86 protein-coding genes, 1 tRNA gene and 3 pseudogenes are annotated in these 98,884 nt (G+C 73.4%); 62 read left to right on the forward strand and 28 right to left on the reverse strand.

The features are described from left to right. Positions 1 to 306 precede the first annotated feature (306 nt). The 6 genes from ABZ719_RS22355 (at position 307) to ABZ719_RS22380 (ending at position 7,927) form a co-directional block, all read left to right on the forward strand. On the forward strand, positions 307 to 1,140 hold the full coding sequence (locus ABZ719_RS22355; protein ID WP_366726935.1) for a M55 family metallopeptidase: 834 nt from the start codon (positions 307 to 309) through the stop codon (positions 1,138 to 1,140). Continuing rightward, entirely contained in the window at positions 1,133 to 2,437 is a 1,305-nt protein-coding gene (locus ABZ719_RS22360) for a M20/M25/M40 family metallo-hydrolase (protein ID WP_366726936.1), read from the forward strand. The genes ABZ719_RS22355 and ABZ719_RS22360 overlap by 8 nt, the downstream gene beginning before the upstream one ends. A gap of 21 nt (positions 2,438 to 2,458) precedes the next feature. Beyond that, positions 2,459 to 4,414: a prolyl oligopeptidase family serine peptidase gene (locus ABZ719_RS22365; protein ID WP_366726937.1), complete on the forward strand. Its 1,956-nt coding sequence runs from the start codon at positions 2,459 to 2,461 to the stop codon at positions 4,412 to 4,414. After that, positions 4,411 to 5,334 carry an LD-carboxypeptidase gene (locus ABZ719_RS22370; RefSeq protein ID WP_366726938.1) on the forward strand — a complete coding sequence of 308 codons (924 nt, stop codon included), beginning with the start codon at positions 4,411 to 4,413 and terminating at the stop codon, positions 5,332 to 5,334. The genes ABZ719_RS22365 and ABZ719_RS22370 overlap by 4 nt, the downstream gene beginning before the upstream one ends. Positions 5,335 to 5,553: 219 nt before the next feature. After that, the gene (locus ABZ719_RS22375; RefSeq protein WP_366726939.1) at positions 5,554 to 7,335 is read left to right on the forward strand and encodes a CocE/NonD family hydrolase; all 1,782 of its coding nucleotides are present in this window, start codon (positions 5,554 to 5,556) and stop codon (positions 7,333 to 7,335) included. 40 nt (positions 7,336 to 7,375) lie between these two features. Then, complete coding sequence (locus ABZ719_RS22380) at positions 7,376 to 7,927, forward strand: GNAT family protein (protein WP_366726940.1); 552 nt, start codon at positions 7,376 to 7,378, stop codon at positions 7,925 to 7,927. Here the strand turns inward: ABZ719_RS22380 and ABZ719_RS22385 are convergent. After that, the gene (locus tag ABZ719_RS22385; RefSeq protein ID WP_037858184.1) at positions 7,899 to 8,246 is read right to left on the reverse strand and encodes a DUF6204 family protein; all 348 of its coding nucleotides are present in this window, start codon (positions 8,244 to 8,246) and stop codon (positions 7,899 to 7,901) included. The genes ABZ719_RS22380 and ABZ719_RS22385 overlap by 29 nt on opposite strands. Positions 8,247 to 8,448: 202 nt before the next feature. On the opposite strand from ABZ719_RS22385, the gene ABZ719_RS22390 reads away from it, so the two are divergent. Then, positions 8,449 to 10,407: a DUF5107 domain-containing protein gene (locus ABZ719_RS22390; RefSeq protein ID WP_366726941.1), complete on the forward strand. Its 1,959-nt coding sequence runs from the start codon at positions 8,449 to 8,451 to the stop codon at positions 10,405 to 10,407. A gap of 3 nt (positions 10,408 to 10,410) precedes the next feature. Here ABZ719_RS22390 and ABZ719_RS22395 read toward each other — a convergent pair whose 3' ends face one another. Beyond that, on the reverse strand, positions 10,411 to 10,758 hold the full coding sequence (locus ABZ719_RS22395; RefSeq protein ID WP_366726942.1) for a VOC family protein: 348 nt from the start codon (positions 10,756 to 10,758) through the stop codon (positions 10,411 to 10,413). A gap of 153 nt (positions 10,759 to 10,911) precedes the next feature. On the opposite strand from ABZ719_RS22395, the gene ABZ719_RS22400 reads away from it, so the two are divergent. Further along, the gene (locus ABZ719_RS22400; protein WP_366727009.1) at positions 10,912 to 11,400 is read left to right on the forward strand and encodes a phage holin family protein; all 489 of its coding nucleotides are present in this window, start codon (positions 10,912 to 10,914) and stop codon (positions 11,398 to 11,400) included. Between the two features lie 101 nt (positions 11,401 to 11,501). On the opposite strand, the gene ABZ719_RS22405 is transcribed toward ABZ719_RS22400, so the two are convergent. After that, positions 11,502 to 12,455, reverse strand: coding sequence for an LLM class F420-dependent oxidoreductase (locus tag ABZ719_RS22405; RefSeq protein WP_366726943.1), 954 nt, complete (start codon positions 12,453 to 12,455; stop codon positions 11,502 to 11,504). Between the two features lie 221 nt (positions 12,456 to 12,676). Between ABZ719_RS22405 and ABZ719_RS22410 the strand changes: the two genes are divergently transcribed. From ABZ719_RS22410 to ABZ719_RS22470, 13 genes and pseudogenes are all read left to right on the forward strand, one after another. Beyond that, on the forward strand, positions 12,677 to 14,464 hold the full coding sequence (locus tag ABZ719_RS22410; RefSeq protein WP_366726944.1) for an FAD-dependent oxidoreductase: 1,788 nt from the start codon (positions 12,677 to 12,679) through the stop codon (positions 14,462 to 14,464). Then, positions 14,461 to 16,308, forward strand: coding sequence for a transketolase (locus tag ABZ719_RS22415; RefSeq protein ID WP_366726945.1), 1,848 nt, complete (start codon positions 14,461 to 14,463; stop codon positions 16,306 to 16,308). The genes ABZ719_RS22410 and ABZ719_RS22415 overlap by 4 nt, the downstream gene beginning before the upstream one ends. Beyond that, positions 16,305 to 17,255 carry a non-homologous end-joining DNA ligase gene (gene ligD / locus ABZ719_RS22420; RefSeq protein WP_366726946.1) on the forward strand — a complete coding sequence of 317 codons (951 nt, stop codon included), beginning with the start codon at positions 16,305 to 16,307 and terminating at the stop codon, positions 17,253 to 17,255. Before ABZ719_RS22415 ends, ligD begins: the two co-directional genes overlap by 4 nt. Before the next feature lie 315 nt (positions 17,256 to 17,570). Further along, positions 17,571 to 17,873, forward strand: coding sequence for a gas vesicle protein (locus tag ABZ719_RS22425; protein WP_366727010.1), 303 nt, complete (start codon positions 17,571 to 17,573; stop codon positions 17,871 to 17,873). Between the two features lie 112 nt (positions 17,874 to 17,985). Beyond that, positions 17,986 to 18,411 carry a gas vesicle structural protein GvpA gene (locus tag ABZ719_RS22430; RefSeq protein ID WP_366726947.1) on the forward strand — a complete coding sequence of 142 codons (426 nt, stop codon included), beginning with the start codon at positions 17,986 to 17,988 and terminating at the stop codon, positions 18,409 to 18,411. After that, on the forward strand, positions 18,408 to 19,178 hold the full coding sequence (locus tag ABZ719_RS22435; RefSeq protein ID WP_366726948.1) for a GvpL/GvpF family gas vesicle protein: 771 nt from the start codon (positions 18,408 to 18,410) through the stop codon (positions 19,176 to 19,178). Before ABZ719_RS22430 ends, ABZ719_RS22435 begins: the two co-directional genes overlap by 4 nt. 4 nt (positions 19,179 to 19,182) lie before the next feature. Further along, on the forward strand, positions 19,183 to 19,446 hold the full coding sequence (locus ABZ719_RS22440; RefSeq protein ID WP_037858196.1) for a gas vesicle protein GvpG: 264 nt from the start codon (positions 19,183 to 19,185) through the stop codon (positions 19,444 to 19,446). Continuing rightward, on the forward strand, positions 19,443 to 20,270 hold the full coding sequence (locus ABZ719_RS22445; RefSeq protein WP_366726949.1) for a hypothetical protein: 828 nt from the start codon (positions 19,443 to 19,445) through the stop codon (positions 20,268 to 20,270). Before ABZ719_RS22440 ends, ABZ719_RS22445 begins: the two co-directional genes overlap by 4 nt. Beyond that, complete coding sequence (locus tag ABZ719_RS22450) at positions 20,267 to 21,475, forward strand: SRPBCC family protein (RefSeq protein WP_366726950.1); 1,209 nt, start codon at positions 20,267 to 20,269, stop codon at positions 21,473 to 21,475. The genes ABZ719_RS22445 and ABZ719_RS22450 overlap by 4 nt, the downstream gene beginning before the upstream one ends. Beyond that, on the forward strand, positions 21,472 to 21,876 hold the full coding sequence (locus ABZ719_RS22455) for a gas vesicle protein (RefSeq protein ID WP_366726951.1): 405 nt from the start codon (positions 21,472 to 21,474) through the stop codon (positions 21,874 to 21,876). The genes ABZ719_RS22450 and ABZ719_RS22455 overlap by 4 nt, the downstream gene beginning before the upstream one ends. Beyond that, positions 21,873 to 22,628 (forward strand): annotated as a pseudogene (locus ABZ719_RS22460) (GvpL/GvpF family gas vesicle protein); the annotation flags it as partial. The gene ABZ719_RS22455 and the pseudogene ABZ719_RS22460, both read left to right, overlap by 4 nt. A 161-nt stretch (positions 22,629 to 22,789) precedes the next feature. After that, on the forward strand, positions 22,790 to 22,987 hold the full coding sequence (locus tag ABZ719_RS22465) for a gas vesicle protein (protein WP_037858204.1): 198 nt from the start codon (positions 22,790 to 22,792) through the stop codon (positions 22,985 to 22,987). Continuing rightward, the gene (locus ABZ719_RS22470) at positions 22,984 to 23,265 is read left to right on the forward strand and encodes a gas vesicle protein K (RefSeq protein WP_037858205.1); all 282 of its coding nucleotides are present in this window, start codon (positions 22,984 to 22,986) and stop codon (positions 23,263 to 23,265) included. The genes ABZ719_RS22465 and ABZ719_RS22470 overlap by 4 nt, the downstream gene beginning before the upstream one ends. Positions 23,266 to 23,367: 102 nt before the next feature. On the opposite strand, the gene ABZ719_RS22475 is transcribed toward ABZ719_RS22470, so the two are convergent. The 3 genes from ABZ719_RS22475 to ABZ719_RS22485 all read right to left on the reverse strand — a co-directional run bounded on the left by ABZ719_RS22475 (position 23,368) and on the right by ABZ719_RS22485 (position 26,103). Continuing rightward, positions 23,368 to 23,538 (reverse strand): hypothetical protein, encoded by a 171-nt coding sequence (locus ABZ719_RS22475; protein ID WP_037858208.1) that lies wholly within the window; start codon positions 23,536 to 23,538, stop codon positions 23,368 to 23,370. 72 nt (positions 23,539 to 23,610) lie between these two features. Continuing rightward, on the reverse strand, positions 23,611 to 24,450 hold the full coding sequence (locus tag ABZ719_RS22480; protein WP_366726952.1) for a class I SAM-dependent methyltransferase: 840 nt from the start codon (positions 24,448 to 24,450) through the stop codon (positions 23,611 to 23,613). A 147-nt stretch (positions 24,451 to 24,597) separates the two neighbouring features. After that, positions 24,598 to 26,103 carry a phosphatase PAP2 family protein gene (locus ABZ719_RS22485; protein ID WP_366726953.1) on the reverse strand — a complete coding sequence of 502 codons (1,506 nt, stop codon included), beginning with the start codon at positions 26,101 to 26,103 and terminating at the stop codon, positions 24,598 to 24,600. A gap of 97 nt (positions 26,104 to 26,200) precedes the next feature. Between ABZ719_RS22485 and ABZ719_RS22490 the strand changes: the two genes are divergently transcribed. Next, entirely contained in the window at positions 26,201 to 26,860 is a 660-nt protein-coding gene (locus tag ABZ719_RS22490) for a histidine phosphatase family protein (RefSeq protein WP_366726954.1), read from the forward strand. A 137-nt stretch (positions 26,861 to 26,997) separates the two neighbouring features. Beyond that, positions 26,998 to 28,617, forward strand: coding sequence for an ATP-binding cassette domain-containing protein (locus ABZ719_RS22495; RefSeq protein ID WP_366726955.1), 1,620 nt, complete (start codon positions 26,998 to 27,000; stop codon positions 28,615 to 28,617). A 34-nt stretch (positions 28,618 to 28,651) separates the two neighbouring features. Here ABZ719_RS22495 and ABZ719_RS22500 read toward each other — a convergent pair whose 3' ends face one another. Beyond that, positions 28,652 to 29,770 (reverse strand): Vms1/Ankzf1 family peptidyl-tRNA hydrolase, encoded by a 1,119-nt coding sequence (locus tag ABZ719_RS22500; protein WP_366726956.1) that lies wholly within the window; start codon positions 29,768 to 29,770, stop codon positions 28,652 to 28,654. Positions 29,771 to 29,828: 58 nt separating this feature from the next. Between ABZ719_RS22500 and ABZ719_RS22505 the strand changes: the two genes are divergently transcribed. Further along, positions 29,829 to 30,107: a DUF6158 family protein gene (locus ABZ719_RS22505; RefSeq protein ID WP_366726957.1), complete on the forward strand. Its 279-nt coding sequence runs from the start codon at positions 29,829 to 29,831 to the stop codon at positions 30,105 to 30,107. A 353-nt stretch (positions 30,108 to 30,460) separates the two neighbouring features. Here ABZ719_RS22505 and ABZ719_RS22510 read toward each other — a convergent pair whose 3' ends face one another. Together ABZ719_RS22510 and ABZ719_RS22515 are read right to left on the reverse strand one after the other, a co-directional pair. Next, the gene (locus tag ABZ719_RS22510; protein WP_366726958.1) at positions 30,461 to 31,003 is read right to left on the reverse strand and encodes a type 1 glutamine amidotransferase domain-containing protein; all 543 of its coding nucleotides are present in this window, start codon (positions 31,001 to 31,003) and stop codon (positions 30,461 to 30,463) included. Positions 31,004 to 31,154: 151 nt separating this feature from the next. Further along, positions 31,155 to 31,556, reverse strand: a complete 402-nt coding sequence (locus ABZ719_RS22515) for a DUF2795 domain-containing protein (RefSeq protein ID WP_366726959.1) — start codon at positions 31,554 to 31,556, stop codon at positions 31,155 to 31,157. Positions 31,557 to 31,771: 215 nt separating this feature from the next. On the opposite strand from ABZ719_RS22515, the gene ABZ719_RS22520 reads away from it, so the two are divergent. The 3 genes from ABZ719_RS22520 to ABZ719_RS22530 all read left to right on the forward strand — a co-directional run bounded on the left by ABZ719_RS22520 (position 31,772) and on the right by ABZ719_RS22530 (position 35,987). Further along, positions 31,772 to 32,635, forward strand: a complete 864-nt coding sequence (locus ABZ719_RS22520) for a hypothetical protein (RefSeq protein ID WP_366726960.1) — start codon at positions 31,772 to 31,774, stop codon at positions 32,633 to 32,635. A gap of 980 nt (positions 32,636 to 33,615) precedes the next feature. Next, positions 33,616 to 34,812: an aminotransferase class I/II-fold pyridoxal phosphate-dependent enzyme gene (locus tag ABZ719_RS22525; RefSeq protein ID WP_366727011.1), complete on the forward strand. Its 1,197-nt coding sequence runs from the start codon at positions 33,616 to 33,618 to the stop codon at positions 34,810 to 34,812. After that, complete coding sequence (locus ABZ719_RS22530) at positions 34,809 to 35,987, forward strand: MBL fold metallo-hydrolase (RefSeq protein WP_366726961.1); 1,179 nt, start codon at positions 34,809 to 34,811, stop codon at positions 35,985 to 35,987. Before ABZ719_RS22525 ends, ABZ719_RS22530 begins: the two co-directional genes overlap by 4 nt. Before the next feature lie 94 nt (positions 35,988 to 36,081). On the opposite strand, the gene ABZ719_RS22535 is transcribed toward ABZ719_RS22530, so the two are convergent. Both ABZ719_RS22535 and ABZ719_RS22540 read right to left on the reverse strand, forming a co-directional pair. Continuing rightward, a complete protein-coding gene (locus ABZ719_RS22535; protein WP_366726962.1) occupies positions 36,082 to 36,723 on the reverse strand; it encodes a VTT domain-containing protein in 642 nt (213 codons plus the stop codon). Further along, positions 36,720 to 37,493: an MBL fold metallo-hydrolase gene (locus ABZ719_RS22540; protein ID WP_366726963.1), complete on the reverse strand. Its 774-nt coding sequence runs from the start codon at positions 37,491 to 37,493 to the stop codon at positions 36,720 to 36,722. Before ABZ719_RS22540 ends, ABZ719_RS22535 begins: the two co-directional genes overlap by 4 nt. 86 nt (positions 37,494 to 37,579) lie before the next feature. On the opposite strand from ABZ719_RS22540, the gene ABZ719_RS22545 reads away from it, so the two are divergent. The 4 genes from ABZ719_RS22545 to dnaK all read left to right on the forward strand — a co-directional run bounded on the left by ABZ719_RS22545 (position 37,580) and on the right by dnaK (position 43,027). Further along, on the forward strand, positions 37,580 to 38,017 hold the full coding sequence (locus tag ABZ719_RS22545; protein ID WP_366726964.1) for a hypothetical protein: 438 nt from the start codon (positions 37,580 to 37,582) through the stop codon (positions 38,015 to 38,017). A 197-nt stretch (positions 38,018 to 38,214) separates the two neighbouring features. Next, positions 38,215 to 40,458 carry an alkaline phosphatase family protein gene (locus tag ABZ719_RS22550; protein WP_366726965.1) on the forward strand — a complete coding sequence of 748 codons (2,244 nt, stop codon included), beginning with the start codon at positions 38,215 to 38,217 and terminating at the stop codon, positions 40,456 to 40,458. A gap of 140 nt (positions 40,459 to 40,598) precedes the next feature. Beyond that, positions 40,599 to 41,024 (forward strand): OsmC family protein, encoded by a 426-nt coding sequence (locus ABZ719_RS22555; protein WP_366726966.1) that lies wholly within the window; start codon positions 40,599 to 40,601, stop codon positions 41,022 to 41,024. A 113-nt stretch (positions 41,025 to 41,137) separates the two neighbouring features. After that, positions 41,138 to 43,027, forward strand: coding sequence for a molecular chaperone DnaK (gene dnaK / locus ABZ719_RS22560; protein ID WP_366726967.1), 1,890 nt, complete (start codon positions 41,138 to 41,140; stop codon positions 43,025 to 43,027). Positions 43,028 to 43,075: 48 nt separating this feature from the next. On the opposite strand, the pseudogene ABZ719_RS22565 reads toward dnaK, so the two are convergent. From ABZ719_RS22565 to ABZ719_RS22575, 3 genes and pseudogenes are all read right to left on the reverse strand, one after another. Next, positions 43,076 to 43,863 (reverse strand): annotated as a pseudogene (locus ABZ719_RS22565) (SAM-dependent methyltransferase). Between the two features lie 26 nt (positions 43,864 to 43,889). Beyond that, on the reverse strand, positions 43,890 to 44,753 hold the full coding sequence (locus ABZ719_RS22570) for a DUF5753 domain-containing protein (protein ID WP_366726968.1): 864 nt from the start codon (positions 44,751 to 44,753) through the stop codon (positions 43,890 to 43,892). Between the two features lie 52 nt (positions 44,754 to 44,805). Continuing rightward, positions 44,806 to 45,651: a helix-turn-helix transcriptional regulator gene (locus ABZ719_RS22575; RefSeq protein ID WP_366726969.1), complete on the reverse strand. Its 846-nt coding sequence runs from the start codon at positions 45,649 to 45,651 to the stop codon at positions 44,806 to 44,808. A gap of 40 nt (positions 45,652 to 45,691) precedes the next feature. On the opposite strand from ABZ719_RS22575, the gene ABZ719_RS22580 reads away from it, so the two are divergent. The 6 genes from ABZ719_RS22580 to ABZ719_RS22605 all read left to right on the forward strand — a co-directional run bounded on the left by ABZ719_RS22580 (position 45,692) and on the right by ABZ719_RS22605 (position 53,515). Next, entirely contained in the window at positions 45,692 to 46,801 is a 1,110-nt protein-coding gene (locus tag ABZ719_RS22580) for an ADP-ribosylglycohydrolase family protein (protein WP_366726970.1), read from the forward strand. Between the two features lie 147 nt (positions 46,802 to 46,948). Continuing rightward, positions 46,949 to 47,254 carry a 4a-hydroxytetrahydrobiopterin dehydratase gene (locus tag ABZ719_RS22585; RefSeq protein WP_366726971.1) on the forward strand — a complete coding sequence of 102 codons (306 nt, stop codon included), beginning with the start codon at positions 46,949 to 46,951 and terminating at the stop codon, positions 47,252 to 47,254. A gap of 26 nt (positions 47,255 to 47,280) precedes the next feature. Then, the gene (locus ABZ719_RS22590) at positions 47,281 to 48,030 is read left to right on the forward strand and encodes a class I SAM-dependent methyltransferase (protein ID WP_366726972.1); all 750 of its coding nucleotides are present in this window, start codon (positions 47,281 to 47,283) and stop codon (positions 48,028 to 48,030) included. Positions 48,031 to 48,991: 961 nt separating this feature from the next. Beyond that, the gene (locus ABZ719_RS22595; protein WP_366727012.1) at positions 48,992 to 50,425 is read left to right on the forward strand and encodes a cellulose binding domain-containing protein; all 1,434 of its coding nucleotides are present in this window, start codon (positions 48,992 to 48,994) and stop codon (positions 50,423 to 50,425) included. A 143-nt stretch (positions 50,426 to 50,568) separates the two neighbouring features. Then, entirely contained in the window at positions 50,569 to 52,281 is a 1,713-nt protein-coding gene (locus tag ABZ719_RS22600) for a glycoside hydrolase family 6 protein (protein ID WP_366726973.1), read from the forward strand. 256 nt (positions 52,282 to 52,537) lie between these two features. Next, on the forward strand, positions 52,538 to 53,515 hold the full coding sequence (locus ABZ719_RS22605; protein WP_366726974.1) for a class I SAM-dependent methyltransferase: 978 nt from the start codon (positions 52,538 to 52,540) through the stop codon (positions 53,513 to 53,515). Between the two features lie 24 nt (positions 53,516 to 53,539). Here ABZ719_RS22605 and ABZ719_RS22610 read toward each other — a convergent pair whose 3' ends face one another. The 4 genes from ABZ719_RS22610 to ABZ719_RS22625 form a co-directional block, all read right to left on the reverse strand. After that, complete coding sequence (locus ABZ719_RS22610) at positions 53,540 to 54,244, reverse strand: glycoside hydrolase family 75 protein (protein WP_366726975.1); 705 nt, start codon at positions 54,242 to 54,244, stop codon at positions 53,540 to 53,542. 202 nt (positions 54,245 to 54,446) lie between these two features. Further along, positions 54,447 to 55,283 (reverse strand): aldo/keto reductase, encoded by an 837-nt coding sequence (locus ABZ719_RS22615; RefSeq protein ID WP_366726976.1) that lies wholly within the window; start codon positions 55,281 to 55,283, stop codon positions 54,447 to 54,449. A gap of 101 nt (positions 55,284 to 55,384) precedes the next feature. Beyond that, a complete protein-coding gene (locus ABZ719_RS22620) occupies positions 55,385 to 57,211 on the reverse strand; it encodes an AMP-dependent synthetase/ligase (RefSeq protein ID WP_366726977.1) in 1,827 nt (608 codons plus the stop codon). A gap of 399 nt (positions 57,212 to 57,610) precedes the next feature. After that, on the reverse strand, positions 57,611 to 58,474 hold the full coding sequence (locus ABZ719_RS22625) for a LysR substrate-binding domain-containing protein (RefSeq protein ID WP_366726978.1): 864 nt from the start codon (positions 58,472 to 58,474) through the stop codon (positions 57,611 to 57,613). A 230-nt stretch (positions 58,475 to 58,704) separates the two neighbouring features. On the opposite strand from ABZ719_RS22625, the gene ABZ719_RS22630 reads away from it, so the two are divergent. Next, the gene (locus ABZ719_RS22630; protein ID WP_366726979.1) at positions 58,705 to 59,850 is read left to right on the forward strand and encodes a bile acid:sodium symporter family protein; all 1,146 of its coding nucleotides are present in this window, start codon (positions 58,705 to 58,707) and stop codon (positions 59,848 to 59,850) included. A 154-nt stretch (positions 59,851 to 60,004) separates the two neighbouring features. Here the strand turns inward: ABZ719_RS22630 and ABZ719_RS22635 are convergent, their stop codons facing one another. Continuing rightward, the gene (locus tag ABZ719_RS22635; RefSeq protein WP_366726980.1) at positions 60,005 to 60,922 is read right to left on the reverse strand and encodes a zinc-binding dehydrogenase; all 918 of its coding nucleotides are present in this window, start codon (positions 60,920 to 60,922) and stop codon (positions 60,005 to 60,007) included. A 128-nt stretch (positions 60,923 to 61,050) separates the two neighbouring features. Between ABZ719_RS22635 and ABZ719_RS22640 the strand changes: the two genes are divergently transcribed. Next, the gene (locus tag ABZ719_RS22640; RefSeq protein WP_366726981.1) at positions 61,051 to 61,494 is read left to right on the forward strand and encodes a MarR family winged helix-turn-helix transcriptional regulator; all 444 of its coding nucleotides are present in this window, start codon (positions 61,051 to 61,053) and stop codon (positions 61,492 to 61,494) included. A 394-nt stretch (positions 61,495 to 61,888) separates the two neighbouring features. Here the strand turns inward: ABZ719_RS22640 and fdhD are convergent, their stop codons facing one another. Together fdhD and ABZ719_RS22650 are read right to left on the reverse strand one after the other, a co-directional pair. Continuing rightward, positions 61,889 to 62,737, reverse strand: a complete 849-nt coding sequence (gene fdhD, locus ABZ719_RS22645; protein ID WP_366726982.1) for a formate dehydrogenase accessory sulfurtransferase FdhD — start codon at positions 62,735 to 62,737, stop codon at positions 61,889 to 61,891. 8 nt (positions 62,738 to 62,745) lie between these two features. After that, positions 62,746 to 63,127 (reverse strand): annotated as a pseudogene (locus tag ABZ719_RS22650) (Fe-S-binding domain-containing protein); the annotation flags it as partial. A gap of 145 nt (positions 63,128 to 63,272) precedes the next feature. On the opposite strand from ABZ719_RS22650, the gene ABZ719_RS22655 reads away from it, so the two are divergent. From ABZ719_RS22655 to ABZ719_RS22740, 18 genes are all read left to right on the forward strand, one after another. After that, entirely contained in the window at positions 63,273 to 64,220 is a 948-nt protein-coding gene (locus ABZ719_RS22655; RefSeq protein ID WP_366726983.1) for a beta-ketoacyl-ACP synthase III, read from the forward strand. Positions 64,221 to 64,594: 374 nt separating this feature from the next. Further along, positions 64,595 to 65,272 carry a GntR family transcriptional regulator gene (locus ABZ719_RS22660; protein WP_366726984.1) on the forward strand — a complete coding sequence of 226 codons (678 nt, stop codon included), beginning with the start codon at positions 64,595 to 64,597 and terminating at the stop codon, positions 65,270 to 65,272. Positions 65,273 to 65,650: 378 nt separating this feature from the next. Continuing rightward, positions 65,651 to 66,832, forward strand: a complete 1,182-nt coding sequence (locus ABZ719_RS22665) for an ROK family transcriptional regulator (RefSeq protein WP_366726985.1) — start codon at positions 65,651 to 65,653, stop codon at positions 66,830 to 66,832. Positions 66,833 to 67,228: 396 nt separating this feature from the next. Further along, on the forward strand, positions 67,229 to 68,767 hold the full coding sequence (locus tag ABZ719_RS22670) for a sugar ABC transporter ATP-binding protein (RefSeq protein ID WP_366726986.1): 1,539 nt from the start codon (positions 67,229 to 67,231) through the stop codon (positions 68,765 to 68,767). Further along, complete coding sequence (locus ABZ719_RS22675) at positions 68,764 to 69,786, forward strand: ABC transporter permease (protein ID WP_366726987.1); 1,023 nt, start codon at positions 68,764 to 68,766, stop codon at positions 69,784 to 69,786. The genes ABZ719_RS22670 and ABZ719_RS22675 overlap by 4 nt, the downstream gene beginning before the upstream one ends. Positions 69,787 to 69,806: 20 nt before the next feature. Further along, positions 69,807 to 70,847 (forward strand): substrate-binding domain-containing protein, encoded by a 1,041-nt coding sequence (locus ABZ719_RS22680; protein ID WP_366726988.1) that lies wholly within the window; start codon positions 69,807 to 69,809, stop codon positions 70,845 to 70,847. A 109-nt stretch (positions 70,848 to 70,956) separates the two neighbouring features. Continuing rightward, positions 70,957 to 72,180 (forward strand): Gfo/Idh/MocA family oxidoreductase, encoded by a 1,224-nt coding sequence (locus ABZ719_RS22685; protein ID WP_366726989.1) that lies wholly within the window; start codon positions 70,957 to 70,959, stop codon positions 72,178 to 72,180. Positions 72,181 to 72,193: 13 nt separating this feature from the next. Beyond that, positions 72,194 to 73,192: a sugar phosphate isomerase/epimerase family protein gene (locus tag ABZ719_RS22690; RefSeq protein WP_366726990.1), complete on the forward strand. Its 999-nt coding sequence runs from the start codon at positions 72,194 to 72,196 to the stop codon at positions 73,190 to 73,192. A gap of 68 nt (positions 73,193 to 73,260) precedes the next feature. Beyond that, on the forward strand, positions 73,261 to 75,789 hold the full coding sequence (locus tag ABZ719_RS22695) for a PQQ-dependent sugar dehydrogenase (RefSeq protein WP_366726991.1): 2,529 nt from the start codon (positions 73,261 to 73,263) through the stop codon (positions 75,787 to 75,789). Between the two features lie 11 nt (positions 75,790 to 75,800). Beyond that, positions 75,801 to 77,153, forward strand: coding sequence for a ThuA domain-containing protein (locus tag ABZ719_RS22700; RefSeq protein ID WP_366726992.1), 1,353 nt, complete (start codon positions 75,801 to 75,803; stop codon positions 77,151 to 77,153). 126 nt (positions 77,154 to 77,279) lie between these two features. Beyond that, positions 77,280 to 78,422, forward strand: a complete 1,143-nt coding sequence (locus ABZ719_RS22705) for an inositol-3-phosphate synthase (RefSeq protein ID WP_366726993.1) — start codon at positions 77,280 to 77,282, stop codon at positions 78,420 to 78,422. Positions 78,423 to 78,517: 95 nt separating this feature from the next. Continuing rightward, complete coding sequence (locus ABZ719_RS22710) at positions 78,518 to 79,378, forward strand: SCO3242 family prenyltransferase (protein ID WP_366727013.1); 861 nt, start codon at positions 78,518 to 78,520, stop codon at positions 79,376 to 79,378. Further along, positions 79,375 to 80,328 carry a sugar phosphate isomerase/epimerase family protein gene (locus ABZ719_RS22715; RefSeq protein WP_366726994.1) on the forward strand — a complete coding sequence of 318 codons (954 nt, stop codon included), beginning with the start codon at positions 79,375 to 79,377 and terminating at the stop codon, positions 80,326 to 80,328. The genes ABZ719_RS22710 and ABZ719_RS22715 overlap by 4 nt, the downstream gene beginning before the upstream one ends. Further along, positions 80,325 to 81,059 carry an EboA domain-containing protein gene (locus ABZ719_RS22720; RefSeq protein ID WP_366726995.1) on the forward strand — a complete coding sequence of 245 codons (735 nt, stop codon included), beginning with the start codon at positions 80,325 to 80,327 and terminating at the stop codon, positions 81,057 to 81,059. Before ABZ719_RS22715 ends, ABZ719_RS22720 begins: the two co-directional genes overlap by 4 nt. Next, positions 81,059 to 81,907, forward strand: coding sequence for a TatD family hydrolase (locus ABZ719_RS22725; RefSeq protein ID WP_366726996.1), 849 nt, complete (start codon positions 81,059 to 81,061; stop codon positions 81,905 to 81,907). The genes ABZ719_RS22720 and ABZ719_RS22725 overlap by 1 nt, the downstream gene beginning before the upstream one ends. A 3-nt stretch (positions 81,908 to 81,910) precedes the next feature. Next, positions 81,911 to 83,080 carry a metabolite traffic protein EboE gene (gene eboE / locus ABZ719_RS22730; RefSeq protein ID WP_366726997.1) on the forward strand — a complete coding sequence of 390 codons (1,170 nt, stop codon included), beginning with the start codon at positions 81,911 to 81,913 and terminating at the stop codon, positions 83,078 to 83,080. Further along, positions 83,077 to 84,516, forward strand: a complete 1,440-nt coding sequence (locus ABZ719_RS22735) for a nucleotide pyrophosphatase/phosphodiesterase family protein (RefSeq protein WP_366726998.1) — start codon at positions 83,077 to 83,079, stop codon at positions 84,514 to 84,516. Before eboE ends, ABZ719_RS22735 begins: the two co-directional genes overlap by 4 nt. Beyond that, a complete protein-coding gene (locus ABZ719_RS22740; protein ID WP_366726999.1) occupies positions 84,513 to 85,685 on the forward strand; it encodes a sugar phosphate isomerase/epimerase family protein in 1,173 nt (390 codons plus the stop codon). Before ABZ719_RS22735 ends, ABZ719_RS22740 begins: the two co-directional genes overlap by 4 nt. 111 nt (positions 85,686 to 85,796) lie before the next feature. Here the strand turns inward: ABZ719_RS22740 and ABZ719_RS22745 are convergent, their stop codons facing one another. From ABZ719_RS22745 to ABZ719_RS22765, 5 genes are all read right to left on the reverse strand, one after another. Further along, positions 85,797 to 87,203 (reverse strand): OFA family MFS transporter, encoded by a 1,407-nt coding sequence (locus tag ABZ719_RS22745; RefSeq protein ID WP_366727000.1) that lies wholly within the window; start codon positions 87,201 to 87,203, stop codon positions 85,797 to 85,799. Position 87,204: 1 nt separating this feature from the next. Next, complete coding sequence (locus ABZ719_RS22750) at positions 87,205 to 88,563, reverse strand: MFS transporter (protein ID WP_366727001.1); 1,359 nt, start codon at positions 88,561 to 88,563, stop codon at positions 87,205 to 87,207. Between the two features lie 183 nt (positions 88,564 to 88,746). Further along, positions 88,747 to 90,882: an acetate--CoA ligase family protein gene (locus ABZ719_RS22755; protein WP_366727002.1), complete on the reverse strand. Its 2,136-nt coding sequence runs from the start codon at positions 90,880 to 90,882 to the stop codon at positions 88,747 to 88,749. A 4-nt stretch (positions 90,883 to 90,886) separates the two neighbouring features. After that, a complete protein-coding gene (gene frc, locus ABZ719_RS22760; RefSeq protein ID WP_366727003.1) occupies positions 90,887 to 92,119 on the reverse strand; it encodes a formyl-CoA transferase in 1,233 nt (410 codons plus the stop codon). An 11-nt stretch (positions 92,120 to 92,130) separates the two neighbouring features. Next, on the reverse strand, positions 92,131 to 93,840 hold the full coding sequence (locus tag ABZ719_RS22765) for a thiamine pyrophosphate-binding protein (RefSeq protein WP_366727004.1): 1,710 nt from the start codon (positions 93,838 to 93,840) through the stop codon (positions 92,131 to 92,133). Positions 93,841 to 94,156: 316 nt separating this feature from the next. Between ABZ719_RS22765 and ABZ719_RS22770 the strand changes: the two genes are divergently transcribed. Next, positions 94,157 to 94,244: transfer RNA gene (locus ABZ719_RS22770), tRNA-Leu, on the forward strand. An 88-nt stretch (positions 94,245 to 94,332) separates the two neighbouring features. Here the strand turns inward: ABZ719_RS22770 and ABZ719_RS22775 are convergent. Beyond that, positions 94,333 to 95,604, reverse strand: coding sequence for a tyrosine-type recombinase/integrase (locus tag ABZ719_RS22775; protein WP_366727005.1), 1,272 nt, complete (start codon positions 95,602 to 95,604; stop codon positions 94,333 to 94,335). 4 nt (positions 95,605 to 95,608) lie between these two features. Continuing rightward, complete coding sequence (locus ABZ719_RS22780) at positions 95,609 to 96,175, reverse strand: helix-turn-helix domain-containing protein (protein WP_366727006.1); 567 nt, start codon at positions 96,173 to 96,175, stop codon at positions 95,609 to 95,611. A gap of 149 nt (positions 96,176 to 96,324) precedes the next feature. Here ABZ719_RS22780 and ABZ719_RS22785 point away from each other — a divergent pair, with 149 nt between their 5' ends. The 4 genes from ABZ719_RS22785 to ABZ719_RS22800 all read left to right on the forward strand — a co-directional run bounded on the left by ABZ719_RS22785 (position 96,325) and on the right by ABZ719_RS22800 (position 98,796). After that, complete coding sequence (locus tag ABZ719_RS22785) at positions 96,325 to 96,492, forward strand: helix-turn-helix domain-containing protein (RefSeq protein WP_360525709.1); 168 nt, start codon at positions 96,325 to 96,327, stop codon at positions 96,490 to 96,492. 64 nt (positions 96,493 to 96,556) lie between these two features. Continuing rightward, the gene (locus ABZ719_RS22790) at positions 96,557 to 97,186 is read left to right on the forward strand and encodes a hypothetical protein (protein WP_366727007.1); all 630 of its coding nucleotides are present in this window, start codon (positions 96,557 to 96,559) and stop codon (positions 97,184 to 97,186) included. Between the two features lie 339 nt (positions 97,187 to 97,525). Then, positions 97,526 to 97,870: a hypothetical protein gene (locus ABZ719_RS22795; protein WP_360530238.1), complete on the forward strand. Its 345-nt coding sequence runs from the start codon at positions 97,526 to 97,528 to the stop codon at positions 97,868 to 97,870. A 14-nt stretch (positions 97,871 to 97,884) separates the two neighbouring features. Then, positions 97,885 to 98,796, forward strand: a complete 912-nt coding sequence (locus ABZ719_RS22800; RefSeq protein ID WP_366727008.1) for a hypothetical protein — start codon at positions 97,885 to 97,887, stop codon at positions 98,794 to 98,796. Positions 98,797 to 98,884 lie beyond the last annotated feature (88 nt).

Below are 98,884 nucleotides of genomic sequence, written 5' to 3' on the forward strand. Positions count from 1 at the left end.
TAGAGCGCGTCGACCTTGGACTTGACCTCGTCCTTGCTCGGCTTCTCACTCGGAGCCGCGTTGGCCGCCTGCGCGCTGATCGCGACGGCGGCGGCCGCCGCGGTGGTCAGCACGGTCACACGCGTGCGGCTGGGCTTTTTGGGTCGACGGTGAGACGCCACGGAAGCAAGCTCCTTCTTATGGGTGAACTCCCGTTCGGGAGTTCGAGTTTAAACCTAGTGACCTTGGTCCGGTGGCGCCATCGCTGCGGACAACTCGGCGTGAGGCAGTTCCGGGGCGCCTCGCCGACGCGTAACGTGGCGCCCCATGAAGATCCTCATCAGCGCCGACATGGAAGGCGCCACCGGTGTGACCTGGCCCGCCGACGTGCTGCCGGGGACGCCGCAGTGGGAGCGGTGCCGGTCGATGTTCACCTCGGACGTCAACGCCGCCGTGCTCGGGTTCTTCGACGGCGGCGCCGACGAGGTCCTCGTCAACGAGGCGCACTGGACCATGCGCAACCTGCTGCTGGAGGAGCTGGACGAGCGGGCGCAGATGCTCACCGGGCGCCACAAGTCGCTGTCCATGGTGGAGGGCGTGCAGCACGGCGACGTCGACGGCATCGCCTTCGTCGGCTACCACGCCGGCGCCGGGATGGAGGGCGTCCTCGCACACACCTACCTCGCCAACTCCCTCACCGGCGTGTGGGTGAACGACGTACGGGCCAGCGAGGGACTGCTCAACGCGCACGTCGTCGCCGAGTACGGGGTGCCCGTGGTCCTCGTCACGGGCGACGACGTGGCCTGCGAGGACGCGCTGGGCTACGCGCCCGAGGCGCTGAAGGTCGCGGTCAAGGACCACGTGTCGCGGTACGCGGCCGTCTGCCGGACGCCGGCCCGTACCGCCGCCGACATCCGCGCGGCCGCGGCGAAGGCCACGGCCCTGGCGGTGCGGGGCGAGCCCGTGCAGGGCGGCCCGTTCACCGTCGCGGTGGAGTTCGACGCCGAGCACCTGGCCATGGCCGCCACCGTGGTCCCCGGCGTGGCGCGCGCCGGTGAGCGCAAGGCCGTCTACACCAGCGCCACGATGTACGAGGCAATCCGCACCTTCAAGGCGGTCACCACGATCGCCTCGGCCGCCATCGAGGAGCAGTATGGCTGACGCGCAGGCACTGGACGAGGTCGTCCGGTTCACCTCCGAGCTGATCCGGATCGACACCACCAACCGGGGCGGCGGCGACTGCCGGGAGCGTCCGGCCGCCGAGTACGCCGCCGAGCAGCTGGCCGGTGCGGGGCTGGAGCCGGTGCTGCTGGAGCGCACGCCGGGCCGGACCAACGTCGTCGCCCGGGTCGAGGGCACCGACCCCTCGGCGCCCGCACTGCTCGTCCACGGTCACCTGGACGTGGTGCCGGCGCAGGCCGCGGACTGGAGCGTGCACCCCTTCTCCGGGGAGGTCCGCGACGGCGTGGTGTGGGGCCGGGGCGCGGTCGACATGAAGAACATGGACGCGATGATCCTGTCGGTGATCCGCTCCTGGGCCCGGCAGGGCCAGCGGCCGCGCCGGGACCTCGTGGTGGCGTTCACCGCCGACGAGGAGGCCAGCGCCGAGGACGGCTCGGGCTTCCTGGCCGACGAGCACCCCGAGCTGTTCGAGGGCTGCACCGAGGGCATCAGCGAGTCCGGGGCGTACACCTTCCACGACGGCGCCGGGCGGCAGATCTACCCGATCGCCGCCGGGGAACGCGGCACCGCCTGGCTGAAGCTGACCGCGCGCGGCCGGGCGGGGCACGGCTCCCGCGTCAACAAGGACAACGCGGTGACCCGGCTCGCCGCCGCGATCGCCCGGATCGGCGCCCACCAGTGGCCCCTGCGGCTCACCCCGACGGTCCGCGCCGCGCTCGACGAACTCGCCGCCCTGTACGGCCTGGAGGCCGACCCGCACACCGTGGACGCGCTGCTCGACAAGCTCGGCCCCGCCGCCCGGCTGGTGGAGGCGACGCTGCGCAACAGCGCCAACCCGACCATGCTGGAAGCCGGTTACAAGGTGAACGTCGTCCCGGGCGAGGCCGTCGCCCATGTCGACGGACGGTACCTGCCCGGTGGCGAGGAGGAGTTCCGCGCCACCCTGGACCTGCTGACCGGCCCGGACGTGGACTGGGAGTTCCACCACCGCGAGGTGGCGATCCAGGCGCCGGTCGACTCGCCGACGTTCGCCGCGATGCGGGCCGCCGTCGAGGAGTTCGCACCCGAGGGGCACGTCGTGCCCTACTGCATGGCGGGCGGCACCGACGCCAAGCAGTTCTCGCGGCTCGGCATCACCGGCTACGGCTTCTCGCCGCTGAAGCTGCCCGAGGGCTTCGACTACGACGCCCTGTTCCACGGAGTCGACGAACGCGTCCCCGTCGAGGCGCTGCACTTCGGTGTCCGCGTGCTCGACCGCTTCCTGCGGACGTCCTGAGCCAGTTGGGAGAAGGAAACAGTGCAGAGCCTGCCGTACGGTTCCTGGCCCTCGCCGATCGACGCGGCCCTTGCCGCCGCGCACGACGGCAAGCCGGAGTTCGTGGACTTCGTCGGCGACGAGGTGTGGTGGACCGAGCCGCGGCCCGCCGAGGGCGGCCGCCGGGCACTCGTGCGGCGGCGCGCCGACGGTGGCGAGGAGTCCGTGCTGCCGCCGCCGTGGAACGTGCGCAGCAGGGTCATCGAGTACGGCGGCCGCCCCTGGACCGGGACGGTCGCGGACGGGGTGGTGCTCGTCGTCTTCGTGCACTTCGCCGACCAGCGGCTCTACCGCTGGCAGCCCGGCGCGGGCGAGCCGGTGCCGCTCACCCCCCTGTCGTCGGTGGGCGGGGGACTGCGCTGGGCGGAACCGCAGGTGCGGGCGGAGCGCCGTGAAGTCTGGTGCGTGATGGAGGAGTTCACCGGTGAGGGCCCCACCGACGTCCGGCGCGTGCCCGTCGCCGTACCGCTGGACGGCTCGGCGGCCGGGGACCGGGGCGCGGTGCGTGAACTGACCGCGCAGCGCCACCGGTTCGTGACCGGACCGCGGCTGTCGCCCGACGGGCGGCGGGCCGCGTGGCTGGCCTGGGACCACCCCAGGATGCCCTGGGACGGTACGGAACTCGTGGTGGCCGAGGTGGACGCGGACGGCCGCCTCACCGCGCCCCGCACCCTCGCCGGCGGCCCCGAGGAGTCCGTGGCCCAGGCGGAGTGGGCGGCCGACGGCTCCCTGCTGTACGCGAGCGACCGCGGCGGCTGGTGGAACCTCTACCGCGACGGGCACCCGCTGTGCCCGCGCGAGGAGGAGTTCGGCGGGCCGCTGTGGAAGCTCGGGCAGCGCTGGTTCGCCCCGCTGGAGACCGGTCTCGTGGCCGTCGTGCACGGTCGCGGCGCCACCGCCCTCGGCATACTCGACCCGGAGACCGGCGAGGTCGTCGACGCGGCGGGCCCCTGGGGGGAGTTCGACGCCACGCTCGCGGTGCACGGCGAACGCGTCGTCGCCGTCGGCGCCGGACCGCGCGGCTCCCACGAGGTCGTCGAACTGGACACCCGCACCGGCCGGGCCCGGGTGATCGGCGCCGCCCACCGCGACCCGGTCGACCCCGCCTACTACCCACGACCGCGGGTGCGCACCTTCACCGGGCCGGGCGGCCGTGACGTGCACGCGCACATCTACCCGCCGCACCACCCGGAGCGCGCCGCGCCCGCCGGCGAGCTGCCCCCGTACGTCGTGTGGGCGCACGGCGGCCCCACCAGCAGGTCACCGCTCGTCCTCGACCTGGAGATCGCCTACTTCACCTCGCGCGGCATCGGCGTCGCCGAGGTGAACTACGGCGGCTCCACGGGGTACGGCCGCGAGTACCGCGAGCGGCTGCGCGAGCAGTGGGGCGTCGTCGACGTCGAGGACTGCGCGGCCGTCGCGCTCGCCCTCGCCGACGAGGGCACCGCCGACCGCGACCGGCTGGCGATCCGCGGCGGCAGCGCGGGCGGCTGGACCACCGCGGCCTCCCTGGCCGGCACCGACGTCTACGCCTGCGGCACGATCCTCTACCCGATCCTCGACCTGACGGGGTGGGGCTCGGGGGAGACTCACGACTTCGAGTCGCAGTACCTGGAGAGCCTGGTCGGCCCGCTCGCCGAGGTGCCCGAACGGTACGCCGAGCGCTCGCCCGCCGAGCACGCCGACCGGATCACGGCGCCGTTCCTGCTGCTCCAGGGGCTGGACGACGTGATCTGCCCGCCGGTGCAGTGCGAGCGGTTCCTGGCCCGGCTGAAGGGACGCGACGTGCCGCACGCCTACCTCACCTTCGAGGGCGAAGGGCACGGATTCCGCCGCGCCGACACCATGGTCCGCGCCCTGGAGGCCGAACTCTCCCTGTACGCCCAGGTGTTCGGACTCGACCCGGCCGGCCTGCCGGTGCTGGAGCTGGGCACGTGAAGGAACTCCTGCGCCCCGCCCGGCTCGCCCCGGGCGCCCGCGTCGCCGTCGTCGCCCCCAGCGGTCCCGTCCCGGAGGAACGCCTGCAGGCCGGCCTCGACGTACTGCGCGGCTGGGACCTGGACCCCGTGGTGGCGCCCCATGTGCTGGACCGCCACCGTGAGTTCACCTATCTGGCGGGCACCGACGCCGACCGGGCCGCCGACCTGCAGCAGGCGTGGTGCGACCCGTCGGTGGACGCGGTGCTGTGCGCCCGGGGCGGCTACGGCGTGCAGCGGATGGCCGACCTGCTCGACTGGGAGGCGATGCGCGCGGCGGGGCCCAAGGTGTTCGTCGGCTTCAGCGACATCACCGCGCTGCACGAGGCCTTCGCCGTGCGGCTGGGCCTGGTCACCCTGCACGGTCCGATGGCGGCCGGTGCCGACTTCATCAAGAACGCCCGGGCGCAGGAACACCTCAAGGCGACCCTGTTCGCGCCGGAGACGGTCCGCGTGATCTCCTCCGGCGGCACGGCCCTGGTCCCCGGGCGGGCCAGGGGGGTGACGCTCGGCGGCTGCCTCGCCCTGCTCGCCGCCGACCTCGGCACCCCGCACGCGCGGCCCTCGGCGGCCGGCGGCCTGCTGTGCCTGGAGGACGTGGGCGAGGAGACGTACCGCCTGGACCGTTACCTGACCCAACTGCTGCGCGCGGGCTGGCTGGAGGGCGTCGCCGGGGTGCTGCTGGGCTCGTGGGAGGAGTGCGGCGCGCCCGGCCGGGTGCGGGCGCTGCTGGCGGACCGGCTCGGCCCGCTCGGTGTGCCCGTCGCCGAGGACTTCGGGTTCGGGCACTGCGCGGGCGCGTCGACGATCCCCTTCGGAGTCGCCGCCGAACTCGACGCCCGGGCGGGGACGCTGACGCTGGACAGGCCAGCCCTGCGCTGAGCCGCGGGCTCCTCCTGCCGCTCACCGAATCTCCGTCAAGAAACCTCCGCCGCACCGATTGACGCGGCCCGACACGTGTCACACCATGGCTTGCCGACCGGTTACTTACCGGTTGGTAAGAGCTGCGGGCAGAAGGGGGCGCCGGCCGCCGGGGCCCCCTTCTGCCCGCAGGCCCAAGACGGGTTGTCGGCAGTCGCTCGCCCTCAGTGTGGAGGTCTCGTGTCCCGTCGTGCGCCCCGAACCCGCGCCGCCCTCGTCGTCTCACTCGCAGCCGCGCTGAGCGCGCCCCTGGCGCTCACCGCCCCCGCGGCGGCCGACGGCCAGTACGGTGTGACGCCGCTGAAGTTCACCGTCCGGGCCGGGGAACGCACCTGCACCGTGGACGCCGACCTGTACCGGCCGGCCGGCGCCGACCCGGCGCACCCCGCGCCCGCCGTGCTCGCCACCAACGGCTTCGGCGGGAGCAAGGACGACGGCTCCACCGACGCCATCGGCAAGGCCTTCGCCCGGCGCGGATACGTCTCGCTCGTCTACTCCGGCCTCGGCTTCGGAAAGTCGGGCTGCCTGGTCTCCCTCGACGACCCGGACATCGACGGCCGGGCCGCCTCCCAGCTGATCGACTTCCTCGGCGGCCGACGCGCCGCCGACGACGGCACCCGCGCCGACTACGTCACCCTCGACGGCAGGGGCGACCCGCGCGTCGGCATGATCGGCGGCTCCTACGGCGGCGCCGTGCAACTGGCCACCGCCGCCGTGGACCACCGGGTCGACGCCCTCGTCCCGATGATCACCTGGAACGACCTCGCCTACTCCCTCGACCCCGGCAACGCCGCCGGCGCCCCGGACCTGCCCGGCGCCTTCAAATGGCAGTGGACCAACGGCTTCTACCTCATGGGCGAGAGCCAGCCGCTGACCCAGCCCGCCCTCGACCCCTCCCGGATCAACTCCCTCACCTGCCTGCACTTCGTGACGCGGGCCTGCGACACCGTCCGCACCCTCGACTCGGGCCGCTACCCCGAGGACGCCACCCGGAGCCTGCTCTCCTACGCGCACAGCGTCTCCCCGGTCTCCTACCTCGACCGGGTGAAAGCGCCCACCCTGCTCGTCCAGGGCCAGGCCGACAGCCTCTTCAACCTCAACGAGGCCACCGCCACCTACCGGACCCTCAAGGCACAGGGCACCGAGACCAAGATGATCTGGCAGTCCTGGGGCCACAGCGGAGGCATGTCCGACCCGGCCGCCGGCGAGCTGAACCTCGCCCAGGGCAACCTGGAGACCAGCTACGTCGGCAGGCGCGTCCTCGCCTGGTTCGACCGCTACCTGCACCGCGACCAGAACACCGCAACCGGACCCGACTTCGCCTACTACCGCGACTGGATCACCGACCCCGCTCACACCTACGCGAGCGCGGACCGCCTCCCCGCGCCCAGCCGGACCCTGTACCTCTCCGGCGACGGCAGACTCGTCGACCGGCGCGACGAGGTCACCAGCGGCAGCCGCACCTACACCAACTGGCTCGTCCCCACCAGCCACTCGGAGAGCTCGCTGGCGGGCATCATCAACCTTCCCGACCCCGCCCCCTACGACCTCGCCGGCACCCACCTCGCCTGGACCAGCGAGCCGCTGACACGGGCCACCGACGTCGTCGGCGCACCCCGCGCCACCTTGCGGGTGCACTCCCCGAAGGCCGAGCGCACCCAGCGCTCGGCCGACGCCGCCGACCACCTCGTCCTGTTCGTCAAGCTCTACGACGAGGCGCCCGACGGCACCCGCACCCTCGTGCACCGGCTGGTCGCCCCCGTCCGCGTGCCCGACGTGACCCGTCCCTTCACCGTCACCCTGCCGGGCATCGTGCACCGCTTCGAGCAGGGGCACCGGCTGCGGTTCGTGATCGCGGCCAGTGACGACGCCTACTTCGGCAACCGCGGCGTCAAGCCGGTCACCGTGGTCAGCTCCCCCGAGGACACCGGGGTACTGCAACTGCCCGTCGTGCAGGACTGACAGGGGCCGGACGCCAGGGCGCCTCGCGTAAGGTGACGGCATGCCGCACACCGCGTCCCGCTACCTCGCCGAGGGGCCCCGCACGGGCATCCGTCCCTTCACCCAGGAGGACGGCCCCGAGTTCACCGCCCGGGTCCGCGAGAGCGCCGAGCTGCACCGCCCGTGGCTCTTCCCGCCCGCCACGGCCGAGGCCTACACCGCCTACGCGGGGCGGCTGATCGACGCGCAGGACAGGGCCGGCTTCCTCGTCTGCGAGAAGCCCGGCGGCGACCTCGCCGGTTACATCAACATCAACAACATCGTCCGGGGCGCCTTCCTCTCCGGCGCGCTCGGCTACGGCGCCTTCGCGCACGCCGCCGGACGCGGACTGATGAAAGAGGCCCTGACCCTCGTCATCGAGCACGCCTTCGGACCGATGGGACTGCACCGGCTGGAGATCAACGCCCAGCCGGGCAACACCGCCTCCCTCGCGCTCGCCCGCTCCTGCGGCTTCCGCCTGGAGGGCTACTCCCCGGACATGCTGTACATCGACGGGGCGTGGCGCGACCACGAACGCTGGGCGCTCACCGCCGGGACGCGGACTTCCGGTTGACCTTCATCGTGTCGAGGTCGGTGACGGTCGACCTCAGCTCGCCGAAACCGTAGCCGAGGCCGCGCAGGGTGCTCTCGGCCCGGTCCTCCGCGACGGCCGCCGCCATCTCCTCGCCGTCCCGGGCGTCCGACACCACGACGAAACGCATCGAGAAGTGCTTCAGCGGCGCCGCCTCGTAGGACAGCGTCCCCTCCTCGGTGAACCGCATGCTCATCATCCCGTGGTCGGCGGCCTCGGCGAGCAGCCGCGCCCGCGCCTCCTCGGTCAGCCCGGCCCAGGTACCCCGGACGATGACCCGGTAGGTGTGCTGCTCGCTCATCGCTTCTCGTGCTCCTTCGCCACCGCCCCGGCACACCAGCGCACCGGCGCGTCGCCGCGAACATGGTCGAAAGACCGACTCTACGACGCTCCGGCGGGCCCGCCCACCGCATTTCCGTCCACCGGACGCGGCGGCCCGGCGGGCGCCTTTGCGCAATCCTGACCGCCGGCGCCCCTGGTCAGCTCCCCGGCGGCCGGGTTCCATGGTGATCGTGACGACGATCCGACGCGAGGTACTGACGCTCCCCGCCGCACCCGTGGGCCCCGACAACCCGCTGCCCGCGCTGCGGCCCCTCGACGAGGCCCACCGCATCGACGACCGGGACAGGACCGGTCTGCCGTACGACATGGCCCGGCAGCTCGGCTACGCGCCCCTGCGCAGTGTGCTGCCCGCGCGGATCCGCGACGGCTACGGCAGAACACGCCGGCCCACCGGGATCGACGCCCTCGTCCTGGAGAACGACCGGCTGCGCGCCACCGTCCTGCCGGGCCTCGGCGGCCGGATCGCCTCCCTCGTCCACAAGCCCTCCGGCCGTGAACTCCTCTACCGCAACCCGGTGTTCCAGCCCGCCGACTTCGCCCTCAACGGTGCCTGGTTCTCCGGCGGCATCGAATGGAACATCGGGGCCACCGGCCACACCACCCTCTCCTGCGCGCCCCTGCACGCCGCCCGCGTCCCCGCCCCCGACGGCGGGGCCATGCTGCGCCTGTGGGAGTGGGAACGACTGCGCGACCTGCCCTTCCAGGTCGACCTGTGGCTCCCCGACGGCTCCGACTTCCTGCACGTCGGCGTCCGCGTCCGCAACCCGCACGAGCGGCCGGTCCCCGCCTACTGGTGGTCCAACACCGCCGTCCCCGAGGAACGCAGGATCCTCGCGCCCGCCGAGGAGGCCTGGCACTTCAGCTACGAACGCCGGCTGCGCCGGGTCCCGGTCCCCGTGCACGACGGCGCCGACCGCACCTACCCCCTCAACAGCCCGTACGCGGCCGACTACTTCTACGAGGTGCCGGCCGGGCGGCGCCGCTGGATCGCCGCCCTGGACGAGGACGGCACCGGCCTCGTGCAGACCTCCACCGACGTGCTGCGCGGCCGCAAACTGTTCGTCTGGGGCACCGGCCCCGGCGGGCGCCGCTGGCAGCAGTGGCTCACCGAGCCCGGCACAGGCGGCTACTGCGAGATCCAGGCCGGACTCGCCCGCACCCAACTGGAGCACGTCCGGCTGGAGGCGGAGAGCGAGGTGACCTGGCTGGAGTCCTACGGCCCGCTCGACGCACCGCCGCCGACGGGGGACTGGGACAGCGCCGTACGGCGCACCGAGGAGCGGCTGGAGGCCGTCCTGCCGCGCGCGGACGTCGAGGCCGCCCACGCCGCCTGGCGGCCGTACGCCGACGCCGAACCGGACGAGGTCCTCGCCACCGGATCCGGCTGGGGCGCCCTCGAGGTGCTGCGCGCCGGCTGGACACTGCCCGGCACGCCGTTTCCCGGGTCCACGATCACGGCCGCGCAGCAACCCTGGCGGGAACTGCTGCGCACCGGCTCCTTCCCCGAGCCGCGCCGGGCCGGCCCGCCCGGCGAGAGCCTGGTCGCCCCGCACTGGCGCGACCTGCTGGAGACGGCTCCCGCCACACCGCTCGCCGAGTACCACCTCGGGGTCGCCCAGTGGCACGCCGGTGACCGCGCGCAGGCGGTGCGCAGCTGGGAGCGCGCGCTCGAACTGGCCCCCTCCCCTTGGCCGTTGCTGCGCTGCCTGGCCGTCGCCGACCAGGAGACGGGCCACCACGAACGGGCCGCCGACCGCTACGCCGAGGCCTTCGACGACCTGTGCCACGAGCGGCGCGACCAGGGCGAGCAGTGGACCGCCGCCACCGCCGCGCTCGGCCGGGAGGCGATCGAGGCGCTGCTGCGGACCGGCCGGACGGCCGCCGCGCGCGCCGTGTGGGACCGGCTGTTCCCGGCGGTCCGGCAGCAGGGCCGGTTCCGGCTGCTGGAGGCGGAGCTGCTGCTCGCGGAGGGGGACCGCGACCGGGCCCGGGCGGTCTTCGAGGACGGCTTCGAGGTCGCCGACCTGCGGGAGGGCGACGAGCGGATCGGCCGGCTGTGGGAGCGGGTGGCGGGCGGGCCGCCGCCGCGGCGCTACGACTTCCGGATGCGGCCCGCGTGAGGATCAGCCGCGGCGGTCCACGTACTCGTACACCGACCCGTCCGGATGGACGGCGATCAGGTTGCGGCCCCCGGGCGTCGCGACCGGGCCCGCCACGACGCGGGCACCCAGCCCGGTCAGCACCCGCTGGGCCTCGTCGACGTCCGTGACGGCGATGGTCGCCGCCACCTTGCGCAGCACCTCCAGCTCGGCCTCGGGCCCGCTCATCAGCAGGAAGCAGCCGACGGCGGCCACCTCCACCCCGCCGCGCTCGAACCGGAGGGCACTGGCGCCCGCCAGACGTTCGTAGAAGGGGACCGCGGTTTCCAGGTCGTCGACGCAGACGCGCAGGCTGGTTCCCAGAATCTCCATACGGCAAAGCCTAGTTGGGCGCCGGGCCGGGGGAGATCGTCACGGGGGATCGCCGCGACCGGGCCGTACCGCCGTGTCGCGTACGCCTGTTCGGGTACCCGCCGGAACATGGAACGCTCGGAGCAACTGGAGAATCCGAAACGACCGGACCACCTGGGCCACTTGGACCACCTGGAACATCTGGACAAACACCTGGTGGAGGAACTGGCGCAGGTGGCGCGCGAGACGGTGCGCGACGAACTGCGTGAGCAGACCCGCAGGCAGCGCCGCACGGCCCTGCTGTACGCCGCGTCGGGCGCCGTCGCCCTGTACGCGGGCGCGGCCGTGGCGCTCGCCGCCGGTCTGGCCCTCGCCGTGGGGCTGCCCGGCTGGGCCGCCGCACTGATCACCGCGGCGGTCCTGGGCGCGGCCGCCTACGCGCTGCGCCGCGCGGCCCGGCCCGCCGCGTCCGGCCCCACGGTCCCCGGCCGGGCCGCCGGCTCCGCGATGCCGGGGACCGCCGCGCCGATGCCGGGGACCGCCGCGTCCCGGATGTCCGCGCAGCCGCCGGTGCCCCCGGCACCGCCCGTGCCGCCGATGCCGCAGAGCCCGCCCCGCGCGCCGGGCGCGTCCCGCCCGCAGGGCTCGGAGCGCGATTTCTGAACCGGCCGCGCACACCCGACGCGCACACGGAGGGCGCCCGCACCTGACCGTGCGGGCGCCCTCGTGCGGCCGGGCCGCCGCGCCGGCGGCCCGGCCCGCCGCTACGGCAGCTGCGGCAGCACCTTCGTGCGGTAGAAGTCGAAGAAGCCGCGCTGGTCGGCCCCGATCTGGTTGACGTAGACCCGGTCGAAGCCCGCGTCGGCGAACTCCTTCAGCGCGGCCACGTGCTGGTCCGCGTCGTCCCCGCACACCACGTTCTCGCGGACCATGTCCTCGGTGACCAGCGGCTCCAGCTGCTCGAAGTGGCGTGGCGTGGGCAGCACCTGGCCCATCTCGCCGGGCAGCTGCTCGTTGTACCACAGCTCGCGCACGGTGCGGACGCACTCCTCGCGGTCGTGCCCGAAGCACACCTTCGTGCCGCCGCTGACGAGCTTGGCCCCGCCCCCGCCCTTGCGGTACTGCGTGACCATCTCCTCGTCCGGCATCATCGTGATGTACCCGTCGCCCACGCGGGCGGCGAGCGAGGTCGCCTTGGGACCGAACCCGGAGACGTCGATGGGCACCGGTTCGTCGGGGACGGTGTAGAGGCGCGCGTTCTCCACGGTGTAGTAGGTGCCGTGGTGGTCGACCTCCTCGCCGGTGAACAGCCGGCGCATCACCTGGATCGCCTCCTCCAGCATCTCCAGACGCACGTGCGCCGGGGGCCACCGGTCGCCCAGGATGTGCTCGTTCAGGGCCTCACCGCTGCCGACGCCGAGCCGGAAGCGCCCCTCGGTCATGACCGCGCTGGTCGCGGCGGCCTGCGCCACCACCGCCGGATGCATCCGCACCGTCGGACAGGTGACGGCCGTCTCGACCGGCAGCGACACCGCCTCGGACAGTGCGCCGATCACCGACCACACGAACGCGCTCTGGCCCTGCGCGTCGTTCCATGGGTGGTAGTGGTCGGAGATCCACAGGGCCTGGAAACCGGCCTGCTCGGCCATTCTGGCCTGCTCCACCAGATCGGCGGGGCCGTACTGCTCGCAGGACAGGAAGTAGCCGTACTCGGGCATGGGCGGGACCTCCACGACGGGGGCGGGCGGGATCGCGGTCCCGAGTACCCGGCGGCGGGGCCGGAAACCGGCGGCGGCCTGCCCCGTCCCGCTCCGGGCCGGCGTGCGCCCCCCGCCCCCGGCTCAGGCCCGTCTCCCGCCCCCGGCTGACGTTTGGGTGCCCCGGCCGGGGGGACGCGGAGGGTTCCGCACCAGGTACGCGACAGCGCCGGAGGCGAACCGTGAGTCGACCCCGCATCGTGATCGTCGGCGCCGGTTTCGCCGGCTATCACGCCGCCCGGACCCTGTCCCGGATGTCACGGAACAGGGCCGACGTCACCGTACTGAACCCGACCGACTACTTCCTGTACCTGCCGCTGCTGCCCCAGGTGGCCGCGGGCGTCCTGGAACCGCGCCGGGTCGCCGTCTCCCTCTCCGCCGGCCTGCCCGGCGTCCGCCTGGTCCTCGGCGAGGCCGGCCGCGTCGACCTCGACGCGCGCACCGTGCACTTCACCGGCCCCGAGGGGGACCGCGGCACGCTCGGCTACGACCGGCTCGTGCTGGCGGTCGGCAGCGTCAACAAGCTCCTGCCCGTCCCCGGCGTCGCCGAGCACGCGCACGGCTTCCGCGGGCTGCCCGAGGCGCTCTACCTGCGCGACCACGTGACCCGGCAGATCGAACTGGCGGCGGCGTCCGACGACCGCGGGGACCGCGCCGCCCGCTGCACCTTCGTCGTGGTGGGGGCGGGCTACACGGGCACCGAGGTCGCCGCGCACGGAAAGATGTACACCGACGCACAGGTGCGCCGGCACCCGCTGCGCCAGGGGGTGCGGCCGCGCTGGATGCTCCTGGACGTCGCCCCCCGCGTCCTGCCGGAGCTGGACGAACGGCTCTCGCGCACCGCGGACCGGGTGCTGCGGCAGCGCGGCGTGGACGTCCGCATGGGCACCTCCGTGCGGGAGGCCACGCACGAGGGCGTGCTGCTCACCGACGGTGAGTTCGTGCCCACCCGGACCCTGGTGTGGTGCGTGGGCGTACGGCCCGACCCGCTGGTGGAGGGCACCGGGCAGCCGCTGGAACGCGGGCGGATCGTGGTGGACCCCTACCTCCAGGTGCCGGGACGGCCCGAGGTGTTCGCCTGCGGTGACGCGGCGGCCGTGCCGGACGTGTACCACCCCGGCGGCTTCACCCCGATGACCGCACAGCACGCCTGGCGGCACGGCCGGATCGCCGCGATCAACGTCGCCGCCTCGCTCGGGGTCTGCGCGCGGCGCCCCTACCGCCACCGGGACCTGGGATTCGTCGTGGACCTCGGCGGAGCGCGGGCCGCCGCGAACCCGCTGGGCCTCGCCCTGTCCGGCCCGCCGGCCGCCGCGGTGACGCGCGGCTACCACCTGGCCGCCATGCCGGGCAACCGGGTCCGGGTGGCGGCCGACTGGCTGCTGGGCGGCGTGCTGCCGCGCCAGGCCGTCCAGTTGGGGCTCGTACGGTCCTGGTCCGTGCCCCTGGACACAGCGTCGCCCGAGCTGGCGCGGGTGGGCGGCGGCCCGCAGGAGGGAGCGGCGGCGGACGCGGGTACGCGCACGGGAGCGGACGCGGAACCGTCCGGCGAACCGACGAGCGAAAGGATCACGGACATCATCGACAACACGGAGAAGACGCAGCTGGCGGGCGCGGAACCGGCGCCGCGCTCCCCGGGCCCACGGGCCACGCGGGACGGCCCCGCCCCCGGACCCGCCCAGAACCAGCCGGCCCCCGAACCCGCGAAGAACCAGCCGGGCCCGGAGCCCGCCAGGAATCAGCCGGGCCCGGAGCCCGCGAAGAACCAGCCCGGTCCGGAGCCCGCGAAGAACCAGCCCGGCCCGGAGCCCGCCAGGAAACAGCCGGGCCCGGAGCCCGTGGCGAAGAGCCGGCAACGCCCCGGACCCGCTGAGAACCGGCCGGGTCACGAGGCCGCCGGGCAGCACGGACACCATCCGGCCCCCGGGCCCGTCAAGCGTGCCGACATCCCAGCGGAAGGAGACTCATGAACCACGCCGAACTCGTCGACCTGGCCCAGCAGTTGCGTGTCGACAGTGTGCGGGCGGCCGCGGCGGCGGGATCCGGGCATCCCACGTCGTCCATGTCCGCCGCCGACCTGATGGCCGTACTCCTGGCCCACCACCTGCGCTACGACTTCGACCGGCCCGAGCACCCCGGGAACGACCGCTTCGTCCTCTCCAAGGGCCACGCCTCCCCGCTGCTGTACTCCGCCTACAAGGCCGCCGGCGCCGTGGACGACGGCGAACTGCTCACCTTCCGCAAGCTGGGCAGCCGCCTCGAAGGGCACCCCACGCCGCAGCGGCTGCCCTGGGTGGAGACGGCCACCGGCTCACTGGGCCAGGGCCTGCCCATCGGCGTCGGTATCGCACTGGCGGGCAAGCGCCTCGACCACGCCGACTACCGGGTGTGGGTGCTGTGCGGCGACAGCGAGATGGCCGAGGGCTCGATCTGGGAGGCCGCCGAGCACGCCGGGTACGAGCACCTGGACAACCTGACCGTGATCGTGGACGTCAACCGGCTCGGCCAGCGCGGCCCCACCCGGCACGGCCACGACCTGGACGCCTACGCCCGCCGCTTCCGCGCCTTCGACTGGCACACGGTCGAGATCGACGGCCATGACGTGGAAGCGATCGACCGGGCCTACGGCGAGGCGGTCTCCACCACGGGACAGCCGACCGCCATCATCGCCCGCACCCTCAAGGGCAAGGGCGTCAAGGCCACCGAGGACCGCGAGGGGCTGCACGGCAAGCCGGTCAAGGACGCCGACGAGGCGATCGAGGAACTCGGCGGGGTGCGCGATCTGCGCGTCCGCGTGCACGAGCCGCCGTCCGTGCGCTCGCTGCACGCCGTCGGGGACGGCAGCCTGGAACTGCCCCGCTGGGAGCGGGGCGAGGAGGTCGCCACCCGCGACGCCTACGGCAGGGCCCTCGCCGCGCTCGGCACCGCACGGGGCGACGTGGTGGCCCTGGACGGCGAGGTCGGCGACTCCACCCGCTCGGAGTTCTTCGCCAAGGAACACCCCGAGCGCTACTTCGAGTGCTACATCGCCGAACAGCAGATGGTCGCGACGGCGGTCGGGATGGCCCGGCGCGGCTGGGTGCCGTACGCCTCCACCTTCGCCGCGTTCCTGACCCGCGCCCACGACTTCGTCCGCATGGCCTCCGTCAGCGGCTCCGGGATCAACCTCAACGGCTCGCACTCGGGCGTGTCCATCGGCCAGGACGGGCCCAGCCAGATGGGCCTGGAGGACCTGGCCATGATGCGGACGGTGCACGGCTCGACCGTGCTGTACCCGTGCGACGCCAACCAGACCGCCAAGCTCGTCGCCACCATGGCCGGCCTGGACGGCATCCGCTACCTGCGCACCTCGCGCGGCGAGAGCCCGGTGCTCTACGGGCCCGACGAGGACTTCCCGGTCGGCGGCAGCAAGGTGCTGCGCTCCTCGGCCGAGGACCGGCTGACGATCGTCGCCGCGGGTGTCACCCTGCACGAGGCGCTGACCGCCGCCGACGCCCTCGCCGAGGAGGGCATCGCCGTGCGGGTCGTCGACCTGTACTCCGTCAAGCCCGTCGACCGGGCCACGCTGCGCAAGGCCGCCGAGGACACCGGCTGCCTGCTCACGGTCGAGGACCACCGGGAGGAGGGCGGCATCGGCGACGCGGTCCTGGACGCCTTCCTCGACGGACGGCCGGTGCCCCGGCTGGTCCGGCTCGCCGTCCGGTCCATGCCCGGTTCCGCCACGCCCGCCGAGCAGCTGCACGCCGCCGGCATCGACGCGGAGTCCATCGCCGCCTCCGCCCGGCTGCTGGTGGAAGAGGCGGTGGTGCGGTGAGCGGTGACGCACGCACCGTACGGGCCGGCCGGCGCACCGTCGAGGTGCACCGGCCGGAGAAGGTCCTCTTCCCCGCCGGCCCCGAGCCGGAGCACACCGACGGGGCGCACGGCGACAGGGAGTACACCAAGGGCGACCTCGCGGAGTACTACCGCAGCGTCGCCCGCTTCATGCTGCCCCATCTGCGCGGCCGCCCCCTGATGCTGGAGCGCCACCCGGACGGGCTGGACGGCCCCGTGTTCATGCAGAAGAACACGCCGGAGCACTATCCGGGGTGGATCACCCGCGTCGAGGTCGCCAAGGAGGGCGGCACGGTCACGCACACCGTCTGCGACGACGCCGCCACCCTGGTGTACCTCGCGGACCAGGCCTGCCTGACCCCGCACCGCTGGCTGTCGCGCGCCCCCGGTGTGGAGCGGCCGGACCGGATGGTCTTCGACCTCGACCCGGCCGGCGACGACTTCGAAGCCGTGCGCACGGCGGCCCGGCTGACGGGCGGCCTCCTCGACGAGCTGGGGCTGCCCTGCGCACTCATGACCACGGGATCGCGCGGACTGCACGTGATCGTGCCGCTCGACGGCAGGCTCGGCTTCGACCGGGTGCGCGAGTTCGCCGGGGACGTGGCCGAGCTGCTGGCCGCCCGCCACCCCGACCGCTTCACCACCGCCGCCCGCAAGAAGGACCGGGGCGACCGCCTCTACCTGGACGTGCAGCGCAACGGGTACGCGCAGACCGCCGTCGCGCCCTACGCGGTCCGCGCCAGGCCGGGCGCGCCCGTGGCCGTCCCCCTTTCCTGGGACCAGCTCGACGATCCCGCCCTCGGCCCGCGGCGCTGGACCATCGACGACGCCGCCGACCAGGCACGGACCCGGCCGTGGGCCGATGTGCCGGGACGGGGCCGCTCCCTGGGCCCGGCCCGGCGGCGGCTGGACGCACTGCTCGGTTGAGGTTTGGCCAACGAACCTGCGGCCACACGGAGAGGAGAGGTGGCCATGGCGAACACAGACGACTCAGAAGAGCCGCAGGAAACACGCAAGCCCCAGAGCAGACACGACGACCCTGAGCCTCAGAAGGCTCACAAGACCCGTAAAGCACACCCACCGCACCGACCACGACCGTCACGCAGCGAGAACGGTGACGACCGCGGCGAGACCCGCGGTGACGACGAAAGCGATGACGAGCGCGACGAGGAAAGCGACTACGAGCCCGACGACGACAGCGACTACGAGCGCGACGAGGAAGACCACGAGCGCGAGGACGACATCGACCACGACCAACGTACGACCGCGCGGCGGCCCCGTCCCATGGAGGTGCTGCGCGAGGCGCGCGCCCAGTTCGCGGAGCTGACCGGTCTGACCCCGGAGTCCGTCACGAGTTTCGAGCGGACCGAGGACGGCTGGTCCCTGGAGGTCGAGGTGCTCGAACTCGCCCGGGTGCCCGACACGATGAGTCTGATGGCGAGCTACCTGGTCGAACTCGACCCCGAGGGACAGCTCGACGGGTACCGGCGGCTGAGCCGCTACGAACGGGGCCGGGCCGACGCACACAGGTCCGGCGGCCGGTAGGCCGCCCGCCCCGGGTCGCACCGGCGGCACACACCCCCCGCACCGAACCGAGCACGGAAGCACATACAGACCCGCACACACATCCACTCACAGACAAGGAGGCACGGTCGGCATGACCGTTGTCCCGGCACAGACGTCCGGCGGTGGAGGCGGCAGCAGCGGCCTCTACGACGTACTGGAGCTCGTCCTCGACAGGGGGCTGGTGATCGACGCGTTCGTGAGGGTGTCCCTGGTCGGCATCGAGATCCTCAAGATCGACGTGCGCGTCGTCGTCGCCAGCGTCGACACGTATCTGCGCTTCGCCGAGGCCTGCAACCGGCTCGACCTGGAGGCCGGGCCGCGCAAGAGCCCCGGCCTGCCCGAGATCGTCGGTGAGGTCACCGAGTCCGGCGCGCGCGGCAAGTCCAAGGGCGCGCTGTCCGGTGCCGCCCAGACCGTCTCCGACGCCTTCAAGCAGGCCCGCTCCGAGAGCGAGTCCGAGTCCCGGCCGCGGCCGCGCAGGGCCTCCTCGGCGCGCCGGAAGGAGGAACAGGAGTGAGCACCTACGTCTACGGCATCACAGCGGCCGCGCACCCCGCGCCGCCCGAGGACCTCGCCGGCGTCGGCGACCCGCCTCGGCCGGTCCGCGTCCTGACGGCGGGCGAGCTGGCCGCCGTGGTCAGCGACGCGCCCGAGGGGCTGCGGCCCAAGCGCAGGGACCTGCTCGCCCACCAGAACGTGCTCGGCGCGGCCGGCGCGGAGGGCTGTGTGCTGCCCATGCGCTTCGGCAGCGTGGCCCCGGACGACGAGTCCGTCACCTCGGTGCTCACCGAGCGCGCCGAGCACTACAAGGAACGCCTGCGGGCCCTGGACGGCAAGGTCGAGTACAACGTCAAGGGCAGCCACGTGGAAGAGGCGGTCCTGCACCGGGTGATGTCCGAGAGCCCGGAGATCAGGGCGCAGGCCGAGGCCAACCGGCAGGCCGGTGGCGGAACGTACGAGGACAAGATCAGGCTCGGCGAGCTGGTCGCGGCGGCCGTCAAGGCACGGGAGGCCGAGGACGGCGACCTGGTGGTGCGGGCGATCGAACCGCACGCGGCGGCGGTGAGCGCCGGCCCGGAGTCCACCGGCTGGCTCGTCAACGCCTCCTTCCTGGTCGACCGCGACGAGGCGGCCGGCTTCCTGGAGGCCGTGGAGCAGGCCCGCAAGGACATGCCCCATCTCGAACTGCGCGTCAACGGCCCGTTGCCGCCCTACAGCTTCGTCGAGCCCGGCCCGGCGGAGCCGGCGGGCAGCGCGGCGGGAGCCGACGCGGGAGCGGAGTGAGGTCATGGGACTGATCTCGGAGGTGCTGCTGCTGCCGTTCGCCCCGGCGCGCGGCAGCGCCTGGGCGGTCAGACAGGTGCTGCGCGAGGCGGAGCGCATCTACTACGACCCGGCCGCGGTACGGGCCGAACTGGCACGGCTGGAGGAGCGTCTGGAGGCGGAGGAGATCACCGAGGAGGAGTTCGACCGCGAGGAGGACGCCCTGCTGGACCGGCTGGAGATCGGCCTGCGCGGTGGCGCGGGGACGGGTGAGGGGACGGCACGATGAATCGGATGGGACTCGGCCTCGCGGTAGGGGCCGGCTACCTGCTGGGACGTACGAAGAAGGCGAAACTCGCCCTGGCCGTCGGGAGCATGGTCGCGGGCAAGAAGCTGAATCTCGGGCCGCGCGCGATAGCCGACCTGGTCAACCAGCAGCTGAAGGACAACCCCCAGTTCAAGGAGATCGGCGACCAGTTGCGCCAGGACCTGCGGGGTGTGGGCAAGGCGGCCTCCGGGGCGATGGTCGAACGGCAGATGACCGCACTCGCGGACCGGCTGCACAGCCGTACGGCGCAGGTCCGCGACGAAGCGGCCGGCGTCGGGTCCGAGGGCGGCGGACGCACGTCCCGTGACGGCGGCGGACGACGGGCCGGCGAGGACTCCGAGGACGGGTCCGGCGACGAGCGCGAGGACGAGCACGCCGGCGGGAACGACGACGACTCCGAGGACGAGGAGGAGTTCGGGGACGGGTACGAGGACCGGGAGGGCCGTGAGGCCGGCGAGGAACCCGGCTCCGAGGACGCGTCCGGCCGGGAGCGCGACGGTGAGCGGCCCGCGCGGAAGGCCCCGGAGAAGAAGGCGCAGGCGCGCAAGGCACCCGCCAAGAAGGCGCCCGCGAAGAGGACCGCCGAGGCGGGTGCGGGGAAGACCGCCGGGGCGGCCGGCAAGAAGGCACAGTCCGGCGCGTCCGGCGCACCGGGCAGGAAGGCGGCGAAGAAGGCCCCCGCCAGGAAGACGGCGGAGGGGTCGAGGACGGCGGCCGGCAAGAAGACGGCCGCGAGGAAGACGACGCCGGCCCGCAGGGCGGCGAAGGGTGGCGGTGACCGATGACCGAAGCCCTCGGATCCGCGACCTCCGCGGCCGGCAAGGCCGCGGGCGGCGCGGCCAGGAAGAGTCCGCTGACCGATCTCGCCCACAGCGAGGCCGCCGACCGGCTCAAGGGGGAGGCGCAGGAGTACCTCACCGCCCAGGCCGAGCGGCTGCTCGCCGGTTTCGGCCGCAAGCTCGGCGAGACCACCGGGAAGCTCAACGACATCGCCGAGGGCAACAGCCCCGGCTTCGCGAAACTCGCCCTCGAAGGCGGCCGGAAGATCGCCGAGGGGAAGGGACCGGTGCGCTCCGCCCTGGAACTCGGCGCCTCGCACGCCAAGGACAAGGTGATGGGCGCGGTCAAGGGCCTCGGCGGCGGCAAGGGCTCGCGCAAGAGCGGCAGCGGGAACAAGCCCACCGTCATCGTCGAGTCCGTCGACGTCGGCGTCTCCCGGCGCACCGCGTACGACCAGTGGACCCGGTTCCAGGACTTCAGCACCTTCGCCAAGGGGGTCAAGAGCGCGAGCCGTGCCGACGACACCCACTCCGACTGGCAGGCGAAGATCTTCTGGTCCAGCCGCAGCTGGAAGGCGCACACCACCGAGCAGATCCCCGACTACCGCATCCAGTGGACCTCCGAGGGCGCCAAGGGCACCACGAAGGGCGTCGTGTCCTTCCACCGCCTCGACGACGACCTCACCCGCGTCCTGCTCGTCATCGAGTACTACCCCAGCGGTCTGTTCGAGAAGACGGGCAACATCTGGCGCTCCCAGGGCCGCCGGGCCCGGCTCGACCTGAAGAACTTCGCCCGCTTCATCACCCTCAAGGGGGAGGCGGAGGACGGCTGGCGCGGTGAGATCCGCGACGGCGAGGTCGTCCGCAGCCACGACGACGCGGTGGCGGAGGAGGAAGAGGAGAACGGCGGGGAGCCGGAGGGCGAGGAGCACGAGGACGAGGAAGAGGAGGAGAACGGCGGGGAGCCGGAGGACGAGTACGACGAGGACGAGGAAGAGGAGGAGGACGGCGGGGAGCCGCAGGACGAGTACGACGAGGACGAGGAGGCGGAGGAAGAGGAGGAGCCGTACGACGAGGAGGGCGAGTACGAGGACGACGAGGAGTACGAGGACGACGAGGAGCCCGAAGGCGGTCACAAGGACCGGGCCGAGCCCGAGGACGACGAGGACGAGGCCGAGTACGAGTACGCCGAGGGCGGGAGCCGTCGATGACGATGCCGAGCAGGCTGCCGGAACCGTACGGCCCGAGCAGCGGAGCCAACCTGGCCGACATCCTGGAACGGGTGCTCGACAAGGGTGTGGTCATCGCCGGTGACATCCGGATCAACCTGCTCGACATCGAACTCCTCACGATCAAACTCCGGCTCGTCGTCGCCTCGGTCGACAAGGCCAAGGAGATGGGCATCGACTGGTGGGAGAGCGATCCCGCCCTCTCCTCCCGGGCCCGCCGCGACGAACTCGCGCGGGAGAACGCCGAGTTGCGTGAGCGGCTGGCCCGGCTGGAGGAGCTGGGACTGGAGCAGGGCAGCGGCACCGGCGCGAGCGCGGGCACCACAGACCGTACCGACCGCACCGAGCGTGCGGGCCGTACCGTCCCCAAGGAGGCACCATGACCGGACTGCGGTACGTCTACGCCGTCTGCCGCCCCCTCGGGGCGCCCCTGCAGGCGCAGTTGACCGGCGTCGCGGGCGCGCCGGCCAAACCGCTGGCGCACCACGGCCTGGTCGCCGTCGTCAGCGAGGTACCGGAGCGGGACTTCTCCGAGGAGGCGCTGCGCGCCCGCCTGGAGGACCTGGACTGGCTCGCCGCCACCGCCCGCGCCCACCAGGGCGTCATCGACGCGCTCACCGTCGTCACGACCCCGCTGCCGCTCCGGCTGGCCACCGTCTTCCGGGACGACAGCGGGGTACGCGCGATGATCGAGTCCCGGGAGGAACACTTCCGCCGCGCCCTGGAGCGTCTCCAGGGGCGGGTGGAGTGGGGCGTCAAGGTGTACCTGGAGCCCGAGCGGCGCGAGGAGGCGGCGGTCTCCGCACCGGCGGACAGACCCGCGTCCGGCCGTGACTACCTGCGCCGGCGCCGGCAGGAGACCCGGGCCCACGAGGACCTGTGGGAGCGCGCCGAGACGTTCGCCACGCGGCTGCACGCGAAACTGTCGGCGTTCGCCGAGGAATCGCGGCTGCACGCCCCGCAGAACCCCGCGCTCTCCGGGGCCGCCGGGCGCAATGTGCTCAACGCGGCCTATCTGGTGCCGCGGACCCATTCCGAGGAGTTCGTGGAACTGGTGGACCGCACGAAGGACGACGCGCCCGGGCTGCGGGTGGAACTCACGGGTCCCTGGGCGGCGTACTCCTTCGCCGGGGAGAGCGCGGAGGAAAACCCCGGCAGCCTTGGCGAAGGAGCGGCGGAGAAGCCCGGGGAAGGCGCGGAGCGCAACCCCGGGGAGAGCGGAGGAGGCGGCGCACAGGAGGGTGCGGCCGGGCCGCGCGCCGGCACCGTGCCCCCGTCGCCGCGGGGGGAGCGGGCATGACGGTCGTGGAACGCCGTGAGGTCGCCCTGGTCGACCTGCTCGACCGGCTGCTGGCCGGCGGCGTCGTGATCACGGGCGACGTCACCCTGCGCATCGCCGACGTGGACCTCGTCCGCATCGACCTGAACGCGCTGATCAGCTCGGTGAACGCGCAAGTTCCCTCACCCTTCGAGGCCCTGGAGGAGCCGTCGTGACCGCGCGCAAGCATCTCGAACTCGAACCCGACACGGTGGAGCGGGACCTGGTGAAACTCGTCCTCACCGTGGTCGAACTGCTGCGCCAGCTCATGGAGCGGCAGGCGCTGCGCCGCTTCGACGTGGGGGACCTGACCGAGGAGCAGGAGGAGCGCATCGGCCTGACGCTGATGCTGCTGGAGGACCGTATGGCGGAGTTGCGGGACCGCTACGGCCTGCGGCCCGAGGACCTGAACCTGGACCTCGGGCCGCTGGGACCGCTGCTTCCCCGGGAGTGAGGGAATTCCTTTTCTCATCCGCCGGATCCCCTTTCACCGGATCCCTTTCACGGATTCACCGGAATCCCTTTTCCTCCTCTGTCACCTGTACCGCGTGTACCGCTACCACCTGTACCAGCGGCCCCGGCCACCGGACGCGGACGTCCCGCGGACCAGGAACCCGAGCAGCCAGACGACCAGCACCGCCAGTGCCACCCACCACAGCACCTTCACGGCGAAGCCGATCCCGAAGAGGACGATCGCGAGAAGCAGAACGAGCAGAATGGGAACCATCATGACCTCCTGCTCCCCGGGTCTCCCGGAAAGCGGGAATCAGGCATCCCCGCCGGCTCGCCGGGACGCTTCTCAGGCGTGTGCGGGGTCCTCCTTGCGGCACAGGATCTCCCCGTGCAGGACCGCGAACCAGCCGTCCTCCCGCCCGCCCCACTCGCGCCACGCCCCGGACACCGCCCGCAGCCGCTCCTCGGTGGCGTGGCCGCCCCCGGTGGCCCGCTCCGCGTAGGCGGACGCCACCGTGCGGTCGGCCCACAGCCCGCTCCACCACTCCCGCTCGTCGCGGGTGGCGTACGTCCAGGTGCTGGAGCCGGCCGTGACCTGGGGCTCCGTGAACCCCGCCCGCAGGGCCCAGGAGCGCAGCCGGCGGCCGGCGTCCGGTTCCCCGCCGTTGGCGCGGGCCACCCGCCGGTACAGCTCCAGCCAGTCGTCCAGCCCCGGCACCCGCGGGTACCAGGTCATCGCGGCGTAGTCCGCGTCCCGGACCGCGACGAACCCGCCGGGCTTCGTCACCCGCCGCATCTCGCGCAGCGCCGCCACCGGGTCGCCGACGTGCTGGAGCACCTGGTGGGCGTGGACCACGCAGAACGTGTCGTCCGGGTAGTCCAGGGCGTGCACGTCCGCCACCGCGAAGTCGACGTTGTCCAGTCCCCGCGCGGCCGCCGTGGCGCGGGCCTGTTCCAGGACGCCCGGCGCCCGGTCGACGCCCGTCACGTGCCCGTCGGGGACCAGTTCCGCCAGGTCGGCGGTGATGGTGCCGGGACCGCAGCCGATGTCCAGGATCTTCATGTGGGGCTTGAGCGAGCCGAGCAGGTAGGCCGCCGAGTTGGCGGCGGTGCGCCAGGTGTGCGAACGCAGCACGGACTCGTGGTGCCCGTGCGTGTAGACGGCCGTCTCCTGCGGTTTCGGCATGGCGGTACCCCTTCTCGTCACCGGCCGCCCGGACGGGCCGCGCGGCCCCGGGTCGGTACGGATCACGGTACGCGCGCATGCCGAATGATGAGACCTGCGTATTGCCATGTGGACAGGCGGCCCGTCAGGGGCGGCCGGGCCGCCTGCTCAGGCGGGCGGCAGCGGGCGGTACACCGTGAGCGCGCCGGGCAGCTTCTCCACGCGTACCTCGCCCTCCACCTCGGTGACCTCGCCGTCGTAGGCGAGGAGCGTCCCCGGCGCCAGGCCGTTCAGGCGCAGCCGGGGCAGTTGGACGGCCGCGTGCGCGGGGGACCGGGTCAGCGGACCGGCGAACGCGGCCGACAGCAGCCGCAGGGCGGGCCTGCGGCCCCCGTGCACCACCCGCACGTCGAGCATCCCGTCGGCCAGGTCGAACCGGCGGCCCGGCGCCAGGCCCATGCGGTGGTAGGTGCCGTTGCCGGCGAACAGCAGCCACAGCGGGCGGCGGCGGCCCTGGACCTCCGCCTCCACCGGATGGCGGTCCGCCCGCAGCACCCGCACCGCCGCCAGCACCCCCGCGGGCCAACCGCCGATCCGGTCCGTCCAGCGCTCGCGCTCACGCACCAGCTCCGGGTACACCCCGAGGCTGAAGGTGTTGAGGAAGACGCCCTCCCCCCGCGCGGAACTGAAGCGGCCCACGTCCACCCGGACACCCTCGCCCCGCGCCACGGCCCGGCCCAGATCGCGGGCGTCCTCCACCCCGAGGTCGTACGCGAAGTGGTTGAGCGTGCCGCCCGGCAGCACGGCGAGCGGCAGGCCGTGGCGCAGCGCGGTCCCGGCGGCGGTGTTCACGGTGCCGTCGCCGCCGCACACCCCGAGCACCCGGGCCCGGCCCGCGGCCTCCTCCAGCGCGTCCGGTATGCCCTCCGGCTCGCACTCGACGACCTCCGCCTTCGGCAGCACGTCCCGCAGGGCCCGGGCCCGCTCCGCGGTACCGGAGGCGTTGTTCGCCACGAGGACCAGGCCCTCGCCCTCCGGGAGCGCCGGGACGTCGGCCCGCGGCCGGGCCGGCGGCACGATCTGGGCGCGGGCCGGCACCAGCGCCCGTACGGCGAACGCGGCCCCCGCGCCCAGGGCCGCCCCCGCCAGCACGTCGCTCGGGAAGTGGACGCCCGTGTAGACACGGGAGGCCGCCACCGAGAAGGCCAGCGGGGCCACCGCCGCGCCCCACGCCGGGGACTCCAGGGCGACACCGGTCGCGAAGGCGGCGGCCGAGGCGGCGTGGCCGGACGGGAAGGACGTGGTGATCGGCTGCCGCCCCAGCCGGCGCACCAGCGGCACCGGATCCAGGGAAGGCCGCGGCCGGCGCACCGAGCGCTTGCCGAGCGTGTTGACGGTCAGCGAGGCCAGGCTCAGCGAGGCCAGGCCCCGCACCGCGGCCCGCCGGGCGCGCGGGGTGCGGCTCGCCGCGACCGCCGCCGCCGTCGCGAACCACAGCACCCCGTGGTTGGCGCTGCGGCTCAGCCGGGGCAGCACCGGCTCGGCACCGGGCCAGCGGCGTCCCGCGGCCGCCCGGAACAGCCACGAGTCGGCGGCGAGCAGGCGGGTCACGGCGGCGCGGGCGGCGCTGCCCGGCGCGCTGGCCGGGACGGTGAGGTCGACGTCAGGGCTCATACAGGCACCGTTACCCTGAAGCGGCCGTTTCTTGTGCGCGGGTCGTACCCGGCCGTGCGCGCACGGCACACCGCACCCGAGCCACCCGGGACCTCCTATGCGCCTGCTGCTCGTCCGCCACGGCGAGACCCCCTCCAACGTCGACTCCCTGCTGGACACGACCGCCCCGGGACCAGGCCTGACCGAACTCGGCACCCGGCAGGCCGCCGCGCTGCCCGAGGCACTCGCCGGCGAGCACATCGACGCCCTCTACGCCTCCACCCTGGTGCGCACCCAGCTCACCGCGGCCCCGCTCGCCGCGGCCCGCGGACTCGACGTCGTCGTCCGCGACGGCATCCGCGAGCTGTCCGCCGGGGACCTGGAAGGGGAACCCGGCGACTCCGAACGCGGACAGCGCTACCTGCGGACGGTCCTGGCCTGGGCCGCCGGCCGGCGCGACCTGCGGATGCCGGGGCCGGGCGGGGAGAGCGGCACCGAGGCGCTGGCCCGGTACGACGCCGTCGTCGCCGAGGCCGCGGCCGGCGGCCGGCGGACCGTCGCCATGGTCAGTCACGGCGCGGCCATCCGCCTGTGGACCGCGGTGCGCGCCCGCAACCTCGACGCCCGGTTCGCCGCCGCCCACCCGCTGCGCAACACCGGCGTGGTGATCCTCGAGGGCACGCCCGAGGCCGGCTGGACGGCGCTGACCTGGGCGGGTGCCGTCGTGACCCCGGCACGCGAGGGAGGCCCGGCGGGACGGCCCGTCGACGCCGGGTGAGCGGACGGGCGTGAGCGACGCCGGGCGCCCGTCCCGGCTGAGCCGCGCCGGCCCGCGCACCGGACGAGTGCCGCCGTACCGGACCAGGGCGATAAGGGTTTGCCGCGGCCGGGGGGCCGCCGGGAGAATGCGGGACCATGGGACATCTGGAAGCCGCGCACCTGGAGTACTACCTGCCCGACGGGAGGGCGCTGCTCGGTGACGTGTCCTTCCGGGTGGGGGAGGGCGCCGTGGTGGCCCTCGTCGGACCCAACGGCGCGGGCAAGACGACCCTGCTGCGCCTGATCTCCGGCGAGCTGAAACCGCACGGCGGCACCGTCACCGTCAACGGCGGCCTCGGCGTGATGCGGCAGTTCGTGGGTTCCGTACGCGACGAGACGACCGTGCGCGACCTGCTCGTCTCGGTCGCCCCACCGCGCATCCGGCAGGCCGCGCGCGCCGTCGACGCGGCCGAGCACGCCCTCATGACCGTCGACGACGAGGCCGCCCAGCTGCGCTACGCGCAGGCGCTCGCCGACTGGGCCGAGGCCCGCGGCTACGAGGCCGAGACGCTGTGGGACATGTGCACCACGGCCGCGCTGGGCGTGCCCTACGAGAAGGCGCAGTGGCGGCAGGTGCGCACCCTGTCGGGCGGCGAGCAGAAACGGCTGGTCCTGGAGGCGCTGCTGCGCGGCACCGACGAGGTGCTGCTGCTGGACGAGCCCGACAACTACCTCGACGTGCCGGGCAAGCGCTGGCTGGAGGAGCGGCTGCGGGAGACCCGCAAGACCGTCCTGTTCGTCTCCCACGACCGCGAACTGCTCGCGCGGGCCGCCGAGAAGATCGTCTCGGTCGAACCCGGCCCGGCCGGCGCCGACGCCTGGGTGCACGGCGCCGGCTTCGCCACCTACCACGAGGCCCGGCGCGAACGCTTCGCCCGCTTCGAGGAGTTGCGCCGCCGCTGGGACGAGAAGCACGCCCAGCTGAAGAAGCTGGTGCTCAACCTGCGCCAGGCCGCCGCAGTCAGCCACGAGATGGCCTCCCGCTACCAGGCCGCGCAGACCCGGCTGCGCAAGTTCGAGGAGGCCGGCCCGCCGCCCGAGCCGCCCCGCGAGCAGGACATCCGGATGCGCCTGAAGGGCGGCCGCACCGGCGTGCGGGCCGTCACCTGCCAGGCCCTGGAGCTGACCGGTCTCATGAAACCGTTCGACCTGGAGGTCTTCTACGGCGAACGGGTCGCGGTGCTCGGCTCCAACGGCTCCGGCAAGTCGCACTTCCTGCGCCTGCTCGCGGGCGGCGACGTGGCGCACACCGGTGCGTGGAAGCTCGGCGCCCGGGTGGTGCCCGGCCACTTCGCCCAGACCCACGCCCACCCGGAACTGGAGGGCCGCACCCTCCTGGACATCCTGTGGAAGGAGCACGCCCAGGACCGGGGCGCCGCGATGTCCCGGCTGCGCCGCTACGAGCTGACCGGGCAGGCCGAGCAGGCCTTCGACCGGCTCTCCGGCGGCCAGCAGGCCCGCTTCCAGATCCTGCTGCTGGAACTCGCCGGGGCGACCGCCCTCCTCCTGGACGAGCCCACCGACAACCTCGACCTGGAGTCCGCCGAAGCGCTCCAGGAAGGCCTCGAAGCCTACGAGGGCACGGTCCTCGCCGTCACCCACGACCGCTGGTTCGCCCGCTCCTTCGACCGCTACCTGGTCTTCGGCAGCGACGGCCGGGTCCGCGAGACCCCCGAACCGGTCTGGGACGAACGCAGGGTGGAACGGGCCCGGTAGGCCCCCACCGGACCGCCGGCGGGCCGTCGGCGGCTCACCTCCAGCGGAGGATCGCGCCCAGGCCTCCGGCCGGTGCGTCGTCCTCCAGGAGCGGCGTCACCGGCGTCAGGGAGAGAGCGGCGGCGTCCGTCGTCACCGCGGAGCGGATCAGGGCGTCGTCGGCCCGGGTGGACCACGCGTGCCGTTCCCCGAGCGCCTTCAGCTCGGTACGGCGCGCGGCCAGCTCGTCGGGGTCCTCGCCGATCCACACCGCACGGTGGGCGTCCGCCGCCTCGGGACGGATCAGCAGCTCCTCCAGCCGGTGTTCGCGGGCCGCCTCCACCAGCGCGGGCACCCCCTCCACGGCGCCGGACCGGCCTTCCCCGTCGGGTGCGCGGGCGGCCCGGAACCGGTCCAGTTCCCCGTCGATCCGGTCGCGTACGTGCTCGGCGCGCAGCTGCTCCACGTCCTCGTCCAGCAGTCTGCTGCCGAAGCCGTGCGTGGCTTCCACGACGCGGTCGTGCAACCGGCGCGGCAGCCGCCCGCGCACCTCGTGCCGCTCCCGCTGCTCACCCACCAGGATCAGCAGATCGGCCCGGGTCTCCTCCTGGCAGACGCTGAGCGCGTCCGCGATCTCGGCGGCGTTGTGCTCCCAGGTGTTCTCGACCTTCAGCTGGAAGTGCCGCTCCGACCAGTCGGGACCGCTCGTGGGGTGCACGGGCCACTGCCGGCCCGCCACCGTGCCGGCCTCCCGCCGGCCCAGCGCGCTGCGCAGTTCGAAGTCGGCGCCCTTGCGGTCGACGTAGGCGACGATCGCGACGGGGTCCTCGCCCGCCAGGTCCAGCAGCGGCCCCACCCGCGGCAGCGGACCCCACTCCGCCCGGCTGCCGCCCTGCGGGGGGCGCGCCAGGCGCGGGTCGAGCACCACCGTCCCGGCCCGGGCGAAGAAGGCCCGCCCGTGCGGGTCGGGGGAGTGGCGCAGCTCCTCCACGGCCGCCCCGACCGCGCGGCAGGTCGCCTCGTCGGCGCCGCGCCGCGCCAGCTCCCGCGCCATCGCCTGGGCCGTCAGGTACAGCTCGTGGGCGGTGTCCTCCGTGTGCCGGGACGTGTCGACGTACACGGAGGCCCAGGGGCCCGGGTGTTCGTACAGTGGATGCAGAAAGGCGAGATCCATGGCTCTCTCCCGGGGTGCCGTCCGGTGGCAGTGCGCGCGGGGCGGGTACCCGGGAGGCATGGACGGACACGACGAGCGGGGCACCACCATGACCGGAGTCGACCCAGGACGGCTGGACGATCAGCAGCTCATGAAGGAGCTGGAGACCATCCACCGCACGCGCCACGACACCCTGCTGTACGGCTCCAACGACGCGCTGCGCATCCACAACGAGCGCATGGCGCAGCTCGAGGGCGAGTACCTGCGCCGCAATCCACGGCGTCCCGTGGCAGCGGGCCGCACCCGCGAGGGGGCCCGGGAACGCTGCGGCGGGGGGTCGGCGACTCCGGGCCGCTGAACGGGGGGCGGCGCCCGGCGTCGGGGGGAATCGGGAGGAACACCGGATCCCGCCCCGTCGCCCGAGCCGTCAGCCGTCACAGCCGACACCTCACCCGTCAACTGTCACAGTTGACATCCGGCACCCGTCAGTGGTCACAGTCGTGCCCGTCGGCCCGCTTCCTGCGGCGGGCCGACGGGCACCTGTCGTTCTTCCCCGGCTGCCGGGGAGGCCGCCTTTCCTCGGCCGTACCTACCGTTCCTCGGCCGTACCTGTCCGGACGGGCGGTCGGGACGGCAGGTCGGGACCGGCCGTCCCTGGCGGGGCGGGAGGCCGGCCGCGGGCCGGTCAGCCGTTCGGCGGCCGCGGCCCGGTCAGCCGCTCTGATGCCCGAACACGTCCAGGAAGGCTTCGCAGAACGCCTTCAGGTCGTCCGGCTTGCGGCTGGTGACCAGCTTGTTCGGTCCGCCCTCGCAGATCTTCACCTGCTCGTCGACCCAGGTGCCGCCCGCGTTGCGGATGTCCGTGCGCAGGCTCGGCCAGGAGGTCAGGACGCGGTCGCGTACGACGTCCGCCTCGACCAGCGTCCAGGGCGCGTGGCAGATGGCCGCCACCGGCCTGCCCTGCCGGAAGAAGTCCTTCACGAACGCGACGGCCTTCTCGTCGGTGCGCAGGAAGTCGGGGTTGGCCACGCCGCCCGGCAGGACCAGCCCGCCGAAGGAGTCGGCCGAGGTGTCCCCGACGACCTCGTCGACCGGGAACGTGTCCGCCTTGTCCAGGTGGTCGAACGCCTGGATCTCGCCGGGCGCCGTGGACACCAGCACGGGTTCGTGGCCGGCGTCCTTCGCCGCCTTCCAGGGCTCGGTCAGCTCGACCTGCTCCACGCCCTCGGGTGCGGTCAGAAAAGCGATGCGCATGATGGTTCGGAGTCCTTTCGTCGTCCTCGTAGGGAGGGCCGTCGTCCTCGTGAGCGGGGTCGTCCTCGTATACGGGGCCGCCCCCGTACGCAGGGAGGACGGTCCGCGGTCGGCCGGGGGTGTCCCGGCGGGGCGTCGGCCCGGGCGGGGCCTACGCCCGGTCCTCGCGCGCGGGCCGCTCGGTGTGGGTCAGTTCCTTGGCCAGCTCCTGGACGTTGGCGTACTGCGCCTTGCGCGGCAACCGCTCCAGCGCGTCGACCAGCGCGTCGGGCGCGTTCTTGCGGCGCAGCACGCGCGCCAGTTCGGACGGGCCCGCGGGGAAGGAGCTGCGGCCGAGGATCCTGGCCAGCTCAAGGCGGACGGTCTCCAGGGAGGCCCGGGAACCGCCCGGTGCCACCGGGCCGCCCCAGACCTCGGGGTCGTCCTCGGCGGTCGGCTCCGGGTCGTGCCACTCCTCGCTGCGCGTGGGATGGCCGGACCGGAGCAGTCCCTGCAGTTCGTGCTTCATCTCGTCGTCACGGTGGACACTCAGCCGGTCACTGCCTCGCTGCATGTCTCCCTCCAGATCGGTCGGGGGTGGCTGCCGCGTACCCGTGCACACGGAACCGACACGGCCTCTCCGGCCCGGATGACAGGTCACCCGATAGGCCGCCGCCGTCCCGCGAATGGGGCTCGGCCGCGCGCGGTCCGCGACCCGGGGGGCTGTGATGGCGGGGAAGGCACGCGCGACGTGCCGTCCGCCGACCGCCGGTCCGAGGAGTTCCGCCCATGCGCCGTACCGTCCCCCGCGCCCTGTCCGCCGCCGCCCTGGCCGCCCTCATAGCGGGCCCCGCCGCGTCGGCCGTCGCGGCGGCCGGCCCCGCGGCCCGCCCGGACAGCCCGGTGAACGCCCGCGTGCAGGCCCACCCCGGCGGCGCGGTCCGTGCGCCGGGGCCCCGGAGCGCCGGGGCGGCCGGACCGGCGCGCGGCGACGCCCTCCCGGGGGCTGCCGCAGCCGGCACCCATCCGGCGTACGCCCCCGCCCTGCCCGCGCCGGCGCCCCGGGCCTCCGCGCCCGACGACGACGGGCTCCTCGATCCCGCCGAGGACCCGCTGCTGCGGGACGCGCTGGCGCACGACCCCGCTTTCACGGGGGCGTCCCCGGGTCCCCTCCAGGACGGGGCGCCCTCCGGCACCCGGGGCGGCGACCCGTCCTACGGCCCGCTCGCGGGCACGGCCTCGTACGACCCCTCCCACGGCACCTCCACAGCAGCCCCCGGCCGCGACCAGACGGCGCACGCGTCGCCCTCGCGCACCCCCGCCCGTACCGACGGTTCGCGCGAACCGGGCCGCGACGAGGCCACCCGCGCCCCGGGCCGGGACCAGAGCCCGCACGGCCAGGCCACCCACGACCCCGGCTCGGGCTGCACCGACCGCGACCGCGGCAAAGAGGACGGGAGCGACGACGGCGACGGCGAGTGGACGGGGGGCGGGTCCTGTGCGGGTGCGGCCGCCGAGCACGGCGTGCAGGCCGGTACGGGCGGCTCGTTCACCGCGTCGCTGCCCGCGCTGATCGGCGGCGGGACCCTCATCGCCATCGCGCTCTGCGGCGCCGCGCACCGCGTGTGGCGGCGCAGGAGAGCGGACGGCTGACCGGGCCCACGGGACACCGCATGGACCTCGGACACCCGCCCCCGCCCCTGTCGCCGTGCCGGCCGCGGCCCCCGGTGACCGGCGCGGTCCGGCCCGCCTGCCATGGAACGGCACCGGCCGGGGTACTCGCACGCCGAGGGCACGGCGCCCACGGAGACCGCCGCACCAGCTCTCGCCGTACGGACGGACGCGCCACGGGCGGCGGCCACGGCCACCGCGGGCCCGGTCCGGCCCGGTGCCGGGCGCACCGCCCCGCCCAGACCTCGGACACCGGACCGGCCCCGGGACGGGCCGGCGGCCGCACCCGCACCGGTGCCGGCGGCGGACCGGGCCGTGGCGCCGGGCGCCGCGGCGGACTGCGCGGCGGGCGCCGGGCGCGGCCCCCGTACCCGTGCCCGTACGGACCGGCGGCACGGCACGGCACCAGGGACTGGGCGGAGGTACCCATGCGGCGGACGGCCCCCGAAGGCCACGACCCGGGCCGGGGCCACGGCGGCCCGGGCCGGGACGGTGGCCAAGGCCCAGGTTCCGGTCTCGGCGGTCCGGGACAGAGTTCCGGTCACGATCCCGGCCCCGGTCACGGCCGACCGGGCCAGGGTCGGGGCGACGACTCAGGCTCCGGTTTCGGCGGTTCGGGCCAGGCCTCCGGCCACGACCCCGGCCCCGGTCACGGCCGACCAGGCCAGGGTTCGGGCGAAGACTCAGATTCCGGTTACGGCGGCCCCGGGCCGGATTTGGGCAACGACTCAGGTCCCGGTTACGGCGGTTTCGATCAGGACCGGGACGGCGGCCCAAACCCCGGCCCCCGCAGCAGCGGCCCCAGCCCCGGCCCCCGCAACAGCGGCCCGGCACACGGCTCCGGCCGCGACCCGCGCCCCGGTGGCGACGGACCCGCCCACGACTCCGGACCCCGTGACGGACGTGGCCCGGGTCACGGGCGCGGTCAGGGCCACGGTCCCGTCCGCTACGGGCCCTCCGCGCTGCCCGACGACGGACTGCCCGTCCTGCCGGAACTGTCCGCCGCGCTCGCCGCCTCCGCCGCACGGCGCGCGGAGCGGCCGATCGGCGGCGGCACCGCGCTGCTGGCCGCGGCGGCCGGCTACTGGGAGCGGCGCGGCCTGGCCACCACGCCCGAGCGGGTGGCCGCCGCGCCGGGCGCGCCCGCCCTCCTGCTCGCCCTGACCGCCGCGCTCGGCGGCGACGTCCTCGTGCCCCGGCCGTGCGCCGCCTGGTGGGCGCCCTCCGCACGCCTGCTCGGCAGGCCCGCCTTCCCCGTGGCGACACCGGCCGAGTGCGGCGGCGTACCCGACCCGTACGCGCTGCTGGAAACGGTGCGCAGGGTCCGCGCGGAGGGCGGCGACCCGCGGCTGCTGGTGCTGGCGGTCGCCGACGACCCGACCGCGACCGTGGCACCGCCGGAGCTGCTGCACGAGACCGTCGAGGCGGCGGCGGGGGAGGGCCTGCACCTGGTCAGCGACGAGACGTGGCGCGACACCGTGCACGCACCGCACGAGACGGTGCTGCTCAGCCCCGCCGAGATGCTGCCCGACCGGGTCACCGTCGTCACCGACCTCGCCGGTGCCTTCCTGCCCGCCGGCTGGCCCGCAGCGGTCGCCCGCTTCCCGGACGGCGCGCGCGGCGACGCGTTGCACGCACGCGTGCTCGACATCCTCACCGCCCTGGACGCCCGCGTCGCCGAGCCCGTCGCCGCCGCCGCGGGCTACGCCCTGGACGAACCCGAGCCCGTCACCACGCGCCTGGCCGCCGGCGTGCGCCTGCACGCGCGCCTGGCCCGCGCCGTGCACGACACGGTCGTCGCCGCGGGCGCGCTGGCCCGGCCGCCGCAGACCGGACGCCACCTCTACGCCGACCTCGGTCCGCTGCGCCCCGCGCTCGCCGCCCACGGGGTCGGCGACGCGCAGGAACTGGAGGACTTCCTCCGCACCCGCACGGGGCTGAGCGCGCCGGGCGGCCACCGCTTCGGGGACGACCTCGGCGCGTTGCGCGTACGGCTGGCCTGCGCCGAACTGCTCGGCGGCACGGACGAGGAGCGGGCGCGATGCCTGCTGTCCCCGGAGCCGTTGGAACTGCCGCACGTGCGGCGCGCGTTGATCTCCTTGAGGTCGGTCTTCGACGATCTCCGTGACGACGCCCGGCGATGGGAGCCTCCTCGATGACGCAGCAGTCCGAGCCGACCCCGACCGCGACCCCCGCCCCGCCCCCCTCCGTCACCACCACGTCCCCCTCCACCACCGCGCCTTCCGCCACCGCCCCGACCGCCTCCGCCCCCACCGCGCCTCCGTCCGGCCCTGCGACCGCGGACGTCCGGGAGACCGGCGGCCGTGCTGCCCCCGCCGCGCTCGCCTCCCCGGCCGCGCCCTTCCCGCCGCTGGCCGAGCCGCGCCCGCTGGGGGAGCGGCGGGTGTGGCCGCGCGCCTTCCACGACCGGCTCACCGCCCCGCTGCCCGGTCTGAAGGCATTCGCCCGGTTCGCCAGGGAAGGCGCGGTCCGGCCGGGCAAGGAGGGGCTGGCCGACATCCCCCTGCTGCCCTACGAGCCGGGCCCGCTGCCGCGGGTGGACAGCCGCACCGTCGCCGTCACCTGGGCGGGGCACGCCAGCTGGGTCGTACGGATCGGCGGACTGACCGTGCTGACCGACCCGGTGTGGTCGCGCCGGATCGTCGGCACCCCCGCCCGCATCACCCCCGTCGGCGTCGCCTGGGAGGCCCTGCCGCCCGTCGACGCGGTCGTCATCAGCCACAACCACTACGACCACCTCGACGCCCCGACCCTGCGCAGACTCCCGCGCGACACGCCGGTGTTCGTCCCGGCCGGGCTCGGCCGCTGGTTCCGGCGCAGGCGGTTCACCCGCGTCACCGAGCTGGACTGGTGGGAGGCGGCCCGGCTCGACGGGGTCCGCATCGACTTCGTCCCCGCCCACCACTGGTCCAAGCGCACCCTCACCGACACCTGCCGCAGTCTGTGGGGCGGCTGGGTGCTCACCGCCCCCGACGGACAGCGCGTCTACTTCGCGGGGGACACGGGCTACGGCCACTGGTTCGCCCGGATCGGCCGCCGCTACCCCGGCATCGACCTCGCGCTGCTCCCCATCGGCGCCTACGACCCCCGCTGGTGGCTCAGTGACGTCCACTGCGACCCGGAGGAATCGGTCCGGGCCGCCCAGGACCTCGGCGCGCGCCGGATGGCCCCGATGCACTGGGGCACGTTCGTGCTGTCCGCGGAACCCGTCCTGGAACCGCTCACCCGGGTCCGTGTGGCCTGGGACAGGGCGGGCCTCGCCCGGGAGGACCTGTGGGACCTCCCGGTCGGTGCGTCCCGGGTGCTGGACTGAGCCCCGCGGACACCGGGGGAGTCCGCGCCGGGCCCCCTCGCGTTCGCGGCTCCGAGCCCCGGTCGGGCGGCCCGGAGCGACGGGCCCCGGCAGGTCAGTTCGAGCGGTGCGCCGGGACCGACCGGCGCAGCCTGCGCCACACCCCCGGGGCCGCGCCGACCAGCACGGTCAGGACGATCGCGGCGACCACGCCCTCCCACGGCTCGGGGAACAGCGAACCGCCGAGGATGCCGATCACCTGGTACGTCACCGCCCAGGCCAGACAGGCGGGCAGGTTGCCGCGGGAGAAACGGCGCAGCGGCCAGCCGGCCAGCAGGCAGGCCAGCATCACCGGTATGCGCCCGGCCGGGACCAGACGCGAGAGCACCAGCACCGCGACGCCGTGCTCGCCGAGCTTCTCCTGCGCCTGCGCGAGCCGCTCCTCCGGCGCGCGCGAGCGGATCGCCGCCAGCCAGCGCGAACCGTTCTTCGAACGGAGCCCCCGCCGCCCCAGCCAGTACAGCGCGGCGTCCCCGAGGAACGCGGCCAGCGACGCTGTCACGAACACCAGTGCGAGCGAGAAGGGTGCCGTCTGGTGCACGGCCACCACCGCCGCCGAACTGACCAGGGCTCCCGTCGGCACCACCGGGACCAGCGCCCCGACCAGCACCAGCAGGAACAGCGACGGATAGCCGAGGGCCTGCTGCGTGGACTCCGGCGGCACCACCGTCGTCACGGCGGCGGCGAGCCGTATCACCGGGCGACCTCCAGCCGCACACTCTCCCCGTGCCCGAGCCGGTGCACCGCCACCCCCGGCGCACGCAGCTCCGCATGGCGCACGAACTCCTCACCCGGCGCATGGAACTCGTGGGGGCGCACGGCGTCCATCCCGATCGGCCAGTACGTGCCGTAGTGCACCGGTACGGCGCTGCGCGGCGCGAGCCGGGCCAGCGCGTGCGCCGCCCGCTCCGCGTCGAGGTGTCCCTCGCCGAGGTACGGTCCCCAGCCGCCCACCGGCAGCAGTGCCACGTCCACCGGCCCGACCTCCTCGGCCATCGTCTCGAACAGACCGGTGTCCCCGGCGAAGTACGTCCGGGCGGCGCCCTCCACGACGTAACCGAGCGCCGGTGAGCGGTGCGGTCCCACCGGCAGCCGCCGCCCGTCGTGGCGGGCGGGCACCACCCGGACGACGAGCCCGCCGGCCTCGACCCGGTCCCCGGGCGTCACCTCGGTCATCCGCAGCCCGGTGAGCCGCCGCAGGCCCGGCACCGCCCGCGGCGCCCCGCGCGGCACCAGCAGCCGCGTGCCCGGGGCGAGCCGGGCCAGCGAGGGGACGTGCAGATGGTCGGCGTGCAGATGGGAGACGAGCACCACGTCCGCCTGCCGGGCGTCCGGCGGCGGCAGCGCGCCGCGGCGCCGCCGCAGGTGAGCGAGGCGGCGGGCGAACAGCGGATCGGTCAGCACACGCACGCCCGAATCCTCGAGCGTGCACGTCGCGTGACCCCACCAGGTGATCTCCACCGGCACCTTCTTTGCCTCCTTCGCGCGACTCCCCCTGAGCCTACGTGCAGGGGTAGTGTCGGCGGCCAGAACCCGGAGGTGAGGGAGACTCCATGGGACATGTGCGGGACGCCCGCGGCCGGACCGCCGCGACGCCGGTCCGCGTGACGGCGATCGCCAGCCTGACCCCCCTGGAGGAGCTGAACGAGGACCCCTTCCTCGTGGACTCCCGCAGCCAGTACGCGATGTGCGCCCGCTGGGCGGCCGAGCACGGCTACGTGATCGCGCGCGAGCTTCTCGTGAGGGGGCTGCGCATCGACCACCGCGCCCTGTGGGACGGCGTCCGGCCGGGCGTCGACCTGTTCGTCGCCCCCAGCCGCCGGGTGCTGGAGCGGGCGCTGTCCTCCGTCGAGGAGTTCACCGCGGAGTGCGCCCGGCGCGGCGTCCGCGTGGAGACGGTCGGCTGCGCCGAGCCGTCCTACGACGCCCAGATGAAGGCCCGGGTCCACCGCCGCCTCTCCATGCCCACCGCGGGCTACGACGGCCGCTAGGCCTTCCCGCCTCCGCCCCGTGCCGCCCGTTTGACCTGCGGGTTTCCGTGGTTGTCCACAGCCCGGCCGGGCAGCGCGGGGCGTGTGACAAGCTGGAGCGGGCCCGTGCGGACGACCGGGCCGGGACGTGAGGTGCGGGAGTGCGAGGCGGGTGGTGGTGGCGGCGGGCCGCCAGTCAGGCGGGGCGGAGCGTCACGGTGTGGGCCGTCTCCACGGTCACGATGCTGGTGCTCGCCGGGATCCTGCCGGACTTCCGGCTCCAGTCCGCCGACGGCGACAGCGCGACCACCATCGCGGTGACCGCGGCCCTGGGCGCCGGTGCCTTCGGCGTGCTGTCGGCGGTCGTATGGCCGCTGCTGGTCCGGCTGCTGCTGCTCGTGCCGGCGCTCGTGCTCGGCCTGCTGGTGTTCTTCCTCAACGGCTCGCTGCTCCTGCTCGCCCTGCGCGTCAACCCCTCCGGGCATCCGCAGGCCGCGCCCGAGACCGCGGTCATCGTGGCCGCCGTGATGTCCGCGGTGGCCTCCGCGACCGGCGGCGCCCTCGCCGTCCGTGACGACGAGGCCTACCGGCGCCGGCTCCACCGGCTCGCCGACCGCCGCCGCAGACGGCAACCGCCCTGCGCGACGACGCCCGGCACGGTCGTGGTCCAGCTCGACGGCGTCGGCCACGACGTCCTGCGGGACGCCGTGGACGGCGGGCTGATGCCGACCGTCGCCCGCTGGCTCGGCATCAGCGCGGACACCGGCACCAGCGCCGGAACGGGCACCGATACCGGCGCGGTCACCGGCATCAGCGCGGTCACCGGCGCCGGAGCGGACACCGGCACCGCCACGGGCGCGAGCATCCGCACCGAAGCCGGTGCGGAACCCCCCGCCACCGCGGCCCGTGCGGCCACCGCGACCCGCCCTGCCACCACCACCGGCCGGGTCATGGCCACCGGCCGTCACCTGCCCGCGCAGCCGCCCACCCACCGCCTCACCCCCTGGCGCACCGACTGGTCCAGCCAGACCGGTGCCAGCCAGCTCGGCATCCTGCACGGCAGCAACCACGACGTGCCCGCCTTCCGCTGGTACGAGAAGGAGACCGGCGAGGTGATGGTGTGCAACCGTCCCGCCGGCGCGGTGGAACTCCAGCGCAGGGCCGTCGAACGCACCCGCGACGGCGGGCTGCTCACCGCCGACGGCGCCAGCCGCGGCAACCTCTTCAGCGGCGGTGCCGGCGAACTCGCCCTCGTGCTGTCCGTCTCCGCGCGCCGCGGCCGGGACAACCGTTCCCGCGCGGGCTACTTCGCCTACTTCTCCGACCCCGCCAACGCGGTGCGCACCGCGCTGTCCTTCGGCGCGGAGGTGGCCCGCGAGATCGGCGAGTCGCTGCGCGCCCGGATCCGCGGGCAGCGCCCCCGCGTCTCGCGCGGCGGCCTCTACCCGCTCGTGCGCGCCTTCGCGACCGTCGTCGAACGGGACGTGGTGGTGGCCGCCGTCATGGGCGACCTGCTCGCCGGCCGCACCGCCGTCTACGCCGACCTCGTCGCCTACGACGAGGTCGCCCACCACTCCGGTCCGCACAGCCGGGACGCGGCCAAGGTGCTGCGGCGCCTGGACCGCGCGCTCGCACTGATCGAGAAGGTCGCCGAACACGCCCCGCGGCCGTACCGGATCGTCGTCCTGTCCGACCACGGCCAGAGCCCCGGCGAGACCTTCCACGCACGCTACGGCCTCACCCTCGGCGACCTGGTCCGGGCCGGCTGCGGACTGCACGTGCCCCGCAAGGCGGGGCGGACCCGCAGCGGCGCCGAGGCACGGGCCGCCGTACGGGCCGCGCTGCGCCGCCCCGTGGAGGAGCCGGGCGAGCGGCACGCGGGCACGGACCGCCGCTCCGAGCCCGTCGTGCTGGCCTCGGGCAACCTCGGTCTGGTCTCCTTCCCGGACGTGCCGCACCGCATGAGCCGGGAGGAGATCGACGCCCGCCACCCCGCGCTGCTGCCCACCCTCGCCAACCACCCCGGCATCGGCTTCCTGCTCGTGCGCAGCGAGGAGCACGGCGCGGTGGTGCTCGGCGCGCGCGGCGCGCAGATACCGCTGGCCCGACTCGACACCGACCCCGGGCCGCTGGCCGTGTTCGGACCCGGCGCGGCCGACGCCGTCCGCCGTACCGACTCCTTCCCGCACACCGCCGACATCATGGTCAACTCCAGTTACGACCCGGCCGACGGCGAGGTCCTCGCCTTCGAGGAGCAGATCGGCTCGCACGGCGGCCTCGGCGGGGCGCAGGGCCGCCCCTTCCTGCTGTCGCCGCTGGTCTGCTCACCGCCCGCCGAGGACGGCGCGGACCTCGTCGGCGCGGAGGAGATCCACCGGGTGCTGCGCCGCTGGCTGCGCGAGGCCGCCGGCGGCCCGCAGGTACCGCGCCCGGCACAGCCGGAGGAGGAGCGGGCCGCCTGACCCACGCCCCGCGCGCTCGCGCCGGCGCACAGTGCCCCGCGGCACACGCCGTTCACCGGGTACGTGCCGCGCGAATGTGATCGGATGGGGGCGATGGAACCCGGGAACCGGGCACCTAGGCGAAAGGTATGGAACACACCGTGGCAACCACGCGCACCGCTCACACCGTCTGGGAAGGCAACCTGCTCGAGGGCAAGGGCGTCGTCACCTTCGACTCCTCCGGCATCGGCGAGCAGCCGGTGTCGTGGCCGTCGCGCGCCGAACAGGCCAACGGGAAGACCAGCCCCGAGGAACTGATCGCCGCCGCCCACTCCAGCTGCTTCTCCATGGCGCTGTCGCACGGGCTGGCCGGTGCCGGCACCCCGCCCACCAGCATCCGCACCAAGGCCGACGTCACCTTCCAGCCGGGTGAGGGCATCACCGGCATCCACCTGACCGTCGAGGGCACCGTCCCCGGCATCGACGACGACGCGTTCGCCGCCGCCGCCGAGGACGCCAAGAAGAACTGCCCGGTCAGCCAGGCCCTGACCGGCACGACGATCACCCTGGACGCCAAGCTCGCCTGACCCGGCGAGAACGGTCCGCGGCGCCGCGCCCCCGCTCACGCGAGGGACGCGGCGCCGTCGTGTTTCCCCGCCCGCCTGGGTACCCGCAGGGGAGAGGCGGAAAGGGGACGACGATGGCACGTGCGGTCGGGATCGATCTGGGGACGACGAACTCGGTGGTGGCCGTCCTGGAGGGCGGCGAACCCACCGTCGTCGCCAACGCGGAGGGCGCGCGGACCACCCCGTCGGTCGTGGCGTTCGCCAAGAGCGGCGAGGTGCTCGTCGGCGAGGTCGCCAAACGGCAGGCGGTGACGAACGTGGACCGCACCGCCCGCTCCGTCAAACGCCACATGGGCGACGCGCACTGGCGCTTCCCCGAGCAGGGCTCCGTCGACGGCACCCGCTACCGGGCGCAGGAGCTGTCCGCGCGGGTGCTGCAGAAGCTGAAGCGGGACGCCGAGGCCTACCTCGGCGAGGACGTCACGGACGCGGTGATCACCGTGCCGGCGTACTTCGACGACGCCCAGCGGCAGGCGACGAAGGAGGCCGGGGAGGTGGCCGGGCTGAAGGTGCTGCGGATCATCAACGAGCCCACGGCCGCCGCCCTCGCCTACGGACTGGACCGGGGCGAGGAGCAGACCGTGCTCGTCTTCGACCTCGGCGGCGGCACGTTCGACGTCTCCCTGCTGGAGATCGGCGAGGGAGTCATCGAGGTCAAGGCCACCAACGGCGACACGCACCTGGGCGGCGACGACTGGGACCAGCGGATCGTCGAGCACCTGGTCAAACGGTTCAAAGGGCAGTACGGCATCGACCTGGGCAACGACAGGATGGCGGTGCAGCGGCTGCGCGAGGCCGCGGAGAAGGCGAAGATCGAGCTGTCCTCGTCGACCGAGACCTCGATCAACCTGCCGTACATCACCGCCTCCGCCGAGGGCCCGCTGCACCTGGAGGAGAAGCTCACCCGGGCCCAGTTCCAGGAACTCACCGCCGACCTGCTGGAGCGCTGCAAGAAGCCCTTCCACCAGGCCGTGGACGACGCGGGCGTCAAGCTCTCCGCCATCGACCACGTGATCCTCGTCGGCGGCTCCACCCGGATGCCCGCCGTCACCGGCCTGGTCCGCGAACTCACCGGCAAGGACCCGCACAAGGGCGTCAACCCCGATGAGGTGGTCGCCGTGGGCGCCGCCCTCCAGGCGGGGGTGATCCGCGGCGACGTGAAGGACGTCCTGCTCCTGGACGTCACCCCGCTGTCCCTGGGGATCGAGACCAAGGGCGGCATCATGACGAAGCTGATCGAGCGCAACACGACGATCCCGACCCGGCGTTCGGAGATCTTCACCACCGCGACCGACAACCAGCCCTCGGTCGGCATCCAGGTCTACCAGGGCGAACGCGAGATCGCCGCGTACAACAAGAAGCTCGGCGTCTTCGACCTCACCGGGCTGCCGCCCGCCCCGCGCGGGGTGCCGCAGATCGAGGTGGCCTTCGACATCGACGCCAACGGGATCATGCACGTCTCCGCCAAGGACCTGGCCACCGGCCGCGAGCAGAAGATGACCGTGACCGGCGGCTCCGCCCTGCCCAAGGACGACATCGACCGCATGATGCGCGAGGCGGAGCAGTACGCCGAGGAGGACCGCACCCGCCGCGAGGCCGCCGAGACCCGCAACCAGGCCGAGCAGCTCGTCTACCAGACCGAGAAGTTCCTCCGCGACAACGGCGACCGGATACCGGCCGGGACGAGGAGCGAGGTCGAGTCGGCCGCCGCCGAGGTGAAGGGCCTGCTGGAAGGCGACACGGACACCACCGCCCTGCGCACCGGCGTCGACAAGCTCGCCGCGGTCAGCCAGAAGATGGGGCAGGCCATGTACGCCGAGGCCGCCCAGGACCGCCCGCACCCGGCGGAGGACGGCGAGGACACGGGCCGGCACACCGGCACACAGGAGGAGGAAGGTGTGGTGGACGCGGAGATCGTCGACGAGGACCGGGACGAGCGCAAACCCAAGGGCGGAGCAGCCTGACCCGGGTGGGGACGGTGCCGCGGGTTCACGACGTCGTTCGCCCGGCGGTCAGTCCTTGACCGCCACCCCCGCGTACACCGGCACGATGCCCTCCGCCTGGGCCGCCACCCGGTCACCGGGATGATCCCCGGTCCCAGCAGCCGCAGCCCCGTGAAGAAGCGTGAGAACTCGGCGAGGGAGCGCGGGAAGAAGGGCGTGCCGCCCCGGCGGAACAGGGCGGCGGCCTTTCCGACCGCCTGCGGATTCAGGTCCGCGGTCACCTGCGACACGATCAGATGACTGCCGGGGGCGAGCGCGTCGACGTAGCGCCCCAGCAGGCCGTGCACGTCGTCGGTGTCGTCCGAGAGGTAGTGGGTGAGCGCGACCAGTGACAGGGCCACCGGCCGGGTGAAGTCCAGGGATCCTGCGGCCAGCCGCAGGATCCGCTCCGGGTCGCGGACGTCGGCGTGCACGTAGTCGGTGCCGCCCTCCGCGGAACCGTGCAGCAGCGCCTCGGCGTGCCGCAGCACGATCGGGTCGTTGTCCGCGTACACGATCCGTGCCCCGGGCGCGACCCGCTGGGCCACCTGGTGCAGATTGGGCTCCGTCGGGATGCCGGTGCCGATGTCCAGGAACTGCCGCACGCCCGCCTCGGCGGCCACCCGGGTCGCCCGGTGCATGAACCGGCGGTTGGCGCGCGCCCCGCGGACGACGGTGTCGTCCACCGCGAGGATCCGGCGGGCCAGCTCCTCGTCCACCGGGTAGTTGTCCTTGCCGCCCAGCCACCAGTCGTACACCCGCGCCGGATGCGGACGGCTGGTGTCGACGCGGACGGGCGCGGTCTCGGATCCGGTCATGCGGTGACTGCTCCTCGGTCGTCGGGTCAGTGGCTCTCGCGGCACTCCCGCAGCAGCTGCCGGGTGCGTTCGGCCGTGGCGGCACGGGCGATCATGTGGTCGAGGACCTCCAGGTGCGCGGAGACCTCCTTGCGCGAGTCCAGGTACAGCGCGCCGGTCAGGTACTCGGTGTAGACCAGGTCGGGCAGCTCCGGCTCGGCGAAGCGGAACAGCGAGAACGGCGCGTACGTCCCCGGATGCGGGCCGTCCGCGAATTCCGCGACCTGCACCGTCACCCGGTCCCGCTCGGTGTACTCCAGGAGCTTGTCCAGCTGCCCGCGCATCACCTCGGCGCGGTCGCTCACCGGCCGCCGCAGCACCGTCTCCTCGATGATCACCCACAGATGCGGCGGGTCCGGCCGCTCCAGCAGCGCCTGCCGGGCCATGCGCAGCGACACGTGCCGCTCGATCGCCTCCGGGCCCCTCTGGCCGACCGTGCCCGCCTCCAGCACGGCACGCGCGTACTCCTCCGTCTGCAGCAGACCCGGCACGAAGTGCGGCTCGTAGGAACGGATCAGCCGGGCCGAGCCCTCCAGGCTCACGTACAGGCTGAACCACTCCGGCAGCACGTCGTGGTACCGCTGCCACCAGCCCGGCTCGTTGGCCTCCTCGGCCAGCCGCACGAAGGTGGCCGCCTCCTCCTCGTCCACCCCGTACGTCGCCAGCAGCACCTGCACGTACGGGATCTTCAGCGAGACCTCGGCCAGCTCCATGCGCCGCACGGTCGCGGCCGCCACCCGCAGCACTCGGGCGGCCTCCTCCCGGCTGAGACCGGCCGCGTCGCGCAGCTCCTGCAGCCTCCTGCCGAGCACCACCTGACCCACGGTGGGCGCGGGCCGCCGCTCACTCACGCCACGCCTCCCCACGCGCGCCGACATCCGCGCAGCAGTGTGTCACACCCGGTCAAGGCATCATCGAATGAAGGTACTTCACGGTCGCCGGGTCGGCCGGCAGGAAGGTCTCGATCGCCAGCTCCGCCACCGTCACGTCCATCGGCGTGTTGAACGTGGAGATCGAGGAGACGAACGACAGCACCTGGCCCTCGTGCTCGATCCGCATCGGCAGCGCGAAGTACGGCACCTCGCCCTCGCCGTCCGCCTCCTGCGGCACCGCCCCCGCGGCCGCCTCCGGCAGCGGGTAGCCCGCCACCTCCTCGTACAGCTCCCGCAGCGCCGGCGAGCGGTGCAGCGCGATCTGCCGCTCCATCTGCGCCAGCAGATGCCCCCGCCACTCGCGCAGATTGCGGATGCGCGGCGCCAGCCCCTCGGGGTGCAGCGTCAGCCGCATCGCGTTCAGCGGCGGGACGAGCAGCTCCTCGGGAACACCCTCCAGGAGCATCGCCACACCCCGGTTGGCCGTCACCACGTCGTACACCGCGTCGACCACCAGCGCCGGATACGGCTCGTAGCCCCGGATCAGCCGTTCGAGGCCCTCCCGCAGCGCGCCCAGCGCCGGGTCGTCCAGCGGGGTCTCCGGATAGCGCGGCGCGTAACCGGCCGCCAGCAGCAGCGCGTTGCGCTCCCGCACCGGAACCTCCAGGTGCTCGGCCAGCCGCAGCACCATCTCCTCGCTCGGCCGGGACCGGCCCGTCTCGATGAAACTGATGTGCCGGGCCGAGGAGTCGGCACGCAGCGCCAGCTCCAGCTGGCTGATCCGCCGCCGCTCCCGCCAGGCCCGCAGCAGCGGACCCGCGCCGCGGCCCGCGGGGGCGGTGGGAACCCGGACGTCACCGGTCGCGAGAATGGTCATACGTACGACCGTAGTCGAACCGCTGTGGAGGAGTGCGCGCATGAGCGAGCTGTGGAAGCCGTCCGGGGAGGCGACGGCCGTGTACCGGGCCAGGGTGCGCGGCTGTCTGCTGGGCGGGGCCGTCGGGGACGCCCTCGGCTACCCGATCGAGTTCAACGCCCTGGACCGCATCCGCGCCACCCACGGCCCGCGCGGTCTCACCGGCCTGGTCACCGCCTCGGCCGACGCCGGATCGGTCGCGCTGATCAGCGACGACACCCAGATGACCCTCTTCACCGCCGAGGGCATCCGCCAGGCCCAGCAGCACGGCCACGGCCCCCGCCTGGGCAGCGGCGGCTTCCGGATGGTGCGCTGGGCCTACGAGCGCTGGCTGGAGACCCAGCGCCGCGCCGGACCGCAGGAGAGCGAACTCGCCCGACCCGCCGGCGGCGGCTACGAGGGCCCGCGCGGCGGCCTGGTCACCGAGGCCTGGCTGTACTCCCGCCGCGCACCCGGCAACGCCTGCCTGTCCGGGCTCGCCCTCGACCTCGTCCCCGACCCGGCCGCCGTGCTCGGCCCGCCCGGACCCATCAACCCCGACTCCAAGGGCTGCGGCGCCGTGATGCGCTCGGCGCCCTTCGGCCTCACCGGCGCCACCCCCGAGGAGGCCTTCGACAGCGCCGCCCGCTGCGCCCAGATGACCCACGGCCACCCCACCGGCTACTACGCGGCCGGCGCCTTCGCCGCGCTCATCGCCTGCCTCGTCGCCGGGGACTCCGTGGAGGGTGCGACGCTGCGCGCGCTGCGCCTGCTCGGCCGCCACCCCGGCCACGAGGAGACCAGCGCGGCCCTCACCGAGGCCCTCGACCTGGCCGCCGAGGGCACCCCGAGCGCCGAACACGTCGAACGGCTCGGCGCCGGCTGGGTCGCCGAGGAGGCCCTGGCCATCGGCGTCTACGCCGCCCTCGCCGCCTCCGGCGTCGAGAACGCCCTGCTGCTGGCCGTCAACCACTCGGGCGACAGCGACTCGACCGGGTCGGTCTGCGGCAACATCCTCGGCGCCCGCCACGGCGACCACGCACTGCCGCACGCATGGGTGGAGCGCGTGGAGGGGCGGGCCCGGATCGCCGCGCTGGCCGACGACCTGGCGGCCGGATCCCTCCCCGGCTGAGCGCGGGCCCCCGTCCGGCCCGGCACCCGGCGGCCTTCCTGTGGCAGGCTGAACAGCGCAGGCTGACCGGGCGCCCGGCCCGGTGCGCCCGCACACCGTCTGCACAGGCGCGCGCCGCCCGGCGGCGCCCAGGAAGGGAGCCGGCCCATGCCCGTCGCACCGCTGTCCCAGAAGGAGATCGAGGACCGGCTGGCGGAACTGCCCGGCTGGTCCCTCGACGGGGACCGCCTCACCCGCTCCTACCGGCTCGGCTCGCACTTCGCGGCGACCGCGATGGTGGTGCACATCGCCCAGGTGCAGGAAGAGCTGGACCACCACTCCGACCTGACCCTCGGCTACAACACCGTCTCCCTCGCCGTGAACACGCACAGCGCGGGCGGCGCCGTCACCGAGCTGGACTTCCGGCTCGCCCACCGGGTGCAGGAACTGGCGCCGGTCCACGGAGCGCACTGACCGGGCCGGACGGGGCGGGGGACCGCGTGCTGGACTACGACCAGGAAGCCGAACGCTACGACAGCGCCCGCGGCGGTGAGCCCCGGGCCGCCGCCGCGGCCGGGGCGGTCCTCGGCCTGCTGCCCGCGGACATCCGGGAACTGCTGGACACCGGCTGCGGCACCGGCATCGTGACCCGCCGCCTCGCCGCCGGCCGGCCCGCGGCCCGGGTGACCGGCGTGGACCTGGCGCCTGCCATGACCCGCAGGGCCGCCGAGCGTCTGCCCGGTGCCGTCGTGCGCGCCGACGCCCGGCGGCTGCCCTTCCCCGACGGCCGCTTCGACGCGGTCACCAGCGTCTGGCTGCTCCACCTCGCCCCGACCGACGCCGACGCGCGCGCCGTCGTCGCCGAGTGCGCCCGCGTGCTGCGCCCCGGCGGGGTGTACGTCACCACGGTCGGCAAGGCCGCCGCGCACAACGTGGGCAGCGACATCGACGCCGTGCTCGCCTCCCGGCCGCCCAGCCCCGCCCGGGACGCGGACGCTCTCGTCACCGGGTACGCGGCCGCGCACGGCCTGGTACCGGCCGGGACGGCGCGGTTCCGCGGCGCCGGCCAGGGCCGCAGCCCCCGCCGTACCATCGCCGACCTGCGGCGCGGCTGGTTCATGACGCTGCCGCCGGGCGGCCCGCTCGCCGACGCCTTCGCGGCCCGGCTGGCGGCCCTGCCCGACCCGGACCGTCCGCGCCCCGACCCGGTCTTCCGCCTGCGCGCGTACCGCAGAGCAGCCACGGGCTGAGTCCACGACCGAACGACAGAACGACCGAACGACCGAACGAGCGAACGACCGGGTGACCGGCGAGGGAGCGGCCGGCGAGGGGGCGACCGGCGGCCGGGAGCCCGCACTGCCCCGCGCGCCGGTCCGCGCGGGGCGCGGAACGGGGGGCGTCTCACGGCCCGGAGCCGGTCCGGGCCGCCGCCTCGGCGTGCGCGAGGCGCGGACCGGCGGGCGGCTCCTCGCCCCGTCGGCGTGTGCGGGGCGCGTGCCTGGGCCGGCACGCGCCCCGCGCCGTACGCGGAGCCGTCAGCGGGGACTTGGGCGAGTGGCTCCGCGTACGAACCCATGGCCGGGGCACCGGCCGCCCCGGTCCGGAACCGGTCGTGCCGCGCCGGGCGGCGCGCGGCGCCGCCCGTCAGGTGGGTGCATGAACGGCCCCTCTCCTTGCGGCTCGGAAGACGGGGTGAGCGGGGAGGAACGGGGAGGTGGAGCGGGGGGAGCGGGGAGGTGCGACAAGACCTGACCAGTGGGAGCGCTCCCATAGTGCGGACCTGTCAGGGAACGGTCAAGTCCTTGAGGCGTCGGAAAAGATTCGGGGCTCCTCCGCGGGGCCCGGGTCCAGGGAAAACAGCCGAAAGTCAGGAAGCCCCCTGGCCTTCACCGGCGCTTGGCGCTACCTTCACTCGCACCAGTGGGAGCGGTTCCATCAGTCGGCGCGTCCGCCATGACGCGCCCGGTCTGCAAGGAGTCGCTCATGCGACACCCCCCGCGTTCAGTCCTTTCAAAGTTACGAACGACATGGGCGTCCGGCCACCGACGCCTGACACGCACCCCCGCGGCGTCGCCGAAAGTCCCTGACGGCTCCGCCGCGAGGACCTTCCGGCGCCCCGCGCTCGCACGCGCCGGCCGCCGCGAGCCGGCCGGACTCCCCTCTCGTCCGCGGCTCTTGGCCGCCGCCGGAGCGGTCGCGCTCGCCGCGAGCGTGGTCGTCCCGGTGGCCTCGGCGCAGGGCGCCGCCCCCGCGTGCACGGTGGAGTACTCCGTCACCGGCCAGTGGGGCACCGGCTTCCAGGGCGCCGTCACCCTCACCAACAACCGTGCCCCGCTGACCGGCTGGAGTCTGACCTTCGACCTCGCCGCCGGCCAGCAGGTCACCGGAGGCTGGAACGCGAAGTGGTCCCAGTCCGGCACGGAGGTGACCGCGCGCAACGAGAGCTGGAACGGCTCGCTCGGCACCGGCGCGAGCGTGGCCGCCGGCTTCCTCGCCACCTCGCCGGGGAGCGGCCCCGCACCGGCCGCGTTCCGGCTCAACGGGGTCGCCTGCAACGTCGACCCGGACCCGTCCACACCGCCGACGGATCCGACCGACCCGCCGACCGACCCCCCGCCGGCCGGTGACGGCCGGGCGCCCGCCCTGCACGTGAGCGGCAACCGGCTCGTCACCGCCGGCGGCACCCCGCGCAGGCTGCTCGGCGTCAACCGCTCCGGCGGCGAGTTCATGTGCGTCCAGGGCCGTGGCATCTTCGACGGTCCCGTCGACGACGCCGCCGTCGCGGCGATCGCCGGCTGGAAGGCGAACGCCGTCCGCATCCCCCTCAACGAGGAGTGCTGGCTGGGACTTTCCAACGTGGACCCCGCCTACGCGGGCGAGCGGTACATCGACGCGGTCGAGCAGCTGGTGGCCCGTGTCGAGGCGCACGGCATGACCCCGATCGTCGAACTGCACTGGACCCAGGGCCAGTACACCGGGAACTCGGCGGGCTGCTCCGACGTGCACGCCACCTGCCAGAAACCGATGCCCGACGCCCGGTACAGCCCCTCGTTCTGGTCGTCGGTCGCCGGTGCCTTCAAGGACGACCAGGCCGTCGCCTTCGACCTGTTCAACGAGCCCTATCCGGACCGTGCCACCTCCAGCGCCGCCGACGCCTGGACGTGCTGGCGCGACGGCGGCACCTGCCCGGGCATCGGTTACGAGGTGGCCGGCATGCAGGACCTGGTCGACGCCGTACGCGGCACCGGGGCGAAGAACGTGATCCTGGCCGGCGGGCTCGCCTACTCCAACGACCTGAGCCAGTGGCTGACCCACCGGCCCGAGGATCCGGCGGGCAATCTGGTCGCCGCCTACCACGTCTACAACTTCAACGCCTGCGCCAGTGAGAGCTGCTGGGACTCCACGCTCACCCCCGTCGCGGCCCAGGTGCCGCTGGTGGCGGGGGAGATCGGTGAGAACACCTGCTCCCACGGGTTCGTGGACCGGGTCATGAAGTGGTTCGACGACCACGGCCTGTCCTACCTCGGCTGGACCTGGAACACCTGGGACTGTTCCTCCGGTCCGTCCCTGATCAGCGACTACGGCGGTACGCCCACGGCGTACGGCACCGGGCTGCGCGACCACCTGCGCGCCCTCGCCCCCTGACTCCCCTCCCGCACATCAGGCACCACGGCACCACCGGCACCACGGCACCACCGGCACCACGGCACCACCGGCACAGAGCAACACCGGCACATCAGGCATCCCAGCAGGTCAGTCCTTCCCTTCTACAGGAGGATTCCCCACTCATGAGCCGCAGCAGAACAGCGATGCTCGCCGCCCTGACCCTGGTCGCCGGGGGCACGGGCATGGCGCTCACCGCCGCATCCGCCAGCGCCGGCGCGGCCGCCGCCCCCTGCACCGTCGACTACCAGGTGCAGAACCAGTGGAGCACCGGCTTCACGGCCGCCGTCACCGTCACCAACAACGGCCCCGCCAAGTCGGCCTGGACCCTGAAGTGGTCCTACGCCGGGGACCAGAAGGTCACCAGCGGCTGGAACGCGAAGATCACCCAGAGCGGCGCGGCCGTCACCGCCGCCAACGAGAGCTACAACGGCACCCTCGCCACCGGATCCAGCGCGGCCTTCGGGTTCCAGGGCACCTACAGCGGCACCAACGCCGTCCCGGCCACCTTCACCCTCGACGGCGTGACCTGCAACGTCGACGGCGGCACCACCGACCCGGGCGGCGGCACGACGGACCCGGGCGGCCGGGCCGCCAACCCGTACGACGGCGCCAAGGTCTACGTGAACCCCGAGTGGTCCGCGCATGCCGCCGCCGAACCCGGCGGCAGCCGCATCGCGAACCAGCCCACCGCCGTCTGGCTCGACCGCATCGCCGCCATCGAGGGCGTCAACGGCGGCATGGGCCTGCGCGACCACCTCGACGAGGCCCTCAAGCAGAAGGGCTCCGGCGAACTCGTCGTCCAGCTCGTCATCTACGACCTGCCCGGACGCGACTGCGCGGCCCTCGCCTCCAACGGCGAACTCGGCCCCACCGACCTCGACAAGTACAAGACCCAGTACATCGACCCCATCGCGTCGATCCTGTCCGACCCGAAGTACGCCGGCCTGCGCATCGCCACGGTCATCGAGCCCGACTCGCTGCCCAACCTGGTCACCAACGCCGGCGGCACCAACACCACCACCGACGCCTGCGTGACCATGAAGTCCAACGGCAACTACGAGAAGGGCGTCGGCTACGCCCTGGACAAGCTCGGCGCCGTCCCGAACGTCTACAACTACATCGACGCCGGCCACCACGGCTGGCTGGGCTGGGACTCCAACCTCGGCCCGTCCGTCACGGAGTTCCTGAAGACCGCGACGAGCAACGGCGCGAGCGTGCACGACGTGGCCGGGTTCATCGTCAACACGGCCAACTACAGCCCCACCAAGGAGCCGTACTTCAAGGTCACCGACAACGTCAACGGGCAGACGGTGCGCCAGTCCAAGTGGGTGGACTGGAACCAGTACGTGGACGAGCAGTCGTTCGCGCAGGCGCTGCGGGACAAGCTCGTGGCGGCCGGCTTCGACTCCGGTCTCGGCATGCTGATCGACACCTCCCGCAACGGCTGGGGCGGCTCCGCGCGGCCCGCCGGCGCCGGACCGCTGACCTCGGTCGACGCCTACGTCGACGGCGGCCGCGTCGACCGCCGCATCCACGTGGGCAACTGGTGCAACCAGAGCGGGGCGGGCCTCGGCGAACGGCCGACCGCCTCCCCGGCCGCCGGGATCGACGCCTACGTGTGGGTCAAGCCGCCGGGTGAGTCGGACGGGTCCAGCTCCGCCGTCTCCAACGACGAGGGCAAGGGCTTCGACCGGATGTGCGACCCGACGTACGGGGGCAACGCGCGCAACGGCAACAACCCCTCGGGCGCGCTGCCGAACGCGCCGCTGGCCGGGCACTGGTTCTCCGCCCAGTTCCAGCAACTGGTGCAGAACGCCTATCCGCCGCTGTCGTGACGGGCGGGGCATAGGTGTTCCGCCGGGGCCCGGTCCGGGTGAGGTGCGGCCGTTCTGCCCGGCCGCGACCTCCCGGGCCGGGCCCCGGTCCCTCTCGAGACGCCGGGGCCCCGTGCCCGGACCGGGGACCCACGTGGTGCCTCCTCACGCCGAACAGGGAATTCCCTACGGCTTTTTTGCCGTACCGGCAAGGGAACTGGCCCGGAAGCGGTGGGGCGGCGCACGCTGGCCGCACCGAGACGAGAGGCTGATCACCATGGCGCAGGAGCACCGGGGCCACCAGGGTCCGCACCGGCACGACCCCGAGGGCGACCACGCGTCCGGCGGACACGAGGGCCACCGCCACGGCGAGCACGCGTCCGGCGGACACCAGGGCCACCACCACGGCGACACGGACCTGGACTGGGCCGTGATGGCCCCGCTGCTGGAGTCGCAGGCGGAACTCTTCACCCCGCTGTACCGGCAGGCGATGGACTGGCTGGCCCGGGAGGGGGCCGCCCCCGGTCTGGTCGTGGACGCGGGCAGCGGTCCGGGGGTGGTCTCCTGCCTGTTCGCCGAGACCTTCCCGGAGGCCCGGGTGGTGGCGGTGGACGGCTCCGCGCCGCTGCTGGAGCGGGCCGCGGCCCGCGCCGCCCGGCTCGGCGTCGCCGACCGCTTCACCACGGTCACCGGCGAACTGCCCGGCGCCCTCTCCGAGCTGGACTACCCGGCCGACCTCCTGTGGGCCAGCAACAGCCTGCACCACCTCGGCGACCAGCGCGCCGCCCTCGCCGCGTTCGCCGAACGGCTGGCGCCGGGCGGCACCCTGGCCCTGCTGGAGGGCGGTCTGCCCGCCCGTTACCTGCCCCGGGACATCGGCCTCGGCCGTCCCGGCCTGCAGGCCCGCCTGGACGCGGTCGAGACGGAGTGGTTCACGCGGATGCGCGAGGACCTGCCGGACTCCGTCGCCGAGACCGAGGACTGGCCGCGCCTGCTGGCCTCGGCGGGTCTCGAGCCCACCGGCACCCGCAGCTTCCTGCTGGACCTGCCCGCCCCGCTCTCCGGGCCGGCCCGCGCCTATGTCGCCGCCACCCTCGGCAGGCTGCGCGAAGGGCCGGCGGACGGCCTCGGCGCGGAGGACCGGGCCACCCTCGACCGGCTGCTGGACCCCGAGGACGAGGCGAGCGTGCACCGCAGGCAGGACGTCTTCGTGCTGAAGGCGCACACCGTGTACACGGCCGTCCGCACCGGCTGACCCGCCCGCCCCGCCCCGCGCGGGTCAGTTCGCGGCGAGGAACTGCCTGGCGAGCTTGTCGCCGAGGGTGACGGCCGCGCTGTGACTCTCGATGGGGGACGCCTTCGCGTCCTTGAACAGGATGTACGTCACCCCGGAGTCCGCCCCGCCGGTCTCCGGGTCGGGGTCGATGCCGAGGGCCTTGGCGGTGGCGTACGACGCCTCGCCGATGATCTTGTCCGGTCCGGTGTCGCCCACGACGGCGTACTCGACCTTGTCGCCGTAGACGACGGCGACCACGCCGCCGCCCTTGATGCCGGAGTCGGCGTAGTTCCAGATGCCGCTGGAGCTGGGGACCACGACGTAGGGCAGCGACTCGGCCTTGAGCGGCTTGCCGTCGGACTGGTGGAACCTCGTGTCGTCCTGGTACCAGGGGTCGCGGTCCTCGTTGCAGTTGGCGGTGCGCTGTCCGTCGCAGTCGATGTCCATGTCGGCCTTCCAGAACACCGCGCCGTTCTTGCCGCACACGGGGACGGTGGCCGAGGTCTCCTCGTCGGTGCGGTACTTTCCGTTGGAGATCTGCCGGCAGGACTTCACCTTGGCGAGCAGGTCGGCCGCGCTGACCGAGCCCTCCTGGGCGGAGCGGGGCGCGGCGGCGCCGGCCGCGCCGGAGGCGTGGGCCGGGAGCACGCCGGCGGCGAGCAGGGCGGCTCCGGAGGCGGCGGCGAGGGCCAGTGTTCGTATGCGCACGGTGGGGGGAACCCTTCTGTTAGGAAACTTTCCTGACCGGGTGCGATACAAGGTGGCCCCTTGGCCATGTGCGCGTCAAGACTGCGGTGGCGGGATCTTCCCGGGCTTCAGGGCACCGCCGGAAAGGCGGGTGCCCCGCCCCCGCCGGGCAGGCGGGGGCGAGGCACCCGGTGCGACAGGCCCGCCGGGCGGGCCCGCCGGCTCAGACCACGTCGAAGGTGGCCGGGTCCGGGCCCAGCCGCCGGTCCTCGTTCAGCGCGCTGATCGCCGCGAGGTCCTCGTCGTCCAGGGTGAAGTCGAAGACCTGGATGTTCTCCTGGATCCGGGACGGCGTCACGGACTTCGGGATGACGATGTTGCCGAGCTGGAGGTGCCAGCGCAGCACGACCTGGGCCGGGGTGCGTCCGTGCTTCTGCGCGATCGCCACGATCGCCGGGACCTCCAGCAGGCCCTTGCCCTGGCCCAGCGGCGACCAGGCCTCGGTGGCGATGCCCCGCTCCGCGTGGAACTCGCGGGCGGCGCGCTGCTGCAGGTGCGGGTGCAGTTCGATCTGGTTGACCGCCGGGACCACGGACGTCTCGGCGGTCAGCTGCCGCAGGTGCTCGGGCAGGAAGTTGGACGTGCCGATCGCCCGGACCCGGCCGTCGGCGAGCAGCTTCTCGAACGCCTTGTACGTGTCGACGTACGTGCCCCGGGCGGGCAGCGGCCAGTGGATCAGGTACAGGTCGACGTACTCCAGGCCGAGCTTGGTCAGGGAGGCGTCGAAGGCGCGCAGGGTGCTGTCGTACCCCTGGTCGCCGTTCCAGAGCTTGGTGGTGACGAAGACGTCCTCGCGGGGGAGTCCGGAGGCGGCGATGGCCTTGCCGGTGCCCTCCTCGTTGCCGTAGATCGCCGCTGTGTCGATGCTGCGGTACCCGGCCTCCAGGGCGGTGGCGACCGCGCGCTCGGCCTCGTCGTCCGGCACCTGCCAGACGCCGAAGCCCAGCTGGGGCATCTCGACATCGTTGTTGAGGATGATCGTGGGGACCTGGCTGCTCACGAGCTGTTGATCCTTCGGTTGTCGTCGAAGTGGTACTCCTATGGTCAACGATCACGGGGGTCGGCGCATTCCTGCCCCCCGCTCCGGCCGGTCCCCCGCCCTCACGCCCGGTACAGTGCCTCGACCTCGGCCGCGTACGCGTTCTCGATCGCCTTGCGCTTCAGCTTCAGGGACGGCGTCAGCAGGCCGTGCTCCTCGGTGAAGGGCTGGGCGAGGATGCGGAAGGTGCGGATGGACTCCGCCTGGGACACCAGCGTGTTCGCGGCGACCACCGCGCGCCGCACCTCGGTCTCCAGATCCGGGTCGTGCACCAGCTCCGCCGGTGTCGGCCGCGGCTTGTTCCGCATCTTCAGCCAGTGCTCCACGGCCTCGTGGTCGAGGGTGACCAGGGCGGCGATGTAGGGGCGGTCGTTGCCGACGGCGATGCACTGCGAGACCAGCGGATGGTCGCGCACCCGCTCCTCCAGCACGCCGGGCGCCACACTCTTGCCGCCGGAGGTCACCAGGATCTCCTTCTTGCGCCCGGTGATGGTGAGGTAGCCGTCCTCGTCGAGTGCGCCGAGGTCACCGGTGGCCAGCCAGCCGTCGTGCAGCGTCTGGTCGGTGGCCTTCGGGTTGTTCAGATAGCCCTGGAAGACGTTGCCGCCGCGCAGCCAGACCTCCCCGTCGTCGGCGATGTGCACGGTGACCCCGGGGATCGGCTGCCCCACGGTGCCGTAACGGGTGCGCTCGGGAGGGTTGGCGGTGGCGGCGGCCGTCGACTCGGTCAGGCCGTAGCCCTCGTAGATCTGCACGCCCGCGCCCGCGAAGAACAGCCCCAGCCGCCGGTCCATGCCCGAGCCGCCGGACATGGCGTTGCGGATCCGGCCGCCCATCGCCGCGCGCACCTTGGAGTACACCAGCTTGTCGAAGAGCTGGTGCTGCATGCGCAGCGCGGCCGACGGGCCGGGGCCGGTGCCCCACGCCTTCGCCTCGATCGCGTCCGCGTACTTCACGGCGATGTCCACGGCCTTCTCGAAGGGGCCCTCGCGGCCCTCGGCCTCGGCCTTGCGCCGGGCCGCGTTGAACACCTTCTCGAAGATGTACGGCACCGCGAGGATGAACGTCGGCCGGAACGCCTGGAGGTCCGGCAGGAGCGCGGCGGCGTGCAGCTGCGGCTGGTGGCCGAAGCGGACCCGGCCGCGGATCGCGGCCACCTCCACCATGCGGCCGAAGACGTGCGCGAGCGGCAGGAACAGCAGCGTGGCCGCCTCGTCCCCCCGGCGGGAGCGGAACACCGGCTGCCACCGGTCGATGACCGTGTCCGCCTCGGTCATGAAGTTGCCGTGGGTCAGGACACAGCCCTTGGGGCGGCCGGTGGTGCCGGACGTGTAGATCACCGTGGCCACCGACTCCGGTGTCACCGCCTCGCGGTGGCGGTGCACCACGCCGTCCTCGATGTGCGCGCCCGCATCGTACAGCTCCTGCACGGCGCCCGAGTCGAGCTGCCACAGCCGGCCCAGGCGCGGCAGCCGGTCGATGACGGTGGCGATCGTCATGGCGTGGTCCTCGTGCTCGACGATCGCCGCCGACACCTCGGCGTCGTAGAGCATCCAGAAGCACTGCTCGGCCGAGGAGGTGGGGTAGACCGGCACCACCTGGGCGCCGATGGTCCACAGCGCGAAGTCGAAGAGGGTCCACTCGTAGCGGGTGCGGGACATGATGGCGACCCGGTCGCCGAAGCGGACGCCCTGGGCGAGCAGGCCCTTGGCGAGGGCGAGCACCTCGTCGCGGAACTCGGCGGCGCTCACCTCGCGCCACTCGCCCCTGCCGTCCTTGCGGCCGAGCGCGATGCGCCCCGGGTCGTCCTGGGCATGCTGGAACACGACGTCGGCCAGGCCGCCCACCGGCGGTGCCGACGTCGACGGAGGGCTGGTGAACTCGCGCAAACCCCGCTCCCGCTCTCAGTCCGGCTCGGTCCGGTTCGCCTCCGGTGCGCTGGTGACGCTCCGCACAGGCCGTGAAAGCTACCCCACGGGGCCACGGGCCGGGAGGGGGCCGAAAGCGAGGGCTGCTCACGTCGGTCCAGGTCAGTGTCGGAAAATACGCGCACATGGGGAAGGGTCGGACAGAATTCCTTACGGTTCAGTAAGTTTCGGTGCCGGTATCTCCACCGAATCTGTACGACCCCCGACGGCGGCCGGGGCCCGGCGGGGGCGCCGCGCCGCACCCGCCCAGCAGTCTCCCGCCGGCGCCCGCGGTGCCTGGGGGCGGCAGCCCGCACCCCGGCGCAGCAGGCGCCGCCCCGCTGCCGACGGCCACCGGCCCGGCCCCGGGGGCGGGCCGGGTCAGCGGCGGTGCAGGTGCTCGCCGCCCGCCAGGATGGCCTTGGCCAGGGCGTCGGCCGCGTGCTGGGCGGACGGGCGGTGGCGGCCGTGGACCAGGACGAAGTCGACCCCGCCCAGCTCCGGCAGCCCGGCCCGCTCCGGGACGCGGACCAGGCCGGGCGGGATCAGCCCGCGCGAGTGGGCCATCACCCCGAGCCCCGCACGGGCGGCGGCGATCAGCCCGTTGAGACTCCCGCTGGTGCACGCGACGCGCCACGGGCGCCCCTGCCGCTCCAGGGCCTCGAAGGCGAGCGCCCGGGTGATGCCCGGCGGCGGATAGACGATGAGCGGCACCGGCCGGTCCGGGTCCAGTCGCAGCCGCTCCGCGCCGATCCACACCAGACGGTCCTGCCACACCGGTTCCCCCCGAGGGTCCTGGGGGCGCCGCTTGGCCAGCACCAGATCCAGTTTCCCGGCGGCCAGTTGCTCGTGCAGGGTGCCCGACAGCTCCACCGTCAGCTCCAGGTCGACCTCGGGATGCCCGTAGCGGAAACCCTCCAGGATCTCCGGCAGCCGGGTCAGCACGAAGTCCTCCGACGCGCCGAAACGGAGCCGGCCGCGCACCCGGGTGCCGGTGAAGAACGCCGTCGCCTGCTCGTGCACCTCCAGGATCCGGCGGGCGAAGCCCAGCATGGCCTCGCCGTCCTCGGTCAGCTCGACCGAGTGGGTGTCGCGGGTGAACAGCAGCCGTCCGGTGGCGTCCTCCAGCCGTCGTACGTGCTGGCTGACGGTCGACTGGCGCAGTCCGAGGCGCCGGGCCGCCTGGGTGAAGCTGAGCGTCTGCGAGACGGCGAGGAAGGTGCGCAGGTGAGCGGGGTCGTACACGGGGCCCAGGCTAGCGCCTGGTCATCACGGGACGTGATGACAGTGAAAGCGGTATGACGGATTCCCGATCGCCGTGGGGTGGAGGACGATGGAGCGGGGACCCGTCGGTTCCCCGCCCCGCCGTCGCACGCGCCGACGGACGAGCGGACGGGCAAGACGAACGATCAGGACACCTGCTCAGGACACCTGGGCAAGACGGATGATCAAGACGGACGAGCAAGTGGAGCACCGTGAAACGCCTGCGCTGGCCGAGCTGGATGCCGATCGACCCGTACATCGTGCTGCTGCTGGCGACGGTGGGCCTGGCCGCGCTGCTGCCGGCCCGCGGCGGCGCGGCCCACGTGGCCTCCGGCGCCTCCACCGCCGCCATCGCCTTCCTGTTCTTCCTCTACGGCGCCCGCCTCTCCACCCGTGAGGCGCTGGACGGACTCAAGCACTGGCGGCTCCACCTCACCGTCCTGGCCTGCACCTTCGTGGTCTTCCCGCTGCTCGGCACGGCCGCCCGCGGACTGGTCCCGGTCCTGCTCGACCAGCCGCTCTACCAGGGGCTGCTGTTCCTCACCCTGGTGCCCTCGACCATCCAGTCGTCGATCGCCTTCACCTCCATCGCCCGCGGCAACGTGCCCGCCGCGATCTGCGCGGGTTCCTTCTCCTCGCTGGTCGGGATCGTCCTCACCCCGCTGCTCGCCGCGGCGCTGCTCGGCAGCAGCGGCGGCGGCTTCTCGGCGCACTCGCTGATCACGATCGTGCTGCAGCTGCTCGTCCCGTTCGTCGCGGGGCAACTGCTGCGGCCGTGGATCGGGGTCTTCGTGGCCCGGCACAAGAAGGTGCTCGGACTCGTCGACCGCGGCTCGATCCTGCTCGTCGTCTACACCGCGTTCAGCGAGGGCATGGTGCGCGGCATCTGGCACCAGGTCAGCCCGCTGCGCCTGGGCGCCCTGCTCGCCGTGGAGGCCGTGCTGCTCGCCGTGATGCTGGCCCTGACCTGGTACGGCGCCAAGGCGCTGGGCTTCGGGCGGCAGGACCGGATCGCGATCCAGTTCGCCGGTTCCAAGAAGTCCCTCGCCTCCGGCCTGCCCATGGCGAGCGTCCTGTTCGGCGTCCATGCCTCGCTGGCCGTGCTGCCGCTGATGCTCTTCCACCAGATGCAGCTCATGGTGTGCGCGGTGATCGCCAAGCGCAGGTCGCACGACCCGGAGGCGAACGCCTCGGAGGGGGACGCCCGGACGGTGGACACCGGCGGGACGGAGGCCGTGGAGGGGAACATGGGTGAGGCGGACGCCGCGGAAGGGCGAGAGGGCACGGCTCCCGCGGCGGTGCCCGAGACGTCACCGACCAGGGCCGGTACGGCGGCCACGGCGTCCCGCCCTCGGTGAGACCGCCACGGTGACGCGGTTGTGGTGTGGCCGTCACGGAGCCCCGCCCTGGGCGAGGCGGGTGCGGCGAGCGGTCGTGGTGCGGCCGTGACGGCGGCCCGCCGCCGTGAGACCGGCGCGGCGATGCCGTCCCGGTGACCGTCGCGGGCTCCGTTCAGGGCCGCAGCACCACCTTGCCGAGGTTGCGGTGCCCCTCGATCGCCTCGTGCGCCCGCGCCGCGTCCTGGAGTGCGTACTCGGCGTGCACGACGGGCCGCACCAGCCCCTGTTCGAACAGCCGCCACAGCTCCAGCCGCCACCGCTCGTACAGCTCGGGCTGTTCGCGGGCGACGCGGGCCATCTGGAAGCCGGTCACCGACCTGGCGGCGACGAGCAGGTCGTACGCCCGGATCGTCCCGCCGCCCGAGCTGTACGCCACCAGCCGCCCGCCCGGGGCGAGCGCGGCGACCGCCGGGGTCAGGAGGTCTCCGCCGACCGCGTCGAGGACGCAGTCGACCGGGTCGCCCCAGTCGTCGTCGCCGTAGCGGACCACCGCATCGGCTCCCAGGCCGCGGACGAAGTCCGCCTTGGCCGGGTCGGAGACCGCGCCCACGACCCGGGCCGCGCCCCGCACCAGGGCGAGCTGGACCGCGAGGTGCCCCACGCCGCCGGCCGCCGCCGTCACGAGCACCGACTCGCCCCGCCCCAGCCCTGCGGCATCCAGGGCGCCGAGGGCGACGAGGCCGCTACGGACCAGGGCGACCGCCTCGGTGAAGGAGGCGCCGCCGGGCACGGGGGAGGCCATGGCCTCGTGCAGCAGGGCGAAGTCGGCGTAACCGTGCCCGAAGCAGAGTCCGGTGACGCGGTCGCCGGGCCGGAAACGGGTGACGTCCGCGCCGACGGCCGTCACCTCACCGGCGACCTCCCCGCCCAGCGGGACCGGCTCGGCGGCCTCGGTGACCTTGCGGACGACGGGCAGGGTGACCCCGACGGCCGCACAGCGCACGAGGACTTCCCCGGGACCCGGCTCGGGCACGGGCACCTCTTCGACGAAGAGAGGGCCACCGGTCGATTCGTACCGCACGCGGCGCATCGCACCTCCACAGACAGGAAGGACGGGAGGGGGCGGGGGCCGCCGCGCTCACCGAGAATTCGTTGGGAGGCCCAACGGTAATCCCCATTCATTGGGAAGTCCAACGGCTTTTTCGCTAGGCTGCCGTCATGCCCGACGCCGAAGCACCCCTCGCCGAGATCCGTTCCCTGCCCAGCTGGCTCCTCGGCCGGGCCGCCGCACGGGGGAGGGGGCTGGTCGCCGAGGCGCTCGCCGGGGAAGGGCTGAAGATGTGGCACCACGTGGTGCTCTCCGCGGTCCGCGACCTCGGCCCCGTCGCCCAGGCCGACCTCGGGCGCGGTGTGGGGCTCGACCCCAAGGACCTGGTCGGCGTCCTCAACGACCTCCAGGCCGCCGGTCACGTCCTGCGCGAGCCCGACCCCGCCGACCGGCGCAAGAACGCGGTCTCCCTCACCGCACAGGGCGCCCGGCTGCTGGCGCGCTGCGAGCAGGCCGCCCGCGAGGCCAACGCGACGCTGCTGGCGCCGCTGTCGCCAAAGGAACGCGAGGTCTTCATGGACCTGCTGGTCCGGGTGTCGGGCGCCAGGGAGTGACGACCGCGCGGACACCCCGCGTCAACGCCGCTCGTCCCCGCTGGCCGCGGGACGCGCATCAGGGCGCGACCGTGGTGCGCACGCCGGAATGAGACGTGCGCGCCACGGCGCGACGCGGCGCGCACACCGGGGCGCAGGCGCCGGAGCGGCACGCCGGATGCGCGCCGACGGGGCGGTACGCCCGGTGCGCGACCGGCGCCCACGCCTGGATGCGGGCGACGGGCCGGTACGTCGCGTCGGGGCGCGGGCCGGCGGCGCGTACGCGGGGAGGCAGGCGCGGGACGGCGTGACGGGGCCCCGCGGCGCAGGGGGCGCTCCCCGCCGGTCCGGCGCGTCGCCGTTTCGCGGGAGGAGGCCGTCGCCGGGTGGTCCGCGAGCCGCCCCGGAGCACCGGTCAGCCCTGGGCCGCCGGGGTCCGCAGGACGATCCGCTCCTCGCCCGCGTACACGTTCATGGAGGCGCCCCGCAGGAAGCCCACCAGGGTCAGTCCGGTCTCCGCGGCCAGGTCCACGGCCAGCGAGGACGGTGCCGAGACCGCCGCCAGGACCGGGATGCCCGCCATCACGGCCTTCTGCGCCAGCTCGAAGGAGGCCCGGCCGGAGACCAGCAGGATCGTGCGGGACAGCGGCAGGCCGTCGTTCTGCAGAGCGCGGCCGACCAGTTTGTCGACCGCGTTGTGCCGGCCCACGTCCTCCCGTATGTCCAGCAGCTCACCGTCCTCGGTGAACAGCGCCGCCGCGTGCAGGCCGCCGGTCCGGTCGAAGACCCGCTGGGCCGCGCGCAGCCGGTCGGGCAGGCTCGTGAGCAGGCCGGGCGTGACGCGCACCGGGGGCTCGTCGGCGATCGGCCAGCGGGCCGTCGTACGGACCGCGTCCAGGCTGGCCTTGCCGCACAGGCCGCAGGAGGAGGTGGTGTAGACGTTGCGTTCGAGCGTGATGTCGGGCAGGACGACGTCCGGCGCCGTCCGCACGTCCACCACGTTGTACGTGTTGGCCCCGTCCGCGGTCGCGCCGGCGCAGTACACGATGTTCACCAGGTCCGACGCCGCGCCCAGCACGCCCTCGCTGACCAGGAAGCCCGCGGCCAGCGCGAAGTCGTCACCCGGGGTGCGCATGGTGATGGCGAGCTGCCGGCCGTTGAGCCGGATCTCCAGGGGCTCCTCGGCCACCAGCGTGTCCGGGCGGGCGGAGACGGCCCCGTCCCTGATGCGGAGCACCTTGCGTCGTTCCGTGACTCGTCCCATTGTCCTGATCAGCCCCGGTTCTGTACGTGCTGGCAGCCGAAACGGCCCTTGATGCGGAGGTCGCCGTGGGTCACCGGGCCGTCGAGTGGCGCGGTGACCTCGACGACCTCATTGTCCTGCACGGCGGGCGTGAGGTCGCGGCCCCCTTCGCAGCACGCGCGGACCGTGGCCGTCTCCGTCTGCCTGGACTCGTCGGGTACCCGCCGCCCGCATGTCGGACTCCGGCCGCGACGACAGCGCGCCCGGGGGGCCCGCCTCGCCGCGGTCGCCGCGGTACCCGCACGCCGAGTCGGGCAGCGGAGCGTGGTGGTCCACGGGGGTCCGGGCGGCGAAGCCGCGTCCGGCGGCGGAGACCGCGGACGTGTTCCGTCCCGGCTCGCCGCACGCGTCGGGCGTGCGCGTCCGCGCGGAACCGGGTCTGACGGAAGGCGACAAGGCCGGCGGGTGTTTCCTGTGGCTTCGCCTGCCGTCCTACCCGTGGGTCACTGATCAGACTGGTGAACCCGCAACCCAAGGCAACGAGGGGGACCCTCCCATGAACGGCTCGCGCATCGCCGCCGTCGGCCACTACCAGCCCGCCAAGGTGCTCACCAACGAGGACCTGGCCGCCCTGGTCGACACCAGCGACGCATGGATCACCAGCCGCGTGGGCATCCGCACCCGGCACATCGCCGGACCCGACGAGCCGGTCGACGAACTCGCCGCGCACGCCGCGGCGAAGGCGCTCGCGGCCGCCGGGCGCACGCCGGCCGACATCGACCTGGTCCTGGTCGCCACCTCCACGGCCGTGGACCGTTCCCCCAACACCGCCGCCCGCGTCGCGGCGCGCCTCGGCATTCCGAGTCCCGCCGCGATGGACGTCAACGTCGTGTGCGCCGGCTTCACCCACGCGCTGGCCACCGCGGACCACACCGTGCGCGCGGGAGCCGCGACCCGCGCCCTGGTCATCGGCGCCGACAAGATGTCCGACGTCACCGACTGGAGCGACCGCACCACCTGCGTCCTCGTCGGCGACGGCGCCGGGGCCGCCGTGGTCGAGGCCTGCGCGCCGGGCGAGAGCGCGGGGATCGGGCCGGTGCTGTGGGGTTCCGTGCCCGAGATGGGGCACGCGGTACGGATCGAGGGCACGCCCCCGCGGTTCGCCCAGGAGGGACAGAGCGTCTACCGGTGGGCCACCACCCGCCTGCCGCCGCTCGCCCGGCAGACCTGCGAGCGGGCGGGCATCGCGCCCGAGGACCTCGCCGCCGTCGTCCTGCACCAGGCGAACCTGCGCATCATCGAACCGCTCGCCGACCGGCTCGGCGCGGTCGGCGCGGTCGTCGCCCGCGACGTCTGCGAGTCCGGCAACACCTCGGCCGCCAGCATCCCGCTGGCCCTGTCCAAACTGGTCGAGCGGGGCGAGGTGCGAAGCGGTGACCCGGTGCTCCTGTTCGGTTTCGGCGGCAACCTCTCCTACGCGGGGCAGGTCGTGCGCTGCCCGTGAGGCGCGGGACCGGCCGGGAACCTCACCGGCGGCCCGGGGCCCGGAGCATGACCGGTGGCCCGCGAGGCCGGGGCCCCCAGGGCGGCCCGCGAGGCCAGGGCGGCCCGGATGCCTCACCGGCGGCCCGGGAGGCCAAGGCGGCTTCGGCGACGGAGAGGGGGCTCGGGCCGGACGCGACGCGTCTCCGTGCGTCTTCGTGGGGGTCCCTGCGTCTTCGCGTGGCTTCGCCGTGTCTCCGGGCGGGCGGTGCGCCGTAGACTGTAGACGAAAGACAATCCACTCCGGGCCGCGGTGATCCGCTGTACCGGATCGCCGCACCGGTGGCGGTGTCCCGCCTCCGTCCGCTGTGCAGGGCCCGCCGAGGAGGGACCGCGATGTTGTCGCCCGGACTGCCGCAGGGGGCCGTGCCCCGGCTCGAACGCCCCGGACCGCTGCGCGACCGCGTCTACGAGGCGCTGCTCGAACTCATCACCACCCGCGCGCTCCAGCCGGGCCAGCACCTGGTCGAGAGCGAACTCGCCGGCCACCTCGGTGTCTCCCGGCAGCCGGTGCGCGAGGCGCTGCAGCGGCTGAACACCGAGGGCTGGGTCGATCTGCGGCCCGCCCAGGGCGCGTTCGTGCACGAGCCCACCGAGGAGGAAGCCGACCAGCTCCTCACCGTCCGTACGCTGCTGGAGGCCGAGGCCGCCCGGCTGGCCGCCGTGCACGCGGACGACGCCGGTGTCGCGGCCCTGCGGGAGCTGTGCGCGCAGGGCGAGGAAGCCGTCGCCGCCGACGACGTGGACGCCGCCGTCGCCCTCAACGCCCGCTTCCACGCCCGCGTCATGGACCTGGCGGGCAACGTCGTCCTCGCCGAGCTGGCCGCGCAGGTGGACCGCCGGGTGCGCTGGTACTACACGCCGGTGGCCCGGCAGCGCGGCGGCCGGTCGTGGGTCGAGCACCGCGACCTCATCGACGCCATCGCCCACCACGACGAGCAGCGCGCCACCCGCCTGATGCGCGAACACACCGAACACACGCGCCGGTCGTACCACGAGCGCACGGAGTCCTGAGCAGCCGCGGAACGCTACGGCCCCCGGCGTGCGGGGTCTTGAGCCCGGCGGTCCATGCCGGCTCCGGCGCGGAGCCGCGAGTCCCGCGGTCCGTGCCGGTCGGTCCCCGTGGTCCCTTACCGCCCTCGCGGGGGCCCCTCTGATCCCCGGTGACAACACTCGGGTGTCCGTGTGTCCGTGTGTCCGTGGCCGTGTGGGCGTGTGCGTGCATGCGCCCGTGGGTCCCTGGGCCGCGCCGCCGCTCTTTGTCCTGTGAGTGGGAAAAGTCCGCGGTAATTCGTGCACAGCTTCTTCCCAGCCTCGGCGGTCGCTGCTACGTTCCACTCGAAAGCCCGTAACGAACGGCCGAATTGAGGCGGGGAGGGGCACGTGAGACGCATGACGGCACGACCCGCCAACACCCACCAGGCCCGGTTGCTGAGGCTGCTGCGCGACTCCGGCCCCAGCTCCCGCGCCCAGCTCGGCGACCAGGTCGACCTCTCCCGGTCGAAACTGGCCGTGGAGGTGGACCGGCTCCTGGAGACGGGGCTGGTCGTCGCCGACGGCCTCGCCGCCTCACGCGGCGGCCGCCGCTCGCACAACGTCCGGCTGGCGCCCACCCTGCGCTTCCTGGGCGTCGACATCGGCGCCACCTCCGTCGACGTCGCGGTCACCAACGCCGAACTGGAGGTGCTGGGCCACCTCAACCAGCCGATGGACGTGCGCGAAGGCCCGGTCGCGGTCTTCGAACAGGTCCTCGCCATGGCCGCCAAGCTCCGGGCGTCCGGGCTCGCCGAAGGGTACGACGGTGCCGGGATCGGTGTCCCCGGCCCCGTCCGCTTCCCCGAGGGCGTCCCGGTCGCGCCGCCGATCATGCCCGGCTGGGACGGCTTCCCGGTGCGCGAGGCGCTCAGCCAGGAACTCGGCTGTCCGGTCATGGTCGACAACGACGTGAACCTCATGGCGATGGGGGAGCAGCACGCGGGCGTGGCACGCTCCGTGGGCGACTTCCTCTGCGTCAAGATCGGCACCGGCATCGGCTGCGGCATCGTCGCCGGCGGTGAGGTGCACCGGGGCACGACGGGCAGCGCCGGCGACATCGGCCACATCCAGGCCGTGCCCGACGGCCGCCCCTGTGCCTGCGGCAACCGGGGCTGTCTGGAGGCGCACTTCAGCGGTGCGGCCCTCGCCCGGGACGCCCTGGAGGCGGCCGGGCAGGGCCGGTCCGCCGAACTCGCCGCCCGGCTGGCGGCCAACGGCACGCTCAGCGCCGTCGACGTCGCCGCGGCGGCCGCCGCGGGCGACGCCACCTCGCTCGACCTCATCCGGGAGGGCGGCACCCGCACGGGCCAGGTCATCGCCGGGCTCGTCTCCTTCTTCAACCCCGGCCTGGTGGTGATCGGCGGTGGGGTCACCGGCGTGGGCCACACCCTGCTCGCCGCGATCCGCACCCAGGTCTACCGCCAGTCGCTTCCCCTGGCGACCGGCAACCTCCCCATCGTGCTCGGGGAGTTGGGGCCGGCCGCCGGGATCATCGGCGCGGCCCGCCTCATCAGCGACCACCTGTTCTCGCCCGCGTAAGCCCGGCCACCGCCCCGACGCACCGCCCGCACCGCCCGCCGAGCCCCGCACCGCCTTGCCCTTGCCCCGCCCTGCGCTGTCCCGCCGTGCCGTGCCGTGGACGCGGTCCCGGACCGCACCCGCTCCCCGGCCCACGCCTCCGAACACCCGCTCCTCGGCCCACACCCCGAACCCCCCTCCCCGGTCCACGCCACCGAACACCCGCTCCCCAGCACACGCCACCGAACCCCCGCTCCCGGCCCGCAGGCGTACCCGCTCCGCCCTGAGTACCCTCGCGCACCCGCACTCGCCCCACCCGCAAGCCCCGCCCCACCCGCGCACCCCGAACACACACCCATCCGGTAAGCGCTTCCACCCTGAGACCGGCCCGCGTCCCGCCCGCCGAGGGGAACCCACATGGCATCACAACCACCGCTGCTCAGCATGTCCGGCATCACCAAGTCGTTCCCCGGAGTACGGGCCCTGGACGGCGTCGACCTCGACGTCGAGGCCGGCGAAGTGCACTGCCTGCTGGGCCAGAACGGCGCCGGCAAGTCCACCCTGATCAAGGTCCTGGCCGGTGCACACCAGCCCGACACCGGGACCGTCCGCTGGCGCGGCGAGCCGGTCGTCCTGCGCTCGCCGATCGCCGCCATGCGCCTCGGCATCGCCACCATCTACCAGGAACTCGACCTGGTGGAGCACCTGTCCGTCGCGGAGAACGTCCACCTCGGCCACGAGCCCACGACGGCCGGTTTCGTCGTCCGCGGACGAGCGGCCCGCGCGGCGACCGCCGGGCTGCTCGAACGGCTCGGCCATCCCGGGATCGACCCGGCGCGCCCGGTGGGGGAGCTGTCCGCCGCGCAGCAGCAGATCGTGTCCATGGCGCGGGCGCTCTCCCACGACGTACGGCTGATCGTCATGGACGAACCGTCCGCCGCCCTCGACCCGGAGGAGGTCGGCAACCTCTTCCGCGTCGTGGCCGCCCTCACCGCGCAGGGCGTCGCCGTCGTGTACATCTCGCACCGGCTGGAGGAGATCCGCCGCATCGGCGACCGGGTCACCGTCCTCAAGGACGGCCGGGCGGTGGCGGGCGGCCTCGCCGCGAGGACCACGCCGACCCGCGAGGTGGTCGCGCTGATGACGGGCCGCGACGTCGAGTACGTCTTCCCCCGGCGGCCGGACACCGCCCCCGCCGGCGAACCGGTCCTGGAGGTGCGGGGGCTCGCCCGCGACGGCGAGTTCGCGCCGCTGGACCTGGCCGTCCGGCCGGGGGAGATCGTCGGTCTCGCCGGGCTGGTGGGCTCCGGGCGCTCGGAGATCCTGGAGACCGTCTACGGCGCCCGCAGGCCCACGGCCGGTCAGGTCCTGGTCGGCGGACGGCCGGTGCGCCCCGGCAGTGTGCGCGCCGCCGTCCGCGCGGGCCTCGGGCTCGCCCCCGAGGAACGCAAGGCGCAGGCTCTGCTGATGCTGGAGTCCGTCACCCGCAACGTGTCCGTCTCCACGCTGTCCCGCTTCTCGCGCGGCGGCTGGATCGACCGCGGCGCCGAACGCGGCGCCGCCCACGCCGCCACCCGCGCACTGTCGCTGCGGCCCGACGACCCGGCCGTGCCCGTGCGCACCCTCTCCGGCGGCAACCAGCAGAAGGCCGTCCTGGCCAGGTGGCTGCTGCGCGGCTGCCGCGTGCTGCTGCTGGACGAACCCACCCGCGGCGTCGACGTCGGCGCCCGCGCCGAGCTGTACGCGGTCGTCCGGCGGCTGGCCGACGAGGGCCTGGCGGTGCTGCTGGTCTCCAGCGAGGTGCCCGAGGTGCTGGGCCTGGCCGACCGCGTCCTGGTGCTGCGCGAGGGACGCGTCGTGCACACCGCGCCCGCCCGTGACCTCGACGAGCACCGCGTACTCGACCTCGTGATGGACGCACACCCCGTGGCCAGTGAAGGGAGCCCCACGTCATGACGCAGCACGTGTCCCCGCCCCGGGGCGGCACCGGCAAGGCGACCGCGACCGCGAGCACTCCGCCCGCCCGCCGCCGGCTGCCGGTCCGCGCCGACGTCCGCACGCTCTCCCTCCTCGGGGTGCTCGCCGTGCTGGTCCTCATCGGCGGACTCACCCGACCGGAGGAGTTCCTCGACACCCGCAACCTGCAACTGGTCCTCACCCAGGCGTCCGTCATCGGGGTCGTCACCGTCGGCATGACCTTCGTCATCACCTCCGGCGGCATCGACCTGTCCGTCGGCGCGATCGTCGCCCTCTCCTCGGTCTGGGCGACCACGGTGGCCACCCAGGAATACGGGTTCGGCGGCATCCTGCTCACCGCCGTCCTGGTCGGACTCGGCTGCGGCCTGGTCAACGGACTCCTCGTCGCCTACGGCGGGATGGTCCCCTTCATCGCCACCCTCGCCATGCTGGCCTCCGCGCGCGGCCTGGCCCTCCAGATCACCGACGGCCGCACCCAGATCGTCACCGTCGGGGGCGTCCTCGACCTGGGCGAACGCGGCTCCTACGTGCTCGGCGTCCCCCCGCTCGTCCTGGTCTTCGCGGCCGTCACGGTCATCGGCTGGCTGGTGCTCAACCGCACCACCTTCGGCCGCCGCACCATCGCCGTCGGCGGCAACCCGGAAGCGGCCCGGCTGGCCGGCATCGACGTCCGCCGCCAGCGGCTCTACCTCTACCTGCTGTCCGGGCTGTGCTGCGGCATCGCCGCCTTCCTGCTGATCATCCTGTCCGGATCGGGCCAGAACACCAACGGCAACCTGTACGAGCTGGACGCCATCGCCGCCGCGATCATCGGCGGCACCCTGCTCAGCGGCGGGCGCGGCACCATCACCGGCTCGGTGCTCGGCGTCCTGATCTTCACCACGATCACCGACATCTTCGCGCTGAACAACCTGCAGAGCGACGTCCAGCAGATCGCCAAGGGAGCGATCATCGTCGCCGCCGTGCTGGTCCAGCGCCGCACCGCGAGCACGACCTGACGAGGAAAGGGTTCACCGCCATGTCACCACTGACGAGTCGCAGAGGGCTGCTCTTCACAGCCGCCGCCGTGTCCACCGGTGCCCTCCTCACCGGCTGCACCAGCAACGAGACCAAGGACGAGAAACCGGCCGGCAGCGGTCAGCCGGCCGCCGACGGCGCACCCGGCAAGCACGTCACCATCGGCTTCGCCGGCCCCCAGGCCGACCACGGCTGGCTCAACGCCATCAACGACCAGGCCAAGGGCCGCGCCCGCAAGTACTCCGACGTCAGCCTGGAGATCACCGAGGGCTCCAACGACACCGCCGCGCAGATCGGCCAGATCGAGACGCTGATCAACAAGAAGGTCGACGTACTGGTGGTCCTGCCCGCCGACGGCAAGGCGCTCACCCAGGCCGGCCTGAAGGCGATGCGCGCCGGCATCCCCGTCGTCAACCTCGACCGGGTCTTCAACACCCCGCAGGCCTACCGCTGCTGGATCGGCGGCGACAACTACGGCATGGGTCTCAACGCCGGTCACTACATCGGCGAGAAACTCAAGGGCAAGGCCGGTGCGCGCGTCGTCGAACTCGCAGGCCTGGACAACCTGGAGCTGACCAAGCAGCGCAGCCAGGGCTTCGACGACGCCCTGAAGAACTACCCGAACATCAAGAAGGTGGCCCGCCAGGCCGCCGAGTTCACCGTCGAGTCCGGCCAGGCCAAGATGGCCCAGCTGCTCCAGGCCCAGCCGGAGTTCGACGCCCTGTGGAACCACGACGACGACCAGGGCGTGGGCGCGCTGCGCGCCATCGAGCAGGCCGGGCGCGACGGCTTCCTGATGGTCGGCGGCGCGGGCGCCCTGACCGCCTTCCAGGCCATCAAGCAGGACGACGGGGTCCTGAAGGCGACCGTCCTGTACCCGCCGACGATGGCCGCCTCGGCGATCGACCTGGCCCGCGCCCTCGGCCAGGGCAAGGGCGTCGGCGGCCTCGCCGAGTACGAGATCCCGTCCTCGATCACGCTCTACTCGGCCGTCGTCGACAAGACCAACGTCGACCAGTACATGTCCACCGGCTTCAGGTGAGCCGGCCGGACCGAGACGCCCGGTGCCCGGCCACCGGGCCCCGGGCACCGCCGGTGGGCCGGGACCGACCGACCCCCCACCGTGGCACGACGACGAGGAGGACCTCCGTATGGGACAGCCGCAGCAGTCAGACGACGCGGCGGGGACGAAGCCGCCGCTGCGCGTCGGCATGGTCGGCTACGCCTTCATGGGCGCCGCCCACTCCCAGGGCTGGCGCACCGTGGGCCGCGTCTTCGACCTGCCCCGGCGCCCGGTGCTCGCCGCGGTCTGCGGCCGGGACGCGGCCGCCGTGCGCGCCGCCGCCGACCGGTACGGCTGGGCCGGCGCCGAGACCGACTGGCGGGAGCTGATCGCCCGCGACGACATCGACCTCGTCGACATCTGCACCCCCGGCGACAGCCACGCCGAGATCGCGCTGGCCGCGCTGGCCGCGGGCAAGCACGTCCTGTGCGAGAAGCCGCTCGCGAACACGGTCGCCGAGGCCGAGGAGATGGCCCGGGCCGCGGAGGCCGCCCGCGCGCGCGGCCAGGTGGCCATGGTCGGCTTCAACTACCGGCGCGTCCCGGCCACCGCGCTGGCCCGGCGGATGGTCGCCGAGGGCAGGATCGGCACCCTGCGCCACGTGCGGGTCACCTACCTCCAGGACTGGCTGGTCGACCCCGGGTTCCCGCTGACCTGGCGGCTGCGCAGGGAACTCGCCGGGTCCGGGGCGCTCGGCGACCTGGGCGCGCACATCGTCGACCTCGCGCAGTACCTGGCGGGCGAGAACCTGGCCGGCGTCTCCGCGCTCACCGAGACCTTCGTCCGGGAACGGCCGCTGCCCGTGTCCGCCGGCACCGGCCTCGCCGCCCCGGCCACCGCGGCCGCCCCGGCCGTGCGCACCGGGCAGGTCACCGTGGACGACGCCGCCGTGTTCACCGGCCGGTTCGGCTCCGGCGCCCTCGCCTCCTTCGAGGCCACCCGCTACGCCACCGGCCGCAAGAACGCCCTGCGCATCGAACTCAACGGCGGGCGCGGCTCCCTCGCCTTCGACCTGGAGCGGCTCAACGAACTGTGGTTCCACGACGGCACCGAGCCCGGGGAGTCCGCCGGGTTCCGCCGCATCCTGGTCACCGAGCCCGGCCACCCCTACCTGGAGGCCTGGTGGCCGCCGGGCCACGGCCTCGGCTACGAGCACACCTTCGTCCACCAGGCCCGCGACCTGGTCCACGCGGTCGCCCAGGGCACCGGCGCCGAGCCGTCCTTCGCCGACGGGCTCCAGGTGCAGCGGGTGCTCGCCGCCGTCGAGGAGAGCGCCGCCAAGAACTCCGTCTACACCCCCGTAGTCCTCTGAGGAGGCCAGCCAGATGCCGCGCCCGTTCACGCTCTTCACCGGCCAGTGGGCCGACCTGCCCCTGGAAGAGGTCTGCCGCCTCGCCCGCGACTTCGGCTACGACGGTCTCGAACTCGCCTGCTGGGGCGACCACTTCGAGGTCGACAAGGCTCTCGCCGACCCCACCTACCTGGCCTCCCGGCACGAGCTGCTGGAGAAGTACGGCCTGAAGTGCTGGGCCGTCTCCAACCACCTGGTCGGGCAGGCCGTCTGCGACGCCATCATCGACGATCGCCACCGGGCGATCCTGCCCGCCCCGGTGTGGGGCGACGGCGACCCGGAGGGCGTACGGCAGCGGGCCGCCGCCCGGATGAAGGACACCGCGCGGGCCGCCGCCGCCTTCGGCGTCGACACCGTCATCGGGTTCACCGGCTCCGCCATCTGGCACCTGGTCGCCATGTTCCCGCCCGCCCCGGAACCGATGATCGAGGCGGGCTACGAGGACTTCGCCGCCCGCTGGAACCCGGTCCTCGACGTCTTCGACGCCGAGGGCGTGCGGTTCGCGCACGAGGTCCACCCCAGCGAGATCGCCTACGACTACTGGACCACCCACCGCGCCCTGGAGGCCGTCGGCCACCGGCCCGCCTTCGGCCTGAACTTCGACCCCTCGCACTTCGTGTGGCAGGACCTCGACCCGGTCGGCTTCCTGTGGGACTTCCGCGACCGGATCTACCACGTCGACTGCAAGGAGGCCCGCACCCGGCTCGACGGGCGCAACGGCCGGCTCGGCTCCCACCTGCCGTGGGGCGACCCGCGCCGCGGCTGGGACTTCGTGTCGGCCGGCCACGGGGACGTCCCCTGGGAGGACGTGTTCCGGATGCTGCGCTCCATCGGGTACGCGGGCCCCGTCTCCGTCGAGTGGGAGGACGCCGGCATGGACCGGCTCCAGGGCGCCCCCGAGGCACTGACCCGTCTGAAGGCCTACGACTTCGAGCCGCCGTCCGCCTCCTTCGACGCGGCGTTCGGCAACTGACCTCCTGCCCCCTCCGGGATGACGGCGCATCCCGGCGCACGCACCCGCCCGTACAACCGGCCCCATCGATGGAGGCATCCGTGCACGGGAACGACCGCACCACCCGCACCACCGGCCCCGGCGAGACCGCCACCGCCCGACGACGGCGCCCGGCCTTCCGCAAAGCGGTCGCGCTGCTCGGCGGCGCCCTGCTGGCAGGCGCGTCGCTGACCCTCGCCACACCCCAGACCGGCGCAGCCGTCGCCGGGACCGCCACCGGATCCGCCGCAGGCGAGGACTTCCAGCAGGTCGCCCTCGCCCAGGGCGCGGCCGAGGTCGGTGAGCCCATGTCGCTCGCCGTCCTGCCCGACCGCTCCGTCCTGCACACCTCCCGCGACGGCACGCTGCGCCTCACCGACGCGGCCGGCAACACCCGTGTGGCAGGCAGGCTCGCCGTGTACTCCCACGACGAGGAAGGTCTCCAAGGCGTCGGCGTCGACCCGGACTTCACCACCAACCGGTTCGTGTACCTGTACTACGCGCCGCCGCTCAGCACCCCCGCGGGCGACGCCCCCGAGACCGGCACCGCCGCCGACTTCGCGCCCTTCGACGGCGTCAACCGCCTCTCCCGCTTCGTGCTGAGGACGGACGGCACCCTGGATGCGGCCAGCGAGAAGAAGATCCTGGACGTCCGGACCTCCCGCGGCATCTGCTGCCACGTCGGCGGCGACATCGACTTCGACGCGGCGGGCAACCTGTACCTGTCGACCGGCGACGACTCCAACCCGTTCCAGTCGGACGGATACTCCCCCCTGGACGAGCGCCCCGACCGCAACCCCGCCTTCGACGCCCAGCGTTCGGCCGGCAACACCGACGACCTGCGCGGCAAGATCCTGCGCATCAAGGTCGAGGCGGACGGCTCCTACACGATCCCGGACGGCAACCTCTTCGCGCCCGGCACGGCGAGGACCCGGCCCGAGATCTACGCGATGGGCTTCCGCAACCCCTTCCGCTTCAGCGTCGACAAGAAGACCGGCATCCTGTACGTCGGCGACTACGGCCCCGACGCGGGCGCGGCCGACCCCGGGCGCGGACCGGCGGGCCAGGTCGAGTTCGCCCGCGTCACCGGCCCCGGCAACTTCGGCTGGCCCTACTGCACCGGCGCCAACGACGCCTACGTCGACTACGACTTCGCGACCAAGACCTCCGGCGCCGCCTTCGACTGCGCCGCGCCGAAGAACACCTCCCCGCACAACACCGGCCTGACCGACCTGCCGCCCGCCCAGCCCGCCTGGATCCCCTACGACGGCCCGTCCGTCCCCGAGTTCGGCGACGGCTCCGAGTCCCCGATGGGCGGCCCGGTCTACCACTACGACCCCGCGCTCGACTCGCCCGTGAAGTTTCCCGAGGCCTACGACGGGAACTTCTTCGCCGGTGAGTTCGGCCGCCGCTGGATCAAGCGGATCGTCAGCGACGACGACGGCACCGTGCGCTCCATCGACCCCGTCCCCTGGACCGGCACCCAGGTGATGGACATGGCCTTCGGCCCGGACGGCGCGCTGTACGTCCTCGACTACGGCACCTCGTGGTTCGGCGGCGACGACAACTCCGGCCTGTACCGCATCGAGAACGCCACCGACGGCCACTCCCCGGTCGCCCGGGCGGCGGCCGACCGCACCTCGGGACAGGCGCCGATGAAGGTCACCTTCTCCTCGGCGGGCACCAGCGACCAGGACGGCGACGCGCTCACCTACCGCTGGGACTTCGGCGACGGCGCCACCGCCACGACGGCGAACCCCACGCACAAGTACCAGAAGAACGGCACCTACACCGCCACCCTGACCGCCAAGGACCCCTCCGGGCGCACCGGCAGCGCCAGCACACAGATCGTCGTCGGCAACACCGCGCCCAAGGTGACGCTGCAACTCCCACAGGACGGGCAGCTGTTCAGCTTCGGTGACGCCGTACCGTTCGAGGTGAAGGTCACCGACCCCGAGGACGGCCGGGCCATCGACTGCTCGAAGGTCACCGTCACCTTCGTCCTCGGCCACGACACCCACGGCCACCCGCTGACCTCCGCGCAGGGCTGCTCCGGCACCATCCAGACCAGCGCCGACGGCGGCCACGACGAGAACGCCAACATCTTCGGCGTGTTCGACGCCCAGTACACCGACGACGGAGGCGGCGGCCAGGCCCCGCTGACCACCCACGACCGCAACGTCACCCAGCCCCGCCACCGGCAGGCCGAGCACTTCAACGACTCCTCCGGCGTCTCCGTCGTCGCCAAGGCGAGCGCCCACGGCGGCAAGACGGTCGGCGACATCGGCGACGGCGACTGGATCTCCTTCACGCCCTACGTGCTGAGCAACGCCAAGAAGATCACCGCACGGATCTCCTCCGGCGGCGCGGGCGGCACCCTGGAGGTCAGGGCCGGCTCCCCGAAGGGCACCCTGCTCGGCAAGGCCACCGTGCCGGTCACCGGCGGCTGGGAGACCTTCCAGGACGTCAGCGCCGGCCTGACCCGCGCCCCCAGGGGCACCACCACGCTCTGCCTCGTCTTCAGGGGCGGCGCCGGAGCCCTGTTCGACGTGGACGACTTCGTCTTCACCACCGGCTGAGGGGAGGACACATGAAACGCTCCACCGGCCGCCTCGCGACGGCCGTCACGGGCACGGCCCTGCTGCTCGGCTCCCTGTCCGCCCCCGCCTCCGCGCACCCCGGCGACGACGGCGCACGCATCCTGGTCTTCTCCAGGACCGCCGGTTTCCGTCACGACTCCATCCCCGAGGGCGTCGAGGCCGTCCGGGACCTGGCGGCACAGCGCGGCTTCGCCGTCGACGCCACCGAGGACGCGGGGGCCTTCACCCCGGCCGATCTGCGCCGCTACCGGGCGGTGGTGTTCCTGTCGACCACCGGGGACGTGCTCGACGCACGGCAGCAGAAGGCCTTCGAGGGATACATCCGCCAGGGCGGCGGCTACGTCGGCATCCACGCCGCCGCCGACACCGAGTACGACTGGGCGTTCTACGGCGGCCTCGTCGGCGCCCGGTTCCGCTCCCATCCGGCGATCCAGCCGGCCCGGGTGACCGTCGAGGACCGCGCCCACCCGGCGACCTCGCACCTGTCCCCGGTCTGGAACCGCACCGACGAGTGGTACGACTACCGCACCGACCCGCGCGAGAAGGTGCACGTCCTGGCCTCCCTGGACGAGTCGTCGTACACCGGCGCCACCATGAACGGCGACCACCCGATCGCCTGGTGCCAGACCTACCGGGGCGGGCGCGCCTTCTACACCGGCGGCGGCCACACCGAGGAGTCCTACGCCGACCCCGCCTTCCGCGCCCACCTGCTCGGCGGGATCCGGTACGCCACCGGCGACGCCAGGGCGGACTGCCGCCCGGAGAACGGCTACCGTCCGCTCTTCGACGGCACGGCCGCCTCCCTCGGCGCGTGGCGGCAGGCGGGCCCGGGGACCTTCGCCCTGGACGACGACGGCACGCTGACGTCGGCCGGAGGCATGGGCCTGCTCTGGTACGCGGCCTCCGGCTTCTCCTCGTACTCGCTGAAGCTGGACTGGAGGGTGGCCGGCGACGACAACTCCGGTGTGTTCGTCGGCTTCCCGGCCTCGGACGACCCCTGGTCGGCGGTGGACAAGGGGTACGAGATCCAGATCGACGCCACCGACGTGCCCGAGAAGACCACCGGGTCCGTCTACGGGTTCCAGTCCGCGGACCTGGCCCGGCGCGACCGCGCGCTGAACCCGCCGGGGGAGTGGAACACCTACGAGATCCGCGTCGAGGGCGAACACCTGCGGGTGTTCCTCAACGGCGTCGAGATCACCGATTTCACCAACACCGACCCGGCCCGGAGCCTGACCGGCGGACACATCGGCATCCAGAACCACGGACCCGACGACCAGGTGTCCTTCCGGAACATCCGGATCAGGGAACTGCCCGCGACGCACACCTCGCGGGACCACTGAACGGCGGCGGGCGGGGGACGCCGGACCCCCGCCCGCCGTCACCCCCCGGTCACCAGCCCTCGTCACCGTCTGCCGTCACCCCCTCCAAAGCCGTCTCTTCCGGCGTCCCGCGACAGGAGGCTGTCCATGTCCGCGTTCTTCCCCGACCGTCCCGTCGGCGTCTGGCTGATCGGGGCGCGCGGCTCCGTCGCCACGACCGTCGTCGCGGGCTGCGCCGCCCTCGCCGCCCGGCTGCACCCGCCGACAGGCCTGCTCACCGAGACCCCGCTCTTCACCGGCACCGGCCTGCCGCCTCTGTCCTCGCTGGTCTTCGGCGGTCACGACACCACGGACTGCCCGCTGCCCAAACGCGCCGAGGCACTGACCGCCGCCGGGGTCCTGCCGTACGGCGTCACCACGGCGGTGACGGCCGAACTCGCCGCCGCCGACCGGGAGATCAGAACCGGCGGACCGCTTCCCGGCGACCTGCGCGACGAGGAGGAGCTGACCGCCGCCTTCGCCGCCGACATCGAGGACTTCGTACGGCGCACCGGTGCGGCCCGCGCGGTGGTGGTGAACGTGGCCTCCACCGAACCGCCGCCCACCGGCACGGCCCTGCCGCCGAGTTCCCTGTACGCGGCGGCGGCCCTGCGCGCGGGCTGCCCCTACGTCAACTTCACCCCGTCCACCGGTCTGCACCACCCCGCGCTGGCCGGACCCGCACGGGCGAGCGGCCTGCCGTACGCGGGCCGCGACGGCAAGACCGGCCAGACCCTGCTGCGCGCCGTGCTCGGCCCGATGTTCGCGCAGCGCTCGCTGGCCGTGCGGGCCTGGTCGGGCACGAACCTGCTGGGCGGCGGCGACGGCGCCGCCCTGGCCGACCCGGCCGCCGCCGCGGCCAAGAACGCCGGCAAGGAACGCGTCCTGGCCGACACCCTCGGCCACACCCCGCAGGGCGAGGTCCACATCGACGACGTCCCCGCGCTCGGCGACTGGAAGACCGCCTGGGACCACATCGCCTTCGACGGCTTCCTCGGCACCCGCATGGTGCTCCAGACCATCTGGCAGGGCTGCGACTCCGCCCTGGCCGCCCCCCTGGTCCTGGACCTCGCCCGCATCGTCGCCCGCGCCCACGAGGCGGGCCTGTCCGGCCCGCTGCGCGAACTCGGCTTCTACTTCAAGGACCCCCTGGGCGACGGCCCGGCGGGCCTGACCGAGCAGTACGCCGGCCTGGCCCGCCTCGCCGGGAACCTGCGAACGCCGGCCGCGCGGCCGGAGGAACACCCGTGAACGCCGGGCGGGCCGCGGCCGGTGCCGCCGAAGGGAGCCACGCGCCGGGCGGTGGCGGTGCGCGGCGTGCCGGGCGGGGGCGGGCCTGGGCCGAACTGCTGCGGCTGCCCGCCGTCCTCACCGTTCCCGGTGACGCCCTGGCGGGCGCGGCCGCCGCCGGGCGGGCCGGCCCCCGCACCCTCCTCGCGGTCGGCTCCTCGCTGTGCCTGTACGAGGCAGGGATGGCCCTCAACGACTGGGCCGACCGCGCCGAGGACGCCAGGGAACGCCCGCACCGCCCGCTGCCCTCCGGTCGCATCGGCCCCCCGGCGGCGCTCGCCGCGGCCTGCGCCCTCACCGCGGCGGGCCTGGCCGCGGCGGCCGGCGCGGGACGCCCCGCGCTCGCGGTCGCCGCACCGCTCGCGGCCACCGTCTGGGCGTACGACCTGGGCCTCAAGCGCACCCCGGCCGGGCCGCTCGCGATGGCCGCCGCCCGCGGACTCGACCTGCTCCTGGGCGCCGCGGCCACCACCGGCCGCACCCGCCCGGCCCTCCGGCCGGCCGCCCTGCTCGCCACCCACACCCTCGCGGTCACCGCGGTGTCCCGCCGCGAGACCACCGGCGGCGCACCGGCCGTCCCGCTGGCGGCGCTGGCCACCACCACCGCACTGACCGCCCTCCTGCACCGCCCGCCCGGCCCCCCGCCCCCCACGGCCCCGGCCCGTCCCGTGGCCGCCCGGCTGGCCGCCACCTGCGCCACCGCCGCCTACGCCGCCGCCTCCCTGCGCCCCTGCCTCCACGCCGCCCTCAACCCCTCACCGCCCCTGCTGCAACGCGCCGTCGGCAGCGGCGTCCGCGCCACGATCCCGCTCCAGTCGGCGCTGACCGCCCGCGCGGGCGCCCCGGCCACCGCCCTGTTCACGGCCGCCCTGGCCCCGCTCGCCCGCCGCTTCGCGAGGAAGGTGAGCGTCACATGACCCGGCCCACGACCTCCTCCACGCCCCGCCCCACGGCCCCGGGGGACCTCCGTTTCGGCTACGGCACCAACGGCCTGACCGACCTCCGCCTCGACGACGCCCTCGCCCTCCTGGCCGACCTCGGATACGACGGCGTCGGGCTGACCCTCGACCACATGCACCTCGACCCGCTCGCCCCGCACCTCGCCGCCCGCACCCGCAAGGCCGCGCACCGGCTGGACACCCTCGGCCTGCGGGTCACGGTGGAGACGGGCGCCCGCTACGTGCTCGACCCGCGCCGCAAGCACGGCCCCTCGCTGCTGGACGCCGACCCGGACGACCGCGCCCGGCGCGTGGACCTGCTGCTGCGGGCCGTGCGCGTCGCCGCCAGCCTCGGCGCCCACGCCGTGCACTGCTTCAGCGGCCCCCTCCCGCCCGGCACCGACGAGGACACGGCCTGGAAGCGGCTGGCCGAGGCGCTGGCCCCCGTCCTGGACGCCGCCGGCGCGGCCGGCGTCCCGCTCGCCGTCGAACCCGAACCCGGTCACCTCCTGGCCACCCTCGCCGGCTTCCACCGGCTGCGCCGCATCCTCGGAGACCCCGGCCACCTCGGTCTCACCCTCGACATCGGCCACTGCCAGTGCCTCGAACCGCTCCCGCCGGCCGAGTGCGTACGGGCCGCCGCCCCCTGGCTGCGGCACGTCCAGATCGAGGACATGCGCCGCGGCGTCCACGAGCACCTGCCTCTCGGGGACGGCGAGATCGACTTCCCGCCCGTCCTCGCGGCCCTGGCCGCCACCGGCTACACGGGCCTGACCGTCGTGGAACTGCCCCGCCACTCGCACGCCGGCCCGCACCACGCCGGACACTCCCTGCCGTTCCTGCGCCGCGCCGCCGCCCACGCGCAAGGGCACGCCCCCGCGCCTGTCTCCCGGCGCGCACCCGCCGCCCCTGAAGGGAGCCCCCGATGACCCGACCGCACCCCGCCCCCGGCACCCTGGCAGGCGCCGCCTCCGCCGACCCGCACACCCTTCCCGCCGCGGATCCGAAGGACCTTCCCGCCGCGCTGACCGGTGCCGCCCGCGCCTGGCTCGACCAGGCGCTCGACGAGGCCGCCGCCCACCCCGGCGGTCACGGACCGATCTCCGTGTGGGAACTGCGCCTGGCCGAGGCGAGCCGCCGCTGCGGACCGGCCCACGCTGACGCCGCCCGGGTCCTCATCCTGCGCGCCGCCCGCGCCGACCCGCACGCCCTGACCCGCGTCTACCGCCAGGGCACCGCCGACGAGCGCCGCGCCGTGCTGCACGCCCTGGACCACCTGGTGCCCGGCCCCGACGCCCTGCCCCTCGTCGAGGACGCGCTGCGCACCAACGACACCCGCCTGCTCGCCGCCGCCGTCGGCCCGTACGCCGCCCGGCACCTGGGTCCGCACGCCTGGCGGCACGCCGTCCTGAAATGCCTGTTCACCGGGGTGCCCGTGGCCCACGTCAGCGGCCTCGCCCGGCGTGCCCGCGGCGACGCCGAACTCGCCCGCATGCTCGGCGACCACGCGGCCGAACGCACCGCAGCCGGCCGCGCCGTCCCCGAGGACCTGCACCGCGTCCTGGCCCTGACCGGACCGGGCACCGCACCCCCCGGCCCCGCCACGCCCGACGACGTCCCGCGCCCGGCCCCGGACGCCCCCCACGGCAAGGAGTCCTGATGCGCATCCTCGACCCCCACATCCACATGACGTCCCGGACCACCGACGACTACGAGGCACTGCACGCCGCCGGAGTCCGCGCCGTCGTCGAACCCGCCTTCTGGCTCGGCCAGCCCCGCACCTCGCCCGCCTCCTTCTACGACTACTTCGACTCCCTCCTCGGCTGGGAACCCTTCCGCGCCGCCCAGTACGGCATCGCCCACCACTGCACGATCGCCCTGAACCCCAAGGAGGCCAACGACCCCCGCTGCCTCCCGGTCCTCGGCGAACTGCCCCGCTACCTCGTCAAGGACCGCGTCGTCGCCGTCGGCGAGATCGGCTACGACTCCATGACCCCCGCCGAGGACACCGCCCTCGCCGCCCAGCTCCAGCTCGCCGCCGACCACGGCCTGCCCGCGCTCGTCCACACCCCGCACCGCGACAAGCTCGCCGGACTGCGCCGCACCCTGGACGCCGTCGCCGAGTCCGCGCTGCCCGCCGACCACGTCCTGGTCGACCACCTCAACGAGACCACCGTCAAGGAGGCCAAGGACAGCGGCTGCTGGCTCGGCTTCTCCGTCTACCCCGACACCAAGATGGACGAGACCCGCATGGTCGCCCTGCTGCGGGAGTACGGCCCCGAGAAGGTCCTGGTCAACTCGGCCGCCGACTGGGGCCGCAGCGACCCGCTCAAGACCCGCAGGGTCGCCGACCTGATGCTCGCCGAAGGCTTCACCGAGGACGACGTCGACCGGGTGCTGTGGCGCAACCCGGTCGCCTTCTACGGCCTCAGCGGACGCCTCGCCCTCGACGTCACCGAACCCGGCGCCACCCACGAGGGCAACTCCGTGCTGCGCGGCGGGGAGTGAGCCATGCGGTTCCGGCACCCCGACGGCTCCACCGTCCACCTCGCCTACTGCACCAACGTCCACCCCGCCGACACCCTCGACGGCGTCCTCGCCCAGCTCCGCGACCACTGCGAGCCCGTCCGCCGCCGCCTGGGCCGCGACCGGCTCGGCATCGGCCTCTGGCTCGCCCGCGACGCCGCCCGCACCCTCGTCACCGACCCGTCCGCGCTGCGCGGCCTGCGCACCGAACTCGACCGGCGCGGCCTGGAGGTCGTCACCCTCAACGGCTTCCCCTACGAGGGCTTCGGCGCCCGGCAGGTCAAGTACCGCGTGTACCGGCCCGACTGGGCCGACCCCGAACGCCTCGACCACACCACCGCCCTCGCCCGCGTCCTCGCGGGCCTGCTGCCCGACGACGTCACCGAGGGCACCATCTCCACCCTGCCGCTCGCCTGGCGCACCGCCCACGACGAGGCACGCGCCGCCCGCGCCCGCACCGCCCTGCGCACCCTCGCCGACCGCCTCGACGCCCTCCAGGACCTCACCGGGCGCTCGCTGCGCATCGGCCTGGAACCCGAACCCGGCTGCGTCGTCGAGACCACCCGCGACGCCATCGCCCCGCTCACCGCGATCGGCCACCACCGCATCGGCATCTGCGTCGACACCTGCCACCTCGCCACCTCCTTCGAGGACCCGCACACCGCCCTCGACGCCCTCACCGGGGCCGGCGTGCCCGTCGTCAAGTCCCAGCTGTCCGCCGCCCTGCACGCCGAACAGCCGCACCGCCCCGAGGTGCGCGCGGCCCTCGCCGCCTTCGCCGAGCCCCGCTTCCTGCACCAGACCCGCGCCCTCACCGAGGACGGCCCGCTCGGCACCGACGACCTCGGTGAAGCCCTGCACACCGGCGCCCTCCCCGACGCGGTGCCCTGGCGCTCCCACTTCCACGTCCCCCTGCACGCCGCCCCCGCCGCACCCCTCACCTCCACCCTCCCCGTCCTGAAGAGCGCCCTGACCCGGCTGGCCGGCGGCCCGCACCCGCTCACCCGCCACCTGGAGGTCGAGACCTACACCTGGCAGGCCCTGCCCGCCGCACTGCGGCCCCGCGGCCGCGCCCAGCTCGCCGACGGCATCGCCGCCGAACTCGCCCTGGCCCGCGACCTGCTGACCGACCTCGGCCTGAAGGAACTGCCATGACCCGCCCCGCAGGACCCACCCCGCTGCTCGTCCTGGACGTCGTCGGACTCACCCCGCGCCTGCTCGCCCACATGCCCCACCTGCGGGCCCTGGCCGACTCCGGCTCCCACGCCCCGCTCGGCACCGTCCTGCCCGCCGTCACCTGCACCGCCCAGTCCACCTTCCTGACCGGCACGACACCCGCCGAACACGGCATCGTCGGCAACGGCTGGTACTTCCGCGAACTCGGCGACGTCCTGCTGTGGCGCCAGCACAACGGCCTGGTCTCCGGCGACAAGCTGTGGGACGCCGCCCGCCGCGCGCACCCCGGCTACACCGTCGCCAACATCTGCTGGTGGTACGCCATGGGCGCCGACACCGACTTCACCGTCACCCCGCGCCCCGTCTACCACGCCGACGGCCGCAAGGAACCCGACTGCTACACCCGGCCGCCCGCCCTGCACGACGAACTCACCGAACGCCTCGGCACCTTCCCGCTGTTCCACTTCTGGGGGCCGGGCGCCGACCTCGTCTCCAGCCGGTGGATCATCGACGCCACCCGCCACATCAACCGCACCCGCCGCCCCGACCTCACCCTCAGCTACCTCCCGCACCTCGACTACGACCTCCAGCGCCACGGCCCCGACGACCCGCGCTCCCTGAAGGCCGCCGCCGACCTCGACGCCGCCCTGGCCCCTCTCCTCGCCGACGCCCGCGCCGAGGGCCGTACCGTCGTCGCGCTGTCCGAGTACGGCATCACCCGCGCCGACCGGCCCGTCCACATCAACCGGGCCCTGCGCCGCGCCGGACTGCTGGAGGTGCACACCCAGGACGGCATGGAGTACCTCGACCCGACGGCGTCGCGCGCCTTCGCCGTCGCCGACCACCAGATCGCCCACGTCTACGTGCGCCGCCCCGAGGACCTCGCGGCCGCCCGCGCGGCGCTCGACGGCCTGCCCGGCCTCGGCCTCCTCCTGGACGACGAGGGAAAGAAGGCCCACCACCTCGACCACCCGCGCTCCGGCGAACTCGTCGCCGTCGCCGCACCCGACGCCTGGTTCACGTACTACTACTGGCTCGACGACGACCGCGCCCCCGACTTCGCCCGTCTCGTCGAGATCCACCGCAAACCCGGCTACGACCCGGCCGAGCTGTTCATGGACCCGCACGACCCGTACGTCAAGGTCAGGGCGGCCACCGCCCTGGCCCGCAAGAAACTCGGCCTGCGCTACCGCATGGCGGTCGTCCCCCTCGACGCCTCCCCGGTCCGCGGCAGCCACGGCCGCCTCCCCGCGAGCGACGACGAAGGTCCGCTCCTCATCTGCTCCACCCCCCGCGCCGTCGGCGGCCGCCTCGCGGCCACCGACGTGAAGTCACTCCTGCTCGACCTCGCCGGACTCCGTACCCCCGGCCCGTCCGGCACCACCGCCCACCAGCCCGGAAAGAGGCACGCGTGAACGACACCCAGCCCACCGGCCCCGGCACCGACGAGCGGCTGCGCCGCAGCCTCGGCATCGGCCGCCGCGGCTTCCTGAGCACCTGCACCGCCGTGGCGGCCGGCGCGCTCGCCGCACCGGTCCTCGGGGCCGCCCCCGTCCAGGCGGCCGCACCGGGCGCCGGCCTGGCCCCCGGACACGACCGGGGCACGGGCCACGCCCTGGTCCCCGCCGACAAGCGCGGCATCATCCTCTACACCGTCCGCGACGCCACCGGCCGCGACCCGCTCTCCACCAGCCTGCCCTCCGGATTCCGCGCCGTCTTCGCACAGCTGGCCCGCTTCGGCTACCGGCAGGTCGAGTTCGCCGGCTACGGCCAGCACCCCAACGCGCCCGGCGGCGCGAACCTGGAGACCCCTGCGGGCGCCCGGCTGCTGCGCCGCTGGCTCGACGAGTACGGGCTGCGCGCCCAGGGCAACCACGGCTTCATCCCGGGTTCCTGGCCGCTCACCCCCGCGGACCTGGACACCTTCGAGAAGCACCTGGAGATCGCGAACATCCTCGGCATGGACCACATGGGCACCGGCGGCGACCCGACCAGCAGCTCCTACAAGGCCGACTGGGACGTGGCCGCCGACAAGTGGCACGCCCTGGGCGAGACCGCCCGCCGGGCCGGGATCAAGCTGTACACCCACAACCACGACGCCGCCTACGGCTTCCTGCTCGACGGCGGACCGCTCGACGCCCAGGGCCGGCCCACCCGCTCCTCCGGCGTCCGCAAGCTGGAGTACTTCCTGTCCGTCACCGACCCGAAGCTGGTCTGGCTGGAGATGGACATCTTCTGGGCGCACGTGGCCCAGTACAAGTTCCGCACGTACACCGCCCACGACGGCTCCACCCGGCAGAACGTCTTCGACCCGGCCGGCCTGGTCACCCGCCACGACAAGCGCTACCCGCTGTTCCACGCCAAGGACGGCGTCGTCGACACCACCAGCGGGCAGGGCTACGCCATGGTCCCGTTCGGCACCGGCGTCATCGACTACACGACGTTCTTCTCCCGCGTGGGCCACCGCAACCAGCACCACCCCATGGTCGAGCAGGACAACGCGCCCAGCGCCACCGACCCGGCCCAGTCACTGACCCACGCGCGGATCGGCTACGAGAACCTGGCCGCCCTGCGCCGCAGGTAGCCCGGCCGCCGCACCGCCGTCCGACGGCGCACCGGCGGCAGGGTACGGCGGGAGGCGGGACCCTCGCCCGGGCACGGGACGGGTCCCGCCTCCGCATCCCCGGCGACGCCGTCAGGACGCGGTGCCCGGCCCGGCCGCCACCGGACACCCGTCGCCCCGCCCCGGCCGGCGCAGCAGCAGCGCGAGCGCCGCGGCGACCATCGACACGCCTCCGGCCAGCGCGTAGGCCCCGTCGTAACCCCAGGCGCCCACCACCATCGAGCCGAGGCCACCGCCGAACAGGCCGCTGACCAGCTTGCCGCTGTACACCAGCCCGTAGTTGGTGGCGTTGTAGTTCTCGCCGAAGTAGTCCGGGGTCAGCGCGGCGAACATCGGGTAGAAGGCGCCGCCGCCGAAACCGGAGAGGAAGGCGAAGAACAGGAACAGCCACTCGTTCTTCGTGTCACCGGCCCAGATCACACCGAACTGCGCGAGGCCCAGCAGGACGATGACGAACACCAGCGTCGTCTTGCGGCCCCACAGGTCCGACAGCCACCCCACCACCGCGCGGCCGACCCCGTTGATCACCGCCATCACCCCCATCGAGGACGCCGCGACCAGCGGCCCGAAGCCGATCTCCTTGGCGAAGTCGACCTGGAAGGAGATACCGAAGATCGACACCCCGGCCGTCATCACCACGGTGATCCACATCAGCGGCAGCATGCCGGTCCTGACGGCCTCCTTCGGGGTGAACTGCCGTACCGCCGGAGGGTTCTTGGCCAGACTGGCCGCGCTCTTGCCGTTCCCCGCGAAGGACAGCGGGTCGATGTCCGCAGGCCACCAGTTCTTCGGCGGGTCCTTGAAGAAGAACGCGCAGACCGCCACCACGATCAGCACGTACACCCCGATCAGGTCGAGCACCTCGTTGTAGTTCCCGGTGTCGAAGGCGTAGTTGAAGATGAAGATGAAAGGCAGCGAGCCGTAGGCGAAGCCGCCGTTGACGAAACCGGTCCTCGCGCCGCGCCGCTCCGGGAACCACTTGCCGACCATGTTGATGCAGGTGGCGTAGATCAGCCCGGACCCGGCACCGCCCACCACACCGAACCCCAGGACGGCGAGCAGCACGTGGTCCAGGTGGGACAGGGCCAGGAAGCCCAGCAGACACATGCCCGCACCGATGTACATGGCCCGGCGGGCGGTGAGCAGGCCGCGCTCGCGCAGCCAGCCCGCCGGGAAGGCGATGCCCGCCTGGAAGAACACCCAGACGCTGAGGATCCAGAAGGTGTTGCTCTGCGTCCAGCCGTGCGCCTCGGACAGGGTGTCCTCCGCCGAGCCGTAGGCGTACTCCGAGACGCTGATGGCCATCATGGAGACCCACGGGAGGTACACCATGAACTTGCGCGAGTGACCGAGTATGTCCCGGTCGGTCTCACCCACGCGGTAGACCCGGCCCCCGGGGCCGGTGACTTCGCGGTAGGCGCCCTTCGCCGTGCCGGCTCCGGCCGGTGTGTTCCTTGCTGCCATGGGATCAGCCGTCATCTCAGGCCATCTCCTCGCCGAGGGGGTGGGGATCGGGGACGATGCGCCGGACCGTGGGAAGGCCCGGGGACTCGAGGAAGAGCGCGGCGGCGGCGCAGGCGAGCGCGGTGCAGCCCGCCGGCGCGAACGCACCGCGCGCAGGGCGGGCCGCGGCCGCCGTGGTGCCGGTGCCGGCGAGGACCGGCGGCAGCCACGCCCCGGCGAGCAGCGCGCAGGTGCTCGGGCCGTGGTGCTCGCCGAAGTGGTCCGCCGCCGACGCCACCACCAGGGGGAGCACCGCACCGCCGGCGAGTGCGGCGGCGGCGACGCGGCCGAGGAGGAGCGGCGCGGAGCCCGCCGCCCGCGCGGCCGGCACCCCCGGCTGCGCGGCGGCCGGCGCCGGCAGGGCCACGGCGAGGGCGGACCGCCGCTCCACGAGGTCCGACACCGCCCCTACGGCAGCCGCCCCGGCGCCCCCTGCCACGGCCGCCCGGCCCATCGCTGCCGGGCCGAGCCCCGGCGCGCGTCCGCGGGAGGGCACGAGGAGGACGTCGAGGACCGTGACGCCGGCCGTGCCCAGCAGGCACAGCGCCATCAGCCACAGCGCGGGGGTGCGTACCGCCCTCGCCGGACCCGTCCGCCGCGGGGCGGGCGGGTTCTTCCCGTGCCTGCGCCGGGCCGCGCGGCCGGCCGGCACCGTGAGCGGCCCTGCGTGCGCCGGCCACCGGTTCCGCGGCGGGTCGCGGAAGAACCGGCCGGCCGCCGTCCGCGCCGCCCGGACCGCCGCGCCGGTCACGGCGAGCAGGCTCCGCTGCCCGGCCCGGCCGGCCCCCAGGAGCAGCGGCACCGCCCCGCGGGCCGGACCGCTCGCCGTGCAGGCCGCAGCGGCGCCCCGCCGCTCCGGGTACCAGCGGCCCGGCGGCGTCGGACACGTCCCGTGCACGAGACCGGCGCCGCCGCCCGCGACCACGCCGAACAGGACGGACGCCGCGGCGGTGCCCGGCGCGGGGGCCAGGGCGAGGCAGCCCGGCAGCGTCCCGGCCGCCCCGCCCGTCGTCGCCGCGCGGGCGGAGAGCCGGCCGCTCGCGCGCAGCCGTCCGGCCGACAACACCACGGCCGCCTGGGCGGGCACCCACAGGTCCGCCGTCCAGAAGAGGCCCGGCACGCCCCCCAGGCGGGCGGTGCGCGGACCGTCCCGCGTCGCGACGCACGCGAACACGGCGCACCCGATGCCCGCCACGCCCGGCCAGGGCAGGACGGCCACCCGGATCCGGCCGTGGCCCGGCAGACCGGTGTCGCTCTCGCCGACCCGGTGGACGCGGCCCCCGCGGCCCCTCACCTCCCTGCACAGCACAGCGGCGGGTGGATCGGTGGTTTCCATCTCGCGGCAGCACCCCTCGCGTCGAAGGTTCTGGCAGACGCCCCTGTCCGATGCCTTGCGTGCGCACGCGTCCCGGGCGCGGCCGGCGCGCACCGCCGGCCGCCCCCCAGGTCGTTCACCTCATGAACCGCCTCCCCGCGGCCCCGGAGGTCCGCGCCCCGGCAGGCCCGGGGCGTGCCGGCGTCACGGCAGCAGCCCCGCCGCCCGCGCCCACCGGTACTTCGCGCCGAGCACCGCCACCGGCTTCTCCGTCGTGTACGGGTAGGCCACCACCCCCCGCTCGAAGAGGTACTGGCAGGCCTCCTCCACCTCGACGTCACCGGCGAGGGAGGCCACCACCGGCTTCTCCACCCCGCGTGCGCGGAACTCGGCCACCACCCGCGCGGTCAGCTCGGCGAACACCATCGGAGGAGTGACGATGGTGTGCCAGTAACCGAGGACGAGCGCGTGGACGCGCGGGTGCTGCAGCCCCAGCCGGATCGTCGCCTCGTACGTCGAGGGCGGCTCGCCCCCGGTGATGTCCACCGGGTTGCCCGAGGCCCCGAACGGCGGGATGAAGCGCCGGAACGCCTCGTCCAGGTCCGGCGGGATCTCCATCAGCGACAGGCCGTTGTCGGTGACCGCGTCGGACAGCAGCACCCCGCTGCCGCCGGCCCCGGTGATGACGACGACGTTGTCGCCCTTCGGCGCGGGCAGCACCGGCAGAGCGCGCGCGTACTCCAGCATGTCGTTCAGGCCCGGTGCCCGGATGACGCCCGCCTGCCGCAGGATGTCGTCGTAGACGGCGTCGTCGCCCGCGAGGGCACCGGTGTGCGAGCCCGCGGCCCGCGCCCCCGCCGCCGTACGGCCCGCCTTGAGGACCACCACCGGCTTCTTCGGCACCGTCGCCCGGGCCGCCGCCACGAAGGCCCGCCCGTCCTTGAGATCTTCCAGGTGCATCGCGATGCACCGGGTGTGCGGATCCTCGCCGAACCAGGTCAGCAGGTCGTCCTCGTCCAGGTCCGACTTGTTGCCGAGGCCCACGATCGCCGACACACCCGTCCTCGTGGTCCGTGCGAAGCCCAGGATCGCCATGCCGATCCCACCGGACTGCGAGGTCAGCGCGACACCCCCCTTCACGTCGTACGGCGTGCAGAACGTCGCGCACAGGTCCTGCCAGGTCGAGTAGTAGCCGTAGATGTTCGGTCCGAGCAGCCGTACGCCGTACCGCTCGGCGATCGCCACGAGCTCCGCCTGGAGCGCGTGCTCGCCCGTCTCCGCGAACCCGGACGGGATGAGGACGGCGTTGGGGATCCCCTTGCGTCCCACCTCCTCCAGCGCGGCGGCCACGGACCGGGCGGGGACGGCGAAGACCGCCACGTCCACCTCACCGGGAACGTCCGTGACACTCTTGTACGCCTTGCGGCCCAGGATGTCGTCGGCCCGCGGGTTCACCGGATGGATCTCCCCGGGGAAACCGCCGTCGACGAGGTTGCGCATCACCGAGTTGCCGATCTTGCCCGGGGTCCCGGACGCGCCGATCACGGCCACCGAGGACGGCTGCATCAGCCGCCGCATGGAGCCGAGGATCTCCTCGCGCGTGTACGTCCTGCGCGCCGGCGGCTGCCGTTCGGCGAGGATCACCCGGACGTCCGCGGCGACCGCGCTGTCCTCGGTCGCCATCACCGGGTTGAGGTCCACCTCGGCGATCTCCGGGAAGTCGGCGACCAGTTCGGACACCCGCCGGATCTGCTCGGCGAGGGCCCACCGGTCCACGCCCGGCTGTCCGCGCACCCCGCGCAGCACCTCGGCCGCCCGGATCGAGTCCAGCATGGACAGCGCCTCCTCGGCGCGGACGGGCGCCAGCCGGAACGTCACGTCCTTCAGCACCTCGACGAGCACCCCGCCCAGACCGAAGGCCACGACCTTGCCGAAGGTCGGGTCGGTGACCGCGCCGACGATGACCTCCTGCCCCCGGGGCAGCAGCTCCTGCACCTGCACCCCCTCGATCCGGGCCCCGGGGGCGTAGGCGCGCGCACCGGCCACGATCCGGTGGAACGCGGCCCGGACGTCCGCCGCTCCCTCGACCCCGACGACGACCCCGCCGGCCTCGGTCTTGTGCAGGACGTCCGGCGAGACGATCTTCATCACCACCGGACCGCCGAAGAGCGCCGCCGAGGCGACGGCCTCCTCCACGTCCCGCGCCAGCACCTCGCCCGCTACGGCGATCCCGTACGCGTCGGCGAGCACCTTGCCCTCCGGCGCGGTCAGGGCCGTACGCCCCTCGGCCCGTACCGCGTCCAGCAGCGCGCGGACCCTGTGCACCCGGTCCTCGGTCATCACCTCAGATCACCCCGTCCGACTTGAGCAGGCGCAGCTCCTCGCCGCCCAGGCCCAGCTCGCCCACGTACACCTCTTCGTTGTGCTCGCCCAGCAGGGGCGAACTGCTCACCTCGACGGGGGAGTCGGACAGCTTGAGCGGACTGCCCACGGTCACGAACTCGCCGCGGGTGGGGTGCGGGACGAGGACCACCATCTCGTTGGCGGCCAGGGACTCGTCCTCGATGATCTCCCTGGTGGACAGGATCGGCCCGCAGGGGATGCCGTGCGCGTTGAGTCTCTCCAGCACCTCCCACTTGGGCAGGCCGGAGGACCACTCCTCGATCAGCTGGAACATCTTGGCCAGCCGGGGCAGCCGGGCCTGCGGTGTGGCCCAGTCGGGGTCGTCGGCCAGCTCGGGCCGGCCGATCAGCTCGCTGATCGGCCGCCAGCCGACGGGCTGCACGATCACGTACACGTAGTCGTTCGGGCCGCCCGGCGCGCACTTGACCGCCCAGCCGGGCTGCCCGCCCCCGGACGCGTTGCCCGAGCGAGGGACCTCGTCACCGAAGTCGTCGTTCGGGTACTCGGCGAGCGGGCCGTGGGCCAGGCGCTGCTGGTCGCGCAGCTTCACCCGGCACAGGTTGAGCACCGCGTGCTGCATGGCCACGTTCACCCGCTGCCCGCGCCCGGTGCGCTCCCGCTGGAACAGCGCGGCGAGCACCCCGGCGACCAGGTGGACGCCGGTTCCCGAGTCGCCGATCTGCGCGCCGGTCGCGGTCGGCGGTCCGTCCTCGAAACCCGTGGTGGCCATCGAGCCGCCCATGGCCTGGGCGACGACCTCGTACGCCTTGAATGCGGTGTACGGGCCCTCCCCGAACCCCTTGATGGAGGCGTACACGAGCCGCGGGTTGATCTCCTGGACGCGCTCCCAGGTGAAGCCCATCCGGTCGACGGCGCCGGGCCCGAAGTTCTCCACCATGACGTCGGACCGGCGGATCAGCTCGGTCAGGATCTCCTTGCCGCGCCCGGTCTTGGTGTTGAGGGTGATGCTCCGCTTGTTGCAGTTGAGCATCGTGAAGTACAGGGAGTCGACGTCCGGGAGGTCACGCAGCTGGCGGCGCGTGATGTCACCGGCCGGCGTCTCCAGCTTGATGACGTCCGCGCCGAGCCAGGCCAGCAGCTGGGTCGCGGAGGGGCCGGACTGGACGTGGGTCATGTCGAGGACGCGGATGCCGTCGAGTGCCTTTGCGCTCACGGGCGTTCACCTCACTTGTACATCGTCTGGTTCATGGTTCCGGGGGCGTAGGCGTCCGGGTCGACCCAGACGTTGATCAGCGAGGGCTTGCCGGACTCGCGGGCGCGCCGCAGCGCCGGAGCGATGCCGGCGGGGTCGCGGACCTCCTCGCCGTGGCCGCCCAGCATCCGGGCGAACTCGTCGTAGCGGACGTCGCCGAGGGTGTTGCCGACCCGCTCGCGCTCCTTGCCGTACTTGGCCGCCTGGCCGTAACGGATCTGGTTCATCGAGGAGTTGTTGCCGATGATGCCGACGAACGGCAGGTCGTAACGCACCAGCGTCTCGAAGTCCCAGCCGGTCAGCGAGAACGCCCCGTCGCCGAAGAGGGCGACGACCTCCTGGTCGGGGCGGGCCTGCTTGGCGGCCAGCACGAAGGGGATGCCGACACCGAGGGTGCCGAGCGGCCCCGGGTCCATCCAGTGGCCGGGCGCCTTGGGCTGCACGACCTGCCCGGAGAAGGTGACGATGTCGCCGCCGTCGCCGATGTACAGGGAGTCCTCGGTGAGGAAGTCGTTGATCTCGCTGACCAGCCGGTAGGGATGGATGGGGGAGGCGTCCGAGCGCAGCTGCGGCAGCCGCTTGTCCACGGCCGCCCGCTCGGCGGCGCGCAGGTCGTCGAGCCACCCCTTGCGCTGGGCGGCACCCGCGTCGAGCCGTCCGGAGGCGGCCTCGGTGACGGACTTCAGCACCAGCCCGGCGTCCCCGACGATGCCGAGGTCGATGTCGCGGTTCTTGCCGACGGTGCGGTAGTCGAGGTCGATCTGCACGACGGTGGCGTCGGGGGAGAGCCGCTTGCCGTAGCCCATGCGGAAGTCGAAGGGGGTGCCGACGATCACGATGACGTCGGCGTGGGCGAAGGCGTAGCGGCGCGAGAGCTGGAAGTGGTGCGGGTCGCCGGGCGGGAGGGTGCCGCGTCCGGCGCCGTTCATGTACGCGGGCAGGTTCAGGGTGCGGACGAGTTCGACGGCGGCGTCGGTGCCCCGGGTCGTCCAGACCTGGCTGCCCAGCAGGATCGCCGGCCGCGCGGCGTGGACGAGGAGGTCGGCCAGCTTCTCCACCGCCTGCGGGTCGCCGGCCGTGCGGGTGGAGGCGCGGTAGCGGCCGGCGGCCGGGATCCGGGCCGCGGCGAGGGGCACCTTGGCGTCCAGCACATCGCGCGGTATCTCCAGGAAGGAGGGCCCGGGCGCCCCGTGGAAGCACTCGCGGAACGCCATGGAGACCATGTCGGCGGCGCGCGCCGTGTCCGGCACCGTCGCGGCGAACTTGGTGATCGGCGTCATCATGTCGACGTGCGGCAGGTCCTGCAGCGACCCCATCTTGTGCTGCGAGTGCGCCCCCTGGCCGCCGATGAGGAGCATCGGGGACTCCGCGCGGAAGGCGTTGGCGACCCCGGTGACGGCGTCGGTGGTACCGGGCCCGGCGGTGACCACCGCGCAGCCGGGCCTGCCGGTGACGCGGGCGTAGCCGTCGGCGGCGTGCGCGGCGACCTGCTCGTGGCGCACGTCGACGACCTCTATGCCCTCGTCGACGCAGCCGTCGTAGATGTCGATGATGTGGCCGCCGCACAGCGTGTAGATGCGCTCGACCCCCTCGGCCTTCAGCGCCTTGGCGACGAGATGACCGCCGGAGATCACGTCCTGGGCGGGCCGGGCGGGCCGCGCGTCCTGGGTGTCGTCGGGCATGGCGAAGTCCTGTCCCTTCGTAGGGGGTGGGAGCGATCCGCGTACATTGCATACAGTCGACGAATACTGTATGAACCTCGTTATCCCGCATCCGGGGGTTGGTGTCCAGGGCTGTGCGGCACTTTCCGGACAGGAGCCGGCCGGGCGGCTTCCCGGAGCACCTGCTGCCGTGAGCAGGCGCCCGGGGTCAGCGGCGCCCTCCGGCGGGTAAGCGCCCTCCGGCGGGGGCGGGAAATACGCAGGTGAAACGCACTCCGAAACCTTGGTATGGTTGTCCATGTCGCCGCGGGGAACACCCGCGAACGGCAGACACCTGGTCCGGGTGGCGGAATGGCAGACGCGCTAGCTTGAGGTGCTAGTGCCCTTTATCGGGCGTGGGGGTTCAAGTCCCCCCTCGGACACCAGCAGAGACCTCAGTTCATCTGGGGTTTTTCTGTTTCTCTGGCTGTGGCGTGACCAACCACGTGACCAACAGCCTGGAGACTTCCCAGGTCAGACCAGGGATGACAGGCCGAGTCGGCCCGCACCGGAGGCGGCCAGTCGGCGCGCTCCGTCCTTACGAGAGTGGCCGTACCGGGCCATCGTGTAGCCCGGCGAGTGGTGCCGGACGTTGGCGGAGACCTCTACGGGGTTCTCCCCGGCCTCCAGATCGTTCGTGACCTTGCTGTGCCGCCAGTCGTGGATACGGAAGTCCTCCGGCAGGTGCAGACGGTTCCGCAGGGTGCGCCACCGAGCAGAGACCTTCTCCGGGTCCTGCGGGCCGCCTGCCTCGCCCCGGTAGAGCTTGAAGCCGTCCCGAGCGAACACCAGGTCGTGATCCACCCAGGCGGAGCCGAGACGGGCTCGTTCGGCGTCCTGTCGCTGTTTCTGCCACTTCAGGACGTTGATCACAGACTGATCCACGTAGATCACCGCGTTGTCGTCGCCGTCCTTGGTCAGCTTCCGCAGGCGGTAGGTATTGCCCTCCTCGACCACGACCCAGCCCAGTTCGATGGCTCCCTCATCCCAGTGGATCAGAGACCACTTCATCCCCAGAGCCTCACTGCGCCGCACGCCGGTTGCGGCGTAGACGGTCCACAGCGGAGCATCCCGGAGACAGTGATGGGTCAGGCCGATGTCACAGGCCCGGTTGCCGCACGGCTGCCACACGGTTTCCAGGAAGCGGGCCGTCTGGCCGTCGTCCAGGGTCGGGTACTTCTGCTCCTGAGCCCGTATCTGCCGGGACGTCGGCGGGTGCGCCGTTGCTGCCGGGTTGGCAGGGATCAGCTTGGGCACAGCGGCCCCGAGAGCGCCGGACAGGATGTTGTGCACGTGCCGAACACTCTTCGCCCCTAGCGGCTTGCCCTTGTTGGTGGGACAGGGCGCGGTCTCCAGCAACCGGTACAGATCATCAAGCGTCTCATCGGTGACTTCGCACAGCTTCACACTGCCGATGTGCGGCTTGATGTGCAGACGGATCTTTGTTTCGTACCCGGCCACGGTTGTTCCCTCCTTCCGATGGTTCGCCAGCCACTTGTCGAGCCAGTCACCCAGTTTCATGTCCGAGCGGGCGGCGATCTTCCCGGCTTCGTGGTCTGTGTGCCACTGCCGGAGTGCCTTCTCCGCCTCGGTCTTGGTCTTGTACTCGCGTCCTATCCAGTAGCGCTCTTTCTTGCCTGTGGCCTTGTTGAAGTGGAGCGGGGTGCGCACACCCCAGGTGTTCGGTCTGCCCTTGCGCGGGATCTCCACCGGAGTCCCCCCGAGACCGTTACCGCGCTTTGCCAAGGTGTCAGTTTCCTTCCTGGCCCTGGTGCCACTGGGTGAGAATCGCGGACGCCTTTTCGGTGAGTTTCCGTCCGTCCCACAGCCCGAGTTCTTTAGATCGTTTGATGCGCTCGGACATGGTGGCCTTGCCGATGCCCAGACGGCCGGCCAGCTCTTGCTGGGGCGCGGTCGTACCGGTGGCGCGCATCCGGGCCAGCTCCGCGACCAACAGCGCGTAGTCCTCCTCCGTCCGGCACCGTGCCGGGACGGGGTAGGCGTCGTTCATCGCCCTGTCTTCCTGCCGGGCGAGCGCCGCGCGGGCACCTGCCTTGATCTCTGCTAGTGGGATCTGCCGCAGCAGGGTGGCGGGGATGCCGTCAGTCTCCAGGGCCTGATCCATGAGCCGGACGATCTTGTCTTCGTCCGGTCCGCCGATGTTGAGCCGGATCGTCAACTGGGACGGCCCAGTGAAGGGGGCAGCGACGGGGCAGCGCGCTTCGACCAGCCAAGGCCCGTGGACCTCACGCCAGACGATCTCTGCTCCTTCGCGCTGCCACTCCGGGCCCGTGTCGTGTGGTGGTGGTGTGTTCACAAGACCGACCATACCAGCAACCGAACTGGTGGCAGCAGGTTCGGAGATGTGAGGATCGCCACCAGTCCGAACTGAGCGCAACTGGTTCGGCGTAGGCCAAACTGAAAGTGAGGGCGCGGAACGGCCGCAGCTCCGGACCAGGGAGGAATATGCAGCACAGGCTGATGACCGTTGACGATGTCGCCGACTACCTGAACAAGCCTCGTTCCTGGGTGTACGGGAACTGGAAGGCTGAACAGATCCCATTCCGCAAGGTGGGTCAGTCCCTCCGCTGCCGACCGGATGACCTGGAAAAGTGGCTGGACAGCCAGAACTGAAGAACTGCGGTTGTGAACGCCCCCGAGGCAGATCGGGGGCTTTTTTGTTTGCTGAGAGGACTACATGACCAAGACGATTCCACCTCTTGATGAACCCGGACAGGACGAGCTGGAGCGGAGTGCGGACGCACTGCTAGAGGCGGCTGGCGAAGAGAGATTCGAGGAATGGCCGAGCCTCTGGCCGGAGCGGGCGGAAACAGAGTTCGAACGGATAGCGGCAGCGCATACCGGGATGGTTCCTCTGCGCTGGGCTCCCATCGCGGCGACTCTTCCGAGCTTCGATCCGGAACTACAGCACAGAGAGGTGGAATCCGTGATGCAAAAGCGCCCCGGCGCGGATGATCCGGACCATTATGGCGAACTGCTGTCTCTTCACTCAGCAACAGAAGAGGCGGGTGCACGGCACGGTTCGGGTTACGCGGTGGAGCGCCGGAACCATCCTCCAGAAACCTGCCAATGGCCTGGATGCCGTGAGCCTTTGTATGCCTCGCAGACGCCGCGGAAGCGCGGGCGACCGCGAAGGTACTGCGAGACCCACCAAAAGCCCGCTAAGGCCCGTACACGCCGTTTGAGGTATGCGGTAATCCAGGTGGGGCGGAACAGGAACCTTGTCTACGAGTTCGAAGGGTTGAAAGAACAAGACCTATCGGGTTACCGGGAGGTCTGGGGTCGGATCAACACCCTTGCAACCTGACATGAGGGAGGCCGCTCCGGGGCGGCCTCTCCTGTGTCGCATTTATTCAGAACAGTGGAGGAGCGATCCTCTGGGGCCATGCACACTCGGCGGTGTGCCTCTGGCGCGGCCAACGGGCCGGGCAGTTCCTAAGTCGTTATGAGGCTCTGCGGACACCTCCCTGTGAGAGGGACAACGTAGAGAAACACTCCTCCCCTTGCTTCCTACTTGCATCGTTCACAGTGGGGGGTAAGGGGGGCAGTGTCTTCTCTTACGTTGTCCTCTTGTGAGGTATAGGGCCGCTCTTAGGCGGCCCTTCTATCTACTTCTTTTCATTGACTAGCTCTCTAGGAGGTCGCCATGAGCGACGCAGAACCGGTTTCCGAGGCCATGCCGGCCGACCCTTCCGATTCCGTCCGGTCCGAGGTCGAGCGGGAGTATTCCGGGAAGCTGGCACGGGCTGAACTCAAGGGCTACGCCGCCCAGGCCGGAATCACTCTCCCGGATGGATTCACCGAGTACCTGGATGGTTCCAAGCTGCTTGGTGAAGACGGCAAGCCTTCAGCCGAGGCCATGGACAAGGCCCTTGCGCCTTTCAAACCCAAGGACCCGGCGTTCCCTCATCTTGTCGGCTCCGGCCCAAACCGTGGTGGCGGCCCTCTTCCTGAGCCCCGCCGCGTTTCTCTCGACGTTCGTAAGCGATAACTAGGAGTACCTCTATGAACCTTGCCTATCAGCAGCCTGGCACCACCACTTTTATCCCTGAGATTTGGGACGCGGAACTTCTCACGCAGTTTGATCCACTTCTCGTATGGGCGTCTCCGTTCGTGTCCAACAACAAGTACGAAGGGGAGATTCGGCAGAAGGGCGATGTAGTCCACATCAACAGCCTTCTTCGGCCCACCGTGGGCGATTACACGATCGCTGACGGAATGACAGCACAGCGGCCGGAAACCGTTGATCAGGCGCTGACCATTACTGAGGCGAAATATTTGCAAGTTCTCGTGGAAGATGCGGAACGGGTCCAGCTCGCCGGTGGCCTTGATTCGCCCATAAACCAGCAGATGATTCGGGCCCTGGCTCGTGAGGCTGACACCTTCATGGGCAACATCATCGCCACCGGGGCGACGGCGCTTCCGGCCATCACCCCGACCGCTGCCAGCATCCCCCAGAGCCTCTACAGCGCGATCCTGGACATGATGCTGGCCCTGGACAACAACGACATCCCGGCGGGCCGTTACGTAGTCGTCTCGCCGCGCGTGAAGCGGTACCTCGTGGAGCACCCCGCCGTGGCTAACGCTGCCGCGTATGGCGAAGGTGGCGTGACTGCCAACGGCGTCGTTGCTCGCCTTGCGGGGTTCACCATCCTGACGACTACGGCCATGCCTGCGGGCGTGGACATCGTGGCGGGGCACTCGGAGTTCGCCACCTACGCAAGCCAGTTCACCGGCTTCCGCGAGGGACAGTCGGAGAAGTACCGGGCTGACTACATCGACACCCTGCATCTGTACGGAGGGAAGATCGTGCGATACCCGGAGCTGGACACGAAGAAGTCCGACAGCACCTTTGATGAGTCCAAGCCGACCAAGGGAATCGTCAAGGCCGCTGTCACGTGGCCTACTGCCTACTGAGGTTGAACTCGTGATGTCGTGGAGTTGCTCAGGCGGGCCTGATGGTCAGGCCGGTCTCGGTGAGGCAGCCGTCTATGAGGTGACTGCG

It is taken from the genome of Streptomyces sp. NPDC006743 (assembly GCF_040703815.1).
In the GTDB taxonomy this organism is placed as follows: domain Bacteria; phylum Actinomycetota; class Actinomycetes; order Streptomycetales; family Streptomycetaceae; genus Streptomyces.

Coding starts and splice junctions, on each gene's coding strand:
- ABZ719_RS22475 (WP_037858208.1), bottom strand. CDS start 23,538: ATGGTTCCCATTCTGCTCGTTCTGCTTCTCGCGATCGTCCTCTTCGGG.
- ABZ719_RS22520 (WP_366726960.1), top strand. CDS start 31,772: ATGCGCCGTACCGTCCCCCGCGCCCTGTCCGCCGCCGCCCTGGCCGCC.
- ABZ719_RS22670 (WP_366726986.1), top strand. CDS start 67,229: ATGGCATCACAACCACCGCTGCTCAGCATGTCCGGCATCACCAAGTCG.
- ABZ719_RS22360 (WP_366726936.1), top strand. CDS start 1,133: ATGGCTGACGCGCAGGCACTGGACGAGGTCGTCCGGTTCACCTCCGAG.
- dnaK (WP_366726967.1), top strand. CDS start 41,138: ATGGCACGTGCGGTCGGGATCGATCTGGGGACGACGAACTCGGTGGTG.
- ABZ719_RS22385 (WP_037858184.1), bottom strand. CDS start 8,246: ATGAGCGAGCAGCACACCTACCGGGTCATCGTCCGGGGTACCTGGGCC.
- ABZ719_RS22505 (WP_366726957.1), top strand. CDS start 29,829: ATGGACGGACACGACGAGCGGGGCACCACCATGACCGGAGTCGACCCA.
- ABZ719_RS22465 (WP_037858204.1), top strand. CDS start 22,790: ATGACGGTCGTGGAACGCCGTGAGGTCGCCCTGGTCGACCTGCTCGAC.
- ABZ719_RS22755 (WP_366727002.1), bottom strand. CDS start 90,882: ATGACCGAGGACCGGGTGCACAGGGTCCGCGCGCTGCTGGACGCGGTA.
- ABZ719_RS22675 (WP_366726987.1), top strand. CDS start 68,764: ATGACGCAGCACGTGTCCCCGCCCCGGGGCGGCACCGGCAAGGCGACC.
- ABZ719_RS22530 (WP_366726961.1), top strand. CDS start 34,809: ATGACGCAGCAGTCCGAGCCGACCCCGACCGCGACCCCCGCCCCGCCC.
- ABZ719_RS22440 (WP_037858196.1), top strand. CDS start 19,183: ATGGGACTGATCTCGGAGGTGCTGCTGCTGCCGTTCGCCCCGGCGCGC.
- ABZ719_RS22500 (WP_366726956.1), bottom strand. CDS start 29,770: ATGGATCTCGCCTTTCTGCATCCACTGTACGAACACCCGGGCCCCTGG.
- ABZ719_RS22455 (WP_366726951.1), top strand. CDS start 21,472: ATGACGATGCCGAGCAGGCTGCCGGAACCGTACGGCCCGAGCAGCGGA.
- ABZ719_RS22580 (WP_366726970.1), top strand. CDS start 45,692: ATGAGCGAGCTGTGGAAGCCGTCCGGGGAGGCGACGGCCGTGTACCGG.
- ABZ719_RS22765 (WP_366727004.1), bottom strand. CDS start 93,840: ATGCCCGACGACACCCAGGACGCGCGGCCCGCCCGGCCCGCCCAGGAC.
- ABZ719_RS22655 (WP_366726983.1), top strand. CDS start 63,273: ATGAACGGCTCGCGCATCGCCGCCGTCGGCCACTACCAGCCCGCCAAG.
- ABZ719_RS22445 (WP_366726949.1), top strand. CDS start 19,443: ATGAATCGGATGGGACTCGGCCTCGCGGTAGGGGCCGGCTACCTGCTG.
- ABZ719_RS22660 (WP_366726984.1), top strand. CDS start 64,595: ATGTTGTCGCCCGGACTGCCGCAGGGGGCCGTGCCCCGGCTCGAACGC.
- eboE (WP_366726997.1), top strand. CDS start 81,911: ATGCGGTTCCGGCACCCCGACGGCTCCACCGTCCACCTCGCCTACTGC.
- ABZ719_RS22750 (WP_366727001.1), bottom strand. CDS start 88,563: ATGGAAACCACCGATCCACCCGCCGCTGTGCTGTGCAGGGAGGTGAGG.
- ABZ719_RS22380 (WP_366726940.1), top strand. CDS start 7,376: ATGCCGCACACCGCGTCCCGCTACCTCGCCGAGGGGCCCCGCACGGGC.
- ABZ719_RS22720 (WP_366726995.1), top strand. CDS start 80,325: ATGACCCGACCGCACCCCGCCCCCGGCACCCTGGCAGGCGCCGCCTCC.
- ABZ719_RS22685 (WP_366726989.1), top strand. CDS start 70,957: ATGGGACAGCCGCAGCAGTCAGACGACGCGGCGGGGACGAAGCCGCCG.
- ABZ719_RS22600 (WP_366726973.1), top strand. CDS start 50,569: ATGAGCCGCAGCAGAACAGCGATGCTCGCCGCCCTGACCCTGGTCGCC.
- ABZ719_RS22480 (WP_366726952.1), bottom strand. CDS start 24,450: ATGCCGAAACCGCAGGAGACGGCCGTCTACACGCACGGGCACCACGAG.
- ABZ719_RS22705 (WP_366726993.1), top strand. CDS start 77,280: ATGTCCGCGTTCTTCCCCGACCGTCCCGTCGGCGTCTGGCTGATCGGG.
- ABZ719_RS22745 (WP_366727000.1), bottom strand. CDS start 87,203: ATGACGGCTGATCCCATGGCAGCAAGGAACACACCGGCCGGAGCCGGC.
- ABZ719_RS22405 (WP_366726943.1), bottom strand. CDS start 12,455: ATGCCCGAGTACGGCTACTTCCTGTCCTGCGAGCAGTACGGCCCCGCC.
- ABZ719_RS22415 (WP_366726945.1), top strand. CDS start 14,461: ATGAACCACGCCGAACTCGTCGACCTGGCCCAGCAGTTGCGTGTCGAC.
- ABZ719_RS22690 (WP_366726990.1), top strand. CDS start 72,194: ATGCCGCGCCCGTTCACGCTCTTCACCGGCCAGTGGGCCGACCTGCCC.
- ABZ719_RS22725 (WP_366726996.1), top strand. CDS start 81,059: ATGCGCATCCTCGACCCCCACATCCACATGACGTCCCGGACCACCGAC.
- ABZ719_RS22695 (WP_366726991.1), top strand. CDS start 73,261: ATGGAGGCATCCGTGCACGGGAACGACCGCACCACCCGCACCACCGGC.
- ABZ719_RS22795 (WP_360530238.1), top strand. CDS start 97,526: ATGAGCGACGCAGAACCGGTTTCCGAGGCCATGCCGGCCGACCCTTCC.
- ABZ719_RS22790 (WP_366727007.1), top strand. CDS start 96,557: ATGACCAAGACGATTCCACCTCTTGATGAACCCGGACAGGACGAGCTG.
- ABZ719_RS22355 (WP_366726935.1), top strand. CDS start 307: ATGAAGATCCTCATCAGCGCCGACATGGAAGGCGCCACCGGTGTGACC.
- ABZ719_RS22640 (WP_366726981.1), top strand. CDS start 61,051: ATGCCCGACGCCGAAGCACCCCTCGCCGAGATCCGTTCCCTGCCCAGC.
- fdhD (WP_366726982.1), bottom strand. CDS start 62,737: ATGGGACGAGTCACGGAACGACGCAAGGTGCTCCGCATCAGGGACGGG.
- ABZ719_RS22390 (WP_366726941.1), top strand. CDS start 8,449: ATGGTGATCGTGACGACGATCCGACGCGAGGTACTGACGCTCCCCGCC.
- ABZ719_RS22735 (WP_366726998.1), top strand. CDS start 83,077: ATGACCCGCCCCGCAGGACCCACCCCGCTGCTCGTCCTGGACGTCGTC.
- ABZ719_RS22635 (WP_366726980.1), bottom strand. CDS start 60,922: ATGCGCCGCGTGCGGTACGAATCGACCGGTGGCCCTCTCTTCGTCGAA.
- ABZ719_RS22515 (WP_366726959.1), bottom strand. CDS start 31,556: ATGCAGCGAGGCAGTGACCGGCTGAGTGTCCACCGTGACGACGAGATG.
- ABZ719_RS22585 (WP_366726971.1), top strand. CDS start 46,949: ATGCCCGTCGCACCGCTGTCCCAGAAGGAGATCGAGGACCGGCTGGCG.
- ABZ719_RS22490 (WP_366726954.1), top strand. CDS start 26,201: ATGCGCCTGCTGCTCGTCCGCCACGGCGAGACCCCCTCCAACGTCGAC.
- ABZ719_RS22545 (WP_366726964.1), top strand. CDS start 37,580: ATGGGACATGTGCGGGACGCCCGCGGCCGGACCGCCGCGACGCCGGTC.
- ABZ719_RS22510 (WP_366726958.1), bottom strand. CDS start 31,003: ATGCGCATCGCTTTTCTGACCGCACCCGAGGGCGTGGAGCAGGTCGAG.
- ABZ719_RS22450 (WP_366726950.1), top strand. CDS start 20,267: ATGACCGAAGCCCTCGGATCCGCGACCTCCGCGGCCGGCAAGGCCGCG.
- ABZ719_RS22395 (WP_366726942.1), bottom strand. CDS start 10,758: ATGGAGATTCTGGGAACCAGCCTGCGCGTCTGCGTCGACGACCTGGAA.
- ABZ719_RS22800 (WP_366727008.1), top strand. CDS start 97,885: ATGAACCTTGCCTATCAGCAGCCTGGCACCACCACTTTTATCCCTGAG.
- ABZ719_RS22700 (WP_366726992.1), top strand. CDS start 75,801: ATGAAACGCTCCACCGGCCGCCTCGCGACGGCCGTCACGGGCACGGCC.
- ABZ719_RS22680 (WP_366726988.1), top strand. CDS start 69,807: ATGTCACCACTGACGAGTCGCAGAGGGCTGCTCTTCACAGCCGCCGCC.
- ABZ719_RS22575 (WP_366726969.1), bottom strand. CDS start 45,651: ATGACCATTCTCGCGACCGGTGACGTCCGGGTTCCCACCGCCCCCGCG.
- ABZ719_RS22495 (WP_366726955.1), top strand. CDS start 26,998: ATGGGACATCTGGAAGCCGCGCACCTGGAGTACTACCTGCCCGACGGG.
- ABZ719_RS22715 (WP_366726994.1), top strand. CDS start 79,375: ATGACCCGGCCCACGACCTCCTCCACGCCCCGCCCCACGGCCCCGGGG.
- ABZ719_RS22785 (WP_360525709.1), top strand. CDS start 96,325: ATGCAGCACAGGCTGATGACCGTTGACGATGTCGCCGACTACCTGAAC.
- ABZ719_RS22430 (WP_366726947.1), top strand. CDS start 17,986: ATGACCGTTGTCCCGGCACAGACGTCCGGCGGTGGAGGCGGCAGCAGC.
- ABZ719_RS22665 (WP_366726985.1), top strand. CDS start 65,651: ATGACGGCACGACCCGCCAACACCCACCAGGCCCGGTTGCTGAGGCTG.
- ABZ719_RS22605 (WP_366726974.1), top strand. CDS start 52,538: ATGGCGCAGGAGCACCGGGGCCACCAGGGTCCGCACCGGCACGACCCC.
- ABZ719_RS22485 (WP_366726953.1), bottom strand. CDS start 26,103: ATGAGCCCTGACGTCGACCTCACCGTCCCGGCCAGCGCGCCGGGCAGC.